The sequence below is a fragment of the Thermogemmatispora argillosa genome (genome assembly GCF_059696725.1).
Genome location: NZ_AP019377.1, coordinates 3973994 through 4088896, shown reverse-complemented (window position 1 = coordinate 4088896; position 114903 = coordinate 3973994). Strand labels below are relative to the sequence as shown.

Annotated in this window: 99 protein-coding genes (2 of these 99 only partly in view); 51 read left to right on the top strand and 48 right to left on the bottom strand. The window is 59.3% G+C overall.

Going from position 1 to position 114903, the window contains the following annotated elements; translation table 11 throughout:
• Both AC6H1L_RS15955 and tal read right to left on the bottom strand, forming a co-directional pair.
• Positions 1-572, bottom strand: partial view of a bifunctional transaldolase/phosoglucose isomerase gene (locus AC6H1L_RS15955; protein WP_497598476.1) — the 5' portion only. The gene continues 1174 nt to the left of window position 1, outside the view; 572 of the gene's 1746 nt are visible here — the first part of the coding sequence; its start codon is at positions 570-572; its stop codon lies off the left edge, out of view.
• A complete protein-coding gene (gene tal / locus AC6H1L_RS15950; RefSeq protein WP_497598475.1) occupies positions 569-1714 on the bottom strand; it encodes a transaldolase in 1146 nt (381 codons plus the stop codon). Before tal ends, AC6H1L_RS15955 begins: the two co-directional genes overlap by 4 nt.
• 445 nt (positions 1715-2159) lie before the next feature.
• Between tal and AC6H1L_RS15945 the strand changes: the two genes are divergently transcribed.
• Both AC6H1L_RS15945 and AC6H1L_RS15940 read left to right on the top strand, forming a co-directional pair.
• Positions 2160-3062: an isocitrate lyase/PEP mutase family protein gene (locus AC6H1L_RS15945; RefSeq protein ID WP_497598474.1), complete on the top strand. Its 903-nt coding sequence runs from the start codon at positions 2160-2162 to the stop codon at positions 3060-3062.
• 223 nt (positions 3063-3285) lie between these two features.
• Positions 3286-3708 (top strand): GlcG/HbpS family heme-binding protein, encoded by a 423-nt coding sequence (locus AC6H1L_RS15940; RefSeq protein ID WP_497598473.1) that lies wholly within the window; start codon positions 3286-3288, stop codon positions 3706-3708.
• A 153-nt stretch (positions 3709-3861) separates the two neighbouring features.
• On the opposite strand, the gene AC6H1L_RS15935 is transcribed toward AC6H1L_RS15940, so the two are convergent.
• Entirely contained in the window at positions 3862-4677 is an 816-nt protein-coding gene (locus AC6H1L_RS15935; protein ID WP_497598472.1) for a hypothetical protein, read from the bottom strand.
• Between the two features lie 333 nt (positions 4678-5010).
• Between AC6H1L_RS15935 and AC6H1L_RS15930 the strand changes: the two genes are divergently transcribed.
• A complete protein-coding gene (locus tag AC6H1L_RS15930) occupies positions 5011-5799 on the top strand; it encodes a CAP domain-containing protein (RefSeq protein WP_497598471.1) in 789 nt (262 codons plus the stop codon).
• A 146-nt stretch (positions 5800-5945) separates the two neighbouring features.
• Here the strand turns inward: AC6H1L_RS15930 and AC6H1L_RS15925 are convergent, their stop codons facing one another.
• A complete protein-coding gene (locus AC6H1L_RS15925) occupies positions 5946-7514 on the bottom strand; it encodes a carboxypeptidase M32 (RefSeq protein WP_497598470.1) in 1569 nt (522 codons plus the stop codon).
• 475 nt (positions 7515-7989) lie between these two features.
• Here AC6H1L_RS15925 and AC6H1L_RS15920 point away from each other — a divergent pair, with 475 nt between their 5' ends.
• Positions 7990-8856 carry an EamA family transporter gene (locus tag AC6H1L_RS15920; protein ID WP_497598469.1) on the top strand — a complete coding sequence of 289 codons (867 nt, stop codon included), beginning with the start codon at positions 7990-7992 and terminating at the stop codon, positions 8854-8856.
• Positions 8857-8978: 122 nt separating this feature from the next.
• Here the strand turns inward: AC6H1L_RS15920 and AC6H1L_RS15915 are convergent, their stop codons facing one another.
• The 3 genes from AC6H1L_RS15915 to AC6H1L_RS15905 form a co-directional block, all read right to left on the bottom strand.
• Positions 8979-9773 (bottom strand): ferritin-like domain-containing protein, encoded by a 795-nt coding sequence (locus AC6H1L_RS15915; RefSeq protein ID WP_497598468.1) that lies wholly within the window; start codon positions 9771-9773, stop codon positions 8979-8981.
• A gap of 375 nt (positions 9774-10148) precedes the next feature.
• Positions 10149-10940, bottom strand: a complete 792-nt coding sequence (locus AC6H1L_RS15910; protein WP_497598467.1) for an anti-sigma factor — start codon at positions 10938-10940, stop codon at positions 10149-10151.
• A 352-nt stretch (positions 10941-11292) separates the two neighbouring features.
• Positions 11293-11952: an RNA polymerase sigma factor gene (locus AC6H1L_RS15905; protein ID WP_497598466.1), complete on the bottom strand. Its 660-nt coding sequence runs from the start codon at positions 11950-11952 to the stop codon at positions 11293-11295.
• A gap of 285 nt (positions 11953-12237) precedes the next feature.
• Here AC6H1L_RS15905 and AC6H1L_RS15900 point away from each other — a divergent pair, with 285 nt between their 5' ends.
• Positions 12238-12651, top strand: a complete 414-nt coding sequence (locus AC6H1L_RS15900; RefSeq protein ID WP_497598465.1) for a DUF4383 domain-containing protein — start codon at positions 12238-12240, stop codon at positions 12649-12651.
• Between the two features lie 196 nt (positions 12652-12847).
• Here the strand turns inward: AC6H1L_RS15900 and AC6H1L_RS15895 are convergent, their stop codons facing one another.
• The 3 genes from AC6H1L_RS15895 to AC6H1L_RS15885 all read right to left on the bottom strand — a co-directional run bounded on the left by AC6H1L_RS15895 (position 12848) and on the right by AC6H1L_RS15885 (position 15861).
• On the bottom strand, positions 12848-13561 hold the full coding sequence (locus AC6H1L_RS15895; RefSeq protein WP_497598464.1) for a YceI family protein: 714 nt from the start codon (positions 13559-13561) through the stop codon (positions 12848-12850).
• Between the two features lie 146 nt (positions 13562-13707).
• Positions 13708-15120 (bottom strand): sensor histidine kinase, encoded by a 1413-nt coding sequence (locus AC6H1L_RS15890; protein ID WP_497598463.1) that lies wholly within the window; start codon positions 15118-15120, stop codon positions 13708-13710.
• Positions 15121-15171: 51 nt separating this feature from the next.
• On the bottom strand, positions 15172-15861 hold the full coding sequence (locus tag AC6H1L_RS15885) for a response regulator transcription factor (RefSeq protein ID WP_497598462.1): 690 nt from the start codon (positions 15859-15861) through the stop codon (positions 15172-15174).
• A 637-nt stretch (positions 15862-16498) separates the two neighbouring features.
• Here AC6H1L_RS15885 and AC6H1L_RS15880 point away from each other — a divergent pair.
• The 10 genes from AC6H1L_RS15880 to AC6H1L_RS15835 all read left to right on the top strand — a co-directional run bounded on the left by AC6H1L_RS15880 (position 16499) and on the right by AC6H1L_RS15835 (position 25792).
• Complete coding sequence (locus AC6H1L_RS15880) at positions 16499-16990, top strand: Asp23/Gls24 family envelope stress response protein (protein ID WP_297165555.1); 492 nt, start codon at positions 16499-16501, stop codon at positions 16988-16990.
• Positions 16991-17010: 20 nt separating this feature from the next.
• Positions 17011-17475: a hypothetical protein gene (locus AC6H1L_RS15875; protein WP_497598461.1), complete on the top strand. Its 465-nt coding sequence runs from the start codon at positions 17011-17013 to the stop codon at positions 17473-17475.
• A gap of 101 nt (positions 17476-17576) precedes the next feature.
• Positions 17577-18152 (top strand): alkaline shock response membrane anchor protein AmaP, encoded by a 576-nt coding sequence (gene amaP / locus AC6H1L_RS15870; RefSeq protein WP_497598460.1) that lies wholly within the window; start codon positions 17577-17579, stop codon positions 18150-18152.
• 117 nt (positions 18153-18269) lie between these two features.
• Positions 18270-18464 (top strand): hypothetical protein, encoded by a 195-nt coding sequence (locus AC6H1L_RS15865; protein WP_497598459.1) that lies wholly within the window; start codon positions 18270-18272, stop codon positions 18462-18464.
• 335 nt (positions 18465-18799) lie between these two features.
• Positions 18800-19501: a sigma-70 family RNA polymerase sigma factor gene (locus AC6H1L_RS15860; RefSeq protein ID WP_497598458.1), complete on the top strand. Its 702-nt coding sequence runs from the start codon at positions 18800-18802 to the stop codon at positions 19499-19501.
• On the top strand, positions 19498-19881 hold the full coding sequence (locus AC6H1L_RS15855) for an anti-sigma factor family protein (RefSeq protein ID WP_497598457.1): 384 nt from the start codon (positions 19498-19500) through the stop codon (positions 19879-19881). The genes AC6H1L_RS15860 and AC6H1L_RS15855 overlap by 4 nt, the downstream gene beginning before the upstream one ends.
• Before the next feature lie 276 nt (positions 19882-20157).
• Complete coding sequence (locus AC6H1L_RS15850; RefSeq protein ID WP_497598456.1) at positions 20158-21108, top strand: mechanosensitive ion channel family protein; 951 nt, start codon at positions 20158-20160, stop codon at positions 21106-21108.
• A 111-nt stretch (positions 21109-21219) separates the two neighbouring features.
• Positions 21220-22809 carry a PAS domain-containing sensor histidine kinase gene (locus AC6H1L_RS15845; RefSeq protein WP_497598455.1) on the top strand — a complete coding sequence of 530 codons (1590 nt, stop codon included), beginning with the start codon at positions 21220-21222 and terminating at the stop codon, positions 22807-22809.
• Positions 22810-23538: 729 nt separating this feature from the next.
• A complete protein-coding gene (locus tag AC6H1L_RS15840; RefSeq protein WP_497598454.1) occupies positions 23539-24522 on the top strand; it encodes a hypothetical protein in 984 nt (327 codons plus the stop codon).
• Positions 24523-24808: 286 nt separating this feature from the next.
• On the top strand, positions 24809-25792 hold the full coding sequence (locus AC6H1L_RS15835; RefSeq protein WP_497598453.1) for a hypothetical protein: 984 nt from the start codon (positions 24809-24811) through the stop codon (positions 25790-25792).
• Positions 25793-25883: 91 nt separating this feature from the next.
• On the opposite strand, the gene AC6H1L_RS15830 is transcribed toward AC6H1L_RS15835, so the two are convergent.
• From AC6H1L_RS15830 to AC6H1L_RS15810, 5 genes are all read right to left on the bottom strand, one after another.
• Positions 25884-26006: a hypothetical protein gene (locus AC6H1L_RS15830; RefSeq protein ID WP_497598452.1), complete on the bottom strand. Its 123-nt coding sequence runs from the start codon at positions 26004-26006 to the stop codon at positions 25884-25886.
• A 136-nt stretch (positions 26007-26142) separates the two neighbouring features.
• Positions 26143-26916 (bottom strand): 3-hydroxyacyl-CoA dehydrogenase, encoded by a 774-nt coding sequence (locus AC6H1L_RS15825; RefSeq protein WP_497598451.1) that lies wholly within the window; start codon positions 26914-26916, stop codon positions 26143-26145.
• A 196-nt stretch (positions 26917-27112) separates the two neighbouring features.
• Positions 27113-28735, bottom strand: coding sequence for an FAD-binding oxidoreductase (locus tag AC6H1L_RS15820; RefSeq protein ID WP_497598450.1), 1623 nt, complete (start codon positions 28733-28735; stop codon positions 27113-27115).
• Positions 28736-28860: 125 nt separating this feature from the next.
• Positions 28861-29967 (bottom strand): DUF1648 domain-containing protein, encoded by a 1107-nt coding sequence (locus AC6H1L_RS15815; protein ID WP_497598449.1) that lies wholly within the window; start codon positions 29965-29967, stop codon positions 28861-28863.
• Positions 29968-30003: 36 nt separating this feature from the next.
• Positions 30004-30384, bottom strand: coding sequence for a GntR family transcriptional regulator (locus AC6H1L_RS15810; RefSeq protein ID WP_497598448.1), 381 nt, complete (start codon positions 30382-30384; stop codon positions 30004-30006).
• A gap of 105 nt (positions 30385-30489) precedes the next feature.
• On the opposite strand from AC6H1L_RS15810, the gene AC6H1L_RS15805 reads away from it, so the two are divergent.
• Positions 30490-31377 (top strand): CPBP family intramembrane glutamic endopeptidase, encoded by an 888-nt coding sequence (locus tag AC6H1L_RS15805; RefSeq protein ID WP_497598447.1) that lies wholly within the window; start codon positions 30490-30492, stop codon positions 31375-31377.
• A gap of 162 nt (positions 31378-31539) precedes the next feature.
• Here AC6H1L_RS15805 and AC6H1L_RS15800 read toward each other — a convergent pair whose 3' ends face one another.
• Positions 31540-32409: a CHRD domain-containing protein gene (locus AC6H1L_RS15800; RefSeq protein WP_497598446.1), complete on the bottom strand. Its 870-nt coding sequence runs from the start codon at positions 32407-32409 to the stop codon at positions 31540-31542.
• 248 nt (positions 32410-32657) lie between these two features.
• Between AC6H1L_RS15800 and AC6H1L_RS15795 the strand changes: the two genes are divergently transcribed.
• On the top strand, positions 32658-33158 hold the full coding sequence (locus AC6H1L_RS15795) for a MarR family winged helix-turn-helix transcriptional regulator (RefSeq protein WP_497598445.1): 501 nt from the start codon (positions 32658-32660) through the stop codon (positions 33156-33158).
• A complete protein-coding gene (locus AC6H1L_RS15790) occupies positions 33155-35152 on the top strand; it encodes a chloride channel protein (RefSeq protein WP_497598444.1) in 1998 nt (665 codons plus the stop codon). The genes AC6H1L_RS15795 and AC6H1L_RS15790 overlap by 4 nt, the downstream gene beginning before the upstream one ends.
• 227 nt (positions 35153-35379) lie before the next feature.
• Here the strand turns inward: AC6H1L_RS15790 and AC6H1L_RS15785 are convergent, their stop codons facing one another.
• Positions 35380-36147: an SDR family oxidoreductase gene (locus tag AC6H1L_RS15785; RefSeq protein ID WP_497598443.1), complete on the bottom strand. Its 768-nt coding sequence runs from the start codon at positions 36145-36147 to the stop codon at positions 35380-35382.
• 317 nt (positions 36148-36464) lie between these two features.
• On the opposite strand from AC6H1L_RS15785, the gene AC6H1L_RS15780 reads away from it, so the two are divergent.
• On the top strand, positions 36465-36923 hold the full coding sequence (locus tag AC6H1L_RS15780) for a hypothetical protein (RefSeq protein ID WP_497598442.1): 459 nt from the start codon (positions 36465-36467) through the stop codon (positions 36921-36923).
• A 116-nt stretch (positions 36924-37039) separates the two neighbouring features.
• Here AC6H1L_RS15780 and AC6H1L_RS15775 read toward each other — a convergent pair whose 3' ends face one another.
• The 5 genes from AC6H1L_RS15775 to AC6H1L_RS15755 all read right to left on the bottom strand — a co-directional run bounded on the left by AC6H1L_RS15775 (position 37040) and on the right by AC6H1L_RS15755 (position 41685).
• Positions 37040-38668: a sensor histidine kinase gene (locus AC6H1L_RS15775; RefSeq protein ID WP_497598441.1), complete on the bottom strand. Its 1629-nt coding sequence runs from the start codon at positions 38666-38668 to the stop codon at positions 37040-37042.
• A 176-nt stretch (positions 38669-38844) separates the two neighbouring features.
• Entirely contained in the window at positions 38845-39519 is a 675-nt protein-coding gene (locus tag AC6H1L_RS15770; RefSeq protein ID WP_497598440.1) for a response regulator transcription factor, read from the bottom strand.
• Between the two features lie 431 nt (positions 39520-39950).
• Positions 39951-40271 (bottom strand): hypothetical protein, encoded by a 321-nt coding sequence (locus tag AC6H1L_RS15765; RefSeq protein ID WP_497598439.1) that lies wholly within the window; start codon positions 40269-40271, stop codon positions 39951-39953.
• Between the two features lie 262 nt (positions 40272-40533).
• The gene (locus AC6H1L_RS15760) at positions 40534-41298 is read right to left on the bottom strand and encodes a hypothetical protein (RefSeq protein WP_497598438.1); all 765 of its coding nucleotides are present in this window, start codon (positions 41296-41298) and stop codon (positions 40534-40536) included.
• A gap of 15 nt (positions 41299-41313) precedes the next feature.
• On the bottom strand, positions 41314-41685 hold the full coding sequence (locus AC6H1L_RS15755) for a mCpol domain-containing protein (RefSeq protein ID WP_497598437.1): 372 nt from the start codon (positions 41683-41685) through the stop codon (positions 41314-41316).
• A gap of 367 nt (positions 41686-42052) precedes the next feature.
• On the opposite strand from AC6H1L_RS15755, the gene AC6H1L_RS15750 reads away from it, so the two are divergent.
• Together AC6H1L_RS15750 and AC6H1L_RS15745 are read left to right on the top strand one after the other, a co-directional pair.
• Positions 42053-43042: a hypothetical protein gene (locus tag AC6H1L_RS15750; protein WP_497598436.1), complete on the top strand. Its 990-nt coding sequence runs from the start codon at positions 42053-42055 to the stop codon at positions 43040-43042.
• Between the two features lie 155 nt (positions 43043-43197).
• Complete coding sequence (locus AC6H1L_RS15745) at positions 43198-43758, top strand: NYN domain-containing protein (RefSeq protein WP_497598435.1); 561 nt, start codon at positions 43198-43200, stop codon at positions 43756-43758.
• Positions 43759-43965: 207 nt separating this feature from the next.
• Here AC6H1L_RS15745 and AC6H1L_RS15740 read toward each other — a convergent pair whose 3' ends face one another.
• The 4 genes from AC6H1L_RS15740 to AC6H1L_RS15725 form a co-directional block, all read right to left on the bottom strand.
• The gene (locus tag AC6H1L_RS15740; RefSeq protein WP_497598434.1) at positions 43966-44763 is read right to left on the bottom strand and encodes a polyprenol monophosphomannose synthase; all 798 of its coding nucleotides are present in this window, start codon (positions 44761-44763) and stop codon (positions 43966-43968) included.
• A gap of 7 nt (positions 44764-44770) precedes the next feature.
• Positions 44771-45868, bottom strand: a complete 1098-nt coding sequence (locus AC6H1L_RS15735) for a lysylphosphatidylglycerol synthase transmembrane domain-containing protein (protein ID WP_497598433.1) — start codon at positions 45866-45868, stop codon at positions 44771-44773.
• Between the two features lie 21 nt (positions 45869-45889).
• Positions 45890-46933 (bottom strand): decaprenyl-phosphate phosphoribosyltransferase, encoded by a 1044-nt coding sequence (locus tag AC6H1L_RS15730; protein WP_497598432.1) that lies wholly within the window; start codon positions 46931-46933, stop codon positions 45890-45892.
• A gap of 330 nt (positions 46934-47263) precedes the next feature.
• Positions 47264-47950 carry a Crp/Fnr family transcriptional regulator gene (locus AC6H1L_RS15725; RefSeq protein WP_497598431.1) on the bottom strand — a complete coding sequence of 229 codons (687 nt, stop codon included), beginning with the start codon at positions 47948-47950 and terminating at the stop codon, positions 47264-47266.
• Positions 47951-48464: 514 nt separating this feature from the next.
• Between AC6H1L_RS15725 and AC6H1L_RS15720 the strand changes: the two genes are divergently transcribed.
• Positions 48465-49496 carry a P-loop NTPase gene (locus AC6H1L_RS15720; protein ID WP_497598430.1) on the top strand — a complete coding sequence of 344 codons (1032 nt, stop codon included), beginning with the start codon at positions 48465-48467 and terminating at the stop codon, positions 49494-49496.
• Positions 49497-49840: 344 nt separating this feature from the next.
• On the opposite strand, the gene pheA is transcribed toward AC6H1L_RS15720, so the two are convergent.
• From pheA to AC6H1L_RS15700, 4 genes are all read right to left on the bottom strand, one after another.
• Complete coding sequence (gene pheA, locus AC6H1L_RS15715) at positions 49841-50788, bottom strand: prephenate dehydratase (protein ID WP_497598429.1); 948 nt, start codon at positions 50786-50788, stop codon at positions 49841-49843.
• A 247-nt stretch (positions 50789-51035) separates the two neighbouring features.
• Complete coding sequence (locus tag AC6H1L_RS15710) at positions 51036-51416, bottom strand: DUF983 domain-containing protein (RefSeq protein ID WP_497598428.1); 381 nt, start codon at positions 51414-51416, stop codon at positions 51036-51038.
• 292 nt (positions 51417-51708) lie between these two features.
• Positions 51709-51900 (bottom strand): hypothetical protein, encoded by a 192-nt coding sequence (locus AC6H1L_RS15705; RefSeq protein ID WP_497598427.1) that lies wholly within the window; start codon positions 51898-51900, stop codon positions 51709-51711.
• Positions 51901-52170: 270 nt separating this feature from the next.
• Positions 52171-52992: a cytidylate kinase-like family protein gene (locus AC6H1L_RS15700; RefSeq protein WP_497598426.1), complete on the bottom strand. Its 822-nt coding sequence runs from the start codon at positions 52990-52992 to the stop codon at positions 52171-52173.
• A 390-nt stretch (positions 52993-53382) separates the two neighbouring features.
• On the opposite strand from AC6H1L_RS15700, the gene AC6H1L_RS15695 reads away from it, so the two are divergent.
• The 3 genes from AC6H1L_RS15695 (at position 53383) to AC6H1L_RS15685 (ending at position 56178) form a co-directional block, all read left to right on the top strand.
• Positions 53383-54309 carry a LysR family transcriptional regulator gene (locus AC6H1L_RS15695; RefSeq protein ID WP_322480893.1) on the top strand — a complete coding sequence of 309 codons (927 nt, stop codon included), beginning with the start codon at positions 53383-53385 and terminating at the stop codon, positions 54307-54309.
• Positions 54310-54443: 134 nt separating this feature from the next.
• Positions 54444-55613, top strand: coding sequence for an acyl-CoA dehydrogenase family protein (locus AC6H1L_RS15690; RefSeq protein WP_497598425.1), 1170 nt, complete (start codon positions 54444-54446; stop codon positions 55611-55613).
• A gap of 49 nt (positions 55614-55662) precedes the next feature.
• Positions 55663-56178 carry a MaoC family dehydratase gene (locus AC6H1L_RS15685; RefSeq protein ID WP_497598424.1) on the top strand — a complete coding sequence of 172 codons (516 nt, stop codon included), beginning with the start codon at positions 55663-55665 and terminating at the stop codon, positions 56176-56178.
• Positions 56179-56350: 172 nt separating this feature from the next.
• On the opposite strand, the gene AC6H1L_RS15680 is transcribed toward AC6H1L_RS15685, so the two are convergent.
• Together AC6H1L_RS15680 and AC6H1L_RS15675 are read right to left on the bottom strand one after the other, a co-directional pair.
• Entirely contained in the window at positions 56351-57259 is a 909-nt protein-coding gene (locus AC6H1L_RS15680; protein WP_497598423.1) for an HpcH/HpaI aldolase/citrate lyase family protein, read from the bottom strand.
• 509 nt (positions 57260-57768) lie between these two features.
• Positions 57769-58944 (bottom strand): protein kinase family protein, encoded by a 1176-nt coding sequence (locus AC6H1L_RS15675; protein WP_497598422.1) that lies wholly within the window; start codon positions 58942-58944, stop codon positions 57769-57771.
• 603 nt (positions 58945-59547) lie between these two features.
• On the opposite strand from AC6H1L_RS15675, the gene AC6H1L_RS15670 reads away from it, so the two are divergent.
• The gene (locus AC6H1L_RS15670; RefSeq protein WP_112428711.1) at positions 59548-59742 is read left to right on the top strand and encodes a DUF3311 domain-containing protein; all 195 of its coding nucleotides are present in this window, start codon (positions 59548-59550) and stop codon (positions 59740-59742) included.
• Positions 59743-59847: 105 nt separating this feature from the next.
• Positions 59848-61434 carry a monocarboxylate uptake permease MctP gene (gene mctP / locus AC6H1L_RS15665; RefSeq protein WP_497598421.1) on the top strand — a complete coding sequence of 529 codons (1587 nt, stop codon included), beginning with the start codon at positions 59848-59850 and terminating at the stop codon, positions 61432-61434.
• A gap of 315 nt (positions 61435-61749) precedes the next feature.
• Here the strand turns inward: mctP and AC6H1L_RS15660 are convergent, their stop codons facing one another.
• The 4 genes from AC6H1L_RS15660 to AC6H1L_RS15645 all read right to left on the bottom strand — a co-directional run bounded on the left by AC6H1L_RS15660 (position 61750) and on the right by AC6H1L_RS15645 (position 66001).
• Complete coding sequence (locus tag AC6H1L_RS15660) at positions 61750-62298, bottom strand: hypothetical protein (RefSeq protein ID WP_497598420.1); 549 nt, start codon at positions 62296-62298, stop codon at positions 61750-61752.
• Positions 62298-62846, bottom strand: a complete 549-nt coding sequence (locus tag AC6H1L_RS15655) for a hypothetical protein (protein ID WP_497598419.1) — start codon at positions 62844-62846, stop codon at positions 62298-62300. The genes AC6H1L_RS15660 and AC6H1L_RS15655 overlap by 1 nt, the downstream gene beginning before the upstream one ends.
• Before the next feature lie 223 nt (positions 62847-63069).
• On the bottom strand, positions 63070-64332 hold the full coding sequence (locus AC6H1L_RS15650) for a DUF1501 domain-containing protein (RefSeq protein ID WP_497598418.1): 1263 nt from the start codon (positions 64330-64332) through the stop codon (positions 63070-63072).
• Positions 64333-64423: 91 nt separating this feature from the next.
• Positions 64424-66001, bottom strand: a complete 1578-nt coding sequence (locus AC6H1L_RS15645; protein WP_497598417.1) for a DUF1800 domain-containing protein — start codon at positions 65999-66001, stop codon at positions 64424-64426.
• Positions 66002-66314: 313 nt separating this feature from the next.
• Here AC6H1L_RS15645 and AC6H1L_RS15640 point away from each other — a divergent pair, with 313 nt between their 5' ends.
• A complete protein-coding gene (locus AC6H1L_RS15640) occupies positions 66315-68234 on the top strand; it encodes an MptA/MptB family glycosyltransferase (protein WP_497598416.1) in 1920 nt (639 codons plus the stop codon).
• Between the two features lie 202 nt (positions 68235-68436).
• Here the strand turns inward: AC6H1L_RS15640 and AC6H1L_RS15635 are convergent, their stop codons facing one another.
• From AC6H1L_RS15635 to cas6, 8 genes are all read right to left on the bottom strand, one after another.
• Positions 68437-68874, bottom strand: coding sequence for a response regulator (locus tag AC6H1L_RS15635; protein WP_497598415.1), 438 nt, complete (start codon positions 68872-68874; stop codon positions 68437-68439).
• A gap of 210 nt (positions 68875-69084) precedes the next feature.
• A complete protein-coding gene (locus AC6H1L_RS15630; protein WP_497598414.1) occupies positions 69085-69891 on the bottom strand; it encodes an alpha/beta fold hydrolase in 807 nt (268 codons plus the stop codon).
• A 136-nt stretch (positions 69892-70027) separates the two neighbouring features.
• The gene (gene lipA, locus AC6H1L_RS15625; RefSeq protein WP_497598413.1) at positions 70028-70900 is read right to left on the bottom strand and encodes a lipoyl synthase; all 873 of its coding nucleotides are present in this window, start codon (positions 70898-70900) and stop codon (positions 70028-70030) included.
• A 223-nt stretch (positions 70901-71123) separates the two neighbouring features.
• Complete coding sequence (locus AC6H1L_RS15620; RefSeq protein ID WP_497598412.1) at positions 71124-72503, bottom strand: dihydrolipoamide acetyltransferase family protein; 1380 nt, start codon at positions 72501-72503, stop codon at positions 71124-71126.
• Between the two features lie 191 nt (positions 72504-72694).
• The gene (locus AC6H1L_RS15615; protein WP_497598411.1) at positions 72695-73678 is read right to left on the bottom strand and encodes an alpha-ketoacid dehydrogenase subunit beta; all 984 of its coding nucleotides are present in this window, start codon (positions 73676-73678) and stop codon (positions 72695-72697) included.
• The gene (locus tag AC6H1L_RS15610; RefSeq protein WP_497598410.1) at positions 73675-74769 is read right to left on the bottom strand and encodes a thiamine pyrophosphate-dependent dehydrogenase E1 component subunit alpha; all 1095 of its coding nucleotides are present in this window, start codon (positions 74767-74769) and stop codon (positions 73675-73677) included. Before AC6H1L_RS15610 ends, AC6H1L_RS15615 begins: the two co-directional genes overlap by 4 nt.
• A gap of 222 nt (positions 74770-74991) precedes the next feature.
• Positions 74992-76821, bottom strand: coding sequence for a PrsW family glutamic-type intramembrane protease (locus tag AC6H1L_RS15605; protein ID WP_497598409.1), 1830 nt, complete (start codon positions 76819-76821; stop codon positions 74992-74994).
• A 249-nt stretch (positions 76822-77070) separates the two neighbouring features.
• Positions 77071-78078: a CRISPR system precrRNA processing endoribonuclease RAMP protein Cas6 gene (gene cas6 / locus AC6H1L_RS15600; protein ID WP_497598408.1), complete on the bottom strand. Its 1008-nt coding sequence runs from the start codon at positions 78076-78078 to the stop codon at positions 77071-77073.
• A 196-nt stretch (positions 78079-78274) separates the two neighbouring features.
• Here cas6 and AC6H1L_RS15595 point away from each other — a divergent pair, with 196 nt between their 5' ends.
• From AC6H1L_RS15595 to AC6H1L_RS15520, 16 genes are all read left to right on the top strand, one after another.
• Entirely contained in the window at positions 78275-79876 is a 1602-nt protein-coding gene (locus AC6H1L_RS15595; protein ID WP_497598407.1) for a tRNA nucleotidyltransferase/poly(A) polymerase-related protein, read from the top strand.
• Positions 79877-80112: 236 nt separating this feature from the next.
• On the top strand, positions 80113-81294 hold the full coding sequence (locus tag AC6H1L_RS15590) for a DUF929 family protein (protein WP_497598406.1): 1182 nt from the start codon (positions 80113-80115) through the stop codon (positions 81292-81294).
• Between the two features lie 217 nt (positions 81295-81511).
• On the top strand, positions 81512-82354 hold the full coding sequence (locus AC6H1L_RS15585; RefSeq protein WP_497598405.1) for an NAD(+)/NADH kinase: 843 nt from the start codon (positions 81512-81514) through the stop codon (positions 82352-82354).
• Between the two features lie 166 nt (positions 82355-82520).
• Positions 82521-84506, top strand: coding sequence for a DNA repair protein RecN (gene recN, locus AC6H1L_RS15580; protein ID WP_497598404.1), 1986 nt, complete (start codon positions 82521-82523; stop codon positions 84504-84506).
• A 142-nt stretch (positions 84507-84648) separates the two neighbouring features.
• Positions 84649-85740 (top strand): NAD(P)/FAD-dependent oxidoreductase, encoded by a 1092-nt coding sequence (locus AC6H1L_RS15575; RefSeq protein WP_497598403.1) that lies wholly within the window; start codon positions 84649-84651, stop codon positions 85738-85740.
• A 303-nt stretch (positions 85741-86043) separates the two neighbouring features.
• Entirely contained in the window at positions 86044-86274 is a 231-nt protein-coding gene (locus AC6H1L_RS15570; protein ID WP_497598402.1) for a hypothetical protein, read from the top strand.
• Between the two features lie 39 nt (positions 86275-86313).
• Positions 86314-86784, top strand: a complete 471-nt coding sequence (locus AC6H1L_RS15565) for a GNAT family N-acetyltransferase (protein ID WP_497598401.1) — start codon at positions 86314-86316, stop codon at positions 86782-86784.
• A 358-nt stretch (positions 86785-87142) separates the two neighbouring features.
• Complete coding sequence (locus AC6H1L_RS15560) at positions 87143-88795, top strand: hypothetical protein (RefSeq protein WP_497598400.1); 1653 nt, start codon at positions 87143-87145, stop codon at positions 88793-88795.
• A gap of 165 nt (positions 88796-88960) precedes the next feature.
• Positions 88961-91309, top strand: coding sequence for a tetratricopeptide repeat protein (locus AC6H1L_RS15555; RefSeq protein ID WP_497598399.1), 2349 nt, complete (start codon positions 88961-88963; stop codon positions 91307-91309).
• Positions 91306-92679: a class I SAM-dependent RNA methyltransferase gene (locus tag AC6H1L_RS15550; RefSeq protein ID WP_497598398.1), complete on the top strand. Its 1374-nt coding sequence runs from the start codon at positions 91306-91308 to the stop codon at positions 92677-92679. The genes AC6H1L_RS15555 and AC6H1L_RS15550 overlap by 4 nt, the downstream gene beginning before the upstream one ends.
• Complete coding sequence (locus AC6H1L_RS15545; protein WP_497598397.1) at positions 92676-93437, top strand: Maf family protein; 762 nt, start codon at positions 92676-92678, stop codon at positions 93435-93437. The genes AC6H1L_RS15550 and AC6H1L_RS15545 overlap by 4 nt, the downstream gene beginning before the upstream one ends.
• A gap of 69 nt (positions 93438-93506) precedes the next feature.
• Positions 93507-94547 carry a mechanosensitive ion channel family protein gene (locus AC6H1L_RS15540; RefSeq protein ID WP_497598396.1) on the top strand — a complete coding sequence of 347 codons (1041 nt, stop codon included), beginning with the start codon at positions 93507-93509 and terminating at the stop codon, positions 94545-94547.
• 59 nt (positions 94548-94606) lie between these two features.
• A complete protein-coding gene (gene nadD, locus AC6H1L_RS15535) occupies positions 94607-95299 on the top strand; it encodes a nicotinate-nucleotide adenylyltransferase (RefSeq protein WP_497598395.1) in 693 nt (230 codons plus the stop codon).
• A complete protein-coding gene (locus AC6H1L_RS15530) occupies positions 95283-95510 on the top strand; it encodes a DUF951 domain-containing protein (RefSeq protein ID WP_497598394.1) in 228 nt (75 codons plus the stop codon). The genes nadD and AC6H1L_RS15530 overlap by 17 nt, the downstream gene beginning before the upstream one ends.
• A gap of 278 nt (positions 95511-95788) precedes the next feature.
• Positions 95789-97138, top strand: coding sequence for an MFS transporter (locus tag AC6H1L_RS15525; RefSeq protein WP_497601556.1), 1350 nt, complete (start codon positions 95789-95791; stop codon positions 97136-97138).
• Between the two features lie 92 nt (positions 97139-97230).
• A complete protein-coding gene (locus tag AC6H1L_RS15520; RefSeq protein ID WP_497598393.1) occupies positions 97231-98037 on the top strand; it encodes a hypothetical protein in 807 nt (268 codons plus the stop codon).
• Positions 98038-98145: 108 nt separating this feature from the next.
• Here AC6H1L_RS15520 and mutL read toward each other — a convergent pair whose 3' ends face one another.
• A complete protein-coding gene (mutL, locus tag AC6H1L_RS15515) occupies positions 98146-99948 on the bottom strand; it encodes a DNA mismatch repair endonuclease MutL (protein WP_497598392.1) in 1803 nt (600 codons plus the stop codon).
• Positions 99945-102728 (bottom strand): DNA mismatch repair protein MutS, encoded by a 2784-nt coding sequence (gene mutS, locus AC6H1L_RS15510; protein ID WP_497598391.1) that lies wholly within the window; start codon positions 102726-102728, stop codon positions 99945-99947. The genes mutL and mutS overlap by 4 nt, the downstream gene beginning before the upstream one ends.
• Positions 102729-103417: 689 nt before the next feature.
• Between mutS and AC6H1L_RS15505 the strand changes: the two genes are divergently transcribed.
• The 3 genes from AC6H1L_RS15505 (at position 103418) to AC6H1L_RS15495 (ending at position 108066) form a co-directional block, all read left to right on the top strand.
• The gene (locus AC6H1L_RS15505; protein WP_497598390.1) at positions 103418-105391 is read left to right on the top strand and encodes a variant leucine-rich repeat-containing protein; all 1974 of its coding nucleotides are present in this window, start codon (positions 103418-103420) and stop codon (positions 105389-105391) included.
• A gap of 440 nt (positions 105392-105831) precedes the next feature.
• Positions 105832-106836 (top strand): ATP-binding protein, encoded by a 1005-nt coding sequence (locus AC6H1L_RS15500; protein WP_497598389.1) that lies wholly within the window; start codon positions 105832-105834, stop codon positions 106834-106836.
• 90 nt (positions 106837-106926) lie between these two features.
• Positions 106927-108066 carry a vWA domain-containing protein gene (locus AC6H1L_RS15495; RefSeq protein WP_497598388.1) on the top strand — a complete coding sequence of 380 codons (1140 nt, stop codon included), beginning with the start codon at positions 106927-106929 and terminating at the stop codon, positions 108064-108066.
• A 73-nt stretch (positions 108067-108139) separates the two neighbouring features.
• Here the strand turns inward: AC6H1L_RS15495 and AC6H1L_RS15490 are convergent, their stop codons facing one another.
• Positions 108140-109342, bottom strand: coding sequence for a cytochrome P450 (locus tag AC6H1L_RS15490; RefSeq protein ID WP_497598387.1), 1203 nt, complete (start codon positions 109340-109342; stop codon positions 108140-108142).
• A gap of 5 nt (positions 109343-109347) precedes the next feature.
• Entirely contained in the window at positions 109348-109989 is a 642-nt protein-coding gene (locus AC6H1L_RS15485) for a TetR/AcrR family transcriptional regulator (RefSeq protein WP_497598386.1), read from the bottom strand.
• Between the two features lie 314 nt (positions 109990-110303).
• On the opposite strand from AC6H1L_RS15485, the gene AC6H1L_RS15480 reads away from it, so the two are divergent.
• The 4 genes from AC6H1L_RS15480 to metH form a co-directional block, all read left to right on the top strand.
• On the top strand, positions 110304-110744 hold the full coding sequence (locus tag AC6H1L_RS15480) for a YbjQ family protein (protein WP_497598385.1): 441 nt from the start codon (positions 110304-110306) through the stop codon (positions 110742-110744).
• A gap of 247 nt (positions 110745-110991) precedes the next feature.
• Entirely contained in the window at positions 110992-112200 is a 1209-nt protein-coding gene (locus AC6H1L_RS15475; RefSeq protein WP_497598384.1) for an aminotransferase class V-fold PLP-dependent enzyme, read from the top strand.
• Positions 112201-112437: 237 nt separating this feature from the next.
• Positions 112438-114342, top strand: a complete 1905-nt coding sequence (locus AC6H1L_RS15470; protein ID WP_497598383.1) for a protein kinase domain-containing protein — start codon at positions 112438-112440, stop codon at positions 114340-114342.
• 422 nt (positions 114343-114764) lie between these two features.
• Positions 114765-114903: the 5' end (the start) of a methionine synthase gene (gene metH, locus AC6H1L_RS15465; protein ID WP_497598382.1), read on the top strand. Its footprint extends 3455 nt past the window's final position; 139 of the gene's 3594 nt are visible here — the first part of the coding sequence; the start codon lies at positions 114765-114767; its stop codon lies off the right edge, out of view.

Below are 114903 nucleotides of genomic sequence, written 5' to 3'. Positions count from 1 at the left end.
GCGAGCCGCTCGAGGGCGGTGCCAGGATCGGTGATCGCGATGAAATGGGCCCCACCGTGACCGCCCAGCTCACTGACTCGCTGCCAGAAGTAGCGGAAGTGCGAGAGCGTCTCTATGGTCTCGCCCGACTTGGAGGCGACGATGAAGAGCGTTTTATTGAGGTCGATGCGCTCTTCAACGGCGCGGATGGTGTCGGGATCGGTGGTATCGAGCACGAACAGGTCCAGGTAGCCGGGCGCGACGCCGAAGGTCAGACGCAGTACCTCGGGACAGAGGCTGCTCCCTCCCATCCCCAGCAGTACAGCGTACTGATAGCCGTCTCGCCGTACCGCTTCTACGAGGCTTTCGATCTCCGTCAGTCGCTCTTGCATGGCGCCGGCAACGGTTAGCCAGCCGAGTCGTTCGCGAATCTCTTGCTGGACAGCGGGGTCGCTTTTCCAGAGGCTGGCATCTCGCTCCCAGATCCGCCGCGCGACCTGCTCGCTGTCCAGGCGCCGCCACGCTGCCTGCACTTGCTCTTGAAGAGCGCTTTCGGCCTCAAATTGTGGCTCTGGCTCCTGTTGTGCTGTCACCGCGAAACCTGCCTCTCTTTGAGCGCCTGCTGACGGGCGCGAATACTGTTGAGTAACTGATGATAGGAGTCGGCGAACTTCTGCACGCCTTCATCAAGGAGCTGCTGGGTGACCGCTTCGTAGGAGATGCCAAGCTGCTCCAGCTCCTTGAACAGGGCCCGTGCACCATCAAGGTCGTCTTCGATGCTGTAACGCACTCGCCCGTGATCGCGGAATTTCTCGATCGTCTCGTAGGGCATGGTGTCGACCGTATCGGGACCGATCAGCTCCTCTGCGTAGAGGACGTCGCGGTAGGCCGGGTTTTTGGTGCTGGTGCTAGCCCACAGCGGACGCTGTACGTGTGCGCCAAGCTGGCGCAGAGCCGCAAAGCGCGGTGAGCTAAAGATGCGCTTGAATTCTTGATAGACCAGGCGCGCATTGGCAATAGCCGCTTTGCCTTGTAGTGAGCGGAGCCGGGCCTGCTCGGCAGGGTCACTGGTGGCCTTGATTTTCTCGTCAAGCAGCTTGTCAACCAGTGTGTCAACGCGGCTGACGAAGAAGCTGGCGACCGAGGCGATGTTACCGATGTCCTGGCCTTCGGCATTGCGGTTCTCCAGCGCCGTCAGGTAGGCTTCGGCCACTTGGCGATAGGTCTGAATAGAGAAGATGAGGGTGATGTTAATATTGTAGCCCTCGGTCAGCGCCTGCTGAATGGCAGGCAGCCCTTCAGGGGTGGCCGGGATCTTGATCATCAGGTTCGGACGATTGACAAGCTGCCAGTAGTGGCGCACAGCCGCCAATGTCCCCTCAGTATCGTGCGCGAGATCCGGCGAGACTTCCAGGCTGACATAGCCGTCCACGCCGGCGCTGCGCTCGTAGATGGGCCGCAGCAGATCGGCTACGGTCTGGACATCGCGTACGACCAGGGCGTCATAGATTTCTTCGACTCCCTTACCCTGGCGAATCAGCTCTTCAATTTGGGCGTCGTAGGCGTGCCCGCTGCTAATGGCCTTGTCGAAGATGGTGGGGTTGGCTGTGACCCCTGTGATGCCGTCTTGTTCCAGGAGACGTTTGAACTCCCCGGATTCTAGCTGTGCGCGGTCGATATTGTCGTACCAGACACTTTGTCCGTAGTCCTTCAGTTGTAACAAGGGATTTGCCATGCTCTTCTCCTCTGGTCAAGGCATCATGCCGGTTCTTTGTTCTACCCCTCTCTTTAGTGGAAAGAGCTTGCGGGCCGGTTTTATTCCCACGCGGAGGGCGGTCTTTTGAGAGTGACTGCGCTCTGCGCTCGCCGCTGCCCTTGAGCTTTTATTGTCATCGCTACACTAAGAGGTCACCTCTTCTATGATAACACCTGCCTCCGCCCGGCGGCAAATCGTGGTCCAGAGCGCGCTCTTTCCTTGTTTATCTGTCCGCCTGGTTCGCTTGCCTGCCGATGGCTCTCCTTTTCTGCTTCGCCCGGTAGGTTGCTTGCAGCGAGGCGGTGCATGGGCTACACTTGCCAGTAGCGGAACCTGCGGTTCTGCTTGGGCTGGTAGGTGCCCACCAGCTAGCTGCGAGTATCTCCCTTGTGCATGGGAGGAGAAGAGAAGGAAAGGGAATAGCATGCGAGTGACAACGCGCTTGCGCCAGTTACTGGCTGGCCCTGACTTGGTGGTTGCCCCGGGGGCCTATGATGCTCTGAGCGCCCGCTTGATCGCTCAGGCTGGTTTTTCTGCGGTCTACATGACAGGTTTTGGTACGTCGGCCAGCGTGCTGGGCATGCCCGATGTAGGCTTGTTGACGATGAGCGAGATGGTGAGTCGGGCGGCGGCTCTGGCTGCGGTGACCGGCGAGGTGCCGCTGATTGCTGATGCTGATACGGGCTATGGGAATCCGCTGAATGTGCGCCGGACGGTGCGCGAGTATGAGCGGGCCGGTGTGGCCGGGCTGCATCTTGAAGATCAGGTATGGCCCAAGAAGTGCGGCCATATGGAGGGGAAGCAGGTTATTCCAATGGAGGAGATGGTCCAGAAGGTGCGCGCGGCGGTGGAAGCTCGCCAGGACCCTGATTTTGTGATTATCGCGCGCACTGATGCGGCGGCGGTCTTGGGTTTCGAGGAGGCCCTACGTCGCGGGCGTGCCTATCGCGAGGCCGGGGCCGATGTGATCTTCATTGAGGCTCCTCGTACGCTGGAGGAGCTGCGCGCTATTGTTCAGGCCTTCCCCGATGTGCCTCTTCTCTTCAATTGGGCCCAGAGCGGGAAGACGCCTCCTCTCTCTTTGCGTGAGATTCGGGAGTTGGGCTTTAAGCTGGTACTTTTCCCCGTCGCCTTGCTTTTTACGGCAACCCATGCGATGCTGCGTTTGTTGGAAGGTCTGAAGCGGGGCGAAACGCCGCTTGCTTTCTCTGAACAGTCGGTGAGCTTCCAGCAGTTCACTGAGCTGGTTGGTCTGCCTTTTATTCAGGAGCTGGAGGCTCGCTACGGTGTGCGCCAGGAGGCCGCTTCACCGCCTCGACAGAGTTGAAGTGACAGGCCAGGCCTGGCCCGAGCTGGGTAGGGCTGGCTGGCTTAGCCAGGGACGGGACGCCAGGGGATCAGGCGATTGCCGCCGATGCGGTCGCGCTGCCCAGGTGCTGCCCTGCCCACATGGGCCCGGGTCGTTGTTCTCAGGAGCGGCGCCGGTCTTTGTCCTGGTTGTGACTGTCTCTTGTTAGTGTTGTTGAGCTGACGAACGAAAGGAGCCAACGATGGCCGAGAACAGCTTTGCGAAGCCAAGCATTACGATCGAGGCCGCGCATCGTCTCATCGCTGCCGCTGAGGCGAAAGCTCGCGAAATTGGCGTGCCGATGTGCATTGCGATCTGCGATGCTGATGGGACGTTAAAGGCCTTCAGTCGCATGGATGGGGCGCCGCTCTTGAGCGTCCAGATTGCTCAGGACAAGGCGTATACCGCGGTGAGCTTCGGGGGGATGGCGACCCACGAGTGGTTCGAGTTCATTAAGAATGATCCACCTTTGCTGCATGGGATCATTAAGACGGATCGCTTGATTGTTTTCGGCGGCGGCTTCGCTATTAAGACCGCCGAGGGGATTATCGGCGGCATTGGGGTCAGTGGCGGCCACTATACGCAGGACATGGAGGTGGCGCAGGCGGCTCTAGCAGCGCTCTAGGCCTGGCCTGGCTTTTTCCGTCCGCCTGTCTCTATCCGCCTGGCCTTCCTGCGTAGTGCTCTGTTGTCTATTGCTGCTGCTGTGGCTGGCTGTTTTGCTGGGGGGACCAGCGGGGAAGAAGCGCTGACGGGCATGGCCCTCTGACTGGATTGACTAGAGGACGGCCCTCAGCGTCTCTTCGTAGCCAGCCAGCAAGCCAGCCATGTCACGCAGCAGCTGCCCGATGCTGTGAAGATGGCTGATGATCTCATTGCGCCGCTTGAGGTCGCTGCGAAGGCCTTCTTCTAGCAGGACGAGGAAGGCGGTGGCGTCGCTGAGCCGGCTGGTCAGCGCCTGCCTCTGTTCGTCAAGCCGGCGATGGTCTTCGCGCAGATGCGGAGATCGTAAGGCCGGGGCCGATTGCCTGGCGTCCGCTGGCAGGCGCAGGCGCTGCAAACTGGTGAGTTCTTCTGTATGGATGTAGCTGCTCTGTTCGTCAAGGATCGCTGCGAGCGAGCGGCGAAATTCCATGAAGAGACAATAGAGGTCAGCCGTGAAGGCTCCGATCCGCTGCAGAGCAGTGCTGAGCTGGTGCTGATCGCCCTCTAGATCGAGATCGTTACATTCCTGAATGAGGTCCTGAAGCTCCTTGAGGGTTGTGAGAGTCTCGTTGAAGCGCGCGCTCAGGACCTGGGTGCTGGCCTGGGGCGAGTTGATATGCTCCTGATAGAGCTGGTAGAGCGCGCGTAAGGTCGATTGTTCGTGCGAGGGCCGCTGCGGCGCTGGTCCGCTAGAGAATAGGGCTTCTTGGGCCGCCTTGGCAGCACAGGTTTGCAATAGCTCCAGGGTTTTTTCGATGTCGCTAAGTAGCTGCTCACGCTGGAAGGCCGGCAGCTCGGGATGATGACGGATCAGGCTACGACAGTTGCATAGGGTGGTAATGGCACGCTCAAAAGCATGATCTGTCTGATCTTGGGTATCTTCAGACATGCCTCGGTTTCCTTCCCATCTGTTACCACAAGCCACGTTTGTCCTACAAGAAGAGTTGCCTGCCCGAATTGTACTGCTTCGTATACGGCGTTGTCAACGCGCCACGCTATGCCCGTTAGGAGGCGAACGCTAGCCCTCTACGGCGTTGACAGCCGAATCCTCCACTTTCTCTCTCCAGGACTTGAGTACTAGTCATCCTTTACTTTCTCTGCTCGCTCGCTACATGACAGGCTGCTTATGTTACAATTGCTGCCAGACTGGTCTACAAGCGTTGAAGAGGGCGACTTTGCCTCTGAACGGAGGATGAGAGCCAGGAGAAGGGAGGATGTTGTGATGAGCAAGAGGCCGCTGACACGGCTGTTGCTCTTGGTCCTGGCGCTGACCTGGCTGGCCGGCTGCGGAAGTATATCGACAATGGGTCCGGCGGCGTCAGGGGGAGGGACACCTCTCCCAGGGAGCACTACACGGTCTCCTGCAAGTGGGCCGCAGGCAACGGCAACGGCTGCCGGCACGGGGGGAGCAGCTACCCCGATTAGTATCACGGGTCATGGCGAGGCAACGGCAACCCCGAGCGCGCCAGCGCGTACGCGCCTGACACCTACGCCCAGCCCCACAGCGGGGCGAGCTGGCCCTACAGCGGCGCCCCCTGTCCCGACGCTGGCGCCGGGAGGCAGCGGCCCCTATGGCACGCCTCCCGCCGAGACAAGCCAGGAAAGTCAGTTACGGCAGCAGCTCTTTGCCCTGATCAACCGCGATCGCGCCAGCCAGGGCCTGCCAGCCTATACCCTGGATGGAACGCTTTCAGCCGGCGCACGTCTGCATAGCTGGAATATGGCCCACTGCGGCCTAAGCCATGCTTGCCCCGGCGAAGCTGCCCCGTGCGATCGCGTCAGTGCAGAGGGGATCACCTGGAATGTGTGCGGCGAGAATGTGGGCTACGCCTCGGCTTCGCCTGATGCCTGGAGCGGCGTGCAGCTCATTGAGCGCAGTATGCTGAACGAGCAGCCTCCGAATGATGGACATCGGCGTAACCTGCTCAGCAGCGCCTTTCACCGCATTGGTATCGGTATCTACCTTGATAGCCAGGGCTACGTGTGGGTGACCGAGGATTTCACGAATTAGAGCCAGCATAGAAGGGAGGGCAGGCAGGGATTGGGCGGGCCTGCTGTACCCTGCCGCCGCCGTTTCCTGCCTGCCTCCTGGTCTCCCTCTGCTCTTGCGCCCTCGCCCGGTACGCCCGCCAGCGGCCACTATCGACAGGACCTGGCTCAGTCAGTTAGCTCGTAGATACGGCCAAATTTCTCTTTGAGATAGCGCGCAAAGTAGCCAGCATTGGGCGCCTCACCTGTGACGCGCTTGATGAGGTCCTCGGGCAGATAGATCATGCCATAAACGTACATGTGCTGACGCAGCCACTCCAGAATAAAAGATATATCTCCTTGTTCAAGTCGATCATTGAAGTCTGGAAAGATTTTGAGCAGAGTATAGTAGATTTGTGCCGCGTAAAGATTGCCAAGCGTATAGCTGGGGAAGTAGCCGAAACCGCTCGTCCAATGGACATCTTGCAAGACCCCATTGCGATCGCTATCCGGGTTGACCCCCAGATACTCGCGATAGCGTGCGTTCCAAAGGCTTGGGAGCGATTCGACGGCCAAATCCCCATTGATCAGCTCACGCTCCAGCTCGTAGCGGATGATAATATGCAGATTGTAGGTGACCTCGTCAGCCTCAATACGGATCAGACTCGGCTCGACCTTATTGAGAGCGCGGGAGAAGGTCGCGGCATCAATGGAAGCAAAATGCTCGGGGAAGGCAGTGCGCAACAGATGAAACTGGCCTTTCCAAAACGGCTCAGAGCGGCCAATATAATTCTCCCACAGACGTGACTGTGACTCGTGCACCCCCATTGAGGCCCCACCAGCCAGGGGGGTTCGCAGGAGCGCAGGGGCACAGCCTTGCTCGTAGAGAGCGTGACCGCCCTCATGAATGGCGGCCATGACAGCCGAGGCGATAAAGTTCTCCTGGGGATGAATGGTCAGACGCACATCCAGCGGACAGCCAAAGCTGGTAGTGAAAGGATGGGGCGAATGAGCCAGGCCGCCACGCTTGAAGTCGTAGCCCAAGGCCTCTAGCAGGCGCTTACAGAGGGCGTCCTGTTGGGCGACAGGGAAGTGGCCATAGAGACAGGAGGCATCGATTGTCTGCCCACTCTCCTGAATGCGCTTCAGCAGTGCGAGGCTGACCTCACGCACCGGAGCAAAGAGGGCCTCAAGCTTGCGCACTGTTAGTCCGGGTTCGAAAAGATCAAGCAAGGCATCGTAACGTGTCTCGCGATAGCCATAGCGATCGGCGACCTCGCGCTGCAGGGCCACGGTCCGGCTCAGCCAGGGCGCGAAGCTGGCGAAGTCGTTCTGTTCGCGGGCCCGACGCCAGGCTTCAAAGCTGGCTGCTTCGACGCGGGCCATCTCCTCGACCAGCGAGCGGGGCAGGCGTATAGCTTTCTCGTGCTCGCGCCGCGCCTCGCGCACCAGAGCACGATCGGCATCGGTGAATGGCTCTTTCTCGACCACATGTTCCAGCCTGGCGACCAGACGCCCTAGCTCGGGCGAGGTCCAGCGCTCGTGGAGGAGGCCCTGCAGTGTTGCCAACTGGGCGCCACGCACATCCCCTGCTTCCTCTGGCAAAGCCGTGTTCTGGTCCCAGGCCGCCAGGGCCCCGAGCGCTGCCAGGTCAGAGATCTCCTGCAGATAGCCTAGCAGAGCATTGATCTCCTCATGCGAACGTGTGAATTCAGGCATGCGCGCTTGCTGTTGTTGCTGTGAGTGCAATGACGACATAGATCCTTTCTTCTCCTCAAATCCACAGAATCGCAGTCAGCTAGCTAATGAGAGAGATGAGATGCGATGATAGACGATGTGGCACCCTGCTCAGTGGGAGAGTGGCATCGCTCTTCAGGGCATGTTAACAGCATAGCATAGTCAAGCAATGGTCAAGAAGAGGCCCCACATCCGTTCTGCCTTGCCTTCGGTCGGCAGGCTGATAGACTGGACTTCGCACTACCTGCGGGATATACTGGTGATGCTGCGCTGGCTCCGACCCTGGGACGAGGGTGACAGGTCGTCTGGCTGGACGGTTGGAAGGAGATTGGCCCAGAGAGGAAGATGGAAAAGGGAACGGCAACCGGCAGAGTAGACGTCGTGCTATGATCAGTCCGCCATCCAGCCTCATTCCGGTGGCTACCTTCACGACAGACAGGCCCCAAGGGCAGGAGAACAGAGGGAGTTTTCACCTCGCTAGGAGCCGTCTTGAGCAATGAGCATCCAGGTCCTCGCGCTCCTGATCTGCGCTGGCCTTATGCACAGTAGCTGGAATCTCCTCTCGAAAGAGGGAAAGGATCGGCAGGTTTTTATCTGGTTAGCAATCTGCTCCGCTTGTTTGCTCTTCTTCTTCCCGTTTCTGCTCTTCTATCAGCCTGTACCAGCGCACGTCTGGCCGCTGATCGCCCTTTCGGCTGCGCTGGAAGCCGCCTACTATTTACTATTGGGGGCGGCCTATCGCTACGGCGACCTCTCGCTCGTCTATCCGCTGGCGCGTGGCAGCGCCCCGCTCTTCGTAACCTTGATCGCGCTCACCGCGCTGGGGGAGCGCCTGTCGCTCGTCGGGGGCCTGGGCATTCTTTTGATTGTGGCTGGCATCTATGTGATCCATCTGCGGGCCTTCGCCTGGCAAGAATTAAGCGCGCCTCTGCGCCGGCTGCGCGAACCGGCGGCATTACTGGCCCTGCTCTGTGGCCTGAGTATCGCCGGCTACTCGACGGTCGATAAGGTGGGGTTGCGCTCGCTCGCACCTCTTCCATATATTTATTGCGTCTTTGCGCTTTCGGCGCTCTATTTGCTACCTTATATGCTCCTGGTGCGGCGCGCAGCGGTGCGGGCCGAGTGGCAGGCCCACGCTCCGCGCATAGTGTTGGCCGCGATCCTGGCCTTGCTCTCCTACTTACTGGTGCTCTTTGCCCTCAAACAGACTCAGGTCAGCTATATTGCTTCAGCACGCGAGCTTTCGGTTGTCTTTGCGGCAGTAATGGGCACCGCCCTTTTGCACGAATCCTTTGGCCGGCAGAAGCTGGTCGGCTCGCTGCTGATCTTCGCCGGCATCCTCTGCATCGCTCTGCAGCCATAGGAGGGGAGGAAAGACAAGTGCAACGCCAGTGAGAGAGCGACTTGAGCGGTTTGCCAGCGACGAGCACCGCTCCCAGCCGCTCCTCACTGCTAGACAAGCGGTGAAGCTAGCAGCACCGCTACCTAGGAGCAAGCCACAGCATAGGGTGTGCGATAGATGACACCGCGGTCGGCTGTGTTGACGGGATGATAGGTGAAGCGGTTGCCAGGGCGAGGATTGAGATAGCCAGCCTTCTGGATGAGGGCGGGCGCATCCCCGACCTTGGCCACCAGCACGGGCGAAAAGGCCCAGTTATCGGCAGGGTCAAGGCGCCCGATAAAACGACCAAGGGCGCGATGCTCAGCCTCAACGGTGGCAATCTGAGCGGCGATCTGGGCGAGATCCGGGCGATTTTGCTGGGCCAGCTCACGGACTGCTGAGAGGAAGGCCGAGTCAAACACCCCCTCTAGCTGCTGCTGGGTTTCAATAAAGAGGCGCAGATTCTCGAACGTCTCTCTGCCGTGAGGGAAGCTGAATTCGCTGGTGAGCACTTCACCTCCAGCCTGGGCAAAGAAGTTTTCGTGAATCTGCTCTTCGACAAGGGCCGCTTCCAGCGCAGCAATCTCGCGCCAGGTCAGACCAAGGCGATAGGCGCGCTGCAGGCCATTGCTATAAAAGGTCACGGCTAAACGCTCGGCGGTGCGCGCAATGGTGAAAATATCTTTGATGGGGGTCACACAGCTATTGCTGGCTGCAGACGCGGCGTGGGCCACTTGCTCCCGCACAGCGCCACTGAGCGCCGCCGAAAGCGCTGTACTGAGACCTGCCCCGGCCAGCGCTCCCAACGCCACCCCTCTCAAGAGGGCGCGCCGGCCCGGTTCCGCTTGCCCGACCTCACCATCCAGCTCTGAGGCTGGTATATCTTTTGTACGCTCCATATCTCGATGCTCCTCTTACCATTGTGATCTGTTTTTCTGGCTTGTCGCAGATTGCATGGTGGGCGAGGAGAAGCGCAGAGAGCAGGTACGTCTCCTGGCTACCCTTACCTGCTTGTCGCTCCCAGTGAGAGAGAGGAGGCTTTACAGGAAAGGCCGGCCTGGGGGCTATGACGTGATAGACCCCTTTGCTTTCGGTTGAGGCAGGCTGAGGTGCATAGCAGGCCGCCAACTGGGAGCAGGTCAGGGTCGCCCACGCTCTGTCTCCCCGCTCCTCCTCGAATCTCGGATACGCTGAATCCCCACGACTGGATTACTGCTTTCCAGTGTGACTACTGCCAAGAATATATGAAATACCATCTTGGAAGAGGTATTCCACTAGTAATGATAACTTGTTCGAGAACTGGCCAGCGTACCGAGAGCCACGATCGGGCCTTTGGGGGCATTGAGACTGGGCTGCGGGCCGTTTTCAAGGCTGATAGCCAGGCTATCGTAGCCAGCCAGGGAGCCTTGAAAGCTGAGGGTGGCCACGCCATTCTCGACCGTCAGCAGACCAATACTGATTGGCTGCTGATGGCGCAAGAGCCAGCCCTGATAGACGTGAGTGCCCTCCAAACGAGGAAGACCGTAGACCACTATCACGGTGACCTGTTGGCGAGGAAAGTACATGATCTCACCGTGGGCCGAGCGGGCGAGCGCGGTGCCATAGAGCGAGGAGACAACGGGAGCCTCCGGGCTGCTCAGTTGTGCTACCTGCTGCTGAAGGTGGCTGAGCTGCTGTTGAAGCGAGATATTCCAGGCGACGCTAGCGCCGAGGAGGGCCAATAACAAGACAGCAGCCGTGGCCAACGCCGCCCAGCGCCAGCGCCAAGCGACGCCTCGCCGGGGACGATCAGCAGATTTGGCGGGCCAAGGCTCCTGCAGCTGACTTGAGCGCTGCTGTTGGGCTTGCTCCTCAATGCGTGCCAGAATCCGCTCCTTCACGCGCGGTGAGGGTTCGACCGGGGGCACAGTGAGGGGGAACAGCTCGACGACGCTACGTAGCTGCTGCAAGGCCCGGGTACACTTGGGGCACTGCGCAAGATGCTCATCAGCGGCACGTCGTTCCTCTTCTGTTAACGCATCAAGGGCATAGGCGCCGGAAAGCTCTTCGAATTCCTGGCAATTCATAAGGGGCTCCGTCTCCATTGCTCTCTCTTTCCAGGGCGACCCGCTTCATTTATTGTAACGCTCCCTGTCAGCGTGCCAAGCCGGGACGAACTGGCCTGTATGCTCTGCTTGCCTTACCTTACCTTGCCTTCACCATACCGCCTGCATAGCGCAGGCTCGCCGTGTTCCCTCTCTCCTCACCAGGGCAAGCAGGAAAGTCGCAGGCAACGCTAGCCTACTGTTAGGAAATAAGCAAGTAAGCTAATAAGCAATGAATAGCATAGAGCGAGTGCCCGCTGTGGAACAGCGCTCAAATAGGTCTGGCGGCAAGGCAGACGACGAGGCAGACAAGCGCCATCCTGTGGGCAGCCCACTAGCTTTCGACGGTACCGAGTCGTTCGAGAATGCTGCGCAGACGCATCAGGCCCAGGCGCATCCGGGCCTTGACGGTCCCCAAGGGAAGGCCATAGGCGCGGGCGATCTCGGAGTGGGTCCAGCCCTGGAAATAGGCCAACTCGATGACCAGGCGCTGTTCGCTGGAGAGCAGCGTGAGCGCTCTGCGTAGCTGTGCTCCCTGGACAGAGCGCCAAACCGCGTCCCAGGCATCGGCAGAGATCATTTCTTCGCTGGTGGCAGCGTCTTCTAGCGGCATCCCGCGCAACTCGGCATGAGCACGCAGGCGGCGCAGGTGATCGATCGCCCGGTGGCGCATGATCGAGATCAGCCAGTTCTGGACCGAGCCCATGCGCGATGAATAGCTGCCAGCGTTCTGCCAGACAGCCAGAAAGGCTTCTTGCAGCAGATCCTCAGCAACCTGATGATCTTTGACCATGCGATAGGTTACAGAATAGAGCAGGCGATGGTAACGCTCATAGAGCATTTCCAGCGCCCAGACAACACCGAGCGAAATCGCCCGCACGAGCGTTTCGTCGCTCAACTCTTCAACAGGGATGTGCGGGGGCGCCGCCCTGTGCCCAGAGCCGGAAGCTTGTCCCCCCGAGCCTTGCCCCTCCTTCTTCCCCGATGCACTCATTGCACTCCACGGTCCTCGTCGCAAGCAAAAAGATCCAGACAGAGGCCACTACAGTGGCCATTATAGGCGTGACACCAAGTGAAGCCGCGCCGCCACGCTCGCTATCACAGGCTCTCTCTTAGGAGAGATACGCAACAGATGCCTCTTTGGATCTCTTGCCTGCCACGAGCCTGCAGGCGCGGGTCGCCAGAGCTGGAACTCAGCAGCAGAACCGCGACCAGGACTTGGAGTAATCCGCCAGGCCTACTATCACGTACCTCCTTTGCAGAAAGGAGGTTTGGCCTTATGAGACAGTTTGACCTTGCTCGTAGTTTCGCGCTGGTCGTTGGAATCGTTTTCTTGCTCGTAGGTATTCTAGGTTTCATTCTGAATCCGACCGACGGGGCCCTCTTGGGCATCTTCGCGGTCAACATCGAGCACAACCTTATTCATCTGCTGGTTGGGATTCTCGGCATCGCGGCGGCGTTCACGGGATGGTCTCGCCTGTACGCGCAGGTCCTGGGCATTGTCTACCTGCTGGTGGGCATTCTGGGATTCATCCCGGGTCTGGCTCCCGATGGGATGCTGCTCGGTCTTGTTCACATTAACCTGGCCGATAATCTGCTGCATCTGATTGTCGGAGCCGCCGCTGCCCTGGTTGGCTTCCTGCCGCTTGGCCGTCAGGCCGTCTCAGGCGAGGGCTACGGCAGAGCGCGTTAAGCGGCCACTTCAGCAGGTCGACGGTTCAGACTCCCTGATAACGCGCGCAGGCTACGGCTTGCTTCCCTCCATTGAACAGCGAGGCCATGCGCGAGCCTGATTGCTCTTCTCTGGCTCGTGCATGGCCTCTTGTCATTGGCGGATGCCTTGTGTGCCCGCCGCCTGTCTTGCCGCTTGGCCTGGCGCGAGAGGCCGCTCAGCTTCCGCTAGCGCGGGCAGTGAAGTTGATGCTAAGCGTTACCTGATTCTCCGAAATGGCAATGTTGGCCAGATTCGGTGGTTGAATGCCGAAGTCAGTCATGTAGATCGTTGTGGTCGCGGTACCGGTAATCGTGTCGCCGCTGAGCTTCCCCTGAACATCGAATTCAGCACGGTTGGTCTTGCCATGCATGGTCAGGTTACCGATCAGCTTGAAATGGACGTTCTGGCCATCGCTGTAGCTGGCGGGCAAGCCCTGGGTGAGTACAGACACAAAGGTCGCGTAGGGATATTGATCGGTCTGGAGAGCATTGCGCTGCACATAGTTGTCGCGTCGTGGCGAATCGGTCTGCAGGGTACGCAGATCAACGGTGATTTTCACGTTGGCGATCAGCGGCGAAGGCTCGGTACGCACGCCAAAGCTACCCTGGACCGCATGGGTTGTGCCGACGACCTTGTTATGCGGCTTGTTCTCGATGATGAGGTTCTCGTAGACGCTATAGCTGGCCGTCGTTTGGTCCGGCACAATCTGGAAAGTGCGCAGCCCTGCAATCGTGGTCGGTGTCCCGGTGACACTGATCGGGCCTGCCGCCTGATGCGGCTGATTGACGCTGCTGGCAAAGTGCTGGGCATAGACCAGGAAGCCGCCGATGAGCGCAGCGACGATGACCACCACGACTACAACCGCAACGATGATGCTCTTCCTTTTCATAGTTCCTCCCTGTAAAAGCAATATGCCGTCATCTACAATTGATCCGCTCTCTATCTTTTACGTTGAATTGGAGCACCGTTTACCGGATTGGGAGAGAATCCCCCTGCGGAGAAAAAACTCTGCCTTACAACTGCAGGCCATTTTATTCATAATTTTACTTCTTTACCTGGAAATATTCCGGTATGATCTTTTCGCTGCTGGGGCGTCGTTGAGCGCTGACTATGCGCTAACGGCAGGCTGAGCGTAGCAATGGTGCCTTGGCCGGGCACGCTGGCCAGGGTCAGTTGGCCACGATGGAGCCTGGCGATGCTGCGTGCAATCGAGAGGCCCAGGCCAGTGCCGCCAGCCTCGCGCGAGCGCGCCTTATCGACGCGATAGAAGCGCTCTCCCAGGTGGGGCAGATGCTCTGGTGGGATACCAATGCCCGTATCGTGAACTTCTAGACAGGCCCGCCCGTCGCGTTCCAGGGTGCGAATAAGAACGCTGCCGCCCTGCCGGTTATATTTGAGGGCGTTGTCGAGAAGGACGAGAATGGCCTGTTCGAGTAGCAAAGGGTCGCCGATGACATACGGCCTTCTCAGCGGCTCCTCACGCACCTGAATGGCCTTCTGGGCAGCGAGCGCCCGAATGCGCCGCGCCCCATTATGGGCCAGCGCCGCCAGGTCAACAACCTCGTGCTCGCGGTGCACTTGGCCGCTGTCAAGGCGGGCCAGGGTGAGCAGATTGCTAGCGATGGCCGCCAGATGGTTGGTTTCGGTGACGATATCTTCCAAGAGGGCGGCATCTTCTCCCTGCAGGCGCTCACGACTGCGCAGCAGCACCTCCGCATCGGCGCGCAGCAGAGTGAGTGGTGTGCGCAGTTCATGTGAGGCGTCGGCGATGAAGCGCTGCTGATTGGCCCAGGCCAGACGGGCTGGGGCCAGGGCCCGGTTAGCCAGAAAGAGGCCGCCGATGCCCGCTCCGAGCAGACTCACAGCCCCAAGGCAAAGCAGCAGGATCAGGAGTAAGGAGAGGGCATTTTCCTGGGCCTGGATCGATTCGCCTACCATCACAACGCCTGCGACCCCCGAGCCGCTGGCACTGGGTACCGCAAGAGCATAGCGATAGATGGCTCCGAAGGAGCGCCCCCCGTCAACAATGTCGCTGGCATTGCCTTCTTGAACGGCTTGTTGGACGAGGGTACCGCTGAGAAGACCCGGCGGAAGCTGATCAATGCTGTCAATCAGAAGATGGCCCTGAGCATCAAAGCACAGCACCCATTCCATCGCCGGACCTTCTTTGCTGGGCGCAGGGAAAGGATTGCCAGGCATGGGAGAGGCGCAGGCCCGATCAAGATGCCCGGCAAGCCATTGCTCGGCATGCATACGCGCATGTTGCTGAGCCGAGTCTTGCAGCGGCTGTAAGAGAAAATAGTGGGCGCCGAAGTAGAGCGCTACGCCAAAGAGGATGAGCGCCGCCCCCAGCACGCCGCAGTACCAGAGTGTCAGGCGCGTGCGCAGGCCGCGGAAGAGGCTTGCTCCCGCTTCTTGGGCCAGTGGCCGCCGCCTGGGCCTTGGCAAAAGGCCGTTTCCTATCCATCTGTGGCCTTGGAACATAGCTCTATCCTTGGTTTACTTGCCGTTCTCTCGCGCCTCGATTTTATAGCCCACACCGCGCACGGTTTTAATCAATGGGTAAGCAAAACCTTGATCGATCTTATCACGCAAGTAGTGGATATAGATGTCAACAACATTAGAGAGGGCATCAATGTCATAGCGCCAGACGGCATTGATAATCTGCGTGCGGCTCAGCACCTGACCGGGATGGCGCATGAGATACTCTAGCAAAGCAAACTCTTTCGCTGTCAGTTCAATAACACGTCCCGCGCGGCGCGCCTCGTGACGCACCAGATCAAGGGTCAGGTCGCCGACGGTCAGTTGCAGATTATCATCAAAGCGGCGGTCGCGTCTCCGCAGCAGAGCATTGATGCGCGCTAGCAGCTCGGCCATAGCAAAGGGCTTGGTCAGATAATCATCAGCCCCCACATTCAGGCCAGTCACCCGATCCTCGATAGCGCCGCGCGCCGTCAGCATGAGAACGGGCGTCGTAATGTGCTCGGCGCGCATCTGTCGACAAATCTCTAATCCATCGATCCCTGGCAGCATCAGATCAAGAATGACGATGTCATAAGTATCCGAGAGCGCCAGATCCAGGCCGCTCTGACCATCATGGGCCAGATCTACCGTGTGCCGCTCCTCTTGCAGCACACGGCGCAAGAGATAGGCTAGACGCTTCTCGTCCTCAACGACAAGAATATGCATGCCTTCCTCCCCCGAATGCTCACATTCGCTGTTACGTCAGGGCAGCAGTTGGCTGCATTAGCTTACGGCTCGCTTTACCTGGCTCTCTGCCCTTTTCTCTCTTCTTCTTGCGATGCTTTCTCTATGCCGTCAGCCTCGCTGAAGCAGCAAAAGAGGAGACGATGCTTGATGGGCAAGCAGCAGAGAGCTTTGGCCGGTTCCCATAATCCGCCCTCTTCAGCATAGCAGCTCTTTATGAGAATCTGATTGGAAAACTGTGTGAGCTTTGTTAAGCTCAGCTACACCTGGCTTTCTGTTTGTGTGTTTGTTCACTGTTTCGTTCTGGGCAGAAACGCAGGACCGGGACAGGCCGTGTCTGTTTGTGGAGTCTCTCTTGTAGCAGAAAGATGGCGCCTGCTGGTCGGCACCAGCCAAAAGAGAGGCGTGACTTTTTGAAAGTTCTGCCGTCTCTCTCTTTCGGTGATGGACATTCGCATCCTCTCTATCATAAAGATGAGAGCAGCCTGACAGGCCCTTTTCGGTAGCCATCTTCCTTTTGTCTAGGGCCTGAGCAGCCAGAAGGTTACGACAGAGGCAACGCGAGAAAAGAATCAACAGAGACAGCTACTCTTCCATACGATCAAAGGAGGTTCACAGAATGGCAGATCGTCCTGATGAACAGACGACCGCAACAGCTACGGCCACTCAGCACGGCCCGATTCGTGGAGTTGCTCCGGCGACGACGGGGCGTGGGTTGGAGGCTGTGACCCCGCAAGGGAAGACCTCGATTGCGGATAATGTTGTGGCCAAGATTGCCGGCATTGCTGCCCGTGAGATTGAGGGTGTGCATGATCTGGTCCCCACGGGGGCAGGTGCGGCCATTGCCGGTCTGGCCAGCCGCGTCACCGGTGGAGATACACGCTCACTTGGTGTCAACGTTGAGGTTGGGCAGCAGGAGGCGGCCATCGATCTGAACATGGTGGTCGATTACGGTGTGAGCATCCCCCAGGTGGCGGCAGCGGTGCGTCAGAATATCATCAATCGGGTGGGGGCCATGACCGGCCTCACGGTCAAAGAGGTCAACATTGCAGTGACCGACCTCTACTTCCCTGAAGAGCAGGCGCGCCAGAATCAGCCGCGTGTGCAATAGCAGAGAGGATGGCCAGGGGTATGACTGAGCAGCAAGCGGCCCCGACGAGCCTTGATGATCTCTCGCTGGCGCGGGCGGTGGCAGAGGCGGTTTGTCAACTTCCAGCGGTGCTAGAGCTAAGCGCGGGTCGCTTCGCCCGTGAAGGTACCTATGGCCCTGGCGAGTTCGTGCGTGGGGTAGTGTTGAAACGCCCCACGCCCGACTCGCTGGAGGTGGATGTCCGGGTGGTGTTGGCCGAGCAGGCTCTGTGCAGTTCCCCAGTGCGGCGAGATGGCCATGCCACTAGCGGTGGCCCCGCCGGCGCTGGCGGTAGCGCTGGCTCTCAGCCTCAGCGGCGTCTCCGTCCGTCCAGCGCTAGCAGTAGCCATGCGCTCTCTCTGCTGGAGTTGAGCGAGCAGATTCGCGCTGCAGTCAGGCATGTGCTTGTTCAGGTCGGACAGCGGCCTGCGCGAATGATTAACGTCTTCTTTGACGATGTGCGTTAAAGGCTGCCGTCATAACGCACGCTCCCACTCCCTGCTTTCATGCTGTCTTGTTGGTGGGCGAGTGGGAACGCCGTTTCTCTCTGCTTTTCTGAGGAAGTGCTATGAGAAATATATTCAATCGCTTGTTAATCTTGCTCTTGAGCCTGGCGGCTTTGGTGGTGGGAGTCGCGCTCATCTTGCTGGAAGCAGGCTTAGTCACCGCAGCTCAGGTCAGTCCTGGTGGGTTCTTGCTGCGGCAGTGGGAGTTCTTGAGCCATCTTAACCAGGCCGATGCTACTACCGCGACTCTCGTGGGAGTAGGTCTGGCGCTGGTCGGTCTGATCCTGCTCATTGTCGAGCTGCTGCCGGGCAAGCGTCCACCAGCCCAATTTGTTATTCAACATGATAGCCGGGGCATGGTTGCTGTAACGCGTAGCAGCGTCAATGAGCTGGTGCGCTATGTTGCCGGGACAGTGCCAGGCATTCTAGAGACCCGTGGTGCGGTGCGTCAGGAGCAACAGGGCCTGCGTGTGCGCGTTCAGGCGGCGATTGCTCCTGATGTGGCGGCGCCGGAGGTGGGCAAGACGCTTCAGGAGAAGCTACAGCAGACACTCCAGCATCACCTTGGCCTGCCGGTGGCGCGGGTAGAGATTGCAACGCAGGTCGCCTCTCCAGGACGTGGTAGGCGAGTCCGCTAAGGAAAACAGACCGTGCCCCGCTCGATCTGCTCAGGTTGACTGGCTGGCTGGTCGTTTGTAGATGAGCGAGGGCAGGGCAGTGCGCAATGCGCTGAGATGAAAGGAGGAAGTGAGAAGATGACCGCCCGTACCTTGGGCCTGGTGTTAGGCTTTGCTCTCGGGGTAGTCTGGGTAGCTTTTGGCTTTGGTGCTGCGCTCCTGGTAGCTGTGCTTGCCTTTCTGGGCTGGCTGGTTGGCGGGATTGCCGAGGGCCGTATTAATGTGGTGACTCTTTGGGAGGATTTGCAGGGACGCCGGCGCGATCTGATCTGAGTTGAGCTGAGCGAAGCGAAGCGAAGCGAAGCTATTCATCTGCTTGCTTTCTTCTTGTTTGCTTGCTTGCTCGCTCTCTCTCTCGCCCCGTTCCTGACTCTGCCCTGGCATGGCCGCCAGGGGCTGAGCTGCTTGCGCTCTCCGTCGGCCTATGATCTCCTGTCCGTTAACATCTCTTCTCTCCTGGCTCAGGAGAGGACGGACAGCTCTTGTGAGAGCTATCCCCGGACCGGGTTTTCTGCCCGAGAAGAGGGTTAGCGCGCAGTGAGGCGGATGAGCAGGGTGGACAGCCATGCAGGCGGTCATGCCAGCTCTTTAGCAGGTGGAATACGTCCTTGGACGAGAGCATGCTTAGCGATGCGGCTCTGGTGATGCGCTGTCAGCGGGAGCTGCCCGAGGTCACGCGCAGCTTTGAGGAGCTGGTCCGGCGCTATACCCAGCGCATCTATACCCTGGTCTATCGGATCGTCGCCAACCGGGAAGAAGCTGAGGATATCACTCAGGATGTCTTGCTCAAGGCTTACTACTCCTTGCCCCAGCTTAAGCAACCCGCCCAATTCTCAACGTGGTTGTATCGCATGGCTACTAATGCCGCCCTGGACTCGCTGGAGCGGCGTCGGCGCCATCCGTGGGCTTCCCCTATCGAGCAGGTGCCAGAGCGGTTCCAGCCCTCACCGGCGGCAGCGGCCGCTTTGGCTCATCCCGAAGAACAGTTGCTTCGTAACGAGCTAAGAGATTGCATTAATACAGTTCTCTGCACTTTGGAGCGAGAGCAGGCGCAGATTCTTGTGATGCGTGAGCTGGAGGAGCTGAGCTACGACGATATGGCGCGCGCGCTCGATCTAAGCCTGGGGGCTATTAAGATGCGTTTGCATCGGGCACGGCTGGCTTTCCAGCGTCTCTTTCTCAAGCTCTGCGGCCATTATGCACGGGTAGTGCACTCTCGCTCTCGCTCAGGGCGTGCAGAGCGTCAGCGTTCTCCGCAAGAGGCTCAGCAGGTTCTGCGGCAGCGGAAGACAGCAGAGGAGCAGTCATGAATTGTGACGAACTGCGATCCCTTCTTCCAGAGTTGGTCGACGGCAGTCTATCCCCAGCTCAGCAGGTGGAGGCTCGGGCGGCGCTGGCAGTCTGTCCGGATTGTCGCCGTGAATTCGAGGTTGCGCGCCAGGTCCATGTTTTTTTTCAGGCCCTGCGGCAGCGCGAAGGCGCGGCGCCTTCTGTGTCTGGCGATCTGGAGCGCCGCATTCTGGCCCGTCTTCATCAAGAGCGCTGCAGCCTGGAGTTACTTGATCTCTCAGCTCTGGCTTTGACCACCTGGTTGAGAGAGTTGCTGCAGATGCTTGGCACCCTACTGGCTCCGCACTGGGAGAGTAACGAAGGGGCTGCCGCTGTGCAGGTGGAAGCGAGGCCTTCTTGAGCTGGTTCCTCAGTGTCCTTCGCTTCGGCTTGCTTTGTTCGCTGGGTTGGTCCGTCCTCTGTTCGCCCACCGATGCCAGCCCGGCTGGTCCTTCCTCTGCGTCTGCAGCGGGCCAGTCGGGCGCGCCGGCTCTCGGCCCAAGTGCTGGGTCCAGGAAGGGCGGGCTGTTAGGGGAAAGGAGCAGGCCGTCAGGCGGCAGATAGGTGCCAGTTCAGTTCAGCATCAGTAAGCAGGTGCTGCACTTGATGCAATCTGGTAAGGAAGATGAGGGAGGCAATGAGTATTCAACCAGTTATCGATAGTTTGAGCAAGACGCTGCTGGAAATTGCTTCGTTCGTCCCTCGACTGATTAATAGCTTGCTGCTGCTGGCTATCGGCTATGTGATTAGCTTGCTGGTGCGCTGGGGGCTGCGCTTCTTCCTGGATCATGTGGGGGTGCAGCAGCTTGGTGAGCGTCTCGGCTTTACAGCTTTTTTACGTCGGCTGGGTCTCTCGCCTTCGGTGCCTCGCTTTTTGGCAAACGCGGTTTTCTTCTTCTTGTTGTTGAGTTTCTTTACATCTGCTGCTCGCTTGCTGGAATTCATCAGTTTGGTTGACTTTTTGGATGCTATTCTGCACTTTGTGCCGCGGGCAATCAGCGCCGCTTTGTTGGTCTTGCTTGGCGGCCTGGGGGCGCGTTTCTTGGCCGCGACCGTGGCGGCGCTGGCGCGCAGTGTCAATATTGCCTACAGTCGCTTGCTGGCTTCATTGGTGGAGTACGTTCTTCTGGCCTTTTTGGTGATCATTGCTATTTCGCTGCTCGGCATTGATACGACGGTGCTCACGACGAGCTTTACGATCTTGCTGGCAGCTTTGGGGCTGGCTATTGCTTTAAGCTTCGGCTTCGGTTCGCAGGAGGCGGCTCGCAATATTATCGCAGGTTATTATATTCGTCGCCACTTCTCTCCCTCTCAGGAGCTGCGTTTTGGCGAGTATGAGGGACGCTTCCAGGCCACGTCGGGTATGTACACGACGTTGGAGGTCAGGGACAAAGCGGGGCAGACGCGCTTGCTCTCGGTCCCTAATACGGTCTTTTTGCGCCAGATTATTATGGGCGGGCCAGCGGGGCCGGCCTCTGGGACCTCGGAGGCCACAGGCTCAGGTGTGGGCGGGCCTTTTTCTTCGCCATCTGCCGAAGGGACTCCTCCCTCAACGGCGTCTGACGCCGATGAGGCCAGTGAGCGGTAAGCTATTGAGTACCTGCAAGCCGGAGAGAATCCCCAAAGAGCGAAAATAGTGGCATAATTAAAAGCGTTGTGACTCGGATTTCATTCGATCAGGAAAAGAGGAGTAGCCGCAATGGCAGGAACATTTCCAGAGCAGGGGCCTCCTGCCAGGGGACCTTCTATCGAAGAATTGCTGCAGGAAAGCCATACTCGTGAGATCATCGACAATAGCCCCGATTGCATTAAGTTGCTCGATCATGAGGGGCACTTGCTCTGGCTCAATCGCGGCGGTATTCGGGCTTTGGAGATCGAGGATGTCGCCAGTTGTCTCAATAGTGAGTGGGTGACTTTCTGGTCAGGCGAGGGTCGCCGCCTGGCGGAGCAGGCTCTGGCTGAGGCTCGCGCTGGACGGGTGGGGCATTTTGAAGGTTTCTGCCCAACCATGAAAGGGTCTCCTCGCTGGTGGCAGGTGACCATCACTCCTTTCTTCGATCACGGAGGCCGTATCGCTTATTTGCTTGCTATCTCGCGCGATATTACGGAGCGTAAGCAGGCCGAGGCGGCTCTGAAGGCCAGTGAGGAGCGCTTCCGCAGCCTGGCCGAGCACGCCCCTATTATTATCTGGCAGACTGATACGACAGGAGCTGCGGTCTATTTCAATGCCACCTGGGAGCGCTTTACCGGGCTTTCGCTGGAGGCGTGTCAGGGCTGGCGATGGACCGATGCTATCCATCCGTCCGATCGCCGGCGGGTGCTGGAACACTGGCGTATGGCCTTAACAGAGCAGCAGCCCTATGAGGCTCAATTTCGCCTGTTGGGCGCCGATGGCGAGTACCACGATATGCTGGTTCGTACTACTCCCTACAGCGATGCTCGTCTTCAGTCCGCTGGTTATATCGGCACTATGCTCGATATCAGCAAGCAAACAGCACTCGAGCGCCAACGCGATGCGTTTCTCAGTCTGGCTACCCATGAGTTAAAGACGCCGCTGACGGCTCTGCTTGGTAACCTTCAGCTTGCACGCCGCTTGTTGCGCCGTCTGGCCCATTCAGCGGAGCTGGATGAGGAGACGCGCCAGCAGCTTTTCCAGCAGGCTCAGGGGCTTCTAGAGCGTGGAGAGCAGCATTTGCGTCGTCAGAACCGTTTGATTAACGATCTTTTGGAGATGGCTCGCAATCATGATGAGACCCTAGAGTTACGCCAGGCTCACTGGAATCTGGTGGAGATTGTGCGCGAGACAGTGCAGGATCTGCAACTGGCTTTTCCTCAGCGCACTATCCAGCTCAATCTACCTGAGAAGGAGCCTCTGTTTGTCTATATAGATCGAGATCGCATTGAGCAGGTCGTCCATAATTATCTCACTAATGCACTAAAGTATTCGCCTCCCGAGCAACCGATTGAGGTGGGGGTGGAGCGTAACGATCTCGTTGTGCGTTGTTGGGTACGCGACGCCGGCCCAGGACTGCCTGAAGAGGCTCGTGAGCATATCTGGGAGCGCTTCTATCAGGTGCCCGGTATTCGACCCTACCAGAACGCCGGGGCCAGTCTTGGCCTGGGCCTCTATATCAGTCGGCGTCTCATCCAGCAGCAGGGTGGTGAGGTGGGTGTCGAGAGCCGAGAAGGGGCAGGTTCGACTTTCTGGTTTGCCCTACCGCTGGTCGCGCCACCGGAGGGAGTGGGCGAGCATGCAGAGGAGGCAGGTAGAACGGAAGGGGCAGCCTGAGAGCGGCGCTGCGTTCCTGAAAGCCGGCGCGTGGAGGATTGCTACGTCTCTCTGGAGCACGCTGCACGGCAGGGGCAGGAGGCAGAGCTGGAGGCAATTGCCAGCCCTGTCCGGGGAAAGCGTCAAGAACAAGAAAAGGAAGGGGAAGACTATGTCTCTCTCGTCCAGTGATGCTTGATTTGATCTCTACTGGCAGCAAGAGGTAGAGCGCTGCCTTCTCGCCCAAGAAGGGAGGAAGTTAGTTTGTAGTACGGGCCTGCATGGCATCTGAGCTTGCATGGACTGCAAAATGGAACTCTCACTGGGGAAAGCCATCCATTATGCATCTCTTGACAAGGTTATCTGCTTCCATCTGGGTCGCGCTGCCTCCACTCATAGGCTCGTGATCGACAATGCTGCTCGCCGACCATGCCGGGTACGCTCTGTCTGTCCTCGTCTCAGGCGACTCACGTTACGCCCATACGCTCGCCGAAGCCGGTACCTGTGAGATCGGCAGCGATGGCTCCCTCCGATCGCTCCTTCGAGGACTGTTTGGACAAAAAGGTTGGCACAGCGCATCACGTTCAGTCGCAATCCCGCAGCTATCCTGGCTGAAGCACTGGCTCACCCCTTGGAGGTGAGGAGATGAGATAACCAGCCAGCAGCACGCTCGGCCGCTTATCGCGATCCGTTGCGGTACAGTATAGACAGGCACTCTCTCACCTCAGCATACAAAGGAGTCCAGCAAGGATGAGTATCTACGGTCGGTTCGCTTGTATGGATTGCAAAATACATCTCTCTCTCGGTAAAGCTATCTACAGGACCCCAAGAGTCCCAGATAATCGGATTCTCTATTTCCACCTCGGCGGTCAAAACCAGCCAATCAATACCCAATCCATTGATAACGCCGCTCTCTGGAAGCTGCTCGCCGACCATGCTGGCCACCGCCTCCGCGCTCTCGTTGAGGACAGCACGGACTATGATCTCCTCATCACCGACTCAGAGGCCCGCAGGATCGGAGGCGATTCCAACCACGATATTCCTTTCGAAGACTACCTGCAAGACTGGCCTGGCCTGCTTCCTCCCTCCTCTGCTCCTCTGCCCTCCCTCTCCCCCTCCCACGAACTCCTTCGCCTCCCCCATCCCTCCTTCCTGGCCTTCGAACGCACCCTGCTGCGCGCCTCCCTCCAGCTCTCCTCTCAGCCCCAGGGCCTCATCACCCTCCTCGTCCCCTGCCCTCTCCCCGCCTCCTCCTGGCTCTCCCGCTTCCTGCAGCGCCGCCAGCCTGCCTCCCTCGACCGCTACCGCCACCTCTCCCTCCGCATCCTCCACGAGGCCCATCTCCCCCTCTACGAGGGACCTCTTGCCACCCCCTCTCCTTCCTCCCCCTCTCCCGCACCCTCGCTCCCTCCTACGCCCAGCTCCTACGCTCACCTCTTCTGTCACCACTGCCATGTCATGCTCTTCCTCGGCTCCGCCTCCCTCGACGACACGGGCCGCCCTCTCTTCTTCCTCCGCGGCCACACCCCTCCCCTACCCAACCACCATCAGCAGCCCCTCAGCCGCGCTCTTTGGAAGCTGCTCGCCGACCACGCCGAGCATGAACTGTCCGTCCTCGTCTCGGACGACCCCCGCTACGCCCATACGCTCGCCGAAGCCGGTACCTGTGAGATCGGCAGCGATGGCCCCTCCGATCTCTCCTTCGAGGACTACTTGCACAACTGGCCAGGCTGAGATCTATATACAGGCGGGCGCCACCCATCTCCGGGCCGCCAGGCCTCTCCTCATCCAGGAGCCGGAGAGGGTAAGCAGCAACCGATTAAAGACCAAGAGAACTAACCCAGGCGCACCTTGGCCCCTTTCGCCGCTGCCTGGATGAACCTTCATAGCAGGCAGATCAACACAGCTGCTCGCCCGTGCGCCAGCCAGCGCACTCAGGCGGCAGCCCATGCCAGACTGCTTGCAAGCGAAGCAACTTTCCTTGACCCATAGCACTCTTCTGAAAGGAGGCTAGACAGGGATGAGTCACAGTGCTGACGCCATCTTCGCCTGCATGGACTGTAAAGTCTACTTCTCTCTAGGTAAAGCTTTCTATCGCAGCATGGGCATCTTTAATCTGGTGGCCTACTTCCACAGTGGCCAGGAGGGTGACCCGCCCCACAGCCAGAGCATCTACAACACCGTCCTTTGGAAGATGCTGGCTGATCATGCGGGCCACTGCTTGAATGTCCTCACGGGCGATGACACAAGCTATAAGAACCTCCTCAACGACCCAGCCAGCCGGAAGATTGGCGGCTCTGGCCCTTGCGCTCTCTCCTTCGAGGCATACCTCCGCGACTGGCCGGGCTTACAACCCCTTGTCTCCTCTACTACTCCCTGGCCGTCCTCCCCCAGCCACGAGATCGTTCACCTGCCCCATTCCTCCTTCTTCGCCTTCGAACACACCCTGCAGCGCGCCGCCCTCCAGCTCTCCTCTCAACAGCAGGGTCTCATCACCCTTCTTGTGCCCGACCCTATCCCTGTCTCCATCTGGCTCCCCCGCTTTCTGCAGCGCCGCCGACCTGCCGCCCTTGACCGCTACCATCGTCTCTCCCTCCGTATCCTGCCCGAGGCCTATGCCCCGCTCTATGAAGGCCCTATACTCACCTCCCCGGAAACCACTTCCTTTCCTCAAGAGGCCCTCCTCCCAAGCCGCTACGCACATCTCTTCTGCCCCTTGTGTTATAAGATGCTTTTCCTGGGCCAGGTCTTTCCCCCTGAGCAAAAGCAGCCCCTCTTCTTCCTGCACGGGAAAGACCCCTCCCAGCCTAACCACAAACAGCACCAGCTCAGCCGCGCCCTCTGGAAGATGCTTGCTGATCACGCCGATCATGACTTATTCGTCGTGGTCGAAGGGAGCCGGCACTATGGACAGCACCTTGCCGATGAGTGGATTTGCGAGATCGGCGGCGATGGCCCGCACGATACTCCCTTCGAAGACTACTTGCAGGACTGGCCAGGCTAATGCTCATAGGTTCACATGCTCGCGCGACCTGTCCCTCGCCAGTAGCTCCAGGGGGACTTACCAGGGAGGGGAAGCCTCATGGCAGCAGCGATCAGCCCATGTTCGCCCTGTCTTTGCCGTCGCCCTGATCTCCCTTGCGGATCAGGCCACCACACTCATCACCTCCAGAGAGGCGACAGCAAAATAGGGGCCGCCCGGTTCCAAAGGCACTCATTTTTCTTTCTTTCGTTCATTCATTCTATTCTAATCCCTCAGCGGGCTTGAACAGTGTCCCGACCGACCGAAAGAAAAAAGGAGCGCTGCAATGCTTTCCCAGGCGGCCCCTGCTTTATAGCTCACAACTCACAACTTCAACGGATCAGGTAGGGCAGACGAATCGCTCCATCCAGGCGGATGACTTCGCCGTTGAGCATTGGATTCTCAACAATATGGCGCGCCAACAAAGCATATTCCTCCGGTTTACCCAGGCGTGGCGGGAACGGTGCCTGTTGCAGCAGAGAGACGCGCGCCGGTTCAGGCAAAGCCGCCATCAGCGGCGTGTCAAAGATACCAGGAGCAATGGTGACCACTCGAATACCATTGCGTGCCAGGTCACGGGCTACAGGAAGCGTCATCCCAACAATACCACCCTTAGAGGCCGAATAAGCAGCCTGGCCAATCTGGCCATCGAAGGCCGCCACCGAGGCCGTATTGATAATGACTCCTCGCTCTCCCTCAGCGTTCGGCTCATTGTTGCTCATAACCTGCGCCGCCAAACGCAGAGCATTGAAAGTGCCGATCAGATTGACCTGGATGACCCGTGTAAAGGCCTCAAGACTATGAGGGCCCTGCTTGCCAAGGGTGCGCTCAGCAAGACCAATGCCAGCACAGTTTACGAGGACATGCAGACCGCCAAAGGCCTCTTGGGCCTCTTTGAGCGCGGCCTGAACCGAGGCTTCCTCAACCACGTTCGTTTGCACAAAGCGCGCCGCAGGGCCGATCTCCTGGGCGAGCTTTTGACCTCCTTCGCTGTTAATGTCAGCGATGAGCACATGCGCACCGCTCTGACTGAAGAGTCGCACACAGGCCGCCCCCAGACCGGAAGCGCCTCCTGTCACCATGACAGTTTTGCCGCTGAGTTCCACGTCGATACTCCCTTGTCTTCGCTCTTGAGATCAGGACGCCAGGCCAGCCGATCTTTGTTTACCGCACCTTCTCTTTCTTCGCCCCTTATTCATCTCCCCCACATCAGCTCCGTTGCTCATCCAGTATCTGCAAGTAGGGGCTGCTCAGGCGTGCCAGCGCTGTACCTGGGCTTCGCGTCCACTGCCTATTACTATATCACGCGCGGACCGGTGGGGGGTCGAGCAGCACCCCCGGATTGAGCAGCCAGTGAGGGTCAAGCACCTCCTTAGCAGCGCGCAGCACCTCAGCAAAGAGAGCAGGCCGCTCACGATCGTACCAGGGACGATGATCACGCCCAACAGCATGATGATGGGTAATCGTGCCCCCCTGCTCCGTCACAGCGCCGAGAGCCGCACGCTTGATCTCCCAGAACTGTTCCACGAGCGACCTCTTCTGACCGAGAGCACAGAAGGTGAAATAGACCGCCGCCCCATCGGGGTAAACATGCGTCAGACGGCAACTGACCCAGCCAGCCTTGCCAGTCACCTCGCGTATGGCCTGGGCAGTTGCGAGTCGTACCTGCTCATAGAGGCGCGGTAAGCGCTCCCAGGTCACGGCAGTCTCGAAGGTATCCGAGATAATGCCCCGCGCCGTCATCGCCTCACGATACCACGGCATGCGCAAAAAGCGCTGACGCCAGCGACCCGCAGCCCCCCGATGGTGGCCCTCTCCCTCCCCGGGTTCGCTGGCCTGCGACTCAACGACTCCCCCATAGTCAGCACACAATTCGAGCGCACGCCGCAGCCAGGGATCAAGCGCATGGTCTGCCGACTCAAATGTCAGTATCAAAAACGCCTGCGCGCCATTGCCCAGGCCACTGCCCAGGCTCTCCAGAGGATCAAGGAGACGGCAATTGGCTGGATAGAGGCCAGCCTGAGCAATGGCACGGACAGCCTCCACAGCTTTGACGAAATCCTCAAAGCGCACGCTAGCTGAAGCGCGAAAGCGCGGGCGACGCACAATGCGCACCCAGGCCCGCGTGATCAAGCCAAGGGTACCCTCCGAGCCTAGCCAGAGACGCTGCGGATCAGGCCCAGCCCCCGAGGCCGGGAAACGCGGCGAGACAATCAAGCCGCGCGGCGTCACCAGCTCGACGCTCTCGACCAGATCGTCGATGTGCGTGGCCAGGGTCGCAAAGTGACCACCGGCGCGCGTGGCAATCCAGCCCCCAAGGGTCGAAAATTCAAAGGACTGAGGGAAGAAACGCAGCGTCCAGCCTCCGGGCCGAAGTTGCTCTTCCAGCACCGGACCAGCGGCTCCAGCTTCGATTAAGGCCACCTGTGACCGCTCGTCGATCTCTAACACGCGCTGCATGCGCGTCAAATCGATGGTCAGCACCCGCTCCGCCGCCGCAGGAGGCTCGACCCCCCCCACAACGCTTGTCCCCCCACCGAAGGGGATGACCACGATATCGTTGGCATAGCTCCAGTCGAGCAGAGCTGCAATTTCCTGGACCGCGCGCGGATAGGCTACCACATCGGGTGGATGAGAGAAGTCACGCGCGAAGGCACGGGCCGAATCAGGGAAAGAAGCACCATAGGCATGGCGCAGGCGCTCATAGGGTTCCGTAGTGCAAATGGCCGCAAGCGCAGAGGGGATGCTCAGACGCGGTGGACGCAGGTCAATCTCTTCCACTGTTGGCGGCGGAGTCACCTCGAACTGATTAACCCCAAAGAAGGCCGCCCACGTCCCTTCGAGCCAGGTGAGTTCCTCCTCGCTGAGGATGTCCCCCTCATAGCCCCAGCCCCAGAATTTGCGCCGTCTCGCGCTTACACTCATACTGCTGCTCCTGAGACAGGAAAGACTGGTAGCAAAGCGGTTTTGGACGACCCCGCTTCGGGTCGCCCTTCTCTTCCTGATTGTAGCATATAATCTACCCCAGTCCCCTCCTCTCCCGCATTGCCTCAGTGCGGCCCAAGGAGCAGCAGCCCCAGCAGCACAACAACCACAGCGAGCAGCAGGCTAATCACCAGCCCGATGCCCAGCGGATGGCCCATATTGACAGTCCAACCCACTCCCACGCGTCTTTCTACGAAGAGAGCCGGATCATCGCGATTAACATAGAAGAACCCGGCCTTCCAGTAGCGATCGTCGTCGTGTGCCACGTAGTTCGTGCGCATAGCGTAGATCTGCGTGGGCCTGGTCTGAGCAATGTAGAAGACCGTCAGACTCGGCAGCCCCAGCGAGAGCAGCACCAGCACCAGTATGAGCACACTCATACTCGCTGTCAGCGGAATGACCTGCGTGAGCAGCAGGAGGATCAGAAAGAAGCTGAGATTGACGATCCCAAGCATGGCAGCCAGCATATTGCTCAAAGCCTGCTGCCTGCGTTGCCGATCACGGCGCGCCTGCTCTGGATCTGCCGGATCAAGCTGCCGGCTTCCTTGAGGGAGCTTGAGCGCCAATCCGAGAAGGAGAACATTCAGTACCAGGATAAACAAGGATAATAAGAGCAGCTCCTCTTTCCCGCCCCAACGGTCAACCTGACCATTGATACCAAAATGGAGCGGAATGCGCTCAGGTAGCACCGGATAGCGCACGACCATCAGCCCCCAGAGCGCCCCCAAGAGCAACAAATCCAGCGCCAGCCACAGCGAGGAAGGCCGCGTATGCTGCTCGGGTCCCCCCACCTCGACCACGACCGCCTGACGGAGACCGCTGTACCAGCCTTCACGTTCCTTCACACGTCGGAGCGTGCGATGCATGAGAGCATAGAGGCAGCCAGCGACCACCACCGTCCCTAGTACTAAGATGGGCAGCATCCAAATCTGCCACCACAGCGGCAGGAGCCAGGCTAGCAGCAGCATTGCCAACAATTCAGCCAACCCTGCTAGTAGCAATGCCAGCCGATAGCGCTGCCGGAGCTGAGCAATTACCGGCTCGCTCACATGCGTTGGCGGGATGCGCACCCCGAAAACCAGCGTTGGCGGCGCCAGATCAGGCCAGAGCCAACAGATCATATTAATTCCAACCAGCATAATAGCATTCATAGAGGCATACAGAGCATGCATAGCACGTGCCCCTTCCTGTCCCTTTCTCCTGTCGAGCTACTGATGAGGCTGGCCGTGATCAGCCAGGGCAGTCAACACACGCTGGCAGCGCGTTAGAATCTCCTCAGCGGGTACCCCCTGGGCAAGCGCCTCAGCGAGCAGCGTGCGTAGACGGGCCTCCCAGTCCTCAGCCAGGCGCCCCGTCGGCTGAACTACCGCCCCCGTCTTGCGCCGTACCTGAAGGAAGCCTTCGCGCTCCAGCAGCTCGTAGGCTTTGTTGACCGTATGCAGGTTGATACCAAAATCGGCGGCCAGTTGCCGAATCGATGGTAACCCCGTTCCCGGCGGCAACTCGCCGCGGGCAATGCCCTCGACAATCTGATCGCGAAGCTGCTGATAGATGGGCTTCTCACTCTCCGGTTCGATAAAGATCAACATGGCCAGCTCACCTTGACTTTTTGTTATAGCTATTATATAACAAATAGCACAAAGAGACAGCCCCCTAGTAGCGACGGGGGCAAGGAAAGGAGAAACTGCTCCGTCATGGAAAAAAGCCAGCGCAAAGGAATCATCGCGTATCTGCTGATCACATTCGCGGGGGCCTGGCTCTGCTGGGGCCTGAGCCAGCTCGCAGGTATAGCTGTAAGGAGCCTGCTCTTTCTAGGGGTGACCTTGCTCAGTGGCTTCATGCCAGCCATCGCGGCCTTAATCGTTCGGCTCTGGATCACGCGCGAAGGGCTGAGCGACGCCGGTCTAGCGCTCTCGCTGCGAGGAGGAAAGTGGCGCTACTATCTGTTTGCGCTTCTGCTGCCGCTCATCAACATGGGCCTGATCATCAGCGTCAGCCTGCTTTTTGGGATAGCCAGACCGGATTTCACGCTGCAGCATTTCCTCAAGCTCTCTCTTCACATGGTTCAGACCGGGCCACTACCTCTGGCGCTTTGGCCCGTCTTGCTCCTGCAACTGCTCATCTTCGCAGTCCTGGTTACACCGATCCTCTGGGGCGAAGAATTCGGCTGGCGCAGCTATCTGCAGCTCCGGCTATGCCCGGGGCGCCCGTTGCTGGCGGCAATCATCACGGGCGTGATCTGGGGTTGCTGGCACCTGCCCCTGATCTTCATGGGCTACGAAGGCTACCCCAATCCCTGGTTGGGGTCAATGCTCTTCATCCTTTGTACGATTGGGCTCTCGATTATCTTCGGCTGGTTGCGGCTCAGGAGCGGCAGCATCTGGGCCAGTAGCCTGGCCCACGCAGCGACCAATGTCATTGGCGGGGATCTCAGCTCCATCCTCTTCGCTGGCGACCCACGCTTCTTTGTGGTCGCCTATCACGGGGTAGTTTCCATTTTCCTGCTGGGCTGCCTGGCCGGCTGGCTCATCCTAAGCGGTCGCCTCAAGGCAAGCCTGCCAGCGAAAACAGCCCTGGCTTGAATAACGGTCCGCCCGCCAGGGCTTGAGGCAGGTAGGAGAGGAGAGAGCCAGCCAGCGGCACAGCCGGCAGCTCTGGTCAGCTCTGCCGCTGCTGACCCTCCCGACGCGCATATCACGTAGTAAAAGCAGCAGAAGGAGAGCAGCCATTGCTCCTCTTCAGGCTCAGATGGCTGGAACTACATCGCCGCAGGCGATAATATCGCTATTGGCCTCGGGTGAGGCGCCACCAGTCTGATAAAGGACCAGGTACCAGCCGCTCGAAGGAATGGTCTTGATTCCCTTGACCGTCACGCTGGTATCGGCCTCGCCACGCGCGTTAGCCTTCAGAGGCTGCAGATTGTAGAGCAATTGGCCCATGTTGCTGCAGCTACCGGCACGAAGTTGGAAATCATGGCTCGAATCGGGAGCCAACCCGCTGATGGAGACATGGATGGTCAGGGTGCGCTCCGCCAGACGGAGCTGAGCCTGTCCCCTGGTAGCCTGATTTGGGGCCACATCTTCGCCTAGAGCGACGCTCACTTGCTGCCGGTTCTTGGCTGAGGCGCCCGCTGGATTGCTGATGTCACCGCAAGAGATCGACTGAATCTGGTCCGCCGTAATGGCGGTCGGTCCATTGTGGACATTGATGTACCAGCCCGAGGCGGGAATGCCCTGAGTCTCGCCTCTGAAGATAGCAGTGATGCTGGCCTGACCATGCTCGTCAGCCCGCAACATCGGCAGAGGATAGACTACCGGTCCCGCATGCTGACAGCTTCCTTTGTGAATGTGCGCCGGATGACTGGTACCCGGTACTAATCCCTGCATGCTGAGCTTGACGGTCAGCGTATGATCTTGCGGCGTCCAGGTGAGCTGCGCTGTGCCGGTCGGCATGTGCCTGAAAACGACACTGGCAAAGGTGGCAGCGACAGCGGTCTTGTTCGGCGCCGCCCCACTGGAAGGTGTCGCCGCTCCACAGGCCGCTAAGACGATGAGCAGCACCAGCCCTCCCAGCGCCCCAGCCCAGGAAATAGCTTTCGGCTCAAGGGCGCGCATTGCTCTTCCTCCTTTCAGAAGACAAATATTTTTCATGTGCATCACGATATTATGATCTTTGCTCATAAGTAGATTATAATCATATAAAAAATACAAAAATAGCTAAAAGATCAAGTATAGATAAAGACGCATGCCTTTATGTGAATATATATGAACAGCTTGAGCACCGATCCCTTGACAGGGTCAGGCTCCACGGCATACAATTCTATCGTAATCCGATAGATTTCAGCGCAAGAACGAGCCCGCTCATGCCATCCAATCACCAGGATCTGCCCATCGACTACCGCGCTCTGGCCGAATTCCGCTATCAGATCCGACGCTTTCTGCGCTTCAGCGAGCAGGTCGCGCGTGAAGCTGGCCTGGAGCCGCAGCATTACCAGCTGCTGTTAGCCCTGAAGGGTTTGCCCGAAGGACGTAAGGCCACCATTACCGAGCTGGCCGAGCGTCTGCAGATTCAGCATCATAGCGCTGTAGAGCTGATCAACCGGCTGACCGAACGTGACCTTGTGCGGAAACAACGCGACCCACTCGATCAGCGCCAGGTGATCATTTCGCTCACCTCTCACGGAGAGACGGTACTGCGCACCCTGGCCGCCTATCATCGAGCCGAGCTGCAGATCGTTGGGCCGGCCCTGGTCGCTGCGCTGCAAGCTATTCTCCAGGACACTGTTCAGGCTGCTGCGCCGCAGGAGGCTGAGCCTCGTCGGGAAAATGCGGATCAAGTGGATCAAGAGCATCAAGAGTTATGACGACCTTTGCTTTTTATCGAGGAGATACAGCGGAGCTGGACAGTTCTCAAGAGCGGCCTCTCTGGCTGCACAGGAGCCGTCGACTCTGGAGAACGCTGCTCCAGGTGCTCAGAGGAGAGAATGAGGGCCAGGACAGCGAGCACCTTGGCGACTTTACGACGACGCCCCGAGTGATTCTCATTTCTCTGCTAGCCGTAGTCATTGGTGCCTTGGGGGCCGTTGTCGCTCTTGTCTTACTGCGCCTCATTGGTCTATTCACTAATCTCTTCTTCTATCAGCGCTTCGATACGTCCCTGGTTTCGCCAGCAGGGAATCACCTTGGCCTTTTTGAAATCCTGGTGCCGATCATCGGCGCTCTGATCGTTGGTCTCATGGCGCGCTACGGCTCAGAGCGTATCCGCGGTCACGGGATTCCTGAAGCCATTGAGGCAATCTTGATTAACGGCAGTCGCGTGCAACCGCGCGTTGCCTTTCTTAAACCGCTCTCCGCGGCCATTTCGATCGGCTCCGGTGGTCCTTTTGGGGCAGAGGGACCAATCATAATGACCGGAGGAGCTTTTGGCTCGATGATCGCTCAGCTCTTCCATCTGAGCAGCGCTGAGCGCAAGACGCTGCTCGTTGCTGGCGCTGCAGCGGGTATGTCGGCTACTTTTGCTTCGCCCGTAGCGGCGGTGCTGCTCGCCGTGGAGCTGCTATTGTTCGAGTGGAAGCCACGCAGTATGATCCCCGTGGCCCTGGCCAGTGCGACAGCCGCCGTGCTGCGTCGCTACCTGATCGGTATGGGACCACTCTTCCCAACGCTTCCGCATCCGGCTTTCATCGGCCCCCGCGCTATGCTCTGCTGCCTGGCGGTCGGTTTGCTGGCCGGAGCACTTTCGGCCCTTCTAACGATTGCGGTCTATACCTCGGAGGATGCTTTTCGCAGGTTGCCTCTCCACTGGATGTGGTGGCCGGCTATTGGGGGACTGGCTATCGGCCTTGGCGGGCTGATCTTTCCCCAGGCTCTTGGTGTAGGCTACGATACGATTAGCGCTCTCTTACAAGGTAATGTCCCGTTCGCTATTATTTTGGGTGTCCTGCTGGTTAAGTCGGCGATTTGGGCTATTTCGCTTGGCTCGGGCACCTCGGGCGGTGTGCTGGCTCCCCTCCTTCTGATGGGCGGTGCTCTGGGCGGGCTGCTGGCCCCTGTGTTTCCCTCCGAGGGACCTGGCTTCTGGCCTCTGGTGAGTATGGGAGCTATACTCGGTGGGACAATGCGTTCCCCGTTCACTGGCATTGTTTTCATGCTGGAGCTGACCCACGATGTGAATGCTTTGCTCCCGCTCTTGATTGCTGTGACCACCGCTCACGCCTTCACGGTTCTGGTAATGCGGCGCTCGATCCTGACCGAGAAGGTCAGTCGGCGCGGCTACCACCTGACACGCGAGTACTCCATCGATCCATTGGAAATCATCTTTATCCGCGAGGTGATGCGCACCAGTATTGTGGCCCTACCTGCCTCACTGCCGCAAAAGGAGCTGTTGCAATCGCTGCGGCGCGTCTCCCATCAACACGGCCAGCGCCTCTATCCCCTCATTGACGAACAAAAGCGCCTTGTGGGTGTGCTAACGCGCCGCGATCTGGAGCTGCTCGCCCGCGAGGCGAGCGCAGAGCAGCAGAATGGGCGTTTGCTGGTAGAGTCGATCCGCCGTCAGCCGGTGGTTTGCTACCCCAATGAGCCGCTCCGTCCCGTTGTTTACCGCATGGCCGAGACCGGGCTGACGCGCCTGCCGGTCGTTGAGCGCGACAGCGGACGCCTGCTGGGGTTGGTCTCGCTGAGCGATCTCCTCAAGGCACGCGTGCGTACCTTGATCGAAGAGCGAAGGCGTGAGCGTGTCCTGCGCATTCGTCTGCTTTTTCCTTTCGGAGCGCGCTTACGTGCTCTTCGCCTACGCGAGGAGCAGCTACCAGCATCTGATAGTGAGCGTCCCGAGAGCGAGCAGGCGCCCCGTTGAAGACAATGTCCTGTTTGGCAAGCCAGCAGCATGAGCGAGCCGAGCCCCTGATCACTGCCAGTCAACGACAGGACGGCCCTCTTTGCTGCTGGCTCATGGCCGTGGTCAGGCAGAACTGCGCTTCGGGCGCAGCCAAAGCGGTCCTGCCGAGTGCTGTATCGGGCTGAGCCGCTTTACTGCTGACAGGCAGACGGGCAGGGCCGGCCCAGCACTGCACGCCGGTTCAGCTAGAGCGAGCCTGTATTGCGCATGAGACCGCCATCGATGACAAAGGTGGAGCCTGTAACATAAGCCGCCGCATCTGAGGCCAGGTAGAGAGCCAAGGCGGCGACCTCCTCGGGCTGACCCATGCGATGCAGCGGGATCTCTGCCAGCAGCGCCTGATACTTCTGAGGATCAGCTTTGACGTCGGCATCGATCGGCGTATCGATGGCGCCAGGGGCAATATTGTTGACCGTGATGTGGTAGGGGGCCAGCTCCAGGCAGATGGTGCGCATCAGCATGCGCAGGCCACCTTTTGCGCAGCAATAGGGCACATTGAGCGGCATCGGTAGATCCTCATGAACAGAAGAAACATTGATAATGCGTCCCGCCGTCCCCTGCCTGATCATCTGGCGGGCTGCCGCCTGGGCACAGAAAAAGGGGCCTTTGAGGTCTACCGCCAGCACACGATCAAATTCTTCTTCAGTCACATCAATAAATGGATGATGGATCTCCATACCAGCGTTGTTGACCAGGATATCGAGGTGCCCATAGTGCTCTATTGTGCGTTCCACGAGCGCTATGGCCTGTTGGTATTGGGCTATATCGGCCTGGAGAACGAAGACCTGTCCTCCTCTTTGCTCAATGAGCTGCTGGACCTCCTTCGCTTTCTCTGCGGCATGCGCATAGCTGATGGCCACCCGGGCCCCTTCGCTGGCGAAGCGCAGGGCGATGGCGCGCCCGATGCCACTGTCTCCGCCGGTGATCAGCGCTACCTTTTCGGCAAGCTGCATTTCTCGCTTCCTCCTTCGGTCTAGCGGTTGACTGGCGATCGTGCATTGGCAAGTCAGATGTGACGTTCAAGAGAAGCCCTCATAGAGAGACACGGCCCAAGCAGCTCGCCCGCTCCGCCCGCTCTTTGTTCCGGTCGTGAAGAAAGCGGTCGCCCAGGCCACAGGCTATGGCAGAGTCACTATGACTTTCGCTGGCGCGTGGAATCTTCGTGAGCATGGCAAGGCCAATACTGAGCGAGCCGGGTTCAGGAGACGAGCCGTTCAGCCGCGGGATAGAGCAGCCATAGTCTCTGAAGCAAGGGAGGAGGCAAACAGACATGGCAGAGAGCAGCGTGATCGTTGGCGTTTTTGAAGACCCAGGCCAGGCAAGGCGAGCCTATGAGACCTTGCGCGAGGCAGGCTTTGGAGCTGACTATCTAGGCTTAGCGAATCCGCAGGAAATGCGCCGACCTCGCCTGGATCTGAACTATCTCACGGAGGCTGGCATCCCTGACGAAGAAGCCCGCTTCTATGAGCAGGAATTTCGCGCGGGACACGCCCTTGTTACTGTGCGTGTTGCCGGCCTGCCTCCGGCCAGCGCACACAAGGCAGTGGAGCTGTTACAAGGCTATGGGGCTTATGATGCTCACTCAGGGCGTGAGCGGCGTGGACCATATGCGCCGAATATTCGCACGGAGCGACCTTCGCCCTTCTTTGACCTTACATATCCTGAAGATTTGGCTCAGTCGGCCAGCGATCAGCCTTCGCCCCAGCGCGAAGAGAACAGGCCTGACTAGACAGTCGACCTGCGGTCTAGAGAATCGGCGTCGCGCCTGCACACCAGAGGCGGGCAGGCGGATGGAGGGCAGGCACTGGCAGGCTGGTGCTCGCCTTAGCAAGGTAGGATCTGTTCTCAACCGCCAACAGCCGAGCTTCCCTGGCTGCCAGGGGTAGCCACCGGTAGCCAGACACTAAAGGTGCTGCCCTCCCCGGGGACGCTCTCGGCTCCGATGCGTCCCCCAAACTGCTCCACCAGGGTTTGAGCAATCGCCAGTCCAAGGCCCGTGCCCGGGCGCTGACGGGCCCGGTCGGCTCGATAGAAGCGTTCGAAAATGTGAGGAAGGTCAGCGGGATCAATGCCTATCCCTGTATCGCTGACCCGCAAGAGGGCCTCATTGCCGATGCGTTCCAGTGAAACGACTACCCGTCCCGGCTGCTGCTCGCTCTCAGCCGGCGTATATTTGAGCGCATTATCAAGCAAAATAAGCATTAAACGTCTTAGTTGCTCCTCTTCTCCGCGCACACGAACAGGCTCAATATGGCCAATCTCCAGCTTTAGCGGCGATTCCTCTGCTTGAAGGCGAAGGCGTAACTGACGGATAAGATGTAGAACGATGCGATCGAGCTCGACAACAGGAGGAAGAGCGCGTCGGCCATTGCTGCCAGAGAGGATCTCTTCTTCTTCTGCATTCTGGCGGGCAAAGCTTGCATCGGCCCGGGCCAGCAGGAGGAGATCATCGACCAGGCGTGCAAGGCGCAGCGTTTCGCTATGGGCATCACAGAGCATTGTTCGTCGCTCCTCGGGCGGCAGCTCATCGATATGACGCTGCAGGAACGCCAGATTGCCTTGAATGGTGGTGAGCGGGGCCCGCAGCTCATGTGAAGCATCGGCAATGAAGCGGCGCTGAGCCCGAACGGCATGTTCCAGGTCGCTGAGCATGGCGTTGAAGGAATCGATGACCAGACCGATTTCATCGTGACGGCGCGGGCGTGGAACGCGCAGGCTCAGATCGCCGATGCGGGTACCACGAGCCGTGGCTTCTTTAATGGCGCGCGCCGTTGCTACGACGTCTTCTAGGGGGCGGAGTATATGGCTGACAATAAACCAGCCACCAGCTAGAGCACCGATGAGAATGACTGCACTGGCCACTACGAGCAGCGTCTTGAGCAAGAGCAGGATATTATCAACCTCGTTAAAGGACTTTGCCACCAGCAGGAGACCGACCAGCGGACCCCGGCAGGCGGGAACCGCGGTGGCACTGACGTCAGCCGGCATTGGGCTTGAGGCTTTGGTCTGGCAAATCGGGAGCACTCCAACGTAGAGGCGGTCGCCATTGACTTCGGTAGTGTACCAGGCTTCCTGACGGCGCAGGGCGGCATTCCAGGCCGCACTATTGCGCGGCAGCATACTGAGCTGGCTGCCGTTTGAGGAGTAGACAACCTGGCCCTCCGGAGTCAGGAGGGCGAAGACTATCGGGGTGCGGTAGAGATCAATATCGTGGAGATCAGGATTAAGAGGCAAATAGGGCTGGGTGGACTGAAGCTGCCGCTCGACGTCAAGGAGGGCGGCATGTCCCACAACGCGCGTATTGGTGATCACACTCTGATTGAGAGCATTGCTCGCCAGGAGGAAAATCAAGGAACCAAAAGCCACGAGTGTGATTGTCAGTAGCAAGCCATACCAGAAAACCAGGCGCAGGCGCAATGTGTGGGGCATTGCCCGCAAGCGAGCAGCCGCACGAGCAGCACCAATCTCACCCATACACTTCTTCCATTTCCTTGTAGTCCAATCGCCACAGCGGAGATCCTGGTTACAGCTTCCCCTCTGCAGCCGAGCACATTCCACAGCTACAGGCCCTGACAGACGAACTAGGGCAGCTCCCGAGACAGGGCTTGAGGCTGGCTTAAGGGAAAAAAGCTGTTAATCAGCGAGAGACATTATTCCTTGAGCACATAGCCGATGCCACGCACCGTGTGGATCAGTCGCGGTTCGCCACCGGCCTCTAATTTCGAGCGCAGGTAGCCGATATAGACTTCGAGCACATTGGAGGAGCCTTCAAAATCGAGTCCCCAGACCCGTTCCATAATGAGGTCGCGGGTGAGTACCTGCCGGGGGCGGCGCAGGAAGAGCGCCAGTAGTTCATATTCGGTTGGGGAAAGCTCGATTTCGCGCTGCCCGCGGTAAGCGAGGCGCGTGCCGGTATCCAGGGTCAGATCGGCATAGCGCAGCACTTCACTACGCTCGGCCTGGCTACGGCGCAGGAGAGCCATGACACGAGCCAGTAGCTCTTCAGGAGCAAAAGGCTTGACGAGATAATCGTCGGCCCCCATCTCGAAGCCCTTGACGCGATCGGGAACAGCATCCCGTGCGGTTAGCATGAGTACAGGCATGGTGTCACCAGCGGCGCGCAGGCGACGGACCACCTCTAAACCATCGATACCGGGTAGCATGATATCGAGGATCATCAGGTCAGGTGGATGCTCCAGGCTGCGCATCAGGGCTTCATCGCCAGTAGCAGCAATGGCCACACTGTAGCCTTCGTAGGCTAGAATCCTGCGTAGGAGGTTGGTGATGCGTGGATCATCGTCAACAACCAGAATGTGCGCTTTCATAGACCTCTCTCCGAGCTACTGGTGAGCGGCTCTGGCTAGTGATAGCGGGCTGGTCAGCCACGCCTGTGCCTGACCAGGGCCTACTGATGAGTCATAGAGAGGGAGAGAGGGAGAACCCAACGAGCTGAAAGCGAGCGCGCCCTTCTGCCTCCTTCCCCAGACTCAGTATGCCAGTCTCCAATGAATGAATCCTGAGAATAAGCTGAGAGAGACCTGAGAGTGTTTGGTTTCCTCCATTATAGCCTAGCTGGAGTTCGAGAGGGAGCAGGGAATGTATTGACTGAGACGACGAAGAGGAGGACACCGATGGATGCAGATTAGTAGCTGTGGGAAGAAGGGCCAGGCCTCAAGCGAAGCCAGCGGACCGGCCAGGCCTCTCCTGTGGGAGAGACTTCTTACCTGGCTGGCCCGCTCCCGTCTATGAGGGAGGTTTAGGATTGCGGCGGGAAGCCGGGCTGAGAAAAGGGGCCTGGCCTTGCCCCTGGGGCCATTGGGTTGCCCTGCCCCTGGCCCATGTAGGCGCGTAGCCGCTCAAGTTCCTCGTGGATCGGCCAGCGGCCGAAGGCCAGGATACAGATGGCGACTATATTGGCCACCGGGATCAGCATCAATAGGGACAGGGCGCCGCTGTAGCCCGCCTTTGAAAAGATCTGCCAGGAGACTAGCACAACAAAGCCAAGTACAAGCAGTCCCACGACGCACCCAAAGAAGAGCACGGCGGAGGAGACAGCGGTGATAGACTCGTTCGACATGGGCTACTACTCCTTTTCTGGGAAGTTTAAGCACTGAGACGAGCATTCCGATGGGAGTTATGACAGGTGATCCGAGCCTTCCGGTTCCCTCGCTGACACCGTCCCACCCAGCAGCGCTTTGATCTAGTGAATAAACGCAAGAAGGCCCCATATTCTTGCAGATTTCTGGCTCGCTTCGTCGATAGAGATGGGGGAAAGTCAGAATGGTTAAGAAAAGGGACCTGACCCAGCGAGCATGATGGATTCCGCTGCGGAGGAGCTTTCAGGACCTCCGCCCGAAGGCAAGGTGGAAACTTATTCCCCCGAAGGCTTCAACAAGAGGGAATAGTGCTCCAACAACATTCAGGCAGATCAGAAGAGCGGTCATTAGCCATCCCCCCCAGCCAGGAAGGCCGAGCTGATTCAGGACGACTATGAACAGAGAAATAAAGACTGTCACTACGATAGATATGAATTTTTGACGATTGCGACGAGCAGAGAAAACCTCTATGTTGCTCAGTAGAGGCGCCCAATCAGGTAAAAGGATATATTCATAATCGCTAGTTGAAAGCTCGTGATAGAGATATCCTCCCTGCTTCTTTAGTTCGAAGAGCATCACACGAGACATATCTTCAGCAAGACAGGCAGCGAGAACGTCAATTGCGACTCGCTTGGGTAGCGAGGTTATATCTACAATGGCTTCTGCTCCATAGACTTTTCTTAATCTAGAGATATCTTCTCTAAGAAAATGATAATTTATTCTTTCAATATGACGATATGTATATATATCTCTAATACTTCCATATAGGCCCTGCATTTCTTTAGAAATTTGCTTATTTCCATACATTCCATTAGCTAATTCATTGATAGCTTTCCATAGACTTTCATTCACTAGATTTTCAAAATCGTTTGATTCTCCAAGTGGAGCATCTAAAATATTCACCATAACAATGTGATTAACTTCCAGTTTACTGACAGTGTGAGCTATGGTATTAATATAGGCCCCTGGCCTGGCAGAACCTACCAGAAGCAGCAAAGATCGAGGCATGACCTTCGCTCCCTCTTAAGGACATGTTTCCCACTGACGATAATAGATCAACGCTCCCCCTCCCACGGCCTTGGCTAACTTTAACCCCAGGTAGGCCTCCTGAGGGCTTTCTCCAACGCCCATAGATGCAGTACAGCCCGTGAGTTCAGCAAAGCGCTGCAATATCCATCTGCACCACTCATCTTCAAAATTACCCAAGAAGAGAATGCTATCTCCTGAGCAAAATACGATATCTCCATCATTACACTTTATAAGCCGCTTAATCTCCTCCATAGCCTCAGTTACTCTCTGGCTAAATCTTCTTATCTCTGCCAGATCATTTTGAATAAAAAGCGCTTCCAGCCTGGCCCCGATTTTGTCGCCATCAATGCCATAAACTCGTTCCACCTGGTATCCTGACCGATGCTCGATTACCCCCATCTGTGATGACCTCTGAATCACAGTTCATAGAAGTTCACTTATTAAGTATACATATAAAAAGCGAAAGGGGCAATTCTTGCCCAAGTAGACAGGCGAAAACAAGCCTCTCTCAAGGGAGAACCAGCAGGGACCAGGAAGGCAAAGGCTAGAGGGAGGGAAGACTACGCCAGACCCACTGCATCTTCTCCTGCCTGTAGGGTATACTCTCTACAGGAGAGAGCGAACCAGCTCCCTATGCTATTGACCGCTCGCCTAGCCGGCCCGGCTGACGGCGACAGGCAGCGGCGCGCGCGGCAGCGTTGTAGATCAACCTGGACGGAGAAGGCAGATCGCCATGAATGACGGCTTCCCAGAATCAGGCCAGCATCCACAGCCACAGGACCTGCAAGGCCATTATCGCAGCGTGCGACGCATCTACCGTCCACCGGCGATCGAGGATAAGACGGTGACCTGCAGCACCTGCGGGGCTATCTTTGCTCCCTCACACCTGCACCCAGAGCTACGCCTAGCCAGCCCAGCAGTCCTAGAGGCCGCCCTGATGAGCATGTCTCACTTTTGCTTCCGCTGCCGCCGTGCTGCCTGCCCCGAATGCTGGGACCATGTGCACCGTATCTGCGGAGCCTGCGTCTTTGAGCTTGGTCTCCCTTTCCGTCGTGAGGTTCCCCCGCTGGAAGGCACCCTCTTCGCTCCCCCCCCACCAGCGCCGGCCTTCTCCGCTTTGCCCATGCCGCCCGAGACATGCACCTGCCAGACCGCTGATGTAGCCCCCTCACCCGAGCCTCTACTCACCTGCATCCAGGCTGGCCGCTTTCGCGCAGTCAGTGTCCCCTCGCCTTTCATCGCAGCCATTGAAACAGTCGAAATGCAGAGCGTACTCCCCTCACCAAGCTCTGACGCCAATACACCGGCAGCATCTCCCTCTCCCACTGCCACCCTGGCAAATAGCGCAGCGCTTTCCGCCTCCGAGAGCGTCTCACCCCCCCTCTTGCCCGCTTCGTCCTCGCCGACCGCTCCAGCCGCCCAGCAGACAGCGCCTGCCCACAACGCTCCTCTCCCACCGCAGACCAGCTCCCAGGTACAGCCGAGAGCTGACCAGGCCCAGCTAAGTCCCACCACTGCAGCCAAAGAGACCTATCAGCCAAGAGCGAGAACTCTACCCCCCTGGCTTTCTCTGCCTTTGCTGACGCTCCTCACTCTCGCCCTGACAGCCACCCTTCTCGCCGAACTGTCGCCGTCCTTTAATGCCCTGGTGCTGAGAGTGACCCACATAGATATCCGCGAGGCTATTCATCTCTTCCTCCAGTGGGTACAATGGTTTCACTGAACGTGAAAGTGAGAGCACCAGCCAGGGGGAAAGCGAGCGCAAGCCAAATAATACCCCTCCTCTTCTCCACCTCACCTCAGTGGCCGGTGACTGATCACCATGCGCTATTGTTTATACATGTATTGATATATGGTATGATGAGAGGACTGTGAGCAATGGGACAGCACATCCTTGTCGATGGCTACAATGTAATTCGACGTAATCCCCAGTTTCGTGCCGCCTTGACCCAAAGCCTGGAAAGCGCCCGTGAGCTGCTGATCACCCAGCTTGTCCACCGCTATCGTCATACCCCCTACCACGTTACAGTCGTTTTCGATGGCACCGGCAAGCATGAGCAGCACCTCTACGAGCGCCGCATCCACATTATTTACTCGCGACAAGGCGAAAACGCTGATCAGGTCATCGCCCGTCTGGCCCGTGAGGCCCGCGCCGCCGGACACGAGGTTCAGCTTTTCAGCGACGATAGCGAAGTGCGTCAGTCAGTAACCCGTCAGGGTGGCCAGGCCACCTCCACCCACGGGCTGGCTGCAGCCTTGAATGCCCCCCCACGCCGACTAGCCCAACGCTTCGCTCACCAGATCCGCATGCGCGCTCTCTATGGACTAGACCCGGCCTTCAAGCTGGAAGACTACGAGGACGCAGAAGCCATCCTTTACGGGCAGCGCTCGTCTCAGCGTCGCCGGCAACGAGGGGCACAGAAAAGAAAACGCTACTGAAGCAGCCTCCTGTTTGATTGCTCACCTCAACGGTATCATAGTCCGGCTACTTCAGTAGCGCCAGGGGTGTCTAGCTCTTGCCAAATCACCCCACCCCTCAGCATGATGACAGCCACAACCTGCCTGCCAGTTGGCTACTTGCTCTCTCAGCACGCCTCCCTAGAAGACAGGCTAGAGAGCAAGTTATACCACGGCTGGCTTGCGGGATCAACGTGAGGTCCCAGGAACACGCTCGCGCGCCTCGCTCTCAGCGGCTCCCCCCACCAGCGCCGTTTCACGCCGCACCGGCGGCGGCAGTTGGGGCTTACGGCCAAAACGGGTGCGCAGCACAAAGAGAAAGCCTTCTAAGACGATGGCCTTCGACATCTTCGATTGGCCCACACGCCGATCTTCAAAGACGATGGGCGTCTCGACAATGCGAAAACCCTGACGCCAGACCCGATAGACCAGCTCGACCTGGAAGGCATAGCCTCGCGAACGAATCGAGTCGAGATCGATGCTTTCAAGAACCTCACGCCGGTAACAGCGATAGCCAGCAGTGCAATCGCGTACCGGTAGGCCAAGAAGGGTGCGAGCGAAAATATTGCCCCCCCCACTAATCAAGCGCCGCAAGAAAGGCCAATTAGGCGTAGCCCCCCCCTTGATGTAGCGAGAGCCTATCACCAGGTCAGCCTCCTCGATGAGGCGCAGAAAATCAGGCAGATAGCGCGGATCATGTGAAAAATCCGCATCCATTTCAAAAGCGGCCTGATAGCCATGCTCCAGGGCATACTTGAAGCCAGTGATGTAAGCAGTGCCCAGCCCTAGCTTCCCTGGACGATGCAAGACATGCACGCGCGCATCCTCCCTGGCCAACTCCTCGGCCAGCTCTCCCGTGCCATCGGGCGAATGATCGTCCACAATGAGCACGTCCGTTTCCGGCGCATAGCGAAAGATCTCCCTGATCAGGGGACGCAGGTTATCTCTCTCGTTGTAGGTAGGAATGATGATGAGCGTTTTCATCATGGGTTGCTCACTCTCCGTTGCTTAGAGGTGCCGATGCCCGGGATAGTCTGTAGCTTCCATCGGCTTCAGACTGTCTTGTCCCAGAATCCAGAATTGTTGAAAAATACATCTTTCCTTCCTCATAAGGCTCCGGCGCAAAAAGTTTCTTATATTGAGTAAGACGCAAAATGAGAAATGCAATAACACCGAGCGCCAGGCCAAACCACAGCGTGCAGAAACGGATAAGCAGCGTTGCGGCACCACCAATGACAGCGGAAGGAGAAACTAACAGGCGGATCAGGCCAAGCAGGCTACCATCGGCCGTGCCTAATCCGCCAGGTAGCCCAGAGGCCGACCCCACCAGCGAGGAGACAGCCAGAATAAAGGTGGCCTTGAGCAAGAGCTCAGGCGACGCCGGCAACCCCAGGCCAAGAAAGACAAAATAGAGCGCCAGACACTCTCCCGACCAGGAGAGAAAGCCGATGGCAATCGCCAACAGGAGAGGGCGCCAGCGGAGCAGTGTATAGGCGCTCTCATAGAAAGCGCGCAGCGGCTGCGCCAGACGCGAGAGCACAGGAAGCCGTTCCCCAGCAGCGAGCACCTTTAATGAGAGCGGGCGATGCTGAATCAGTAAGATCACCCCTAAGCCCACCACAAGCAGACTCAGCAACACTTCCCAGCCAAAGCGATAGAAAACCAGACCCGTGGCCGCCAGCAAGAGCATCGCCAGCCCATCTGAGAGCCGCTCGGCCATAATGATCGGAGCAGTCCGGCTGATCGGTTCTCCCGTCGAACGCTTGAGGAGATATGATTTGAGCAGCTCCCCCACCTTCCCCGGCGTAATGGCCATCGATAGCCCAGACAGAAAGATCAGAAAGCTCGTCAGGCGCGGCAGGCGAATCTGCAAACGCTGGAGGTAGTACTGCCACTTGAAAAAGCGGAAACAATAATTAAAGAGCGTCAGAGAGAGAATCAAGGGCAGGAAGGACCAGCGGAAACTCGCAAGCGCCAGCAGCATGCGCGGGAAGTCTGCATAGAGACCAATGGCCACGAGGACAACGAAAGCCAGGGCTAGCGAAAACACTAAGCCTGTGCGCACAGTCCGGAAGCGGCTCGCAGTCAACATAGGCCGATGATCCTCCTCTTGCTAAGACGGGAGCACGTAGAGCACCACAAAGATCACAGCAGCGCATAGAACGACCGCCGCCAGGGTATGGCGGTCACGCAGCAGTATTTCCTCGGGGCTGCCTCCCTCCATACGCATATAGACCAGGTAAAGATAACGGAAAAGTCCGTAGAGCACCAGAGGAATAGTGACCATGAGATGATGGTCCCCCGTTGGCCCCTGGAAGGTATAGAGACTATACGCCATGACGGTCGCAGCAGCGGTAATCGTGATCATCTGGTCCAACAGGGGCAGACTGTATTCCTTCAGAATCTGTCGGTGAGTACTGGCCTCACCCTGCAGTAATACCAACTCGTGCCGACGTTTGTTGAGAGCCAGAAAGAGCGAGAGCAGAATCGTTACAAGGTAGAGCCAGGGAGAGATCACAACCGAGATCACTACTGCTCCCGCTAAAATACGTAATAGAAAACCACTAGCGATAATAAAGACATCTAATAAAACGACATGCTTGAGCCGCAGACTGTAGAGGACCATCAGAACTACATAGGTCGCTAGCACAAGAGCGAAGAGCAGATCACCCCCACCCAGGGAGCTGTAAGGCAGATGCTGACCACCCAGCGGAATGGCGAAAATAGCCAGCGTGAGCAGCGCCGCCCCACCCAGTAAACAGCCCATCGCCACCACAGCCCACGAGATCGGCAAACGGCCCGAGGCCAAAGGTCGATTACGCTTGCGGGGATGACGCCGGTCGTTCTCCAGATCAAGCAGATCGTTTAATAAATAGATAAAACTTGAGACAAGACAGAATGCTATAAAAGCCAGTAGTGCATGGATCAGCGGAGTAACTTCTAAGAGGCGCCTGGCGAAGAGAATGCCAACAAAGACGGCCAGATTCTTGGTCCATTGGCGCGGACGCAGGGCCTGCAGCATCGCCCCAAGACGGGCTTTGAAGGTCCTGGCCTCCGTCACCGCCTTTGTCTCTCCCCCTACTTCGCCGCTGACCACTGTCACGCTTTGCTCGACCGGCTGCGATTGCTCCCTTTGATCAGTCAACGCTTCGTTCAATGGTCAAACGCTCCCTTCACTGCCTTCAAACTGCACAATCCTCCAGGGCGGACTACCCTGACCTTTGTGTGAAGACGAGTAGCGGGGAAGGGGAGTAACAGACGTGGCAGGAAGTCCGGCCCTTGCCCTGACCTCGTTCGCCAACCGTCAGCTGACCCTGTCCTTGGGCCTCCTTCAGCAAGAGCCGACAGGCGAGAAGGCACAAACTCCCTGGCTACCCGGGTCCCAGAGAAGCACCCAGATGAGGCAGGGGAGGGAGAGAGGGAAAATTCAGTCCGTTCAGCCGTGCCCGGCTAGCCCGGCTCGCTGATACGCTCTCCAGCCCCTTCACTAATAAATGCGCTCTTTCAACTCGGCTGGCCGTCGGAGCGTAATCCGATGGCGATCGGTTGAGATGTAACCCTTGGCGGAAAAATATCCTAGCACCTTGTTGACGCTCTCGCGCGAGGCTCCAACCATCGAGGCCAGGTTTTGCTGAGTGAGCCGGATATCTATGCGGACACCGTCCTCTGTCGGCACTCCATGCAGCTCAGCCAGCTCCAGCAGTTTCTTGGCCACTCGCCCGGGAACGTCCAGGGAGATGAGGTCTTCGATCATCTTATCGGTATTTCGCAGACGCCGCGAGAGCGACTCTAACATATGGATGGCAATGCGCGGATTCTTGAGTAGGGCGCGGTGAAAGTCGTCGCGCTGCAAGGCATAGCACTCGACGCGCTCCAGAGCTACTGCATCTGCCGACCGCGGTAAGCCATCCAGCAGAGCAAATTCTCCGAAATATTCTCCTTTGCCAAAGATGACGAGTGAGATCTCCTGACCCTCCGGGCTGCTAATTGAAATCTTGACTTTGCCTTCCTTGATGATGTAAAGTACCTGCCCTGGGTCATCACGGTGAAAGATCACTTCGCCGGAGCGAAAGGTGCGCTTTTTGGCAACTGCCATTAATTCGCGGAGATCATCGTCGGGGAGTTCAGCAAAGCTCGATACTTGCTTCAGATAGAGCATTTCATCTGTCGACATAAGATAGTCCCCTCCTGGCCGCAGGCAGCGGGATCGGCGACGGCCTTCTCAAACGAGCAAGCAAGTAGCGATACGCGTCGCGAGCGAGCCAGCCAGCTTCTTTCAGCGCTAGCCAGGGTGCCCTTTCTCGTCTCATCACGACTCCTTTGCTCACCAGGCTGCCAGTTCTGGCCTGGCTGCACCCTCCGCGGCCATGATAGCATACTGGCTTGAGCTGCGCAATGTCGCTACGTGGCTTTTCGCCCTACGGGTCCCTGCTACTCACGGCTCTCCGTGCGCTCGGCCCAGCCGGGCCAGGGGCAGACTCTGCCTCAGGCTACCCGGCCTCTGGCCTCGACGGGGGTCGAGCATAGCCAGAGCCGGCATCCCTGTGCTATAATACTTAGTGCACAAGTCGGAATTAAGTGCGAGAGCCACTTTGCGCAACCGACATAGACAAGAGAGAAAGACCACGCCGGCCTGTTCGGTCTGATGCGACAGGGCAGGTCGACGAGAGGATGGGGTATCAGCTGATATGGCGGAGCTTATTACTGCCGATATGGTAATTCATGATGTGGTAACCAAGCACCCGGAGACTGTGAAGGTCTTCCACGGGTACGGGTTGCCCTGCACGGCGTGCGCGGTCGGTTCCCGCGAGAGCATCGCTGGTGGCGCGCGCACCCATCGTCTGCCTCCCGAGAAGCTGGACTTATTGCTCAAGGATCTCAATGCCGCCATTAAGGGAGAGCCGATCTCTGTCGCTCCCAAAAAGGCGCCTGTTGGCCGCGGTATCCCGCTGACGATGGCTTCCGGGAGTGGGCGCAAGATCAAGCACGTGATCGCAGTGATGAGCGGCAAAGGGGGCGTTGGCAAATCGCTGGTCACCGGGCTGCTGGCGGTCTCTCTGCGACGTCAGGGCCAGCGGGTCGGCGTGCTCGATGCCGATATTACTGGGCCTAGTATGGCGCGAATGTTCGGCTTGAACGCCAAGCCGACGATGCTGCCAGATAATCGCATCCGGCCAGTGGAGAGCCGCGGTGGCATCAAGGTGATCTCGATGAATATGTTCCTCGGGGAGGAGAGCGACCCGGTAATCTGGCGCGGGCCAATGGTGGCCAAGGCGATCCAGCAATTCTACAGCGATGTCGAGTGGGACCTTCTCGATTTCTTGCTGGTAGACTTGCCGCCCGGAACCTCCGATGCGCCTTTGACTGTGATGCAGGCCGTGGTTCCCGATGGGGTCATCATCGTCTCTTCGCCGCAGCTCCTGGCGACGATGGTGGTTAAGAAGTGCATTAATATGGTGCGTCATCTGAAGGGGACCATCATCGGCGTGGTTGAAAATATGGCCTACTTCGAGACGCCCTCGGGTGAACGCTACGAGATCTTCGGCCCTAGCCAGGGCGCCGAGCTGGTCGCTATCACTGGGGCCCCTCTGCTAGCGCAATTACCGATTGATCCCCAGGTCGCCGCCCTCTGCGATGCAGGTCGTATTGAAGAGTATGAATCGCCAGCCTACCAGCTATTGGCCGAGAATTTCCTGAATACGCTGAAGATTAAGCGCTAAGGATCACCTGCCGAGGCCCCTCGAGCGCCCTGGTCTGGTCGCTAGCAACTCACCAGCAGGTGAGCTTTGTTCCCTCTGCTCGTTTTGCGTTTGCGGCGCTTCCGCCATGCCCCAGCATAGGAGAGCAGAGGGGAAAGAAGAGTAAGGAGAGCGGGGACACAGCGGACGTTAGTCAGTGAGCAAAGCCCAGCTCGGTCGAAACCTTACGCTGTGTCCCCCCTCTGTCTGCTTGGGTTGCCTCCTGACACCCTCGCCTGCTAGCTCTCCTGGACCGGTACGTAGCGAGCGCTAGGGAGGCCTCTTCTTCTGTTCGTTGTGACAGGATAAGCCAACCGCAGGCCAGGCTAAATCTGGCGCGGGAAGGAACCCAGGACCTTGCAAAAGGTGGTATACTGCGCTAGATCAGCCAGAGCGCTCCGCACCGGTGGATCATCACGGTGCCCCTCGAAATCAAGATAGAACACATATTCCCAGATGCGCTGGCGTGAGGGACGCGATTCCAGCTTGAGCAGGTTGATGCCCCGCTCGGCGAGCACCCCCAGGCACCGATAGAGCGCCCCAGGCTGATGAGGTGTCGCCATGACGATCATGGTCTTGGCCGGTCCCTCTCGGCGTGGCGCCGGGTCACGTCCCAAGGCGATAAAGCGCGTGTGGTTATCCTTGATGGTCTGAATGCCCTCGGCCAGTATCTGTAGCCCATAGAGATCCGCAGCCGCTGCTCCGGCAACGGCTGCCACGCCGCGTAGATTCTGCTCCCGGATCATTTTGGCGCTGCCGGCAGTATCGTAACTCGCAACGACCTCTACTCCTAGCTCCCGCAAAAAAGCTTCGCTCTGCGCCAGGGCCTGTGGATGAGAAATGACGCGCTTGATATCACTGAGCTGCTGCCCAGGTAAACAGAGCAGACAGTGGTTTACCGGCAGGCTGATCTCTCCAATGACAAATAGGTCGTGCTGGCGCAGGAGATCATAGACCTCATTAATGCTGCCAGCCTGCGAATTTTCTACCGGTACGAGACCATAGTCAACGGCGCCAGAAGCAACGGCATGAAAGACATCCGCAAAACTGCGATAGGGCTGTGGCTCGCTTGCGGGGCCAAAATAAGCTCTGACTGCTTCTTCACCAAAGGCGCCCCGCTCGCCCTGAAAGGCTACACGAAGAGCAATTGCCCTGGCGGCACTAGTCACCGTTGACTTTCCTTGCTCTTCGCCTCCGGCTGGCCTTGAGACCCCCAGCGAGGCCGGTTCCTCTAACGGTGAATGGTCCTGCTGATGCTCTAGCGATTGTACCATCAAAGATACCTTGCTCCTCACATATACAGTTGCTCTCGATTTTCTCAATTCCCGCTTTCGCTGTCAAGAGGAGAGATCGACACTGGCCGAGACAGGTACCTCAGTGTAATGCAAGGAGAGGGCTGGGCCGGCATCGCGCTCTCTATCGCTCAGACGGCGCCCCTCTGTTGGCAAAACGGGGAAACCTTCCTCAGCCAGTGGGCAAGTAGTCGCGCCTCTGATGCCCTCTGCCGCTCTCACCCTGGCGCTACTCAGGGAAAAAGATACGCTCGTTGGTCACAGGATGGATGAGGTGATCAAAGGCCATCCAAAAGCTTTTGGTGTGCCGGTAAAAGATCAGAGGGAAGATGATGGGCATAGTCATGCCCCAGATGAGCAGTGGAATAAAGGGGACGCTGGTATTGACCGCCAGCGGGATTGTGATCGCGGTAATGAGCAGCTCGCTCAGCACCAGGTTGACGGCCATTGCACCAGTATAGTAGCCCGGCTCACGCTCGTATTCGAAATTGCAGGCAGGACAACGCTCGTAGGTTTTGAAGAACCCAGAGTAGAGCTTGCCCTCACCGCACACTGGACAGCGCAGCAATAAGGCTCGAATGAATAAAACACGCGCCCGTTTCCATGTCATTGGCTCGACACCTTCTCAGACAAAGACACGCACTCCGCACCGCCTTCGTGCCGCCGCCCCAGCGCAAGCAGAGCTGAGCCACTTGCTTGAACGGGAGCGGGAGCGCTTGCGGGCCGCCCGGCAGGACCCCGCCACGCCAGCGCTGACAAGGTCCCTCTCCGCAGCTGAGCCCAGGCCTACTACCTGGCCTCTGATCGCTCGCTCTGTCCAAGCAGCTCCCCCGGCCTTGGCTCATGCTGCGCCTTGGGCGAAGGCCAGCTCGCTCCAAGTGCGCTCCCCGCCGATTGCGCTCCTACTGCTGGATACTATAGTGATTCTTATGATAGTAGACCATCCCTTTGCCGATCACCTTCACCGGCTGCAGCTCCTTCAGCATGATCGGCTCACCGCACTTCGCGCAAATGCGGCTCGTCAGATGGTTGATTTCCTCACGATTCGCCAGCGACGCACGGGCCGTCTTGGACAGCTCACCCTTGTGCGGCATGCTCACTACACCCCTTTCATCTGAAAGATATTCATAAGAGCAGATTTGGCTCTATCTGCCGTCATGGCTTGCGCCTTGCAGCATCTTCAGGAGTATCTCCAGGCGGAAGCGGCCGCCTCGTGTCTCGCAGTCTCGTTCTCCATCCTGTCGTGGTTGGCCAGGTGGAGCGTTATTACGGCACAGCACAGAAACAGCAGAAAAAGGACCTGGCTCCGCCTGCTTTCGCTACAGTATACCATAGGGCGGCCTGGGCTGTCCAATCACTCACGACTAGAGGGATGAGAGATCAGTTTCTGGCTCGCTGGTGATCACAGCCAGCGCCTGACAGATGAGGTCGGCAGCCTGCGCGAAGGAGAAGAGGCCCGTATTGATGAGGAGGTGATAGAGGCCCGGCTGCTGGCCATCGCTTCCATAGTAACGGCGCAGATAGGCGGTGTACTCGTAGTCACGCTGTTCGATCAACTCACGCGCGCGGCGCTGATCAACCCGCAGCGCGCTCATGACGCGGGCAATGCGCTGCGATAGCGGGGCGAAAATCGCTACGTGGAGTGTGCGAGGGGCGTGCTGGAGCAAGAACTGGGAGCCACGGCCCACAATGACAACATTGCCTTGCGTGGCCATCTCTAAAATGACCTTCTGGGTCAGATGCAGATAGGCAATCTCGTCATGTTGCTGCGCCGCTTGGCTCGTCTGGCCCAGCAAGCCAGCATAGTTGAAAGTGAAGGGCTGGCTGGAGCGCACTGCCTCAAGAATTTGCGCGGCCACACCGGCAGTGTATTCATCAAGGCGTCTGGCTTCGCGCACATCTACCCCCAGACGACGGGCCACCTCGGTGATGATCTGACGATCGAGATAGCGCAGCCCTCTGCGGCGAGCTACCAGGCGCCCCACTTCGCTACCACCACTGCCTAGCTGACGCGTGATCGTGACGACCACGGTTCCTCGTGGGGGAATCCCCGAGGGGAGTTCTCCACTCCAGGCGCGTTCCTCTAGTAGACGCGTTGGGCTGCTTCCCCCCTCCACGGCTAGAGAGCGCTCTTCCGCTCGCTCTGCTGCTCGCCCGCCGGCCTGCTCCTCGCTCTCGCTGTTCATGCTCTCACTCCCTGGCCCTGGGACCGCGCTGGCTGGCCCCAGCCTTTGTCTGGCCGCTCATCAGTGAAAGATGCTGCTCTACAACGGTGCTGCCCGCTTGTTCTCTGCCACCCCTCCGCTTCTCTCCTCGTTCTCATGGTATACTGAGAACAGTGCCAGGCGCAAGGGTTAATCCGGTCGGGAGGGCCGGTTTAGCGCTTTCCCCTCGGTGGCCTGCTCTGTCGGCTCTCCTTGTTAGCTCGCCTCTTGCCGTTTTCCGCTCGCTTGCCGAGGCCAGCTCTTTTCTTCTAAGATAATAAATAAACAACAAAGGGCAAGCATCTGTGTATCTATATTTTCTGCACCTGTCACCTATTTTGTAGAATTTCCATTTCCTTGCCAGGAGACCCCATGCGCACGCTCAATCTGCATCAGCTCGCAACGTTCCAAGTGGTCGCCAAACATTGTAGCTTCGTTCGTGCCGCTGAGGAACTCCATTTCAGCCAACCTGCCGTCTCTGCCCAGATTCGTCAACTTGAAGAGAGTCTAGGCGTCAAGCTCTTCGATCAGATTGGGCGCAAGACTCATCTGACGCAGGCCGGCGAGGAGCTGTATCTCTACAGCCAGAAGATTTTCTCTGTGATCGAGGAGGCTCTAGAGGTGATCGAGTCGCTGCGCAGCCCCCACTATGGGCGGCTCAGCGTGGCTGCTGATACGACGGTCGGCTCTTATGTCATTCCGCGCCTGCTTGGCAAGTTCCATCAGATGTATCCCGAGGTAGAGATTACCTTGAACGTGCTCAACCGCGCTGCCGTGGTGGAGGCGCTGGCCAACAATCGCATTGACATTGCCGTGGTCGGGCGGGTACCTGACGATATCCCGGTGGTCATCGAACCGTTTGCCTTTAACGAGCTAGTATTAGTTGCGGCCCCAACGCATCGGCTCGCAGGGCGCAGCAAGGTGCCATTCGAGGAGGTAACGCGCGAGACGTTCCTACTGCGTGAAGTCGGCTCGGGCACGCGCGCCGCCTTAGAGGGTCTCTTTCAGGAGGCCGGCGTCCCTCTGAAGGTGGCCATGCAGGTAGGGAATAACAGTGCCATTAAGCAGGGCGTGGCCGCCGGTTTGGGAATCGCCCTGATCTCGCGAGTGGCCATCGATATGGAGCTGGAGACGGGCCGCCTGGTCATTCTCGATGTCGAGGGCTTCCCGATTATTCGTCAGTGGCGCATTGTGCACCTGAAGGATAAGAACCTGTCTGCTACAGCGCGCGCTTTTAAGCTCTTTCTCTTGCAGCATGCCGATAAGCGGCTGCGCAAGCAGGAACCCCCTCGCTCCTAGCGCCGACCGCTGCGTGTTTGCCTGGTCGTCTGATCTGCTGCCGTCTGCTAGAGAGCGAGCGCCGGTTTGGCTCCGTGGAGCCGTGACTCTACTGTAGTGTCGTGCATTCATGCGCATGCAAAGGAGGCCCATCAATGGAGATGCCATCACGCTCCGACGAGGAGCGGCGCCTGCTGGTTGCCGAGGTCAGGCGCTTTGTGGAGCGGGCAGTGTTACCAGTTGCCCAGCGGCTGGAACACGAGGACCGCTATCCGAGCGAGCTGATCGAAGAGCTGCGACAGCTCGGTCTCTTTGCGGCGACTCTCCCCGAGGCCTACGGCGGTCTGGGCCTGGATCTGCTAACCTATGTTCAGCTCGTCGAGGAGCTGGCTCGCGGCTGGATGAGTCTGGCGGGCGTGCTCAATACGCACGTGCTGGTGGCTGCGCTGATTGCCCAGTATGGGACTGAAGAGCAGCGCCAGCGCTTTCTGCCGGTGATGGCCGAAGGGAGGCGCCGGGGCGCCCTCTGTCTCTCGGAGGCGGAGGCCGGCAGCGATGTGCAGGCCATCCGTATGACGGCTGTGCGCGCAGGTGACGACTATGTCCTCAATGGGGCGAAGCTGTGGGTGACCAATGGGGTCCACGCCAGCGTCCTGGCCGTGTTGGCGCGCACCGATCCCCAGGCTCAGCCTCCTTATCGCGGCATGAGCCTCTTTCTGGTCGAGAAGGAGACGCCGGGTCTGCACGTGGGTCGCACTTTCGAGAAGCTGGGTTATAAAGGCGTGGATACCGCTGAGCTGGTCTTTGAGGAGGTGCGTGTCCCTGCGGCCAATTTGCTCGGGGGCATTGAGGGCCAGGGCTTCAAGCAGGCTATGAGTGGCCTGGAGATTGGGCGTCTCAATGTGGCCGCTCGGGCCGTGGGCCTGGCCCGCGCCGCCTTCGAGGACGCGATCCGCTACGCTCAGCAGCGCCGTACTTTCGGGCGCCCTATCGCTGAACATCAGGCAATTCAGCTGAAGCTCGCCGATATGTATACGGAGATCGAGGCCGCCCGCTTGCTGCTCCATGAGGCGGCCCGCAAAAAGGACGCCGGCGGACGCTGCGATCTCGAAACGGGTATGGCCAAACTGTTCGCTACCGAGATGTGTCAGCGCGTGACTTTGGAGGCGCTGCGCATCCACGGCGGTTTCGGCTACGTCAAGGAGTTCAACGTCGAGCGCTACTATCGCGACGCTCCTTTCATGTTAATCGGTGAAGGAACCAGCGAGATCCAGCGCTTGATCATCGCTCGTCAGCTTCTGCAGCGTTATGCGCTCGACAGCTAACGGTTCGTTCCCCTGCTCACTGGCTAGCACTTAGAAGGAGAGAAGCATTATGTCTTTCGGTCGCTGCTATGAGGATTTTGAGGTCGGCGATGTCTATAAACATTGGCCGGGGCGCACTATCACCGAGTATGACGATATGCTCTTCTGCATGTTGACCATGAACCATAATCCGCTGCATATCGATGCTAATTATGCTGCGCACACGCAACATAAGCAGCGGTTGGTCGTAGGGGCCCTGGTTTTCAGCATCGTGCTTGGGATGTCAGTGCCTGACGTGAGCGGGAAAGCGATCGCCAATCTTGAATTTGAGGAGGTCAAGCACCTGGCCCCGACCTTCCACGGCGATACAATTTATGCTGAGTCGCGCGTCCTCGATAAGCGGCTGTCGACGAGCAAGCCGGATCGCGGCATTGTCACTGTCGAGACGGTCGCCTATAATCAGCGCGGGGAAAAGGTACTCTCCTATCGACGGCGCGTGCTGGTACCAACGCGCGCCCTGGATGAGGAGCTGCAGCGTCAGATTCGCGAGCAGATCGAGCGAGGACGCGATGGCACCAGCGTTTAGCCTGGCAGCCAGCGCTGTTCCCAGTCGGTTCAGGTTCATCCGCCCGGTATACATAAGGCGGAGCAGAGGCAGGCACCGGCAGCCAGCCAAGCAGACAGCAGGCTCTCAGAGTAGCTTATCCGCCTGCGCTGGATTGCAGGGCCGTGCCTGCCTTCCTTCCCTGGATGGTTCGCTAGAGGCCCAACAACTCAGCGCGGGCGATGAGCTGGCGGGCATTACGCACCAGGGCCACATCGATCATGCGGCCATCGATTTCGATGGCGCCTTGGCCGGCGCGCTGGGCTTCCTCGTAGAGGGCCACCAGCCGCCTTGCCTGGGCCACTTGCTCGGGTACAGGCGAGAAGATTTCGTTAGCGATGGGGATCTGCTCGGGATGAATGGCCCATTTGCCGCTGAAGCCTAGTACGCTCGCTCGGAGGCACTCGCGCCGGTAGCCATCAAGATTGCGAATGTTGACGTAGGGGCCGTCGATGGCTTCGAGGCCAGCCGCTCGGGCCGCAATGACAATTTTATTGCGCGCATAATGCCAGAGGTCACCCGGGTAGGTGTCGAAGTCATTGCCGATATACTTGAGATCGATGCCCTGGGAGGCTGCGTAGTCGGCGGGGCCAAAGATCAGGGCCTCCAGACGTGGGCTCGCCCGGGCAATCTTTTCGACATTGATCAGGGCCTCTGTCTCTTCAATCAAGACTTCCAGGCCAATGGGCCGCGTCAGCTTGCAGCGCTTCTCGATCTGGGTTAGCAAGCGATCAATCCACCAGACATCACGTGCGCGTTTGACCTTGGGCACGATCAGGATGTCAAGGTGTTCTCCCGCCTCCTCAACGAGCGCAATTATGTCACGATAGGCATATTCGCTGTCAAGATCGTTGATCCGCACTGCTCGGGTTTTGCCGCCCCAATCCAGTGTGCGCAGAGCTTCAATGGCTTGCGCTCGTGCTTTGTCTTTCTCGGTCGGGGAGACGGAATCCTCCAGATCCAGCATGACAAGATCAGCCTGGCTAGCCGCCGCCTTCTGCAGCATGCGCACATTGCTGGCCGGCGTTGACAGTTCGCTACGTCTCAGGCGCACTGTGCTCATGATAGGTGTGTCCTCTCCTTCGCTCGCCCGCTGCTCGGAGAACAGCCGGCGCTACTAGGGCAAGACGAATGCTACTCCGACCTTCTCTCTATGATACCATTTCCTTGCTCGCCACCTTCGGCTCAGGCGTGACGCTCCTTTGCCAGGAGAGAGCGCTGCGCCCAATCGGCACCTGGCTGGCCAGGGAGAGCAGGACAGTCACAGTGTAGTACCCGAGAAGCCGGCTTAACAGGTAGGCAGGCAGGGCACCAGGTGGACTCGGGGCGGTTCTTGTTGCTGAAGCCAGGCGCAGCATGATGGGAGGGAGGCCGCTCGCATGAGGAGAGGCGGCAAGCCCAACGGGGGAGAACGCAGCCGGGCAAGAGAGGGAAAGACAGTGGCAGTCGCCTCCGTCCGGCCTCCTCGTCAACGTCTAAGTGGCAAATGGGCGGCTCAGAGCCAGTCTCAGACGAGGTTATAGCGGACAGGAAGGCCGCCAGGCAGAGCGGCTGTGGCCAGGCCAGACCAGGCTAGGCCAGGCGATGAGCGCCAGTACAGCGGCGTAGGAAGGCAGAGAGCCTGCCAAGGCAGCGCGATAGCACGCCTGGCCGATAACGCCAGGCCCCCAGACGATGCAGGTCGAGGGCTTCCAGCTCCTCCACCAGGGCAAAGGCTGAGGGATAGCGTTGCTCAGGGTCTAGCGCCAAAGCTCGCAAGAGGATATCTTCAACAGCAAGGGGAAGATGGGCATTCAGCAAGTGCGGTGGCACGAGTGCCAGCCCTTCGGGCACGGGTAATGGCTCCAGTGGATCAGGAACCTCGGCCCCTATCTCCTCATCATCGAGGATCTCGGCCAACTGGCGATGAGTGGCGGTGATAGGAGCGTAATGGGTGCACAGCAGGTAAAGCACTGCCCCTAGAGAGTAGACATCGGAGCGCTCGTCACACTGACCAGAAAAGACCTCGGGAGCCACAAAGGGATTGGCCGCTGAGGGCGCAGGCAGCGGGAAAAGCTGGCGATACTGCTCGACGGCAAGCTGCGGCGCGCCTACGGTTGCCTGCCAGAAGACTGGCGGCGGCGGCCAGGATACAAGCAGCGTCGGCGACCAGGGGGCGCGCCCTTCGCCATCAATCAGGACAGTGGTCGGGTCAAGGTCGCCAAGGATGCAGCCAAGACGATGCAGGCGCGCCACCAAACGAGCAAGCTGAATGCTCCAGGAAAGCGCGATTTCCAGGTCGAGCCAGTCCGGCCAACGCAGATCACTCAGCAGTAGATCAGCCAACGTCATCACTTCCAGGTCGCGGGCCTGGCGCAGTCCCACGAGCTGTTGCACAAGGTAGTGGCGGTCCCCTTCTACTCGCAGGCGGTCACCAGCTTCAGGCAACCGCGGCGAGGCGAGAAGCGTGAACGAGGCAAATTCTTCATAGGCTGCACGCTCAATCTGCATGCGCTCGCGAGCGCTGAGCCCCCCGAGCAGTAACTCACGCACCGCTACCAGCGGCTCCGGCTCTTCGCTGTACTGGATACGCTCCCGCCTTCCCGATAGACGCCTGGCCAGGTAGAGGTGAACACGCGGACGCTGATGCAGCAGGCGGATCAGACGATAGCGCCCGCCAAGGATGATCGAGCCTTCCGGCAGCGCCGCCCCACGCAGCTCCCGCTCCTCGACCTCCCATGCGCTCTCTTTCGTCTGAGCTTCGCTCATGAACTGAATATCTGCCTTTCTTTTTATATCCTTTTCTATTGTATATGACGCACACCCAGGAAGAGCTTAACAGATCAGTGTACCATCAAGTAATGCTACCTTTATATTATTATACTTCTTAGCTTTGGGAAGATCGGCCATGCTGCTCCAATCATACCAATCTGCTTCGTCGAGGAGGGAAGTGAAGCGAGGGGCATAAGGGACGGTTGTCCGAATGACTAGTTTCAAGGGCGGGTTGACTTTTCGACCTTTATTGCGTACGATTATAGCATACCAGTCAGCACTGTGCGTGTCGGTTGCCGGGTCCAGCAACAGTACAGACAGAGAGACACGCCAGTTTCACCTAGTCGGGCCAGCCATGTGCAAGGGGGCACACGAGGGCGGTCACGGCGGAGGCCAGTGCAAGCGAGTGGAGTGCCTGAGCGAGCCAGCCAGTCGATGAGGTAGAGGCTTCTAAGCCCTCTGTCTCATGCCCATGCGCTGGCTTTTGCTATCGGCCAAGGAGGAGGGACCTCGCCAGACCGCGCAGGCCGTGCCAGGTTTTCAACCGTCTCCCAAGGCGCTGCGGGGATCACATCATCTGCTGCAAAGGAGTGACAGCCTATGGTTACCCGTACCGAGAAGAGACGCTGGCCTCTTCTCCTGCTCATCATCCCCTTCATTGCCACCCTGCTACCCTTTCTCTACAACTCCTATCAGCCGGAGTTCATCGGCATCCCGTTCTTTTACTGGTACCAGTTACTCTGGACCATTCTCGGCGCGCTGGTCACAGCTATCGTCTACTGGCTGAAAGCCTGAGCCAACGTCGCACGTGGCTCGCAGAACAGCGTTGTTCGAGCATCAGTGCAACGGATTGCCGCATTGCACGGTGATGCAATGCCTGCCGGGAAAGGAAAGACTGCAATGGTCAATGTTGTTGCTCTCAGCGTCTTCATTGTCTTCTTCATTCTTGTCACTGTGCTTGGCTTTGTCGCTGCCCGCTGGCGGCGCGGTGACTTGAGCCTGCTCAATGAGTGGGGGCTAGCGGGTCGACGCTTCGGGACCGTGATTACCTGGTTCCTGCTTGGTGGTGACCTCTATACGGCCTACACCTTCGTTGCAGTGCCAGGCCTGATGTTCAACAGTGGGGCCACTGGCTTCTTTGCTGTCCCCTACACGATTGTGGCCTATCCCCTGGTCTATTTGCTGATGCCACGCTTCTGGAGCGTTGCCAAGAAGCATGGCTATATCACGGCTTCGGACTTTGTGCGCGACCGCTTTGGGAGCAGTACTCTCGCCCTCGTGGTGGCCTTCACCGGTATTCTGGCGACGATGCCGTATATCGCGCTTCAGATGTTTGGGATCGAGGTTTCGATCGCTCAGATGGGTATCCCGGTCGAGGCGGCCCTGATTATTGCCTTCCTTATTCTGGCTGCCTACACGTATACTAGCGGCCTCCGCGCGCCTGCGATGATCGCTTTGGTCAAGGATCTGATGATCTTTACGGTCATGATCGCGGCGATCATCGTGATCCCCATTAAGCTGGGCGGCTTCGATCATATTTTCGCTGCGGCTCATACCAAGCATCTGAACGCTATTGCCCAGGGGACGAATTTCCGTGATCTGTTGACGACTCCCCAGGCTCAGATGGCCTATGCGACTCTGGCCCTCGGCTCGGCCCTCGCTCTCTTCCTCTACCCTCATGCCATGACGGGGGTGCTCAGTAGCAGCAGCCGCCAGGTGGTGAAGCGCAACGCTGCGCTCCTGCCTCTTTATTCGCTGATGCTGGGCTTGCTGGCTTTGCTCGGTTATATGGCCATTGCCGCCGGCACTGGGGTTACAAGTCAGCCATCTTTCCAGAGCTATAAGGCGAATGGTGCCGTTCCTTCGTTGATGAGCTGGGCTTTCCCCGACTGGTTCGCAGGCTTTGCCTTTGCGGCCATCTCGATCGGCGCCCTGGTCCCTGCGGCAGTGATGTCGATTGCCGCCGCCAATCTCTTTACGCGCAATATCTACAAGGAGTATTTCCGCCCGAATTGCTCCGACCGCGAGGAGTCGACGGTGGCAAAGGTGGTTTCGCTTGTGGTGAAGTTCGGCGCCCTGCTCTTTATCCTGCTGGTCCCCGCTACCGACATTATTAACTTCCAGTTGCTGGGCGGGGTCTGGATTATTCAGACGCTGCCGCCGGTCTTCCTGGGTCTCTATACCAACTGGATGCATCGCTGGGCGATGATTGTCGGTTGGGCCGGTGGCATGATTACTGGCACCTGGATGGCCGTGGCGAATAATTTCGCTTCGTCGGTCTTCACGATCTCCCTCGGTAACGTGAAGATTGCTGCCTATATCGCTGTCTATTCGCTGCTGGTTAATCTGGTGCTCACGCTGATTCTGACGCCGGTGTTCCGGGCGCTCGGCATCCCTTCGGGCAAGGACAATACGCAGCCTGCCGATTATGAAGAGGAAGGGCTAGCCGCTTTGCCCAAGGAGCCGCTCATGGAGGAGTTGGCCTGAGTTCTGGGAGGCTTGCCCGCTTTGTAAGGCGCGCTTTGCTGACTGGTTGACAATGCGCGCTGGGTTTCCCCGGCGAGGGAGACGCAGACTTCTGCAAGTAAGGCTGTAGACTGGCCTTCAGTGAGCAAGCAAGAGAGACGAGCTCTCCCCCCTCATGGGGAGATGCTCGTCTCTCTTCGCCTGATCAGCTAGCTGTGGGTGATCCGGGAGCCAATGCCATGCTCCTTAGCCACAGTGCCTGGCTGGTTGGTTTCTCTCACGTTCAGCCAGGCGCGCTCTTTTGGCGCGCATCAGGTCGGCTTGGCTGGCAGTGATTCAGTCGTCTTCTGCAGGCAGGCTTACCCGTTCGACACGTTGCAGCACCGCTTGCAGAGTCTGGAGCCGCGGCGAGTGATCGATGATTCGCTCTCTCTCTGCGGGTGAGGACGCGGCTCCTGCTTCGCGTTCGATTAACTCGCTGAGGGTCAGGTAATATTCAACAAGGACCCGCTGGCCACTAATGTGGTCGACAACCTCTTCCAGCAGGGTTGCCGCTTCATCGTAGGCCTGGAGACGGCGATTGGCGTTCTCCAGCTCCTCGCGGGCCTGTTGCAGCAAGCGCGCTTGCTGTTCTAATTCGCGGCGGCGCAGGCGCGAGCAGCCCTCCTGCGTCCGAGCTAGCTCCTGGAGCTGCAGCGCCGCCTCGCCTACGGCTAACCTCGCTTCCTCGCGTCGGCGCGCCAGCCAGGCTCTAACGGCGTGCAAGCGCACAAGGAAGCTGGCTCCCTCCGGTAGACGCAGTTCATCCGAGGCGAGTAGCTCATCGCTCCCTCGCTCTTCTGGTTCCTGGTCTTGCTCTTCCTCAAGCTCGTCTGGAAAATCCATCAGGAGAAGAGCACCTGCGCTTTCTTGCCAAGATGCAGCGAAAGGGTGGAAAGATCCAGTTGCTGATTGACAGGGAAATCAATATAGCCTGTTTGCTTTTGACCAGGCAGGACAACGGGAGGGATGGTAATTAGCTGGGGAGCTATCTGGGTGCCGTCGGGAAGCACCAGGCGCGCCAGGGCCTGGTAGTCGATCCCTACAGGTGACTCGCCGGGATTTTGCACATCCAGATAGACCCGGACGACATACTTGCCCTGATGCTTTTGGTCATCAGAGTAGCTGCCCGCTTCGCCAACGCGGGTCACTGTCAGGTTGACCCCGCTATAGGAGAAGGATCGATTCAATTCGATGGATGCTATCGGGTTGTTCTGCGCCGGTGTGGGAGTGAGGGCCGTTAGCGCATCGTTACTATTCCCTCCAGCCCGCGGTAAGTGGCTATAGGCCATGAGACCAACCAGGACGATCAGCATCACAAGCACCACTATGCCCAGTGTAATCCACAGCTCACGCCGCTGCGGATACCCCTCATCCTTGAAATCATCAGACATCTTGACGATGGTACTCCTGACTGCGAGAGTTAGATCAACCGGTTCATATTATAGCAAAGATCCGAGAGGGCGTGTCAGGCGGCTCTGGAGGGGCTGATCCGCCCCCAGCACGGCGCTGCTGACTGCCCTGCCAGCGTAGCCAGCAGCCAGGAGAAGGCTATCCTGGCCGCTGGCTTGTCGCCGTTCAGGAGGAGAACCAGCGGCGGTTGAGGCTAGAATCTCTTCAAGAGGCTGGTAGGAAATTTTGTGTGTCGAAGGAGCCACCGAGTACATCGCGCGCTGAGGCTCCCATCCAACGTTCTAGCACGGTGGCATAGACAGAGCGAAAGTCAACGGTGTATTTGAGGTTGCCATTATCATCCAGGTTCGTGAGCGATGGTGGCTCTCCAAAGATACCGCGGTTGACAGCGCTCCCAACGATGAACATTGGCGCCGCTGTTCCGTGATCGGTGCCCAGGCTGCCGTTTTCTTCGACACGCCTCCCAAACTCCGACCAGGTCATGATCACGACCTGGTCGGCTTTGCCGTGCAGCGCAAGATCTGTGTAGAAGGCATAGAGGCCCTCGGAGAGGGTTTTGACAAGCTGGGCATGGGTCTCTTGCTGATTGGCGTGGGTATCGAAGCCGCCCAGGGTAATATAGCCGACACGCAGGCCCAGGTCGTTGACAATGGCTTCCGCCAGGATCTTGAGTCCCTCGGCAAAAGGCCCCTGGGGATAGGCTACGGCGGGCTTGTAGGCATTGGCTGACTGGTGCAGGCGACGGGCCCCCTCTTGAGCACTGAGAGCCGTCGCCTCCAGGAGGGCAGCATAGGGGGCGCTTCGCGGGTAGGAATTGTAGAGTTTGAGGAGCGCCTGCAGTCGTGAGGCGCCGCCATCGCGATCCTGCGGGTCAGCATTGATGCGGTACTGATTCAGGCTGGCCAGTGTTGGCACCTGCGCGTTGAGCGATGAGAGAGCAAGAGCGGTTTGGCTGCCAATGTCAAGCGCTTTAAAGGGATGGCCCTCCTGATCAACGAGACCGGCGACGAGCTTGCCTAGCCAGCCCTCGCGCCCGTTGCCGCTGAGATCAAGGGTCTGCCAGATATCCATCGCCTGGAAGTGCGAGAGGCTTTGATTAGGATAGCCTACGCCTTCAACGATAGCCAGGTGTCCTGCTTCCCAGAGCTTTTTAAAGCCCGTCATCTCTGGATGCAAGCCCAGCCGCTGATCAAGTGGCAGTACTTGCGCTTCTTTGATGGCCAGTGTTGGGCGCATCTGGTAATAGTGGCTGTCTGTATAGGGGATGACGGTGTTCAGGCCATCGTTGCCCCCGGCCAATTGTACGACAATAAGGGTGCGCTCGCTGGCCGCCTGAGCCAATCGCACCCCCTCCTTGGCTTGGGCGCGCGCTGAGAGCACGGCCCGGCTGAAGACTGAGGGCATGATCATGCCGGCGCTTACGACAAGCATCCCATCTTTGATGAGTGCACGCCGAGATAGGGTCATCGCTTTTCCTCCCGCTTCACTGGGCGGGCGCCTGCCGCTGCCAGCCAGGTGCGGCGCAGATCTGCAGGTCGCCTGCTTCCTTCCATCGTCGTTAGTTCAGCTGATACTCGGGCGAGGCCAGGAGCAAGTAAAGGGTGCCTCGCACACGGCTGAGCGGATAGGCTTTGCCATTGGCAAAGGTCACGCTCGCTTGTGGCCCAGTAGCTGGCGAAGTGAGATAACTGACGAGCTGGGCCTGTCGGTCGCTGGCAAGCTGGCCATCGAGCAGGAAGGCGGCAAAGTAGTCGACAAAGGCCTCGGGTGAGGCGAGCTGATTTTTCTCGATGATGGCTTGCAGATCAAGCGGACGTGCGGCACTGCGGCCCAGGCCGCGCCTCAGAAGGAGATCGACGTAGTTGAGACGCGTCATCCATGTACCACTATTGAGCCAGAAAGCGCTGACCTTGTCGCCAGGCCAGCCCGCAACATTAGGGGGATCAAAGACGGTTTGTCCCATGAGCGTAGTGAGCTGGGGTAGGAGGGCCGCATCGTCCTGGATGCCCAAAGCCCGGTAGGCCCCAACCGCAAATTCAACCGGAGATTTGAGGCGGCTGCGGTAGGCCTTCGCTGAGCGAAACTGCGGTGAGAGCAGGAGGGCCCGCATGACCGCTCCTATATTGTGCTTGCTCTGCTGATAGGCATCGACTAGCGGCTGAAGGTCCTCTGTGCTTGGATTCTCGTAGACGAAGAAGCTGAAGAGCTTGCGCGCCAGAAACCAGGGAGTGGCTGGATGATTGGCCAGAATCGCGATGACATCGCGGTAATCCAGGTTGCCGCTATGCCCCAGGAAATGCTTGAGACGGTTGCTGTGACTGGCGGGATTATAATAGGCAGAAAAGCCACGTACATGCCAGCCGCTCAGGGCCGCTGCCCCTTCGGTCACATCTTGCTGAGTGTAGTGGCCCAGTCCAATGGTGAAAAGCTCCATCAGCTCGCGCGCATAGTTTTCGTTGGGAGCATTGCGCGTGCTCTTGGTGAGATCAAGGTAGAAGAGCATGGCCGGGTCGCTGGTGATGCCCAGCAAGATATTGTCGAAGGTATCGAAGGCGTGCTCACGTAAAAATTGGTTTTGGATAATCATCCGCCGGTAGAAGCGTGGGCCACCAACCTTGCGGAAGCTACTGGTGAGCACACCATGCCAGAAGAGCGTCATCTTTTCGAGCAGGGGACGCTGCGTCCAGGCCATCCGTAGTAACCACCAGCGCTGCTGATCTTGTGGCCGATCAAGATTGAGGTGGAGGGCCGCCAGACGCTGTTCCAGCTCGGCATCAGAGATGTGTTGATAGTTGAGCAGGCGATCAACCGCAGCGGTGAAGCCAAGGTTACGGTAGAAGGCTAGTTCGTCAGGGCTGGCCCCAAAGCCGGCGCGCCGCAAGAGATGGCCGATAAGCTGCTGCTCAGCCAGGGTGGTGGTTGTATGGCTGTGCTGCCATAGCTGTTCCACAGCGAGGCCGCCGGCAAGCAGACCCGTCGCTCCCAGGCCGACCCCGGCCAGTCCCAGGAGACGCCGCCGCGTCAGACGTTCAGAGCGCAAGGGCGGGCTCGGAGAGGTCTCCGGCGGTGGGGCCTCTTGCTCCGCCAGATGGGGCCATGTTGGTTGCTCATAGCTTGAGCTTGCTGCTTGTTCCATACGCCAGGTCGCTCCCGTGCATCCTTTCCAGAACAACAGGTTTTTCGCCGGGCTATGCCTGTCATGCTAGCAGAGAAAGCTCAAGATGTCCTCAAGAAGTGCTACATGTTTGCTGAAGATGGCCCGCCCCCTGGGGGGAATCTGGCCAGGCCCGTCACCGTGCCAGTCTATCAATCGTTCAAGAAAGTTGGGAAGCTGTGCCTCTCGCTGTCCAGGAAGGCCCCGTAAGCAGGGCCTTCCTTCGTGCAGGCAGGCTGCCGCCCATTCGTGCTATACCAGCATCAGCTGTGATAGATGGGTAGTAAGTATAGGGATGAGAAATGTAGAATTGCCGCTTGAGCAGAGAACGGCGGAAGGAGCTATCACCGATCACCAGGAGTTCAGGGAAGAAACCTTAACGCAGCCACGAGAGACGCCTCGCAGGCGTCGGTGGCTTCTCCCGTTTGCTGTTTTTGGGGGGATGATTCTAGGCATCGTACTGCTGGATGCTGTGCTCCCTCTGAGTGGTCTCTGGTTCAATGATGTGCTGCTCTCACGGGCCGGCACCTGGTCGCTTTTGCCGACCCAGGCTCTTTTTCCTACCTGGAGCATTATTCCTCTCCAGCCAGTCCCGAGCGATCCGCTGATCCCCTCGGCTCCGCTGGCCTGGCTTGAGATCGCCCTCTTTCTGGCTGTCCTCACTGCTCTCTTCCTTCTCTACCTTTATGCGCTGGCCAAGCTGCCCACCCTTATCTCCCGTCGTTATGTCATGCTCTCAACGACAGCCCTTGGCCTGCTCTACGCGCTGATCCCAGTCGTGACCTCGCCAGACCTCTTCTCTTATTTGATCTATGCGCGCATGGGTGTTATCTACCACTTGAATCCTCTTACAACACTGCCCACTCAGATCCAGTACGATGCAGTCTATCCTTATCTTTATTGGATCGACCAACCTTCAGCCTATGGGCCTACCTGGGCCGCGATCACTTGCTTCCTGCAGTGGCTGGCTCTGCCTCTGGCCGGGGCCAATAACCTGGTCCTTCCGCTCCTGCTGTTGCGCCTGCTCGGCCTGGCCGCCCACCTCGGTTCAGCCCTGCTGATCTGGTCTATCAGCGGCTTCTTGCAACCAGAGCGAGACGCGCCCCAGAATGGGCAGCAGCGTCGAGTCCTGGCTACGCTGGCTTTCGCCTGGAATCCGCTCTTGCTCTTTGAGGCCGCCGTTAACGCTCACAACGATAGCACTTTGCTTTTCTTAATCCTTCTTGGCCTCTGGCTTCTTGTACGTGGCAAACCTGTTTTGCTTCTTTACTCTTTAGTGATTGTGCTCCTGGCCCTGGCAGCCTGCTTGAAGATCAATACGGTCTTGCTTTTCCCTGGGCTGTTGTTGCTGCTCAGGAGTCGGGGCCTGTCCTTCTCTCAGCTGGCTTTTTGTTCGGGGCTCTACGTCTGCTGCATTGTGCTGCTCTATGCGCCATTTTGGGATGGCGGCGCTGTGCTGGAAGTCTTGCGCGTCAATCCCTCAGCTTCGCGCAATATTAATACGCTGGCCGAGTGCCTCGGCCAACTCTACAATGCGGTGATTGTCTCCCACTTTGAGGTGACGATTCCGATTATCGGCTCTCCGGGCGAGCACCTGACCCATACGCTGAGCATGGGCCTCTTTGCAGTCTGCTACCTCTGGCTCTGTTGGCGGGCACTGCGCCACAGTTGGCGCATCAGAAGCGTGAGGGGACTGATCCAGTGGCTGGCGCTAGTCTGGCTCCTCTATTGTGCCATTGGTACCCCCTGGTTCTGGCCCTGGTATCTGGTCACGTTCTTTGGCCTTTACGCTCTGCTGGAAGCAAGCGGCGATAGCAAGCGCTGGCCATTGACGCTCGTGCGCTGGAGGGGGCTGGCCGGTCTGCGTCGACCGCTGCCTTTTCGCTTCCTCAGCCTGACCATGCTGATGCTTTATAGCTCCTATGCCTGGGCCTTGCATGGGGCCTTTGTGCCCTTCCTGCCTGGCTTCAAGCTGGCCTATCTGCGTGGTCCTGGGGCCTGGCTCCTGCCGCTTTTGCTCACCTGGCTTGCAGACCAGATCGCCAGCCGCGCTGGTCTTGAAACAAGCTCAGCAACGGCTTGGCGTCTGCTTCCTCGCCTGATCCCCGCTCCTGCCGTTGCCCTGGTACAGCGTCTCTCTCAGCCCTATCGCCTTCGGCTCCAACCTGGCGCACAAGAGCGATATGGGCAGAAAGAGGAAACCCTGCAGTCTTAGGATTCAAGAACAGCAAAAGAAAGGTTAGGGATGAGCAGTGTATTTTGCTATGAAGATACATGATCTGAGATGGTGGCAAGAGCGGCAACTCTTGTCGGCAGGTGGGAGAGACAGAGCAGCGCAGGCCATCTACTCGCTTGCTTCTCAGCCTTGTCCCTTCCCCCGCGCTGCGCAGCGCGGGGGGGAGGGAAGATGGCGACCATCACCTGTGGTGCATATCTGTCTGCCCGTCCCAGACGGTCAGACGGCGGATGACATCCAGCAGATCGCGAACGTGAAAGGGCTTTACGATGACCTGCTGGACATCCAGAGCAGCAGCAGTGGTCAAACCGGCGCCGGCGGTGACAACCACAATCTGAGGAAAAGGATAGGCAGGCTCCCACTGGGAGCGCAGGCGCTGCAAGAAGGTCGCGCCATCCATACCGGGCATGGCGAGATCGAGCAAGATCACCGCAGGATAGCGCCCCTCGCGCACGGCATTATCAACCCAGGCCAGGGCTTCCTGACCCTCGGCTGCCTCTGCTGGCTCATAACCATCCAGCTCTAGGGCCCAGGCTACCATATCGCGGATAGCCGGATTGTCGTCCACAACCAGCACGATTGGCTGACGTTCCTCACTTCGATCACAATCATCGTCCATTGCTTCTTGTGTATCCCTTGCCATAGCACACCAACAAATAGCAACACGCCTGTCCCGCACTGCGCTAGAGCTCAGCCCTGGACCAACCGGCGCTGACCGTCGGAAGAGAAATCCCCTGGCCGCGGGTTCGCGCTGCCCGACGCTGGCACCTGCTGCACTCTTCTCTCCTGCCCCCGCCAGCGCTCAGGTCAGGCCATTGTCCAACCCTGTTCACTGAGCTGTTAATGAAGAACGCAGGAAAGAGCGAACGGCATCAAGAAAGGCCTGCGGCTGCTCTAAATTGGAGAGATGAGCGGCCCGCGGAATGACCTGCAGTTGAGCCTGCGGGATGCGCGCCGCATACTCACGAGCCAGCGAGGGAGGCGAGAGCTGATCTTGCTCGCCCACAATGACCAGCACCGGGCAGCGGATCGCGGGCAACAGGTCGCGAGCATCCGCGCGCTGCGCCATGCCGCGCGAGGCGGCGGCAATGCCGCGCGGCGTTGCCGCCGCAATCAAGCGGCGTACCTGGGCCTCAATCTCGGGCCGCTGGCGGCGCGTCTCCTCTGCCAGGAGACGAGGGATCTGCAGGTCAGCTACTGCCTCGACGCCCTGGGTCTCGGCCAGACGGGCCAACTGCTCGCGATTGGCCTTTCCTTCCTCACTATCAGGCTCAGGCCGTGTATCGGCCAGAATCAGAGCACGGACCCGCTGCGGATACTTGCGCAGGAAGGCAAAGGCCACATAGCCCCCCATCGATAGACCGCAGAGCACAGCGCCATCCATGCCCAGCCAGTCCATCAGCGCGGCCACATCGTCGGCCAGCGTCTCCATGGTAAGGATCTCGCGATCAATCTCACTTTCGCCAAAGCCACGCCAGTCGAGGGCCACCAGGCGATAGCGACCTTCCCGCAGCAGCCCCTCCATCTCGCTCTGCCACATACGGCGATTCAGCGGGAAAGCATGCAGAAAGAGCACAGGCAGACCTGCCCCACGATCGTCATAGGCGATCTGGACGCCGTTGAGCCGTGCTTTCATGAGCGGCTTTCCCTCCCTCCACGAAATCTGGCTAGCGCCACAGAGAGCCTGCCATCAGCGTAAGCTCTGTGCTCATCCCCGAGCCAGGTGCCAGAGCGATAAACCAGATAAGCCCCTGTTCCCCGCAGGTGCCTGCTCACTCCAGTACCTCCCCAGCCTGCTCATGGGCATGATACGAGCTGCGCACAAATGGGCCGGATTCCACGTGACGGAAGCCCATCTTTTTGCCTTCCTCTTTAAGAGCGGCGAATTCTTCCAAAGGTACGTAGCGCTGAATTGGCAGATGCTGGAAAGAGGGACGCAGGTACTGACCAATGGTGAGAATATCAACGTCATGCGCCCGCAGGTCGCGCATGACGGCTAGCACCTCATCCCAGGTTTCACCCAGCCCAAGCATAAAGCCCGATTTGGTCGGGGCCGTTGGATTCAGCTCTTTAGCCCACTTGAGAACCTGGAGCGAGCGCTGGTAGACCGCCTGGGGGCGCACACGGCGATAGAGGCGTGGAACCGTTTCTACGTTGTGGTTGAAGACATCGGGCTTGGCATCCATCACTACCTTGAGCGCCTCGTAGTCCCCCTTGAAATCGGGCGTGAGCACCTCGACCTTGCAGCCAGGATTGAGACGCCGAATCCAGCGAATGGTAGCAGCGAAGATGGACGCCCCTCCATCCTTCAGCTCGTCGCGATTGACCGAGGTCACCACAGCATAGCGCAGCCCCATCTGTCGGACCGCTTCCGCTACGCGCTTTGGCTCCGCCCAGTCTACTCCCAGGGGTCGCCCCGTCTCAACGGCACAGAAGCCACAGCTACGCGTACAGATACGCCCCAAGATCATGAAGGTGGCTGTGCCATGCCCCCAGCATTCCCGTATGTTGGGACAGCGCGCCTCTTCGCAAACCGTGTGCAGCGCTTTGCTGCGCATGAGCCGCTTGATCTCTTCGTAGCTCTCTCCCTCGGGCGGGCGCACACGCAACCACGAGGGACGGCGCTCAGGGATAATGGTCGCCATGATCGTTCCTCTACTTCCTCTCTTGGCTTCATTTGGCCAGGCCTGCCAACTGGCTCCTTCGCGGGCCCCTGCCAGCTCTGCCCCGGCCTGGCCGACCTGCTCTTACCTCACCGGCGGACAGCTCTCTGTTACTCCACTGGCTGCCGCCCCGCTGGGCGGGGTCCCTCCCCTCCCTCTCTTTCGGTCTGGCCAGGCGCCACCAGACCAGCAGCCCTGCCCTTCCTTAGTAGACGTCGATCTCCGGCCCGTAGCTCTGCAGCTTTGCCCGCACGGCCTGCAGAAAGGCAGCAGCCCCCGCACCATCAAGGATGCGATGGTCAAAGGAGAGACAGAGGTACATCATATAACGAATAGCGATGGCATCGTCCTCCGTCACAACCGGACGCTTGACCACGGCATCCATGCTGAGAATGGCCGCATGGGGCTGGTTGATAATCGGTACCGATAGTATTGTACCAAAGGTCCCCGGGTTATTGACCACGAAAGTGCTTCCCTGAAGATCTTGCACCGTCAGGCGATTACTGCGCGCTCGCTGGGCAACCTCGTTGAGACGCCGCGCCAGGCCGGCAATGGTATATTGGTCAGCATCATGGATAGTGGGCACCACCAGGCCATGATCAGTGGCGACCGCAACCCCTAGATGGATACGCTTCTTGACGATGATGCGGTTGTCCTCGGTCCAGGTAGAGTTGATTAGCGGAACCTTGCGAATGCCCTCACAGACGGCCTTCATGACAAAGGGCACGTAGCTGATGCTGTAGCCTTCGCGACGCTTGAACTCCTCTTTGTTGCGCTCCAGCCAGCGCGCAATAGCGGTCATATCGACCTCGACGACGGTGGTGGCATGAGGCGCCGTGCGCTTGCTACGTACCATGTGCTCAGCAATGGCCAGGCGCATGCGGTCGGGGACAATGACCTCTTCGTCCGGCCCGCCGGCGGCTGGCTCTGGCCCTCTGGCGACGCTGGCAGCAGCGGGGCTTTCGAGAGCAACCGCTGCGGGTCTGGGCTGGGCCGCCACAGCAGCCGCGGGCGCCTGCACACGGGCCTGACGCTGCTCCAGATAGGCCAGAATATCTTCTTTGCGCACCCGCCCACCGATGCCCGTGCCCTTGATCTCATTGAGATCGATGCCATGCTCGCGAGCAAGGCGACGCGCCAGGGGCGAAATGCGCTGACGCTCGCCAGGTTGCTGACCATCGTGTGGCTCCGCCGTCACGGCCCCAGCCTCTACAGAGAACACTGAGGTGCCACGCTGCACTGCAGCTGCAGAAGTCATATGCTCAGCCACGGCTGCCGCAGGTGCTGCGACCGTCTTCTCTTCTGACGCCGCGCTCTCCTCTCCCTCTGCCGTTGCACTCCCTACACCCTCCTCCTCAATGAGGGCGATGGCAGTTCCAACGGGCACCGTTTGATCCGCGGGCACCAGAATCTTGACCAGGCGACCAGCTACCGGCGAGGGCAGCTCGGCATTCACTTTGTCAGTCACTACCTCGGCTAAAGCTTCATCCTTTTCCACATAGTCACCCTCGCGCTTGAGCCAGGCAGCGACGGTTCCTTCTGCAACTGACTCGCCGAGACGGGGGAATTTCACCGGCGTTGGCATAGTCCACTCCTCGCAAAACAATTATTCCATAAGGTTCCTTTCAGATCAGATAAGTAGGATCAGCAGGATGAGAGGGGCCCGGATGCGCCGACCTGTCTGCTGGTCTGCCTCCCGGCTGTTTGCTCGTTAGCCCCCTGGCAACCTGTGCCGTTGATGATCTCCCTTCAGGTAGGAGCATCGCTCCTCTACCACTAGTAGGCAGCGAGCTGACGCGCCACGGCTACGATACGCTCTACACCCGGTAAATAGGCCATCTCCAAAGCTGGAGCATAGGGATAGGGAGCATCCGGCGCGGCTACGCGCATAATCGGACCATCGAGATAGTCAAATAGCTCCTCGGCCAGAAGAGCCGCTAGCTCAGCCCCCACACCGCCAGTCAGGGTATCCTCATGGACAATCAGCACCTTATTCGTGCGCTTGACCGATTCCTTGATCGTCTCGCGATCGAGAGGCGTCAGACTGCGCAGATCAACGACCTCGACCGCCAAACCATCCTCAGCGGCGAGCTGCTCGGCAGCCTTCAGGCACTGATGAACCATCGCCCCATAGGTCAGCATCGTCATATGGCGACCGTGGCGGCGAATAATGGCCTTTCCGAGCGGCACAATGTAGTCCTCAGCAGGCAGCTCCTCCCGTAGCTCCGGCAGTCGATAGAGCAGTTTATGCTCCAGATAGAGCACAGGATTATTATCGCGAATGGCAGCTTTCAGCAGGCCCTTAGCATCATAGGTCGTGGCAGGCATGACCACCTTGATCCCGGGCGTATGAAAGAACCAGGCTTCAGGACTGGCCGAGTGGAACGGGCCGCCATGCGTTCCGCCTCCGGTGGGACCCCGGATCACCAGCGGCAAGGGAATACCGGAGCGCCAGTACATCTTACAGGCCATATTGACAATCTGATCGAAGCCGCAAGTAATAAAGTCGATATACTGCATCTCAGCGATTGGTCGCATGCCCATCAGAGCAGCCCCCACCGCCGAGCCAATGATCGCTGTCTCAGACATCGGCGTATCGATCACGCGCTCCGGGCCAAACTCCTCCAGGAACCCGGCGCTTACCTTGAAGGCCCCGCCGTAGGTACCCACATCCTCGCCGAGGAGGAAGACCGACTCATCGCGCCGCATCTCCTCCCGGATCGCCTGGCTAATTGCCTCCAGATAGGTTACCGCAGTCATAGCCGAGTAACAGCCTCCTCTACCTGACTCATCGTGCAGAAAGGCCGACCAGTGCGCGTATCCAAGGCATTCACATAGCGCGGATCGGTCGCGCCCGGCTCGCCCACGATCGCGATCGGGCCATCGGGAGCAAAGACATAGTCAGCGACGGTCGCCGGATCAGGCGGCGGACTGGCCTCAGCAAAGGCCACCGCATCATCAACTACGGCCCGTACCCGGCTTTCAATCTCGCGGCGGCGCTCCGCAGTCAGCAGCCCTTGAGCAGTCAAATATTCCTCAAAGCGCTTGATCGGATCTCTGGCGAGCCACTCTTCGCGCAGGGCTGATGGCACATAGTCGGCCTTATCGGCTTCGGAGTGGCCACGGACGCGGAAAGTACGGCACTCGACGAGCGCGGGCCCGCGACCACTGCGCGCATGGGCCACTGCCCGCCCGACTACCTCCATCACCGCCAGGACATCATTGCCATCGACGCTCTCGCCCGGCATGCCATAGGCTAAGGCCCGCTGCGATAGCTGCTCGATGGCAAACTGTTTGGTGGTCGGCGTCGAATAGGCATAGCCGTTGTTCTCGATCACAAAGACCACGGGCAAGCGCTGCACTGCAGCGAAATTCAGCGCCTCATGAAAGGCCCCGGTACTGGTCGCCCCATCGCCACAGGTGGCCAGTACCACCGTCGCACGGCGCCGCATTTTCATGACCAGGGCGACACCGCAGGCCACTGGCAGCGACTCGCCCAACATACTGATCATCGGGACAACCCCATGATGCATATCGCCAATGTGCAATTGGCCGTCGCGTCCCAGCGTCGGAGCGTTGCCGCGTGCCAACCACTGGCACATGACAGCGCGTGGCGAGACTCCCCGTACCAGATGCATGCCCAGATCCCGGTGCTGCGGTACAATGCAGTCCCCATCGCGCAGCGTCATCGCCGCCCCGACGGTTGTCGCCTCATGCCCCTGCGCTGTATAGACCCCGCCAACAATGCGCCCTTGGAGAAAGAGCGTGCGCGTGCGATCCTCCATAGCGCGGGTAAGGCGCATATAATAATAGATCTGTAACAGCAGGTCAGCCCGCTCCGCTTCGCTCATGATCTTCTGGGATACTCCTCCGCATTGTGATCGCTTGATCCCTGCCTGACGAGGGAGGGAGCGTCTCGTCTGTCTCCTGTCTCTGTGGTGGCCGACAACGGGCATCGCCAGCGACCAGCAAGGCGCAGACTAAAGAGGCCTGTCGGTCTGCCCGGTCGTGGTGATGGACGCGCCTGCCTCCATAAGTGTACCACAAAGCGCTCTGTGGCGAGAATAGACGGCTCAGGTCGCTCGTCGCTTCGCTCGCGCCTGCTCCTCATATGCCCGAATTTCTTGCCGCAAGCGGCGAATGCGCTCGCGATAGACATCCTCTGGCTGCCGCAGATAACCGTTTTTTTGGCCATCGCCCATGCTCACGTGCCACTTGCGAAAAGCCAGGCCGATTTCTGTCTGATAGAGAGCTTTGACCCGCAACCAGTGCTTGAAACCGTACTGCCACAAGGCCTGACGCTCCTGGCGGGTACGTTGGAAGGAGTGCTGGAGCAGGGCGTACTCATCGACTGTGACGACGCCGTTACTCACCTCAGAGGCCAGGAATTCACGGATAATGGCCGCCTCTTGCGCCAGCGAGCGGATCAGCAAGTAAAGCAGGAGCATTTGCGCGATAAATGGCGGAATATAATCGCAGATGATGGCCACCAGAGCCAGCATGGCCACATGTGTGTTGCCAGGATCAGCCTGGACCGCAGCACCAGCCTGAATATCGACAAAATCGAAAAAGCTGTGCAGCATGACGGCCATGACGTAGCCCAGCAAAGGCGTGATCACCTGTTGCCAGCGTGAGCGCGTGTGACGCGTGTAGCCTAGCATCGAGCCAAAGCAGGCGGTGAATGTGGGATGCCCCAGCCAGCCCAGCACAACGCGGTAGATAATCAGAAAGACCAGGGAGTTACGGTAGCCACTGGCGAAATAGCTGAAGTTCTCGACGAGAGCGAAGCCGGCTCCAATCATGGCCGAGTAGACAATACCATCCGTGATGTTGTCGAACTGATCGCGCAGGACCAGAAAGAGGAGCAGGAGGCCCAGACCTTTGATGGTCTCTTCTGTAAAGCCGGCGTTGAGGCCCTGAAGAGCCGAGCGTAAGATCGTACTCGCGCCTGGTTCTAACAGGTTCATGATGACGCCATCGATGAAGCGCTCAATAAAGAAAGCCGTAGGGATGGCGATCACCATGCCCCAGAGAAAGGTAGCCAGACGGAGATACCACGGCTCGCGCTCGAAGCGATCGATGAAATTCACTAGCAAGAGGGTGCCGAGCGCAGGAATGAGCGGGATAGTGAGAGCAGCCAGCAAACCGGAAGCGCCGTTCTGCGCGAGGGCATTAATGCCAATAAAACTATTAAGAATAAGGGTAATGAGGGCACAGATGACTAGAACGCCGAGGCCTACACCGACCATGAGCCAACGCATACGCCGCCCGAGCCGCGGCGAGAGGGCAAACTGCATGGTGACTCCCGCCCCAAGCAGGTTCTCGTCCTCGCTTTCGGCCTCCTCCCAGGAGGCACAGGCCGCAGCGCCAGGCTGGCCCGGCAGGAGAGTGGCCGGCAGAGGCTGGGGATGAGCTGGCGCCGGTAAGATTGCTGGCGATTGGGCCCTGGGCAGTAGTTGCGTGCTCTGTTCAGCAGAGCTTGTCGGCCTCGGCTCCGTCTGCTCTTCGCTCTGTAGACCGGCCCCGTGAGGCGCCAGAAACTGGAGCATAGTGCTGCCCAGGACAATGATGTCCTGCGATCGCAGGGGAAAAGGTACATGGGAGGGAATGGGCTGCCCATTGACCCAGACTACGTTGTGGGGCGCGAGATTGATGATGTACCAGCAGCCATCATTGTCGAGGATGAGCCGCGCATGCTCCCGCGAAACCGAGAGGTCCATCAAGACGATGTCATTGCTGAGGGCCCGCCCAATGCTGGTTTCACGCCGCGTTACCAGATGTACTAGCCGCTCGTCAGGCAACCAGGCGAGAGGAGCGCGCGCGCGTATGGACCAGCCCCGCGCCGTTGAGGGTTGAGGGTGGGGCATGCGCACCACCCGTAATACACCGTAGCTCTGGCTCATTGTCCATGCGTTCCTGCGGCGGTAACTGTACTTTTCGTGAATACGCGCTTGACACGCATCTCTCGCTCGACGCTTCGGGCGCCGCCGCGCTCAACTCGGGCCGCGGCGCGGCTATATAAATGGTAGCATAGAAAGCGTGGAGAGAGTAAGCCACCTCTGCAGCACGGTAGCCCTCCCTCCCACTGGCTGGGCTGCCTTTCGCGAGGGGCATCACGACCTCACTCACTTTCTACAATAATGCTTCTTCTCCTATAGAGGGCGCACTCGCCCCATGCCCATAGGCGTTTTGTACCCTACGCCGCAGTAGAAGGCCAGATAGGCTAGCAGCCAGAGCTGTTGGCGCACTGTCAGGCATGGTACCGCTGCCGACGAGGACGATTGAGCAGGCGCCGGCAGGGGATCAGGCCCCCGCAGCCGATAGACACAGCGCCCGATAAAGCCGGGTTGAACATGGGTAGAGAAATGCACCTGATGTGGCCTTAGATCATAGTCGTCGATAATAATGCCATCGTCAAGAATATACTCTTCGATCAGTTCCGGTTGGATCAGCGCGGCCAGCTCGCGCGCCTCCGGCTCTTGCGAGACAAGCTCTTGCCAGCGCTTGGCAAGACCGGGGAAAAGATAGCGAGGTAGGGGCAGGAGGGCATAATAGTTTCCATAGACTTTGTTGCGTGTGTTAATCCAGTTGAAGGTTGTGAGTGAATCGAATTCGAGGGTCAGACGCTCACAGCGCGCTGGCGATAAGGAGGCCGCCTGCTGGGCCAGCTCGCGGAAGGTGGTGAAGCCCGTCCAGCGCGAGGGGTCGTCTGGGCTGGCGATGACCTCTTCGAGCAGAAAGACCTGGCGGCCAATTTGCATAAAAGGCGAGCGTCTCATATTGCCACTTACGCGATCAAAATGCACCAACGCTCTGTAGAAGTGCGGAAATAGCTCCCCGAGCAGCAAGGTGATACGCACCGTATAGGTCTTCTCTGGGCTAAGGGGAAGATGCCGGTTATGGCGCTCCGCCTCTCGCACCTGGGCCGGTGGCAGCGGAAATTGCAAACTAGAACAGGTGAAGAGACGACGTTTGTTTCCCTCGTGAAGGCGCGCGGAGACATCAGGGGCCGCACCACGCAGCCATTCCAGCCAGGCCCCATGCACCAATTCGCCTGAGAACGGCATTAGGGTCCCTGGCTGCAATGGCCGTAAGCGCAGATGCAGGGCATAGAGATCAGCTTTGAAGCTGCCCGGTGATGCTAGATCTGTGGTTCCCATGCTCGCCCCTTCCGAGAACTCTCATATGTAGATGTACCGCAGGCTAATGGTTGCAACTGCCACAACTGTATGTTAGCATAAAATATGTATAACCTCTTGTCTAGCAGGAGTAGGAAAGGTGGCTGCAGACGGGAAGAGGAGAAGCTCCTTTTTTCGTGCCCAGACATCGCCACCCCAATCCAATGAGCAGAGAGGGATGTCGGTGCCTTTCCTGGAGCAAGAAACCTATGAGTTACTACAGCAGGTAGCGCGCTTCTTTGCAGCACAGTCCCAGAGGGAAGTGTATCTAGTAGGAGGAGCTTTGCGCAACCTGCTCTTGCGTTCGCCCTCGGCCGATTGGGACCTGGTCGTCGCCGGCGAGGCGCCAAAGCTGGCGCGCCAATTGGCTGATGCTTTGGGCGGCTACTATGCGCATATGCATGAGAAGGCCAGTCGAGTGGTGGTGCGCAGGCCACAAGGCGAGTGGATTCTTGACGTGGCGCCGTTAGCAGGTGGCAGTATTGAGGAGGATCTGCGCCAGCGCGACTTTACAGTGAATGCCCTCGCCCTCCCTCTGGAGGCTCTTTTGCGTCTCTCTGCTCCGTCTGACCTGACCTCGCTGCCGTGGATCGACCCCTGCGGCGGCCTCGCCGATGCCCAAGCTGGCTTGCTGCGGGCTGTTCATGCGGAAGCCTTTCGTGCTCGGCCCGTGCGTCTCCTGCGTGCAATCCGTTTTGCGCGCCGCTACTCGCTGCAGATCGAGCCAGCAACGGAGTCACTCATGCGCCGCGATGCCGGGCTGCTGGCAACCGAGGTAGCCGAGCGCCTCCTTGGTGAACTTTACAGGCTGCTTGAATTGGAGGACACGACGCGCAGCCTGCGCCTGCTCGATCGCTATGGCCTGCTCACCGTACTGGTGCCAGAGTTAGAGCCTGCCCGCGGTATGCCGCAGCCGCCTCCTCACTACTGGGATGTCTTCGAGCACTCGCTAGAAACCGTGAGCGCGCTGGAGGCCGTAGCTCGCACCTTGCAAAGCGAGCCGCTTCCCCTCGATGAGCTATCCTGTGCCGCCTGGTGTCAGCCGCTGTTGCATGGTTCTGAGCAGGCAGAGCAACTGGCGCAACTGCGGGCCCTGGTAGCAGAGGCTACCCGCCAGGGACTGCTATCGTTTCCAGAGCTGACTAAGCCGGCCTTGAAGCTGGCGGCCCTGTTGCATGATATTGGCAAACCGGGCACTTTGAGCTACGATGACCAGGGGACAAGCCATTTCTACGGCCACCAGCAGGCTGGGGTGCCGCTGGCCGAAGGCGTTATGAAACGCCTGAGCGCCAGTAGCCATGACCGCCATTTGGTGCGGCTGGTGACGCTCCACCATATGCGCCCGGGTCAGCTTGCCCGTCAGGAAGGTGTGACGCCGCGTGCGATCCGCCGCTACTTTGTCGACCTGGGCGTCCAAGGCCTGCATGTTGCCCTCTTCTCGCTGGCCGATCATCTGGCCACCTATGGTCCCGGCTATCAGCTGCGCCCTGCCGGAGCCTGGGAGGCACATCTTGCCTGTGTGGCTCTCCTGCTACGCAGCTATCTCTATGAGCGCGAGCGCTTTTTACCAACGCGCCTGTTGACCGGTCATGAGCTGATGCGCCGCCTGGGATTGCAGCCAGGCCCACTGGTCGGCGAGCTGCTAGAGCTTATCGCCGAGGCGCGCGCCGAAGAACGCATCCACTCGAAAGAAGAAGCCCTTTGGCTGGCTCGCGAATATCTCCAGACCCGCGCCGCCAGGCGATCGGAGGAACATGCTCCTTCTGACCTCTCTTCCTAACGAAGAGAAGAAACAAACTAAAGAGAGCTTCCGGCCCGCCTCGCCTCCTGACTGCCCAACAAAGCGGGCTTGCCAGGTCCGACGTCGAGCTGCTCTTGCTCTCCGGCTCCGCAGCAGTGCTCTGTTCCCTTCAAAGACCTCGTGCTATAATAACTGGCGATACCCGGCAGCGGAGCACCTCCTCAGTTAAGAAAGAAGATCAGCCATTCAACCATTCCTGACAGGAAACGAATAGCATGGCCAAAAAGCGCAAGAAACATAGCGGCAGTGGCTCCTCAGCTGTCCAGCGGCGGGCGCAGATTCAGGCGCAGGCGCAGCTACAGAGCCGCAGCCCTCAAGGCACCAGTGGAGCAAAGGCAGGGGGAAGTCAGAGCAGCGGCGCTGCTCTGAGTTCAGCGGGCGCCTCTGCTAAGAACGCCGCCAGCACAGCCACCGTGCGCAACGCCGCACGTTCCGAATCCACAGCTCGCCCAGCCAGCGCTCCCGCGAGCCCTCATCAGCCCCAACGCCGCTATATGCGCCGGCGCGTCAGTGGACGGACACGCTGGCTGATCGTCGCCGGGGCTTTGGTCGTTGTACTGGCGATCATTGGCGGCTTCATCATCGTCTCTCAGCAGCATAGCAGCTCCGGAGCACGGGGCAGCACTGACCCCGAGGTCCTGAAGACGGTGACGAGCATTGACACCAATCTCTTGTCCCAAATTGGGACCGGTGGCCAGAAGAACCCTCTCCAGGCTGTCACAAACCGTGAGCGGCTGGTCGGTCCTAATGGCAAGCCCGAGGTCTTCTACTGGGGCGCAGAGTTCTGCCCTTATTGCGCCGCAGAACGCTGGTCGCTGGTGATAGCGCTGAGCCGCTTTGGCCACTTCAGTGCTTTACCCGAGACGACCTCCTCCAGCACCGATGTCTATCCCGATACGGCAACCTTTACCTTCTATGGCAGCAACTACACTAGCTCCTATATTGATTTCGTGCCGCTGGAGGTCGAGGATCGCAATCAGCAACCCCTGCAGACGCCAACCCAGGAGCAGCAAAACCTGGTGAACGCGCTGAACCCAAGCGGCGGCTTCCCATTCCTGGACATTGCCAATATCTATATGTCGCAGGGTCAGACGGTCGACCCGGGACTGCTCAGCGGCCTTTCGCAGAAGGATATTGCGATTCAGATCACTAATTCGAGCACGTCCATCGCAAAGAGCATTGTGGGCGTGGCTAATTATCTGACAGCAGGCATCTGCGTGGCTACCAACGATCAGCCTGCCAGCGTCTGCAAGGCCTCGTTTATTCAGTCTATCGAGAAACAGCTTCCGCGTGTGGCTCTGGCTAACGTCAGTAGCGTGGCCTTCACTCTGACGCCGCTCAGTGAGGGCAGCCTGCCAGAGTATAGCCGCCTGCGCATCGACAAGCGAGCGTTCTAGAAAATTTGTCCGTTTGTGCTCAAGCGGCTCAGGAGGGGGTTTTTGCCCCTCCGAGCCTGGCTGCATTACGGTTGACAAGCCTATCTAGATGACGTACCATTACCTTGTCAAAAGGCAGTGGAGACGGCAGACAAGCGCGCTTTCTTCGTCAGACCTGCCCGAGCGACCGCGATCGAGTCCGCTCGATTGCGATCGACCGGACTGACTGGAGCCACCTGTGAAGGTCATTGCCATATTCTACCAGGGCCGCAAACAGCACACTGCAGAGGCTGCAGCCCAGATTGAGCCGTTTCTGCGCCGCCGCGGCTACGAGGTCCGTAGTGTCGATATCCGCGAGGAGGGAGAGGAAACCCCCGAAGGCTTATTGCAAGGCTGCGAGCTGGTTATCGTGCTGGGCGGCGATGGGACTATTTTGCACGCCGCGCGCCTCTGTGCCGCCGATGGTATTCCCATCGTCGGGGTGAAGTACGGGCGCGTCGGCTTTCTGACGGAACTGGAACCCCGCGATCTTCCCTACGAGCTTGTACACTATCTAGAGAAAGATGATTCCGTCTGGGTGGATACGCGCACGATGCTCACAGCCACCCTGGACCAGGAAGGACAGAGCGAAACGTTTCTGGCGCTGAATGACATTGTGATCGCGCGCGGCACTTGGCCCCGCGTGGTGCAGGTAGGTATCTGGATCGACGATCATTTTTATAGTACGACCTATGCCGACGGGGTGATTGTCTCGACGGCTACCGGCTCAACAGCCTATAATTTGGCCGTCGGCGGACCCCTGCTTCATCCGCAGGTGCAGAGTATGGTCCTGACGCCAATCGCCCCCCACCTGGCTTCTGATCGTTCGCTGATTCTTCACCCCGATGCCTGCGTGCGCCTGCAAATCGTGACCGGCTCGCAAAGCGGTGTCTTCTCTGCCGATGGTCAATTGAACCGCGAGGTGCGCAATGGCGCTATGGTCACTGTTCAGAAAAGCCGCTATGAGACCCGCTTTCTGCGACGCCGACCGCCAACCTACTTTTACCAGATCATCAATGCGAAGCTGAGAGATGACGAGTAGGATCGCTCGTACGCTCACTCGCTTATCCTCTGATGCCAGGCGCGCGCTCGCCCGCACTCCCTTTAGCAACGGGTGCCAGGTGGCAGCCCGGCTGCCGGTCCGATCCACCGGCCCGCTGTTGCCTCCCGCCTTATTCATCCGTTGAGAAAGTTGCCTGTGCAGTGCCATGTTGCTTGAACTGAATATTAAGGATTTCGCTATCATCGACAATCTGCATCTCACCTTCCATCGGCTCTTCAACGTTTTCACCGGTGAGACAGGGGCAGGCAAATCCATTATCATTGACGCCGTCAGCGCCCTGTTGGGAGGAAAGATCGGTGCAGAGTATGTGCGCGCCGGCTGCGAGCGCGCCAGCGTCGAGGGCGTCTTTTCGCTGGAGACGCTGCTGCCACCTGACAGCAATGGCTTCCAGAGTCTGGCTCGCACGGCAGAGGAGGAAGAAGAGGCCGCCCCCGGCGATACGCTCTATGCAGCCATAGAGCAGGCTGAGAGCCGCCGCCTGGAACGCCTGCGCACCGATCTCGCCAGCGCGGATGCTCGCCTGGCCCTCGCTAGCTTGCTCCAGGAGTATGGCCTCCAACCCGAGGATGGGACGCTGATCCTTTCCCGCGACATTTTCCGCTCGGGACGCACGGTTTCACGTATCAACGGACGGGCCGTCTCTCAGCACGTGCTGCAGCAGGTGGCCAGTTGGCTGATCGATATCCACGGCCAGAGCGAGCATTTGAGTCTGCTGCGCCCGGAGCAGCATGTCAACTTTCTGGATCGCTACGCCGAGTTGCTGCCATTGCGCGAGCAGTTGGCGGCCCGCGTCAGTGAGTGGCGTACGGTGCGTAAGAATCTGCAGCAGTTGCAGCAGACCGAGCGCGATGAGAGCCGCCGCGCCGAGTTCCTGCGCTTTGAAATCGAGGAAATCGAGAAGGCTGAGCTACAGCCCGGCGAGATCGAGGAGCTGGAGCGCGAACGGAAGGTCCTGAGTAATGCGGAGCGTATGCGCGAGCTATGTGCCCTGGTCTATGGGGCGATTAAAGGCTCCGATCTGGTCGGCGATTTTACGCAGTCGGCTCTTGATCTACTGCGCAGCGCCTCCCGCGCTCTCAATGAGCTGGCGCGCTTCGATAAGAGCCTTGCTGAGCAGGAGGCCAATCTAGAGGAGGCCATCTATCGCCTGGAGGATGTGGCTGCCGCGATCAGCAGCTATGAGGCCGATATCGAGGATGATCCAGCACGCCTGGCCGAAATTGAAGAGCGTCTCGATCTGATCGCTCGCCTGAAACGGAAGTATGGTGCTACCATCGAAGAGATTCTCAGGCGCGCTGAGGAGGATCGTCAGGAGCTTGATCGTATCGTGAATCGCGAGGAGCATATTCGACGACTGGAGCAAAAGGATCAAGAGCTGCGCCGCGAGATCGGGCGCATCGCGCAAGAGCTGTCGGAGCGCCGCCGCGCCGCCGCCGCTCGCCTGGCAAGCGCGATGGAAGAACAGCTTGATGATTTGAACATGAAGCGGGCTCGCTTCGCAGTCGAGATTCTCCAGGAGCCTGACCCCGATGGCGTGCCGGCCAGTATTGATGGTCAGCCCGAGACGCTTTATGCCTGCGACGCTACAGGCATCGATCGCGTGCAGTTCTTGATCGCTCCGAATCCGGGCGAGCCGCTGAAGCCTCTGACAAAAATCGCTTCGGGCGGCGAGACTTCCCGCCTGATGCTGGCTTTGAAGACGATCCTGGCCAGGGCTGATGCTACGCCAACGTTGATTTTCGACGAGATCGATTCAGGCATTAGTGGACGTAGCGGTCAGGTGGTGGCAGAAAAGCTGTGGATGTTGACCCGCAACCACCAGGTGATCTGCGTTACCCATCTGCCGCAGATCGCAGCTTTTGCCGACCTGCATTTCAATGTCAATAAGCAGGTCCTGGGCGAGCGCACGATTACAATCGTGAATGAGTTGCGCCCCGAGCAACGGGTACGGGAGATTGCTCATATTATGGGCGGCACCGTTAGCGAGTTTTCCCTGAAGAGCGCCGAGGAACTGCTGGCACGCTCTCAGCTCTGGAAAGAGAATTGGCTGCGTCAGATCGAAAGCCAGGCCGCGGGGCAGGCCGATGATCAGGCAGCGACCCGCAATACTTCTCAGGCCCAGGCTCGTTAAATGGATGAGGCGAGCAACTGGACAGCACTACGGTTGAGGTTGTGCTAGCGTGGGGCTCAGCTCGCCGAAGAGGCACAACGCTGATGAGCGGTCCGTCGCTGGAAAGGGTTGCCGGAAGAAAGCCGGCACTTATCTTCAAGATATGCAGAACGAGCCGGAGAGAACGAGAGAGCTAGAGAGAGCCAGACAGGCCGAGGTGGCTGTGATCGGCGCAGGCGTCTCGGGCCTGGCTGCGGCCCATGTGCTACGTGATCACGGTCTGTCAGTGGTAATCTACGAGCGAGAGGAGCATGTAGGAGGTCGGGCCACGACGCGTGTGCGCTCGGGGTTTTGTTTTGATCCGGGCGCCCAGTATATTCACGGCCAGGCGCCCGCTAGCGACAGATTGCTGCTGCAGCGCTTCGCCACCCCCGAGCTGGTTGCCATCGCCAAGCCAGTTTGGACCTTCGATTGCCAGAACCACATTCGCGAAGGTGATCCTCGCCAGAATTCCATACCGCGCTGGACCTATCGACGTGGCCTGCTGACCCTGGCTGAGCTGATGGCGCGCGGGCTGCCGCTCTACACAGGCAGTGAGATCGCGCGCTGCGCTTATCTGGGTCGGGGCTGGCGCCTCTTCTCCGCTACGGGGGAGGTCGTCGCCGAGGCTTCTCAGCTGCTGGTGACAGCCCCTGCACCGCAGGCCGCCGCTTTGATCGCTGCCAGTGAGCTACCACGCCCTCTGCAGCAAACGCTGCTCACCGAGCTGGGCCACGCCCGCTATCGTCCCATACTGTCGCTGGCCCTGGCCTGGCCTCGGAGCTTGCTCCCGCCTACGCCCTACTATGCCCTCGTCAATAGCGATAAAGCTCACCCCATTTCCTGGCTGGCACGCGAGGAGGAGAAGAGTCCCGCGCGTGTCCCTCCCGAGTGGACATTACTCATTGTTCAACTTGCCCCAGACTACAGCCGCGCCCATTGGTCATGGGATGACCAGGCCTTGGCCGAAAGGACCACTGCCCTGGTCTCTGATCTGCTGGGGCAACGACTGCCAGCCCCGGACTTCTACGACGTTCAGCGCTGGCCCCTGGCACTCCCCGAGCCTGCAACCTTGCTGGATACAGAGGCTGTGCATAGCGCGAGCGCTCCTTACGGGCTTTTCTTCAGTGGCGATGCTTTCACCGGCGGACGAGTGCATCTGGCCCTGGCACAGGGCCAAGAGAGCGCTCTACGCCTGCTGGCTTGTCGTCGTTAGTCCATCCTTTTCTGCGGTCCGGCTCTTTGGCAACTGGCTGGCACCGCCCTGGACGGATATGCTACAATACTAGCGAGTATTGGCCATATACTGGCGGTGCATGTGCCCACTCTGAGACGCTAGCAGCAATAAGGGGCACCGGTCCGTAAGGTAGCAACCCCAGAGTGCACAGGACTTTTTTCTGAGACCGGTTTGTACCCGTCTGCGCCCGCCCCGCCTGCTCCTGTAACATTGGGGCAACGGCCACGGCCAGGCGACGACAAGCACCCAGTCAGTACTACCTGACGTGAGGAACGTAAGACGATGAGCAAGACGCTTCTCAGCACAGTGTTGCTGTTTCTCGTATTTGCGGCCTTTCTCTGGTGGGGCCTTTGGCAACTGGCGAATCGCACAAGCACAGAAGATGTTATCTATGCACTGATGCTCTTGGGCTGCGCAGGCTATGCTCTGGTTTCTATTCTGTTACTGCCGCGCAAGAAGACAGGAGATGAGCAGGAGCGGCAGAGCGGGAAGGCCAGGCAGACCCAGCGCTAGCCAGGCCGTGAGAGCAATGCTGGTGCGCATAGGTAACCTATGGTAGAGGAGCGCGCCCTTTCCTTTGTGATTCGCCTGGCCCGCGCCGAGGACATCGAGAGCATCGAATACTTGGACCGCTTCGGCACCTCGCCCACACGCAATATCCATCGCGAGTTAGAGAAGTATTTTGGCTCGGTTGATCCCTCAACCCACGAGCGCGGCCTGATTTTTCTCGGGGAGCTGGAAGGGCGGGCAGTGGCCAAGGCTGAGCTGATGCTGCCGCCTGCCGATGGGAGCGAAGGGAGCCGCACCGGCTATATTCGCCGGGTGGTAGTGCTTCCAGAGTATCGCCAGCGGGGTCTGGCTCGCCGGCTGCTTCAGTATATCATTGACTTTGCCCGTCACCAGGAGCAGCTAGAGGCGCTTGATTTGCATGTCTGGGAAGAGAATAAGCCGGCCATTCGTCTCTATGAGTCGCTCGGCTTTCAGCTGCAGCACCGAGAGCTGTATTATCGTCTTCCCCTCTAGTCTGACTTGTCCCCCTGTTCTCTGCTAGCTTCCATACAGATGACGGTTGGCCCACTGGCGCATCTCTGCAAGACAATATGGCTTCCGCAGCCCCACGCCAATTTGTGACGCCCGGCTCTTCCTCTTCGTTGTAAGACTCAGGTTGGGGAAACAAGAGAGAAAGCCCTGCCCCGCCTGCTCTCTGGCCGCCCCGGCCTCAATCGTGCGATTGGATGGCCAGCGCGCCAGGCCCGAGAGCTGAGAGCAGACCAGGCCGTCTCCCACAGGTTCCCGGTGCCGGTTGGGTAGTGGTCCTGTCATACGCACGAGTATACAACAGGCTTGCCTTACAACAGTATCAGGAGGGAAGTGGAACGCTATGGTGCAGCCATCCCTACTGCCCCCGTCCCTGGAGGCGTGCGAGCAGCAGGCCACGCAGGCCACCACCACAGCCAGACGCAGCTGGTTACGCTTCTTCTTTACCGAGGATCAAAGCCCCGACAATTACATGGTCCGCGCCCTGCAGGAGCGCGCCGTTTGGATCGGCCTCGCCCTCATCCTGCAAGCGCTCAATGAGATTGATCATCGTCTCTATATGCCTTATCTGCTCCCCTACGGCTCGCTCATTCCTTTGGGGTTAATTTTGGGGAGCTTTGCCGCCATGCTGATGGCTTTGCGCCCACTACCGCGCCGGCCACAGCAGCGACTATTGCATCAGCCTTTCCCGCGCCGCTGGCAGCGTATCGCGCTGATTCTGATCTTGTTGACGAGCCTGGTCGGAGTGGTAGAGCTGGGCCGCGGCATTGCGCTGTGTTTTCTCCCCCCTGAATTTACTAACGACGGGACGACGCTGGACACCAATGCGGCTGCTCTTCTGCTCGCGGGACGTAACCCCTACAGCGATTCGAATTTTGTGAGCATTGCGCGCACCTTCGCGATCCAACCTGAGTGGACCACTCCCCTGCGTCAGGGCCGCTTTGCTAACCGCCTGGACTATCCCTCGGATGCTGAGCTTGAGGCCGCTTTCTCCGCCGCGCTCAAAACTGGTCAAGCTCCTGAGTTTGAAGGCAAGGTCAGCTATCCCGCGCTCTCTTTCTTGACCCTTGTTCCTTTTGTGCTCCTTCATTCTCCTTTACGCGATGTGAATGTGCTCCCTCTGTATTTATTGAGCTATCTGCTGATTGTCGCCATCGCCTGGCGTGTAGCTCGCCAGGAGCTGCGCCCCTGGGTCTTGCTCTTGGGTCTGGCTAATGTCCCCATGTGGGCTTCGACGACGGGCGCCAATCTTGATATTTTTTGCTGCCTGCTGCTGCTGTTGGCCTGGCTGCTGCGTGAGCGTGGTTGGCTCTCAGCGCTTTTGCTGGGCCTGGCCATCGCTACCAAGCAACCTGCCTGGTTCTCGACTCCCTTCTATCTGATCATGGTCTGGCGCCTCTATCAGCCTTGGGAGGCCGTGAAGCGCCTGGGGATCGCAGCTTTGACGGCTCTGGCGGTGAATCTTCCCTTTATTGTTTGGAATCCTGGCGCCTTTGTGGCCGGTGTGCTGGCTCCCCTCAACGATCCGATGTTCCCCTTGGGGGTCGGTATTATTAATCTGAGCGCCACGCATCTAATCCCCTATCTCCCTGAAAAGGTTTATCTGGCGCTTGAGCTGACAGCGATGGCTGCGGCCCTGGTCTGGTACTGGCAGATCTGCCGCTCACGTCCAGAGGCGGCCTTCTTCCTGGCCGTGGTGCCTCTCTTCTTTGCCTGGCGCAGCCTCTCGTCTTACTTCTACTGCGCGGCATTTCCTCTCTTTGTGCTGCAGGTGGCGCGCCTGCGGCGCAGGGCAGCCGCGCGGGGACGCGAGCATCGCCCTATCCAGCGCTCCGGCTCCGGCGAGTCTTTCTCTGTGTTAGGTGAGCAGAGGCCTCTCCCCGCTCTGAGTGGACGGGCTGCTTTGCAGCCCGCAGGCACCGGCCCAGGAGTGTTAGCGAGCCTGCCCGCCGTCGAGACGTTCTCAGCTCTGCCGTTGCAGCGGCAGACGGGCTAGCCAGGCCGGGCCGGTCTGACACCGCCCGCAGCCTAGCTGCGGGCTAGCCTGTCTGGCTGTCAGTCAGTAGCTGAGGTCTCGACGCTGCCCTCCCGGACGTGATACAATCCTCCCAACAGAGATAGAGGTATGTCGCCGCGAGGGGAGGAGCAGAACACTACTCATATGGCACGTAAGAAAGATATCGCCGGCCCTGTGTCGGCAGAGGATCAGGCCCGCCTTCAGGACCTGCTCGTACAGGTCCCCGGTCTGGTCGAGCGGCTCCGCAGCAGTCGGAGTCAGCAGGAGGTAGAGGCCGCTCTAGCTCCTATTACTTCCGCGCCTGCCAGCGTTCAGCTTGCTCTGCTACGGGAGCTGGCCCAGACTTCACAGGCCGCTGCGGAAACAGGGCTACTCCAGGAGCAGAGGCCAGAGGCGTTTTCATCAGCCGGCGGGGCGCGCTGGAGCGGGCAGGACGCCGCCGATCTCCTGCAGGCACTCTACCATTACAGCCCTGAGAAGGAGTGTCGGAAGGAGGCCAGACGCTCGCTAATTCGCCTGGAAGGGGCCCGCATTTATCCTCAATGGCAACCGCCGCGCGAACAGCCGACGGCTTTTCAGTCCCATCCTCCGCGCTTCTGGAAGGGGCTGGTCTCTCAGACACGCGAACAGGGCGAAGTCCAGCTTCTTCTTTGTTGGGAAGAGGGCTACGACTACGATGAGGCGCGCTTGATCGCCCTCTCGCTGGATTTCTGGCAGCAGGGGGTACGCGATTGCCAGGTAGAGCGCGCCAGCAAACGCCGTGTTGAGTCACGCCTCCATGAGCTAACTGCTCGTCTGGAGGAAGCTCGCTTTTGTGAGTGTACGCTAGCTGAGGGACGTCGCTTGCTGGAAGAGGCGCTGGCAGTTAGTCGCTGGCGCAAGCAGGAGCTACCCGAAGGCTATCGCTACCATTGGCCATTGATCCGTCAGCTGATTCTGGAGGCCTCCGAGGCTGAGGCTGGCGAGGATCGTGGCCAGACTTTCATTCAGCCAACCCTGGACCCGGAAGAGCTGGTTTTGACCTTTATCGGCGCCTGGTCACTGGGCGACTTCGGGCTGGCCTATGATCTGCTGACAGCGCAGAGTCCCTTGCGTGAGGGATTAAGCCGCGATGAGTGGGTGGAACGCCGCCGCGCCTGGGCCAATGAGGCCCAACCTGCTCGTCTGACGGTCAGTTTTGTGGCCGAGAGCGAGCAACCACAAAGCGGCCTCTGGCTGCCAGGCAGTACGCTCTCTAGCCGCGGCCCGCGCAAGCTGGTCGAGATCGGCTGGTCGCTTGAGTTGAGCGAGACCCCTCTGAGTGGCACTTTGCCGGAGATGGCGATGGGCACGGCGGTGAATAAGGAGACGGGCCGCCACTGGTTTTGGACAAGCTACACGCTCTTGCGCCAGGAAGAGGCCTGGCGCATTCATACAATGACCGATGAGGGGGCGCGCGCCCAGGGACTGCCCATCCCTGAGCTGCAACAGCGCATTAAGGAGCACGACGATCGTGTCCGCGAGATTTCAGCCCAGCAGCGCGAGGCTCTCCTGAAGAGCATCTCGTTGCTGGATCGTCCTGATCCGCAGGTGCTGCTTGAGGAGGTCACACGCCGTCTAACGCAGGCCATGCACTATGACGATGCCCTGATGGTGCGCCTCTCGCTTGATCAGCAGGTGGTCGAGAATGCTTATAACCATGCCGCCGCGCTGCGCAATGGTGAGCGGGCGATGGTCTATCTGGAGCGCCTCGCCCAGCGCTTTCCGGGCCGGCGCGCCGATGCCTTGCGGGAGTTGGCCATGACCGAGGATAGCCTGGCCACTCTTTTCGAGCAGCAGGGATTGAAGGAGCGTCGTCAGCGCTTCGACGAGCTGGCTGAGCAACATCTGCAGGAGTCCCTGTCTTTGCGCCCGACGGCGCTCGGCTACGCATTGCTGGCGCAGATGAAACTCCAACATAGGGCAACCCCTCTACCACCGCCAGAGGTCTTGCAAGAGGCCGAAGCGCTGCTGGCTCAGGCGCGGGACCTTAACCCGAATCGCGCCGAGGAGACCATTATCGAGGCTGCCCTAGGAACGATCGCCAGTGCACGCGGTGACCAGCCGCAGGCGCTGCAGCACTATGAGCGGGCCGCCTCGCTCAGTCCCGACTATCCAGGCATCTGGCTGGCTCTGAGTCATACCCAGCGCGCGCTTGGTCGACGGGCCGAGGCGCGCGAGAGCTTGCAGCGGGCTCTGCGCTACAACCCTGCCGATTTGCAGGCGTATAGCGAGCTGGTTGATCTGGCCATCGAGGAACGGCGCTTTGAGGAGGCCCAGACGGCGCTGGAGGAAGGTTTGAAGCAGCTTCCTCAGTCGGCCCATCTGCGCGCGCTTCTGGCAATGGTCCTTGCCGAGCAGGGGGAGCTGCGTCAGGCTCAGCGCTTCCTGGAAGAGGCCGAGCGCCTCGATCGGCGTCTGCCCAGTGTACAGGCGGCACGTGAGATGTTGAATGAGCGCAGGAAACAGCGATGATGGAGGGAGAGCGTTCGCTGACCTACCATACGGTAACTCTGGGACCGCTGACACGCTCCGGTTTGGCTCAGGCAGAGATTCCGGTCGCGGATACGAGGAGCGAGCCAGGCGAGACGGCCATTGGTCAGTCGCGAGTGGTGGAGGTGCCCGCCGGCCTGCCCGGCGAGCGCGTGACTATCGCCGTTGAAGAGCTGGCCCCCTCCAAGCGGCCGCGGCGGGCGCGGCGGCAGTTGCCACCGCGCGTTTGGATTAGCGCGATTCATGAGGCTTCTCCTCTGCGGGTGCCCGCGCCATGCCCGGTCTTTGGCACCTGTGGCGGCTGTCAGCTACAGCATATGCGCTACGATGCTCAGCTTGTCTGGAAACGTGAGGTGGTCATTGCCTGGCTGCAGGAGATCGGCGGCTTTGCTGCCTCAGAGCTAGATGAGATCGTGCGCCCGACCGAACCCTGTGACGTGCCCTGGCACTATCGCAATCACATGCGCTTCTCCGTCAATCGCGAGGGACAACCGGGGTTAACCGCGCGCGGGAGTCATCGCGTGTTGCCGCTGAGCACCTGCCCAATCGCCCATGAGCAGATCAATGCTGTCCTGGGAGTGCTGGCGCGCCACACCAATCCGCGCCCTCAGGTCCTGGTTCGCTGTGGTACAGCAACCGGTCAGGTGCTCATTCAGCCGGCACCGGCGCCAGAGGTCGCCGAGGAGTTAAGCCAGGCTGGCATCGAGGTCCATACCGAGGCTATTGAGGAGCGCCTCGCTGGAGAAACCTTCCGCATTCGCCCCAGCTCGTTTTTCCAGACGAACACGGCTCAGGCCGAAAAGATGGCGCGCCTGGTCATTGAGGGCCTGCTTCAGGAGAGGAGCGCTCTCAGCGCTGGCACTACCCGCCATGAGCACCGCCAGTCGTCTCCGGCCCTTACTCTGCCGGAACGCCGACCGGTTCTTGCCGATGCCTACTGCGGCGTGGGCACCTTTGCCCTGCTTCTGGCGCGCTATGCAGCGAAGGTCTACGCCATTGAGGAATCGCCGAGCGCCATTCAAGATGCCCAATGGAACCTGCGCTATGTCAGCAATGTCGAGATCTTGAAAGGGAAGGTGGAGCATTTGCTGCCGACGCTGGCAGGCCAGCTTGATGGCCTGGTACTTGACCCACCACGGGCCGGCTGCCAAGAGGTGGTGCTCGAGGCGCTGCACCAGCATCCGGTGACGAGAATCGTCTATGTCTCCTGCGATCCATCAACGTTGGCGCGTGATCTCCAACTACTCTGCCGGCGCCAGACCACTTATCGGCTGCTCTCAGTTCAGCCGCTGGATATGTTCCCTCAGACCAGCCACATTGAATGTGTCGCGATCCTGGAGAGGCAGGCATGAACGACAGGGGCTGTGAAGGGAGACAGCGGTTACCAGTCGTGCTGCTGGCATCGGCTTCGCCGCGCCGGCGCCAATTGATGGCTCAGCTGGGCCTGCCTTTCAAAACGGCAGTCCCTCCGCTTGACGAGGAGCAGCTTGAGAGCGGCTACACTGGCCCGGCAGAGGAACTTGGGCGTTGGCTGGCCGAACGCAAGGCCGAGGCCGCCCTGACGCTCCCCGAAGCCGCTGGCTGCCTCGTTGTCACCGCTGACACAACGGTCATCCTCGACGGGGTCTCACAGGGGAAACCACATGATGCCGACCACGCCCGCGCAATCTTGCGACGGCTGCGCGGGCGCTGGCACCAGGTCATCACAGGGGTCGCGCTGGCAGTCCCCAGCCAGGGTCAGGAGGCCAGTGAGAGCGGGGCCGCAGGCGAGGAGCAGCGGTCAGCAGTGATCAGAAGTGGCCAGTGTGTGACGCCGGTGCTGATGCGCTCCTATAGCGATGAGGAGATTGAGGCCTATATTGCCAGCGGTGACCCACTCGATAAGGCTGGCGCCTATGGCATTCAGAATCCAGATTTCCAGCTACCCGAACGCATCGCCGGCTGTTACCTGAATGTGGTCGGCTTTCCACTCTGCACGCTGAGCGCACTCCTGCAGGCCAGTGGCCTGACACTGCCAGCCCCGCCGACAGCGCAGGCCAGGCCTCAGCCGGGCCACCTCTGCCCCTGGTCGGAGCGCTGCCTGCTGCAACCAGGGAAGAGTATGATATAATTTGCGACGAAGTAATACACATCACACGCTCGTTTCAGGGCAGGTAAGGAGCCGGACGCGGGTTGTGCAATGGGAATCCAGGTGCAACAGCTAATCTACTCGATCCTGACTCTCCTGATCGCGGGAGCGGCGGGCTTTTTTTTACGTCGCCTGCTGGTGGAGCGCCTACGCAGGACCGTGCTGGATGACTGGCTGGTCGAGACACTGGGCGTGATGGTCATTTTGCTGATGCTGGCGCTTGGCGTGGTCGTGGTCATTAGCATCTGGAGCATTAGCAATGTCCAGCAACTATGGCACGGTATTGCCAGCAATTTGGCGATTGAGAAGCTGGCCAACTACATGGGGGATGTCTGGACTGTCATTCTGAGCGCCTTCATTCTGGTGCTCGGGATCGGCGTCGGTCGAACGGTCAGCAAGATTACGATCCGCAACCTGGCGGAAAACCGCATCGACATCAACACGCGGACGCTGATCGGGCGCATGCTGAGCTTTGTGGTGCTGGGCATCGCCATCTTTTGGATTTTGGCCCTCTGGCATCTTTCGATCGAAACGCCCCTGGCTATTTTGGGCACCATTGCGGTGACCTTTACTTTTGCCATCCAGGATATTTTGAAAGACCTGGTCGCGGGCTTCTATATTCTGGTCGAGCGCCCTTTTCACATCGGCGATGAGATCAGCATCGAGGGCGGCACCGCCGGTACTCTCACCGGGCGCGTGGAGGATGTGCAGCTCCGTGCCACCAAGGTGCGCCTGGTCAGTGGCGAGGAAGTGACGATCCCAAATGCTCGTATTTTTAGCACGACGGTCATTAACAACACCTTTTATGGCGAACGCCGCGTCACCTTGACCATAACGCTGCCCCAGGAGCAGTACGATCGCGAGCAGACGCCCGCACGCATTCTGAGCATCCTGCGCGAGATTGATGAGATTATCCCCAAGCCGGAGCCAGTGGCCACTATCAGTGGCTATACACGCGAGGCGGTGACCTTGACGGTTCGTTTCTGGATCGTGCACGGCCAGAGCGGCGTGATCGCGGACGCGCTCCATGCCCTGCGCAGTGCCTTTGCTGAGGCGGAGCTAACGGTCAAGGAATCTGCCGGTGCCATTTAGGAGCTCAGCCAGGTGGACGCGCCGCCTACAATTGTTGCTGAGAGGAGTTTCTTTCACCTATGGGACAGACGCAAGCTGTGAGGCGCATTGGTTTGCTGGGAGGGACCTTCGACCCGATTCACTATGGGCACCTGGTGATTGCTGAGGAGGTCCGGGCAACGCTGGCACTCTCTGAGGTGGTCTTTATTCCTACCGGTCAGCCACCCCACAAGCCGGGCCGCCCGGTCACTCCGGCGGCGCATCGCCTCGCTATGTTGCGGCTGGCCATCGCCTCTAACCCAGCTTTCTCTGTCTCCGAGATTGAGCTTGAGCGGCCTGGCCCCTCCTATACGGTGGAGACGTTGCGCCTGTTGCGCGAGCGCTGGGGACCAGGGGCCTACTTCGCCTTTATTTTGGGTGCCGATAGCCTGGCCGAGTTTACAAGTTGGTACAACGCCGCCGGCGTCCTGGCGCAGCTTGACTGCTTAGTGGCGGTAGGCCGCCCGGGCTATCGCCCGCCAGAAGAGCTGCTCGCAACCCTGGAGAAGCGCCTGCCAGGCATCCGCGAACGGCTGCGCGTGGTCAATGCGCCTTCTCTCTCCATTTCGGCGAGCGATCTGCGCCGGCGCGTGGCTGAGGGCCGTCCGATTAAGTATCAAACACCAGAGAGTGTCGAGGCGTATATTGCACAGCACCAGCTTTATCGCGAGTCGGGACGAGATGAACCAGTAGAGGGGGGGTCCAGCTATGTCCAGGATGCCCATGCATCTTGAGCTTGGGGACCGCTTGCGCCTGCGTAAGCCGCATCCGTGTGGTGGCTCAACCTGGCAGGTGGTGCGCCTGGGCGCCGATATCGGCCTACGCTGTGAAACCTGCGGTCGGCGTGTTCTTCTGCCTCGCTCGGAGGTGGAGCGGCGTACAAAGGAGCGCCTGCCGCCTTTGAATCCGCCGGACATTGATCCGAATGCGCCTGCGGCCTTCTAGGCTCGACGGAGACAGGGCCAACATGCCCAGGAATGAGATCGGGAGAGAGGCCCGCCACTGGCTCGGGCTCGGGAATGGGGCAACCGCCGCGCCGGCTTGGGTTCCTACGTGGTCAATGGCTACGCTCCCGGTCTTGGTCGCTGCTCCGTATTCACTTCGAAGCTAGCACATTTGGGAGAGATGCTATGGCTGTTGCCAGGTCCAAGCAAGGGGGAGGCTTCAAGACACTTCTCAGGAAGAAAAATTTTGTCTACCTCTGGCTCGCTCAGTTGATTTCAATGACCATCCTCAATGCCTCCAATTATGCGATTATGGTCCTGGTTGAGGAGGTCACAGGGTCAACGACGCTGGTCGGCGTGGCAATCATTAGTTTCAGCTTGCCCGCTTTGCTCTTCAGCGCCCCCGCCGGGGTCTTTGTGGATCGCTTTGATAAGCGGCTGATTCTCTGGGGGAGTAACTGCTTGCGCGCTATTGCGAGCTTTGGCTTTGTGATCTCGCTGCTGATCGACTCGCGACAACTGATCCCCGCCTATTTGCTGACGTTCCTGATTTCGAGTATCGGCCAGTTCTTTACACCCGCCGAGAGTTCGACGATCCCTTTGCTGGTCGACGAGGATGAGCTGATGCCCGCTCTGGCGCTCTTCAATATCACCTTTATGACTTCTATGGCGCTAGGGATGATTATCTTCGCCCCGCTGGTGCTGAGCCTGCTCTCTCCTTTCCAGCTCTTTTCTCTGACTGTGCAGCCCGTGGAGACGCTCTATTTCTTGATCGGCTTGCTCTACCTGGTCTGCGCTGGCCTGATCTTATTGATTCCCGCCCGCGCCTTTGAGCAGCATGCGCCGCGCCGCTCTGCCGCTTCCAGCGAGGACCTGGCTACGCAGTCGCTGAGTCTGTTCGGTAATATCGGTAGTGAGATGCGGCAAGGCTGGCTCTTTATTCGCCAGAATAAGCCACTGCTGCTGGCTGTGGTGCAGCTATCGTTCGCTGGTATCCTGTTGTCTCTGGTGGCCGAGCTGGCCACCGCTCTGGTCACAAGGCTGTTTTTGCTCCCCGCCGATACGCTGGCCTTTGTCTTCGCGCCCGCTGGAATCGGCCTGGTACTAGGCTCGCTCTTTATGCCCCGCATTACCCGTCGCCTGGGCATATCTCGCTCGATCTTGCTGGGTTGCGTGGGCTTTGCTCTGATCATTTTGCTTTTGCCATTGTTAACGTTAGTCGCGCGCAGTCTGGAGCCAGTAGGCTGGAATACTCATCCTCTCTTCTTGGGCTGCGCTGCCTTGATTATGTTTCTGGGCGGCATCGCTCTGGATTGTATTAATATCCCGGCTCAGACGCGCGTCCAGGAGGAGACCCCCGAGTGGATTAAGGGCCGCGTGCTGGCGCTGCAGTTGATGCTCTATAATGCCGGGACTATCCCGGTCATCTTGTTGACGGGCGCAGCCACCGACTTGCTCGGCATCGATCGCGTGATCTATTTGTTGTCGTTGGCTATCTTGCTTTTCGCGCTCTGGGGCTTCTTCTATGAGCGCCGCTATCCTCCTACTCCTCCTTGTTTGCAGGAGGAGCCAGAGGAAGAATATGGGCATGAGGAGCTTGAGACCGAAACCGATGAGATAAGCCGCTGATCTCTGAAAAACATGGCCCTATTGACGCTTGTACAGATCCTTCCCTACAATAGTGATGAGAGGCCGTCGCGCTGTCGACCGACGCTGAGGCAATGCTCATGGACCCTGCCCTGACTGCTCAGATTAAGCCCTATGAACCCTGGCTGTTGATTGCCGGCGTTTTTGTGCTCTTTGTCTTGCTCCGCCTGATCTGCCGTGCTCTGCGCCAGCGCGTCGATCGCATCGGTTACCGCTTGTTCGGCGAGCGAGGCCTGTTAATCTGGTTCTGGATGAATGCCCCTGGCGTCGTTCTCCATGAACTTTGTCACGCTTTCGTTGTGCTGCTTTTCAGGCCATTCGGCTTCCGCATTACTAAAATTACGCTTTTCCGCATTAAACCATTAATACAGGAAAGGCCTTATGGTATGCTGCAGCGCGGCATGCCCCAAGCGCTGCAGCTCGGCGAGGTGCAATATGTGCGCCCACCGGGCCGTCTGATCAGTCATATCGGCGATGGCCTCAGTGCCATTGCTCCTCTGCTTGGAGGTATCGGGGCGATCATCTTTCTTTACTGGGTGGCCACGGGCTACAACATCTGGGAGGTGCGCCTGCAGCTGATCCGGCCAGGTTGGCCCTGGTGGACGCTGCTCTTTGCTCCCTATTTGATCCTGACGATCACTGCCGAGCTTTGGCCAAGCTCTCAGGACTGGCGCGGCGCTCGCTGGCTCCTGACGGGCCTTTTGCTGCTGGCCGTGCTGACGCTGGCCGTGCTTTGGTATACCCACCTGCTCGTTTTTAATGAGGCGCTGCTGCAAGGAGTTGCCTCTGTAGCGCTCCACATCGATTTCGCTCTGCTGGCTCTCCTGGCCCTCGATCTGGTGATCTTCATCGTGGCCGATCTCCTCAACCGCCTCCTATAAGCTGTCCATCCAGTAGTAAGGCTGGACCTGGTTGTCCATCACTCCGCGCGCTGTTATGGGTGACGAGAGTGATTGCTGCGGCCTGCGTTGTCGAGCACCTGGGTGAGCTTACCATTCGAACTTTTCGCTAAGGAAGGTGCGGCTATAGTGCAGCAGGACGGGACTGCCATGCGGACACACTGCCGGCGCCGTGGTTTGAGCCAGGCGTTGGAGCAGCTCCTGCTGCTCGCCCAGGCTCAAGGGACGCCCTCGGCGCAGCGCTGAGCGGCATGCCAGCCCAATCAATAAGCGATCTTTCCAGTCCTCGCTGTCTTCAAGAGCGATCTCCACTAGCTCGCGCAGGTGGGCCGCAAGCTGCTCGCTATCGCCGATGCCCTGCGGAACCGAGCGCACCAGGAAGCTGCGCCCACCGAAATGCTCGCAGTCCAGGCCCAGGCTGGCCAGAATCGGCAGACGTTGCTCTAGCAGCTCTGCCTGCCAGCCTTTCAACTCCAAGACCACCGGCTCAAGCAAGAGGCGCGCCGCCAGGCTCTCGGCCCCTTCACTGCCGGCGCTATGGCTGCGCAGATGCTCATAGAGAATGCGCTCATGGGCGCGGTGCTGATCGACGAGATAGAGGCTCCCATCAGGGGCCTCTGCCAGAATGACAGCCTCCTGTAGCTGAGCCAGAGGGCGCAGCGTCGCCAGAACTTCGGCGGTCGTTGGCAGATTGCCTGCGCTGCGATAATGCTCGCCGGCTTCGAGGACGCGCAGGCCCCGCCGACGCGGTCCCGGCAAGCGCGGCTGATAGACGCCGGCTGGGCCTGGCCAGGTGCTCTCAGCGGGCAGAGCCGGGCTGCGCTCGAGTACGGCTCGCACGCTCTGGGTGAGCAGGGCCGCCAGCTCGCGTTCACGTTTCAGGCCTACCTCGCTTTTGGTCGGGTGGACATTGGCGTCGACCTCTTGAGCTGGCAGTTGCAGATGCAGCACCAGCAAAGGATGGCGTCCCTTGGCTAGCAGCGAGCGATAGCCGGCTTCCAGAGCCTCTTGTAGTGCCCGTACTTGAACAGGCCGCCCATTGATAAAGAGCATGACATGCTGCCGATTAGGCTGGGCCAGCACCCGATTACCTACATAGCCGAAGATCCTGACGCCTTCTTCTTCGACCTCTATGGGAATCAGCAGTTCGGCCAGCGGCAGGCGGTAGAGTTCAGCCAGGGTGGTAGCCAGATCACCGCTACCGCTGGTCTGTAACAAGGACTGCTCTTCGACGCTGAGATTAAAGCGTACTGCAGGATAACCGGCGGCGTAGCGATAAAGCAGCTGCAAGATTTGGCCGGCTTCACTGCGCGCGCTGCGCATGAACTTCAAGCGTGCTGGCACATTGTAGAAGAGTTCACGTACGGTGACGGTCGTGCCGTGGGGACGGGCGCGATGACCGCGCTGCACCAGCTCGCCGCCACGCACTGTGATCCAGGCTGCTGGCACCTCCTGGCCATCGGCTTCGCTTTCAATGGGCCGGCTGAGTAGGGTCAGCTCAGAGACGGCGGCAATACTGGCCAACGCCTCGCCCCGAAAACCTAGAGTATATAAGTGCTCTAAGTCCTCGACACGGGCGATTTTGCTGGTGGAGTGACGAGCACAGGCCCGTTCCAGATCCTCTTCGGGTATCCCCTGGCCATCGTCGCTGACTCGAATGAGACGTAGGCCCCCTTCGCGAATCTCAACGCGGATCTCCCTGGCTCCGGCATCAAGAGCGTTCTCCACCAGCTCTTTGACCACCGAAGCGGGACGCTCGATCACTTCGCCGGCAGCAATGCGCTCCGCCACTTCTGTTGGTAGCTGACGAATAGGCGAACGGAAAGAGGGTGGCGTGGGCGCAGACAAGAAACGCTGGCCTGGATCTGGCGTGAACGAATCCGAGCGACTCATAGCGCCTTTCTCTGTCGATGTCGCTGACGTTGCATGAGAAAGAGGAGATTGAGGGCATCGAGCGGCGTGATGGCACAGATATCGATCTGATCAAGCAAGGCGTCATCCGCCTCTTGCTGTTCAAGGAGAGAGGCCAGCCGCCGCCCTTCCTCGCTCTGCCAGGCATAGGTAAGCGCCAGCCCCTGGCCCTGAGTACTGGCTGCAGCGGTTGTTCTACGCTCGGCCACGGCCCCCGTTTGCCCTTCGCTTTCGCTGTCGCTCCGGTGGCCGTTAGCGCCGGAGAGCGACGGCTCAGCCTTGGCAGCCGCGGAGATAGGCAAGGCCCCGGTTACGAGCGCCACCCCGGCTACTTGGCCAGGAGCATGCTGTCCCACTTCTAGCGCCTTCAGTACCTCCTGAGCGCGCCGGATGATGCTCGGCGGCATGCCAGCCAGCCGCGCTACATGGACGCCATAGCTGCGCCCGATGCAGCCGGGGGTCACGCGGTGCAAGAAAACGATCTCGCCCTCCTCGCTCTCGCTGATGGCCATCGTGTAGACGCGCAAATGCGGCAGCTCATTGGCCATCGCCGCCAGCTCATGATAGTGGGTAGCGAAGAGCGTGCGCGCGCCAATCACCGAATGCAGATGCTCGACCACGGCGCGAGCAATGGCCAGGCCATCGTAGGTGCTCGTGCCGCGCCCGATTTCGTCAAGCACGATCAGGCTATGGCGCGTGGCGTGGTGCAGGATGGCGGCGGTCTCCTCCATTTCCAGCATGAAGGTGCTTTTACCCGAGGCGATATCGTCCTCAGCCCCAACGCGGGTAAAAATGCGGTCTACCAGGCCAATGCGCGCGCTTCTGGCAGGAACGAAACTGCCAATCTGAGCGAGCAGGGTGATGAGGGCCACCTGACGCAGATAGGTCGATTTGCCGGCCATGTTTGGCCCGGTCAGCAAGAGGATGCGCTCGCCCTCATCGCCATCGAGATGGGTATCGTTGGGGATAAAGACGTCGCCGTCAAGGCTGCGCTCAACCACAGGGTGGCGCCCGCCAACGATATCAAGCACATGTCCCTGTTCAAGCACAGGCCGCACATAGCCGTAATGGGCGGCCACTTCGGCGAGGCTGAGCAGGGCATCAATCCGCGCTACCGCCGAGGCCGTCGTCATAATCTGGCCGTAGGAGAGGCCCAACTGACGTAACACATCAGCGTAGATGCTGCGCTCAAGTTCTTCGATACGCTCCTCGGCATTAAGAATGCGCGCCTCGTGCTCCTTCAGCTCAGGCGTAATATAGCGCTCAGCGTTGGTCAGGGTCTGGCGACGCTCATAGTCAGGAGGCACCAGATGACGATTAGCCTTGCTGACTTCAATATAGTAGCCGAAGACCTTGTTATAGCCGACCTTGAGCGACTTGATACCGGTGCGCTCACGCTCCTGCGGCTCCAGACGGGCCATCCAGAGGCGCGAGTCACGGATCGAAGCGATCAAGGCATCCAGCTCGGGATGAAAGCCGGCGCGGATCAGCCGCCCATGTTCGGCGCCATCGTCCGTCTGCCCCTCGGACACAAGGGCCCGAGCGATCAAATCGCGCACCTGGGGGCAGTCATCTAGCTCTGAGGCTATTTCCTGTAATAGGGGAGATTGGCATCCCTGTAGCAACTCGCGCAGACGCGGAATGACTTCCAGATAGTTGCGTAAGCCCTGGACTTCGCGCAGCGTCGCCGTCCCCTGACGTACCCGTCCGGCACAACGCTCCAGGTCGCCCAGGCCCTGCAGGCAGGCCGCAATGCGGCTGCGCAGCGCGGGACTTTCATACAGCTCTTCAACGCTCTCCAGGCGCGCATTGAGCAGCGTCAGATCAAGCAGAGGCTGCGTCAACATGCGGCGCAGGTAGCGCGCTCCCATTGGGGTCAAAGTGCGGTCGAGGACGCCCAACAGGCTCCCCTGGGTTGTGCCACTGCGCGAGCCTTGCAGGATATCGAGGTTGCGCTGTGTGTGGGCATCCAGCACCATATAACTGGTCGTCTGGTAGGAATGGAGGCCCGTCAGCAGCGAGAGCAAGGCCGTATTCATCTTCTCCAGGTAGGCAATAATCGCTCCCGCGGCAGCAATCGCCTGGGGAGCGCCGGCGCAGCCATAGGCGTCAAGCGATTGCACACCAAAATGGCGGCAGAGGCGTGCGCGGGCCGCCTCGACGTCGAAGAAATGGGGCGGACAGGGGGTAATGGTCACGGTCTGCGAGGGGAAACGGTAGGCATCGCGACTTGTCCCCTCAGCAACCAGGCATTCAGAGGGGGCCAGTCGCTGTAATTCAGCTTCCAGAGCCGCTGGCAACTCCGCAGGAGCAAACCAGGTGACGCTAAACTCACCCGTGCTCACATCCACCACCGCCAGCCCCGTCTGTTGGCGCGAGGAGGCAATAGCTACCAGATAATTATTCTGGCGCGCCGGCAAGAGATTCGGCTCAGAGAGCGTACCAGCCGTCAGGATGCGCGTCACAGCACGATCTACCACACCGTGGCCAACCTCGCCAACCTGATCGCAGATCGCTACTTTATAGCCGCGTTGGATCAGCTTGCCTACGTAGTTTTCGAGCGCGTGCATCGGAATCCCAGCCAGTGGCACACGCTCCTCACCATAGTTGCGAGCCGTAAGAACGATCTGCAGCTCGCGGGCCGCAATACGGGCATCCTCATCAAAGGTCTCGTAGAAATCGCCAACCTGATAGAGCAAAATTGCATCGGGATACTGGCTCTTGATCTGCAGATACTGGCGCCGTGCGGGTGTGACCTTCACCGCTCTCTTCTCCTCCTGCCAAGCCATAGCAGACCTCGACCGAACGTCTGTACTATAGCATATTCCAGAGCAATTGCGCCACTCGGCAATGACTGAAGTCATACAGCTTCTTCTGCCCTGGAAGCTGCACGACGGGGACACGCAGCGTTCGCTTGTCAGGGACCAGAGGATTCCTGCGCCAGCTAGAGGGGTCTGCGCTTGAGACCCTAGACGCGGGAGGTGCCATCTTCTCAACTACTGGGGCTGTTCTCTCGGCTACGTCGCATGAATATCGATCGCCCCGGCTCTATCCCGATGATACACCCACAGGCAAGGAGGAGATCCAAGGATTCGGCCCGCTACCGCTGCGGGTCGTCGCACTTCGCAGCATGGTCTCCCGTGCGGTTAGCGCTTAGCCTGTGACACTCCTTCGAACGAACACGGCAAATCAGGCTTGCGCACCAAGGGCAAGGGGCAAAGCGGCTGCATTGACAGAGAGATGCTCTGTGGTCTATAGTATTTCACTAGTCACTCGCCTATTTGCTGGAGGCCCGCCGGCAAGCCCATCAGACGCTGCGCTTATGTGGCCTGCGCTGGCACCTCCCTATTTTGCCTTGCTACTTTTGATGCCACCAGCCGATGCGCCTCGCCCTTATGCCGACTGATTGTTGAGGACGGGATCACTAGACTAGCGATGGATCTTTCCGCTCATGACAACTGAACGTGTGCCCCCCGAGCTGGTTGCTGAGGCCCAAAGCCTCGATACGGCACCGGAGCGGCTGGCAGAGTTGAGTCAACAGCCGGCTTTGCGCCCGCTGGTCGCTGCCAATCCGGCGACCCCGCCCGCTGTTTTGGAGCAGCTCAGCAGAGAACGTGATTTGAGCGTGCGCCGGGCCGTGGCACGTAATCCCAACACTTCGCTCGATCTGTTGCTGGAGCTGGCCCGTGAGTTTCCTCACGAATTTCTGGCCAATCCTATTCTGCCCCTCTTGAATCTGACGCAGCCTGATTTCATTAAGCAGGCATCGCCCCAGGCGTGGCTGCAGCTCCTCCGCTGTGAAGAAACACCCCTGCTCTGGCTGCGTTGGCTCAACGAGGATGTGAACCTCAGCCGTATTCGCTGGTTCTCCGATGAAACCATGTGGGCCTTACAGTGGCACGTGGCGATTGCTGGCGAGATAGACGAGTTTAACAAGCAATGGCAGCAGATTGCCAGCGAGGCGGTAGCTGATTACGAGCGACGTAGCAGCCAGGTGGGCCTTTACCCTCGCTCGTTCAGTTCGACCCTGGTGCTTCTGGCTTTGGCGCTGCCTGACCTCTACCCCTGGCTGCTTGAAGGCATCTACCAGCCCTCCGACGACTGTTGGCGTCGACTTCTGCACGCCTGCCTGCCTCGCATGCACCAGGGCACGCGGGAGAAACTGGCCAGAGAGGGGCCACTGCCAGTGCGCGTGGAGACCATCGGCCTGGCAGCTCTGCCACCTGAGCTGCTGCGCGAGCTGGCACATGCTTCGGAGGCAGCGATTCGCGGCGCCGTCGCAGCCAATCCCGCCACGCCTCCCGATCTCCTGCTGACCTTGCTAGAGGATACCAGCAGTGAAGTGCTCAGCCGCCTGGCCCACCATCCTCAGCTACCAGCCGAGGCCCTGGCCCGCCTGGTCAGCAGAGCCGAACCCGAGGTTCGCCAGGCCGCGGCCAGTCATCCTGCTCTGCAGGAGACCGAGCGCGCTCACCTTGCTGCCGATGCCAGCCCTGCCGTCCGGGCCGCCGTCGCTGCGCACCTGCCCCCTGACAGCGACTGGTTTCAGCTCCTGGCTCAGGATGACGCCAGCGAGGTGCGGGCTGCTGTGGCCGCTCATCCGGCTTTGCCGCCAGGGCTCATTGAAAACCTATTGAGCGATCGCTCTGTCGAGGTCGTGCGGGCACTGGCCAGTAATCCGCGGTTGCCTGCAGCGCTGGTCGAGCAACTTTGCAGACATCCGCAGGAGTTGATCCGTCGCTGCGCCGCCTCGCATCCAGCCTTGACGCCCGAGGCCCTGCGCCGCCTGGCGACTGCGAGCGCTCACGATCGGCCCTTGCTGGTTGGCCTGGCTTGCAATCCTCAGACGCCTATCGATGTCTCAACCTGGCTCGCAGAGCTTGACGATCGTGATATCCACCTGGCTTTGAGCAAGCAGCCGCAATTGCCCGGCCCCTTGCTGGAGCGTCTTGCCGCCCGCTATCTGCGTGAGTGGCGCCGCCAACGCGCTGCCACCTTAGCGGAGGAGGGTGCGCAGCCGATAGAGATTCTTCGCTCCGTGGCTGCCCATCCTGCTACTCCACTGACACTGCTGGAGCAGTTGCTGCGCTTGAACGACAGTGAGATAGCGATCGCAGTTGCAACCCACCCGCAGGTTGTGGCGCAAGCCCAGGGACCAATCTTTGATTATCTGCTGGAGACGCTGCGCGAAGAAATCATCAAAGCTGATCTACCTTCGCGCCTGCGCCCGCTGTTGCTGCAGCGCCAGGATCTGCCTCCGGCTTTGCTGGAGCTGTTCGCCGAATCCGGTCGCTGGGTTGAACGCTATCTTGTGACTCAGCATGCCGCCGCACCGGCGACGCTGCTGGAAACTCTGGCCCACGATGGCAATTGCTTTGTGCGCGCCGCCGCGCGGGCCCGATTGGCGGCCCTTTCAGCGCATTGACAGACACCGCGCTTGTTTACTATACTGCAAACACATGATTCTCGCGCATCAGGTGAGAAGCTGGCGCTTCTTCACACCAACAGTTCGATCCCGCCTCTTGTCTAGCGGCGGGACGCTTGCCCTCGGCGTACGGACGCTGATCTTGCTTCCCGAATGATCGCCTTTGTACGCTTGTCTACTCATCCCTCTGTAGCTGCCACCTGGCTTCTGCTGTGGGACCGCCCAACTGGCGAGAGAAGAGGGGCGTGACAGATTTCTCCTGTGGTGCTGCTCCAAGGGAGGGGATCGCTTCGGGCCTAGGGGCCTGTCCTTCTCTCCTGGGGCCGCCGGCGAGAGGTCGCCCCGGAGCACATGCTGCCATGTATGTGCTGTATGTGCTATCCATATAGCTGGAGTGCTACCTCAATCAAACGAAACAGCAAGGAAGGTGAAAGAGTCTCATGCGACCTGATGCCCTGGCACGCTTTCTTTCCGGCCTGGTGAGTCGACGCCTGATGATGAGTACCATGATCTGGGGGCCGCCCGGCATCGGTAAATCCAGCATCGTTGCTCAAACAGCGCGCAGCCACGGTTTGGAGCTGATCGATCTGCGTCTCTCACAGCTTGCTCCTACCGATTTGCGCGGTTTGCCAGTGGCTGAGGAGGGGATCGCTCGCTGGTACCCGCCCGAGTTTCTGCCGCGCTCAGGTCAGGGTATTCTCTTTCTCGATGAGCTAAACCTGGCCCCGCCAACCATCCAGGGCATCGCCCAGCAGCTGATTCTTGACCGGCGCGTCGGAAGCTACACCGTTCCCGAAGGCTGGTTCATCTGGGCCGCCGGCAATCGTAAAGAAGATCGGGCCGCCGTCTTCGATATGCCGGCCCCTCTGAGTAATCGCTTTATTCACCTGTTTGTGGAACCGAATTTCGAGAGCTTCAAGGCCTATGCGTTGGAGCAGGGCATGCATGAACATCTCCTGGCCTTTCTGGCCTTTCGTCCCGAACTGCTCCACAAGCTTGATCCTCAGCAGCCAGCCTGGCCCTCCCCGCGCACATGGATGATGGCCGACGCACTCTATAAAGCCGGACTGGATATCGCCCCCGCCGTTGGCCAGGGCGCCGCTGCCGAGTTTGAGGCTTTTATGGCTCTCTACGACCGTCTCCCTGATGTCGAGGCCATCCTGGGAGGCGAGGGGGAGCGCGTCGCTTTTCCTGGCGAGCCGTCGCTACGTTACGCCCTTACTATTGCTTTGGCAACGCGCGCCTCAAGCCTGCAGCAGTGCTATGAGGCTTTCGTCTGGATGAGCCGCAAAGCTCCACCGGAATGGGTCCAGCTCTTCGCTACTGATCTTTTCCGCTTGTTGCGCGCCCGCAACGAACTCGGTAAGCTGGCCGCCCTGGTACAGCGCAATCAGCAGCTCCAGAAGTTGTTTGCTGAATATATGGAACTGCTTAATCAGCAGTAGTGAGCGAAGGAGGGATAGCCCGCTGACGAGAGCCACAGGCCGTCAGTGCCCCGCGATCGCTTGAGCCAGCTCGCTCCAAGGAGGTTATTCATGCAGGAGCGACAAGATATACAAAAACAGATTAGCGCCGCGATACTTCAGTTGCGCCTGCGGCAGCCATTTTTCGCCACGCTGAGCCTTTTCGCCCAGATCAAAGTGAGCGAGAACGTCGATACGGCCATGACCGACGGGCGGAGCATTACCTTTAATCCCACTTTTTGGCAGCAGCTGAGGCCAGCCGAACGCCAGGGAGTGCTGACCCATGAGGTGCTCCATGTCGCTCTCCAGCACGTGCCGCGCCGCGGCCAGCGCGATGCGCAGCTCTGGAATATCGCCGCCGATATCGTCGTCAATGGCATCATCGCCCACCTGGAGGGACTAGAGCTGCCCAAAGGTCACGTACGTGAACCTGATCTGGAAAATCTATGCGTTGAAGAGGTCTATCAGCAGCTGCAGCAAAATCGCCAGCGCGCGGCCCAGCTCCGCGTTCTCCAGGATCTGAAGCAGCCTGGCCAAGAGGAGGAGCCGCTCGCGCCCGAAGAGCATGACCGGCTGCGAGACTACTGGTGGCGGGCCATCAAGCAGGCTCGCAATACCAATACGCACCCTGGTCACTTGCCCCTCGGTCTGGAGCGCGAGCTGTCGCGTATTGAACCGAGCCGACTTGACTGGCGTAGCTATCTCTGGCGCTTTCTGACCCAGACGCCGAGTGATTTCGCTGGCTTTGATCGGCGCTTTATCGGCCAGCGGCTCTATCTTGATGCCCAGGAGAATGAGCAGCTTTACGCCTACATCGCTATCGATACAAGCGGTTCGATCACCGAGCACGACCTGAGCCTTTTTCTCGGTGAGGTGCGCGGCATTCTGGCCGCCTACCCGCATGTCATCGGTCAGCTCTACTATGTCGATAGCGACTGTCACGGCCCCTATGAGGTGAGCAATGTCACCAGCGCGCTGCCACTGCCGCAAGGTGGCGGAGGAACCAACTTTCGCCCCTTCTTCGAGCGCATTCAGGCCGAGCATGAGCCGTGGCAGAACGCCGTCTGTGTCTATCTGACCGACGGCTTTGGCCTCTTTCCCGAGGAGCCGCCCGGCTTACCCGTGCTCTGGGTCGTGACAGGCTACCATCTTGAGAAGGAGGCCTTTCCCTTTGGCGAGGTGATCGAGTTAGTGCCTGACGAAGGGCCTTAGACGAGGCGGCGTCCGCTCTGGCCTGGCTGGGGCGGACGCCGCTGATCACCTGGCTGCTCCGCTTGTTCCTCAATCAGGACTGGCGAGCCGCAGACGCTTTCTCGAAGGCGATTGGCAAGGAGCGAATGACGAAGACCAGCCCGCGATTAACCATGATTGGGATACCCGGTATGCGCTCCAGATGTCCCAGGCGCTGTAACATCAATGGCAAGGCAATTTTGGCCTCCAGGCGTGCCAGCGGGGCCCCGACACAGTAGTGGATACCATGACCGAAGGCCAGATGCCGATTGGGGCTGCGTTCGATCAGGAAGCGATCTGGCTCCGGGAACTGGGCCGGGTCACGGTTGGCCGAGGCGATCCAGACAAGCACGCTTTGCTGAGGCGGAATGCGCTGCCCGCCAAGCTCAACCTCAGTCGTTGTACGCCGCAGCAGGAACCAGACGGGCGGCAGGAAGCGCAGCACTTCCTCAATCGCTGCCGGCATCAGCTCTGGCTGACGACGGAGCCGCTCCATGATATCCGGGTGGTCGGTAAAGCAAACGATGGCATTGGCGATCAGGTTCTTGGTGGTCTCCTGGCCGGCAGCGAGCAGCAGCACGCAGAAGCTGAGCAGCTCTGCTTGACTAAGGCGCTGCCCGTCGATTTCAGCCTGACAGAGAGCACTGATCAGGTCTTCGCGCGGCGCCTTCCGCCGCTCGGCGATCAGATCTGTGAAGTAGTCTTCCATCTCTTGCCGCATCGTCCGCCCGGCCAGGCGCCGCGCCGGTGGCATCGAGGGATCAGCCCGCGCCCAGCGTTGGAAGATGTCCCAATCCTGATCAGGTACACCGAGCAGCTCAGCGATGACTTTGGCTGGAAGGGGGAAGGCAATGTCAGCCACGACATCTAGCTCTCCCTTGGCAAGCACCGCATCAAGCAGTTCCTGGGTGATTTGTGTGATGCGGTCCGCGAGACGCGCTACGGCCCGCGGTGTGAAGGCCTGATTGACCAGGCTGCGCAGTTTGCGATGCTCTGGCGGATCTTTAGCCACCAGCGTTCCTTCAAAAAAGGCTCCGACATCCTCAAATGCATTTGAGGAAAAGCGAGCGTAATCGTTGAGCACATTCAAGACATCGTCGTAGCGAAAGATTTGCCAGATACCGGTTCCTTCATGGAAGAAAACCGGATGCGCCTCGCGCATGGCCGCAAACCAGGCAAAGGAACGCTCGGTTTCTTCCAGGGGCTGCAGCCCGAAGAGCATGGGGGCCGTTGCGCGTAAACCGGGCTGTGATTGCATGGCAGCTATATCCTTTCCTCTCCAGGCGTGTCGCTGGCAATACCATCAAAGAAGATCTGCGCGACCTGCTCTACAAGACACTCGGGAGAGAGGTGCTCACGCTCAAGCACCGGCTGATACTTATTGAAGAGTAGCAGATGCATAAATGTCTGTAGTAGCAGATCGGTCGAGAGCGTAGCGCGAAACTCGCCGCTTTGCTGACCTTGCTCCAGCAAGGCGCGAATAGCGGCGCTGATCTGCTTCAGGCGGGGGCCGAGGCTCTCTGTGAGCGTCTGCCGCAGGTCTCCGCCGTAGGTGAGCAGTTGCAAGAGGCGAGCATGCAAGCCACTGCGCTCCAGATAGACATACTCCAGAATATACTTGAGCCTGCCGCGGGCCGTACTGGCAGCGCTATGAGCCAGGGCGACAGCGCGGGCGAAGTGCTCCAGATGGCGCGCAAAGAGGGCAGTGATTAGCTCATCTTTGCCGCCGGGGAAGTGCTGATAGAGCGTCCCCTTGGCAATGCCGCAGCGAGCTGCGATCTCATCCATCGTCGTCTCATGATAGCCCCGCTCTTCGAAGACTTCCTCCGCTACATTCAGAATCAGCTCAGCACGTACCTCGCGCAGCCGCTCTTTTAAGCGCTGTCGCCCTGGCTCGTCCGCCATTGGCCTGGTCCTCCTTGCTCAAAGTTGCTCTCCCCACGCTCTCGGCACTTCATTGAACTTCCCAGTCATATTTTAGACGTATGAGTCACAGAAGGCAAGACGTAGATCAGAGAGGAGCCGCAAAGCCGGCAAGCTAGTCGCCTGTCAGAGGGACAGTGCGCCGGCCTTGCAGTATGGCGCGGTTGACATAGCAGAGGGGATTGCCTATCCTGGAAAGGCAGCAAGCCGCCTGTCAGCGAGCGCCTCAAGGCGCAGCGGCAGCAAGCAAGACTACAAGCAGCAGCCTGATAAGACCATAGCGAAAGAGAGGTCCCATGAGCGAACCACGAACAGCGATGGATGTCCGACCGGGCTATCGGGGTCGGGCTTTTACCTCCGATCTTTCCGGCCAGGAGTTCTGGCTTGTCGTTGACAAAGGTTTTCAGCCCCTGGGTCTGGTGATGGGCAACTGCATTTATTCGATGGGGGCGATCCGCAACTGGCTGGCGGGTATTAAGTCCCATTTCCAGGGCGAGCTAAGGGAGTATACGCAGTTGATGTATCAGGCCCGAGAGCTGGCCTTGAGCCGTATGCAGTTTGAGGCTGATCAGCTTGGCGCTGATGGGGTGATCGGCGTTGATATCCAGGTTCAGTATCTGCATAACGGCGAGTGGATGGAAGTGACGGCCATCGGTACGGCTGTACGCTGGGTCGGCAGTGGTCCTAATATGCCGCCCACCGGTCAGGGCCGCGTTGTTATCCCTGTTGGGGAATGAGGCAGCCTGTCAAGCTGATGCGGTTGGCCCTGACAGGAGAATCTTCAACTGGCCCTTCTGCCCTTTGATCTGGCCGGCTGGCCTTCTTCCTGGTTCCTGGGTGGCGCAGGCAGGCTATCGCTGAGAGCAACTGCTCTGTCCTGCTGCCCGGGACCAGGAACAGGCTGGGCGGTTTGCAGGCGAGACCTTCGCCGGCAGCTCTTGCTGAGATCTGCAGCTGTGAGTAGATGCAAAAGGAGCCGGAACAGTGGAAAGGCTTGGTCGCGCTTTCGATCTGGCCCAGGCGCGCGCGGAGACGCCGGGTTGCGGCGAGGTGCTTCATTTCAATAATGCTGGCGCTGCTCTGATGCCTCAGCCCGTGCTGGAGGCTGTCAGTGCTCATCTGCAGCGCGAGGCACGCCACGGCGGCTATGAAGCCGCTGAGGAAATGCAAGAGGCCCTTGCTCACGTTTATGAGGCGGTGGCTGCCCTGCTCGGTTGCCAGCCGAGTGAAGTAGCGCTGGTGGAGAATGCTACCCGCGCCTGGGATATGGCTTTCTACGCTATTCCCTTCTCACCAGGTGATCGCATTTTGACCGGTATGGCCGAATACGCCAGTAACTATCTGGCCTTTCTGCAGATGGCACGCCGTTTCGGGGTCCGTGTTGAGGTGATTCCCGATGATGAGTACGGGCAGATCTCCTTGAGCGCTCTGCGCAACGCTCTTGATGAGCGGGCTCGGGTCATTGCGTTGACCCATGTGCCGACCAATAATGGCCTGGTTAACCCCGCCGCGGAGGTCGGTCGCATCGCGCGCGAGGCTGGCGTACTGTATCTGCTGGATGCGACGCAGTCGGTCGGTCAGGTACCGCTGGATGTGCGTGCGCTCGGCTGCGACATTCTGGCTGGCACCGGGCGCAAGTACTTGCGTGGTCCGCGTGGCACGGGCTTTCTGTATGTGCGCCGCGAGGTATTGGAGCAGTTGGAGCCGCCGCTGATCGATCTGCACGCTGCCAGGTGGACGGCTCCTGATCAGTATGTGCTGCGCCCAGATGCGCGCCGCTTTGAGTGCTGGGAGGCCAGTATGGCGAATCGTCTGGGTCTGGGGGCGGCTATTGATTATTTGTTGCAATGGGATCAGCAGCGGCTCTGGCGCCGTATCCGCGATCTCGCTTATCTGTTGCGTACGCGCCTCACGCCCCTGCCAGGGGTGATCGTCCATGATCGGGGTGTGGTCCAGAGTGGGATTGTGACCTTTACGGTGGAAGGCTGGGAGGCTGAGATGATCCGCCAGGCTCTGCGCCACCAGCGTATCAATGTGGCGGTGGTCTCTCAGCAGGCAGCTCTGCTGGATATGCAGGCACATGGCCTTCAGGCGCTCGTGCGCGCTTCGGTTCACTACTATAATTCCGAGGAGGAGGTCGAGCGCTTCGCCCGGACGCTGGAGCAGTTGCTGTCTGCTAGCCCACAGCGCTGACTACCTCGTTCTTCTTCGTGTATGACAGCACCAGGCTACTTTTTTGATGCCCCCGTTTGCGTCTGGCATTATTGAACAAGGAAGCGCAAAAAGCATCAACATATACCATTTTGACTAGCAGCTTGACATGTATCTCCTCCATTCTCTACAATCCTCCAACAAGGGTACTCGCGAGGTAGAAGGAGAAGACCAGCGATTGCATGCAGAGCAGGAACCTTGCGAGGGGAGAAATGCGCTATGGTCAGTCGAATCGATCAGCGGCTTGGAGGGTATCGGCTGGTACGGCTACTGGGTCAGGGCCATATGACGCGCGTTTATCTGGGGGAGCATGTGCGTACGGGGGCCCAGGCGGCGCTAAAGGTGGTTGAGGCTCAGCTCTCCAGTCAGGAACTGGCTGAGCTGCTGATCCGCGCGCAGGTTTTAACACGGCTGGAGCACCCGCACATCGTGCGTGTCTTCGATTTCGGGGCCGAGGACGGGCAGCCGTTCATCGTGATGGCCTACGCTCCTCATGGGACCTTGCGCGAACGGCATCCACGCGGGACCCCTTTGCCTCTTTCAACGGTGGTCTCGTATGTGCGTCAGGTGGCTTCGGCTTTGCAATATATCCATGCTTATAAGCTCATCCATCGCGATATTAAGCCGCACAATATGCTGTTGGGGCCAGACAATCAGGTCTGGCTGAGCGATTTTGATATTGCCACAGTGGCGCGCAGCGCGGGCTATCGCCGCGAGAAGCCCCAGGGCTTTGAGGGGACGGTCCCTTATGCAGCGCCGGAGCAGCTACGCGGGCGCCCTCGATTGGCCAGCGATCAGTATGCTCTGGCGGTGGTGGTCTATGAGTGGCTGACGGGCGATTGGCCTTTCCAGGGCACGACCCAGGAGATCGCTTTGCAGCATCAGATTGCGCCTCCGCCCCCGCTGCGCGAGCGGGCCCCGGGGCTCCCGCCGGCGGTGGAACAGGTGGTTTTGCGCGCCCTGGCCAAGGACCCTAATGAGCGCTTCCCTTCGGTGGAGGAGTTCGCTCGCGAGTTGGAGCGTGCCAGTCGTCAGGAGCGCCTCCCGCTCTCTCCTCTGCCTCGCTCACAGTTTAAGTCGCCGCTACCGTTTGTGGCCTCTCCTCAGTCAGCAGCACTCATCGCTGAGCCGCCGCCGTTGCTCAGCGTGACTCAGCCTCGCCTGGTCTACCGCGGTCACAGCGCTCGCGTGGCCTCTCTGGCCTGGGCCAGTCATGGGCGCTATCTGGCTTCCAGCAGTCAGGATGAGAGTGTTCAGATTTGGGACAGCCGCAGCGGGGAGACTTTGCTTGTTCAGCGGGGCCTCTCTCTGGAAGCGCCTGTGATCGCCTGGTCGCCCGATGGGCGCTATCTGGCTATGACCGATGGCCTGCTGTCGGAGGTGGTACAGGTGCTGGCTGTCCTACCCCACGATGGTCACGTAGCTCGTCTTCAGTCGCCAGCCGGCGCGCGCTACGAGGGCCTCAGTGAGCGTATTCTGGCCCTGGCCTGGTCTCCCGATGGGAAGTATTTGGCCGCCGCTGGTGAGGAGCGCGTGGTCCTGGTCTGGGAGGTGGCTACTCGCCGCGTGGTCTGCACCTATCGCGGTCACCACGGCAGCATCGCCGCTCTGGCCTGGTCTCCCGATAGTCGCCAGCTCGCTTCCGGCGGGGAGGATCGCACGGTACATGTCTGGGAGCCGACCACCAGCACGGGGAGCAATATTCGCATTTATTATGGACACCATGATAAGGTGAATGCGGTGGCCTGGTCGCCTGATGGCCGCCTGGTGGCCTCCGCCAGCGATGATCAAGCGGTGCATGTCTGGGAGGCCCGTGATCCGCGGGGTCTCGATGGCGGACGCGAGCCGCTCTGCTATTATGGCCATAGTGGCGGTGTGACCTGCGTCGCCTGGTCACAGGATGGTCAGTTGATCGCCTCGGGCGGCGTCGATGAGCAGGTGCATGTATGGCAAGCTAGCAGGGCAGCCGCTCCTTCTGCGCCGCTTGTGAGCTATCGCGGGCATAGCGACTGGATCAGCGCCTTGGCCTGGTCTCCCACCGGCGAGGCTATCGCTTCTGGGTCGTGGGATGGTACTGTGCAGATTTGGGAGCCTTTCGCCAGCAAGGGCGCTGCTTCGGAGTGAGTCCTCCCTCTCGCCTGGTCGCCTTGCTTCTTTTGCTCTTCTCCTCCTACCTGTGTGTGCCGGGCCCTGTCCGCTGGTCGCTCGCTCCTGCGCCTGGCTTTGCTCCTTAATTGGGTGGGCGTCAATCTCAGCTGCTAGCGACGAAACATGCTATAATAGAGCAACCCGGTCAGCGTCAGCGATCTGTGGCCTTCCTTCCCTTCGCGTTCCAGAGAGCCTGTCTTGAGCTGACCATAGGCGCCCAAGCCTTTCCGGCCAGCGGGTGCGGGGCTATTTTGCCCCGCTCGCTCTGTCACCTGACCTGGCACAGCACTGACTCCGGCTGCCGCTCACATCTTATGGTTGAGCGCCTCTTATCTCCAGCCCGGAGCAGCAAGGAATACAAAGCAAGCAAGAGCGTAGAGGAGGCAAGCGGTCTGCTTATGAGCCGCTTTCTGGAGGCCCTGGCACAGCGCGTTTTGATTTTCGACGGTGCTATGGGCAGCACGATTCAGACCTATCAGCTGAGCGCAGCCGACTATGGCGGACCAGCCACTGAGGGCTGCAACGAATACCTGGTGC

Bases quoted from the DNA above. Each gene is read 5' to 3' on its own strand.
- AC6H1L_RS15800 (WP_497598446.1), bottom strand. From the start codon at position 32,409: ATGCGCGCCCTTGAGCCGAAAGCTATTTCCTGGGCTGGGGCGCTGGGA.
- AC6H1L_RS15505 (WP_497598390.1), top strand. From the start codon at position 103,418: ATGACAACTGAACGTGTGCCCCCCGAGCTGGTTGCTGAGGCCCAAAGC.
- AC6H1L_RS15785 (WP_497598443.1), bottom strand. From the start codon at position 36,147: ATGCAGCTTGCCGAAAAGGTAGCGCTGATCACCGGCGGAGACAGTGGC.
- AC6H1L_RS15920 (WP_497598469.1), top strand. From the start codon at position 7,990: ATGAGCATCCAGGTCCTCGCGCTCCTGATCTGCGCTGGCCTTATGCAC.
- AC6H1L_RS15610 (WP_497598410.1), bottom strand. From the start codon at position 74,769: ATGAGCGAAGCGGAGCGGGCTGACCTGCTGTTACAGATCTATTATTAT.
- AC6H1L_RS15790 (WP_497598444.1), top strand. From the start codon at position 33,155: ATGACGACCTTTGCTTTTTATCGAGGAGATACAGCGGAGCTGGACAGT.
- AC6H1L_RS15570 (WP_497598402.1), top strand. From the start codon at position 86,044: ATGAGCAAGACGCTTCTCAGCACAGTGTTGCTGTTTCTCGTATTTGCG.
- AC6H1L_RS15835 (WP_497598453.1), top strand. From the start codon at position 24,809: ATGAGTCACAGTGCTGACGCCATCTTCGCCTGCATGGACTGTAAAGTC.
- AC6H1L_RS15810 (WP_497598448.1), bottom strand. From the start codon at position 30,384: ATGTTGATCTTTATCGAACCGGAGAGTGAGAAGCCCATCTATCAGCAG.
- AC6H1L_RS15550 (WP_497598398.1), top strand. From the start codon at position 91,306: ATGATGGAGGGAGAGCGTTCGCTGACCTACCATACGGTAACTCTGGGA.
- AC6H1L_RS15815 (WP_497598449.1), bottom strand. From the start codon at position 29,967: ATGCATGCTCTGTATGCCTCTATGAATGCTATTATGCTGGTTGGAATT.
- AC6H1L_RS15685 (WP_497598424.1), top strand. From the start codon at position 55,663: ATGTCTTTCGGTCGCTGCTATGAGGATTTTGAGGTCGGCGATGTCTAT.
- amaP (WP_497598460.1), top strand. From the start codon at position 17,577: ATGAGAAATATATTCAATCGCTTGTTAATCTTGCTCTTGAGCCTGGCG.
- AC6H1L_RS15500 (WP_497598389.1), top strand. From the start codon at position 105,832: ATGCGACCTGATGCCCTGGCACGCTTTCTTTCCGGCCTGGTGAGTCGA.
- AC6H1L_RS15905 (WP_497598466.1), bottom strand. From the start codon at position 11,952: ATGAGTGCATCGGGGAAGAAGGAGGGGCAAGGCTCGGGGGGACAAGCT.
- AC6H1L_RS15765 (WP_497598439.1), bottom strand. From the start codon at position 40,271: ATGTCGAACGAGTCTATCACCGCTGTCTCCTCCGCCGTGCTCTTCTTT.
- AC6H1L_RS15660 (WP_497598420.1), bottom strand. From the start codon at position 62,298: ATGGATTTTCCAGACGAGCTTGAGGAAGAGCAAGACCAGGAACCAGAA.
- AC6H1L_RS15745 (WP_497598435.1), top strand. From the start codon at position 43,198: ATGGGACAGCACATCCTTGTCGATGGCTACAATGTAATTCGACGTAAT.
- AC6H1L_RS15645 (WP_497598417.1), bottom strand. From the start codon at position 66,001: ATGGAACAAGCAGCAAGCTCAAGCTATGAGCAACCAACATGGCCCCAT.
- AC6H1L_RS15710 (WP_497598428.1), bottom strand. From the start codon at position 51,416: ATGACATGGAAACGGGCGCGTGTTTTATTCATTCGAGCCTTATTGCTG.
- AC6H1L_RS15875 (WP_497598461.1), top strand. From the start codon at position 17,011: ATGACTGAGCAGCAAGCGGCCCCGACGAGCCTTGATGATCTCTCGCTG.
- AC6H1L_RS15770 (WP_497598440.1), bottom strand. From the start codon at position 39,519: ATGAAAGCGCACATTCTGGTTGTTGACGATGATCCACGCATCACCAAC.
- AC6H1L_RS15640 (WP_497598416.1), top strand. From the start codon at position 66,315: ATGAGAAATGTAGAATTGCCGCTTGAGCAGAGAACGGCGGAAGGAGCT.
- AC6H1L_RS15630 (WP_497598414.1), bottom strand. From the start codon at position 69,891: ATGAAAGCACGGCTCAACGGCGTCCAGATCGCCTATGACGATCGTGGG.
- AC6H1L_RS15520 (WP_497598393.1), top strand. From the start codon at position 97,231: ATGCTCATGGACCCTGCCCTGACTGCTCAGATTAAGCCCTATGAACCC.
- AC6H1L_RS15855 (WP_497598457.1), top strand. From the start codon at position 19,498: ATGAATTGTGACGAACTGCGATCCCTTCTTCCAGAGTTGGTCGACGGC.
- AC6H1L_RS15895 (WP_497598464.1), bottom strand. From the start codon at position 13,561: ATGAAAAGGAAGAGCATCATCGTTGCGGTTGTAGTCGTGGTGGTCATC.
- AC6H1L_RS15650 (WP_497598418.1), bottom strand. From the start codon at position 64,332: ATGACCCTATCTCGGCGTGCACTCATCAAAGATGGGATGCTTGTCGTA.
- AC6H1L_RS15530 (WP_497598394.1), top strand. From the start codon at position 95,283: ATGCCCATGCATCTTGAGCTTGGGGACCGCTTGCGCCTGCGTAAGCCG.
- lipA (WP_497598413.1), bottom strand. From the start codon at position 70,900: ATGGCGACCATTATCCCTGAGCGCCGTCCCTCGTGGTTGCGTGTGCGC.
- AC6H1L_RS15740 (WP_497598434.1), bottom strand. From the start codon at position 44,763: ATGATGAAAACGCTCATCATCATTCCTACCTACAACGAGAGAGATAAC.
- AC6H1L_RS15805 (WP_497598447.1), top strand. From the start codon at position 30,490: ATGGAAAAAAGCCAGCGCAAAGGAATCATCGCGTATCTGCTGATCACA.
- AC6H1L_RS15670 (WP_112428711.1), top strand. From the start codon at position 59,548: ATGGTTACCCGTACCGAGAAGAGACGCTGGCCTCTTCTCCTGCTCATC.
- AC6H1L_RS15750 (WP_497598436.1), top strand. From the start codon at position 42,053: ATGAATGACGGCTTCCCAGAATCAGGCCAGCATCCACAGCCACAGGAC.
- AC6H1L_RS15705 (WP_497598427.1), bottom strand. From the start codon at position 51,900: ATGCCGCACAAGGGTGAGCTGTCCAAGACGGCCCGTGCGTCGCTGGCG.
- AC6H1L_RS15620 (WP_497598412.1), bottom strand. From the start codon at position 72,503: ATGCCAACGCCGGTGAAATTCCCCCGTCTCGGCGAGTCAGTTGCAGAA.
- AC6H1L_RS15735 (WP_497598433.1), bottom strand. From the start codon at position 45,868: ATGTTGACTGCGAGCCGCTTCCGGACTGTGCGCACAGGCTTAGTGTTT.
- AC6H1L_RS15690 (WP_497598425.1), top strand. From the start codon at position 54,444: ATGGAGATGCCATCACGCTCCGACGAGGAGCGGCGCCTGCTGGTTGCC.
- AC6H1L_RS15925 (WP_497598470.1), bottom strand. From the start codon at position 7,514: ATGTCGTCATTGCACTCACAGCAACAACAGCAAGCGCGCATGCCTGAA.
- AC6H1L_RS15635 (WP_497598415.1), bottom strand. From the start codon at position 68,874: ATGGACGATGATTGTGATCGAAGTGAGGAACGTCAGCCAATCGTGCTG.
- AC6H1L_RS15560 (WP_497598400.1), top strand. From the start codon at position 87,143: ATGGTGCAGCCATCCCTACTGCCCCCGTCCCTGGAGGCGTGCGAGCAG.
- AC6H1L_RS15495 (WP_497598388.1), top strand. From the start codon at position 106,927: ATGCAGGAGCGACAAGATATACAAAAACAGATTAGCGCCGCGATACTT.
- AC6H1L_RS15830 (WP_497598452.1), bottom strand. From the start codon at position 26,006: ATGAGTGCCTTTGGAACCGGGCGGCCCCTATTTTGCTGTCGCCTCTCT.
- AC6H1L_RS15780 (WP_497598442.1), top strand. From the start codon at position 36,465: ATGGCAGAGAGCAGCGTGATCGTTGGCGTTTTTGAAGACCCAGGCCAG.
- AC6H1L_RS15595 (WP_497598407.1), top strand. From the start codon at position 78,275: ATGTCGGTGCCTTTCCTGGAGCAAGAAACCTATGAGTTACTACAGCAG.
- AC6H1L_RS15910 (WP_497598467.1), bottom strand. From the start codon at position 10,940: ATGAATTGCCAGGAATTCGAAGAGCTTTCCGGCGCCTATGCCCTTGAT.
- AC6H1L_RS15480 (WP_497598385.1), top strand. From the start codon at position 110,304: ATGAGCGAACCACGAACAGCGATGGATGTCCGACCGGGCTATCGGGGT.
- AC6H1L_RS15885 (WP_497598462.1), bottom strand. From the start codon at position 15,861: ATGCATATTCTTGTCGTTGAGGACGAGAAGCGTCTAGCCTATCTCTTG.
- AC6H1L_RS15605 (WP_497598409.1), bottom strand. From the start codon at position 76,821: ATGAGCCAGAGCTACGGTGTATTACGGGTGGTGCGCATGCCCCACCCT.
- AC6H1L_RS15945 (WP_497598474.1), top strand. From the start codon at position 2,160: ATGCGAGTGACAACGCGCTTGCGCCAGTTACTGGCTGGCCCTGACTTG.
- AC6H1L_RS15935 (WP_497598472.1), bottom strand. From the start codon at position 4,677: ATGTCTGAAGATACCCAAGATCAGACAGATCATGCTTTTGAGCGTGCC.
- AC6H1L_RS15725 (WP_497598431.1), bottom strand. From the start codon at position 47,950: ATGTCGACAGATGAAATGCTCTATCTGAAGCAAGTATCGAGCTTTGCT.
- AC6H1L_RS15485 (WP_497598386.1), bottom strand. From the start codon at position 109,989: ATGGCGGACGAGCCAGGGCGACAGCGCTTAAAAGAGCGGCTGCGCGAG.
- AC6H1L_RS15655 (WP_497598419.1), bottom strand. From the start codon at position 62,846: ATGTCTGATGATTTCAAGGATGAGGGGTATCCGCAGCGGCGTGAGCTG.
- recN (WP_497598404.1), top strand. From the start codon at position 82,521: ATGTTGCTTGAACTGAATATTAAGGATTTCGCTATCATCGACAATCTG.
- AC6H1L_RS15700 (WP_497598426.1), bottom strand. From the start codon at position 52,992: ATGAACAGCGAGAGCGAGGAGCAGGCCGGCGGGCGAGCAGCAGAGCGA.
- AC6H1L_RS15795 (WP_497598445.1), top strand. From the start codon at position 32,658: ATGCCATCCAATCACCAGGATCTGCCCATCGACTACCGCGCTCTGGCC.
- AC6H1L_RS15850 (WP_497598456.1), top strand. From the start codon at position 20,158: ATGAGTATTCAACCAGTTATCGATAGTTTGAGCAAGACGCTGCTGGAA.
- AC6H1L_RS15490 (WP_497598387.1), bottom strand. From the start codon at position 109,342: ATGCAATCACAGCCCGGTTTACGCGCAACGGCCCCCATGCTCTTCGGG.
- pheA (WP_497598429.1), bottom strand. From the start codon at position 50,788: ATGGTACAATCGCTAGAGCATCAGCAGGACCATTCACCGTTAGAGGAA.
- AC6H1L_RS15840 (WP_497598454.1), top strand. From the start codon at position 23,539: ATGAGTATCTACGGTCGGTTCGCTTGTATGGATTGCAAAATACATCTC.
- tal (WP_497598475.1), bottom strand. From the start codon at position 1,714: ATGGCAAATCCCTTGTTACAACTGAAGGACTACGGACAAAGTGTCTGG.
- AC6H1L_RS15615 (WP_497598411.1), bottom strand. From the start codon at position 73,678: ATGACTGCGGTAACCTATCTGGAGGCAATTAGCCAGGCGATCCGGGAG.
- AC6H1L_RS15760 (WP_497598438.1), bottom strand. From the start codon at position 41,298: ATGCCTCGATCTTTGCTGCTTCTGGTAGGTTCTGCCAGGCCAGGGGCC.
- mutL (WP_497598392.1), bottom strand. From the start codon at position 99,948: ATGAGTCGCTCGGATTCGTTCACGCCAGATCCAGGCCAGCGTTTCTTG.
- AC6H1L_RS15845 (WP_497598455.1), top strand. From the start codon at position 21,220: ATGGCAGGAACATTTCCAGAGCAGGGGCCTCCTGCCAGGGGACCTTCT.
- AC6H1L_RS15680 (WP_497598423.1), bottom strand. From the start codon at position 57,259: ATGAGCACAGTGCGCCTGAGACGTAGCGAACTGTCAACGCCGGCCAGC.
- AC6H1L_RS15930 (WP_497598471.1), top strand. From the start codon at position 5,011: ATGAGCAAGAGGCCGCTGACACGGCTGTTGCTCTTGGTCCTGGCGCTG.
- AC6H1L_RS15880 (WP_297165555.1), top strand. From the start codon at position 16,499: ATGGCAGATCGTCCTGATGAACAGACGACCGCAACAGCTACGGCCACT.
- AC6H1L_RS15525 (WP_497601556.1), top strand. From the start codon at position 95,789: ATGACCATCCTCAATGCCTCCAATTATGCGATTATGGTCCTGGTTGAG.
- AC6H1L_RS15565 (WP_497598401.1), top strand. From the start codon at position 86,314: ATGGTAGAGGAGCGCGCCCTTTCCTTTGTGATTCGCCTGGCCCGCGCC.
- AC6H1L_RS15900 (WP_497598465.1), top strand. From the start codon at position 12,238: ATGAGACAGTTTGACCTTGCTCGTAGTTTCGCGCTGGTCGTTGGAATC.
- mctP (WP_497598421.1), top strand. From the start codon at position 59,848: ATGGTCAATGTTGTTGCTCTCAGCGTCTTCATTGTCTTCTTCATTCTT.
- AC6H1L_RS15575 (WP_497598403.1), top strand. From the start codon at position 84,649: ATGCAGAACGAGCCGGAGAGAACGAGAGAGCTAGAGAGAGCCAGACAG.
- AC6H1L_RS15470 (WP_497598383.1), top strand. From the start codon at position 112,438: ATGGTCAGTCGAATCGATCAGCGGCTTGGAGGGTATCGGCTGGTACGG.
- AC6H1L_RS15865 (WP_497598459.1), top strand. From the start codon at position 18,270: ATGACCGCCCGTACCTTGGGCCTGGTGTTAGGCTTTGCTCTCGGGGTA.
- AC6H1L_RS15590 (WP_497598406.1), top strand. From the start codon at position 80,113: ATGGCCAAAAAGCGCAAGAAACATAGCGGCAGTGGCTCCTCAGCTGTC.
- cas6 (WP_497598408.1), bottom strand. From the start codon at position 78,078: ATGGGAACCACAGATCTAGCATCACCGGGCAGCTTCAAAGCTGATCTC.
- AC6H1L_RS15940 (WP_497598473.1), top strand. From the start codon at position 3,286: ATGGCCGAGAACAGCTTTGCGAAGCCAAGCATTACGATCGAGGCCGCG.
- AC6H1L_RS15820 (WP_497598450.1), bottom strand. From the start codon at position 28,735: ATGAGTGTAAGCGCGAGACGGCGCAAATTCTGGGGCTGGGGCTATGAG.
- nadD (WP_497598395.1), top strand. From the start codon at position 94,607: ATGGGACAGACGCAAGCTGTGAGGCGCATTGGTTTGCTGGGAGGGACC.
- AC6H1L_RS15540 (WP_497598396.1), top strand. From the start codon at position 93,507: ATGGGAATCCAGGTGCAACAGCTAATCTACTCGATCCTGACTCTCCTG.
- AC6H1L_RS15720 (WP_497598430.1), top strand. From the start codon at position 48,465: ATGGCGGAGCTTATTACTGCCGATATGGTAATTCATGATGTGGTAACC.
- AC6H1L_RS15695 (WP_322480893.1), top strand. From the start codon at position 53,383: ATGCGCACGCTCAATCTGCATCAGCTCGCAACGTTCCAAGTGGTCGCC.
- AC6H1L_RS15775 (WP_497598441.1), bottom strand. From the start codon at position 38,668: ATGGGTGAGATTGGTGCTGCTCGTGCGGCTGCTCGCTTGCGGGCAATG.
- AC6H1L_RS15545 (WP_497598397.1), top strand. From the start codon at position 92,676: ATGAACGACAGGGGCTGTGAAGGGAGACAGCGGTTACCAGTCGTGCTG.
- AC6H1L_RS15555 (WP_497598399.1), top strand. From the start codon at position 88,961: ATGGCACGTAAGAAAGATATCGCCGGCCCTGTGTCGGCAGAGGATCAG.
- AC6H1L_RS15675 (WP_497598422.1), bottom strand. From the start codon at position 58,944: ATGAGCGAAGCTCAGACGAAAGAGAGCGCATGGGAGGTCGAGGAGCGG.
- AC6H1L_RS15915 (WP_497598468.1), bottom strand. From the start codon at position 9,773: ATGGAGCGTACAAAAGATATACCAGCCTCAGAGCTGGATGGTGAGGTC.